The organism is Paenarthrobacter sp. CC6, from assembly GCF_040560085.1.
GTDB classification, from domain to species: Bacteria; Actinomycetota; Actinomycetes; order Actinomycetales; family Micrococcaceae; genus Arthrobacter; species Arthrobacter nicotinovorans.
Genome location: NZ_JARDAN010000011.1, coordinates 1 through 111,352 on the forward strand (window position 1 = coordinate 1; position 111,352 = coordinate 111,352).

Here is a 111,352-nt window from a genome sequence, read left to right on the forward strand (position 1 = left end):
GGCATCGGCAAGCAGCTGGCCAGCAGCCTGACGATGAGCGGGATCGTCAACTACAAGAGCCCGCTGCTGGACATGAACGTGACAGGAAAATTCTCCGGCCTCAGCAGGTCATGGCTAGACGAATTTGAGAAGGATGGCACGGAGGGTTTCGTGGCTTCCCTGCGAGAAGACCTTGCTGTTGACCCAGCGCTTGCCTTAGAAATAGATGAAATTTTTGAACGCCTGGGGGCGCCTGAAGATTTACTCGATGAGACGGCAGAATTTCTCAACCTCACGATGCCTTTTGGGCACGATTCGGCTGTTCGAACAGGACTTCAGATCGTGGCGGTAACCAGTCTCTTTGCGATACTGTTGATGATTTTTCTCAGTAACCCTTTCCTCGGTGCTGTTCTCTCCGCTGTTGGAACACCGAACGTAGCGGTCTCTTGGAAAGCTACGGGCAAGGCCTACGACCGGCTGTACGGCCTCGAGGCCAAGCCAAAGCCCGGGGCAAAAAGCAGCAAGGGAGGAAAACCTGGTCTCCTCGCCAACGGGCGCGGGCGCAAACGCTCCGGCCGCTGGTAAGGGGCTCGATGCACCCTTTCGGCTGCCAAGATCAGGATTCCGACTTCATTTTTGTTCGCTCTTGTGCTGACTTCCGTAGCCGTCCGTCTGGCTCTGCAGTTGCCCACATACGCACAAATCGCAGGTAAGACGCTGGTGTCGGTGGCTTCGGAAGACTGGGGCCCCCAATGGTGGAAACGCGCCGAAGCAATCAGCCGCCTCGAAGCGCTTTGGAGCACCTCGGACACCTCCGCCTGGATGGCGCCACCGGCATGAGCTCTGGTGGCGCGACCACGCAGACCACCACATGAACTTCCTGCTCAGCTGATGGGCCGTTCAGGGGGTGCAGCCTCCAGGCCCACCGGGTGGATGGTCGGTTTCGGATAGTTACTGCTTCCGTCCCAGTGCATTTGAAAAGGTGAACCGTCCGCAGAGGAAAGCGTTGATATTACGCGCCGGCCGTCCGTTACCTGGTCCACGTCCACTCCGAAGTGATGAGCCAAAGAAGGCGCCAACCCAACCAATTCCGGGTCAAAATTTGGCGAGGTTGAGCCGTTTGGCATCAATATCGCAGTTGTCTGTTTTTCCCCCTGGACGAGTACGAAGCGTCTGGTATGGAAAAAGGCCATGGAGAGGTAGCCAGCAACAACAGCTGCCTCTTTGAACTGCAGGGGATGAAGTTCAAGCTGTTGTGCTGCGACAAGATGCTGTACCTCGAGGTCGGTTTCTAAATGTCCCCAATCCTGGAGACTGGCGATCACGGCGATATCCCCGGACCTTATGGCGAGAAAGGGGATCTCATTGGAATCAACGTAATCGAAGTTCAGATGCGGTTCCGCCTCGGAGACTTGGCACTTCAGAACGAAGATGGACCATGGGTTTTCCCCTGCACTTCCGACCCACGCAGCAGTCCCACGGACGTTCTGCATCAGGAAGTGATGCATGGCGAAGCGACCCAGATCTTCATCACGGACGATTGTGGGTCCGTCGGTGTCCTTTCGGTCCAAGAGACTCGATCGTTCCTTAACCAACAAGCCATAGAAGATCTTGGCCAGCCAAAGGAAGAGCACGCGGCGGTCCATGGCTTTAACTCCATCGAAGCCGAGTTCAAATGCCGCCCTTACCGTGCTTTCCATCTGCGAAAGATGGGTTCCGTTACACTCAAGGCAGCTCGGGATCGTCAACTGACGATACGGAATGTACGTGCCGTTCTGGAGTGTCACGGTCTCGTTGATCAGGCCATGTCTCTTAAGCAGCCACTTCGGAAAGACATGTTCTTTGGTGCGGTTCGAGTCATTCAACGCACTCAAACACAGAAAGCAAGCGTCCTCCGAGTAACTCCAATCGGAGCTTTCTGTTCCTAGAAATCCCGCTTCCGTCTCCATGCCTTACTCCTAGCCTTTGAAGTTTTGAGTGACCTTATCAACAGAGACCCGACGCGCACCCAAGGCCTCCCGTTCAGACTCCAACAACGGGGCCACCGACCCTCGGTAGGCTGTCTCCCTTGATACTCATCCCAGGTGGGAACGCCTATCGAATGCAGGCGGTGGTCCACATGAAATGCCGTCCGCCCCGTCACTGCTCGCGGTCAGGTTCCTGAGCGTCCCAGCGCTTCCGGGCTCCTTGCCGGGTGACTCCGTATGCTCTGCCGATTTTGTCCCAAGAAAGGCCTTCAGCCCTCGCGGCGGCCACGGCCTCATCAAGCTGGGCTTCGACCGTCTTTATTTGCTCACCCAGGGTCTGGATGGTGTGGAGATGGAGGTCCGGGGCGATGTGGGAATGCCATTGAGCCAGGAAAAGCGGTTCAAGGTCGTCGCGGTCGCTGACGTAGCTGGGGTCATCGCTGGAGGGGGCCCCAGCATAGATGAGATAGCGGGTGAGGTCTTCCTCGACGGGGTCCCAGACGCGGGTCCACAGCGGGTCCAGAACGACGTGCTTCTTGAACGGTTCGCAGCTGCAGGCAACTCTCCAACCGACCACCTGGGATGGCGGCCGCCAGGCCTGGCTGTCCGGGTCGTCGTTTTCCCAAATAACCTTGCCATCCGGTGACATCAGGCTGATTTCCATGTGCTTGCCGCCGGCCCCGAACATGCCGTCGGCGAACACGCAGACAACATAGCCCTCGTGTCCGCTGCCCTCGGTGAACCAGCCCATCGTTGCTTCCCTCCATCGGCCTCCGGTTGCTACAGTCATCAGTATGCCTGATAGCAACCATGGTTGCCAAGGTATTCAACATAGGCAACTTTACTTGTCATAATATCCGTTATCGGCGTTCAAACAACGGGAGTAGAAGTAGCTGCGAGGCTTCCTTCCGCGGTGAATTGGACGTTTTCCGCGGAAGGCTGCGACAGCGTGAGGAATCACTTTTGGGCACAGGCCGCTATGTCATCTGGGGCCCTTAGGGCTACTTCGCGCGGCCCGTCGGATTCGCGCGGAAGGATGTTCTGCGGCGGCGTCGAGCAGTTCTTGAACGGAGGTCTCCTCTGTAGGCGCTGTCAGCCGAGAGACGACCGAAGCAGCGCTTTGCGTACCGCCCGATACTAGTGTCTTGGCAAGAGCCGTAACAACGATGCCTGACGCTCTTCCGGCAGCGACCAGTTTACTCAAGCCAGATAGCGCTGCGTCAGCGACCATCTGGCTGGTGTCGCCAGCCAGTGCCATTAGTACCTCAACTTCCGCAGCGTCCCCGTGTCTCTCGATGATTCGCGCACTAGAAGCACGCTGGGCTGCATTTCCGCAAAGAAGCTCCCGTACCACCTGGCTGCGTACTGATTCTTCTGAAAGAGCGGCGAAACCTTCTGCCGCCAAGCCACGAATGTCCTTCTCGTCGTCAAAGTACTGTCGGCCGGGCATTGTGTTCCGCAGGCCAAGTACGTGCTCGGCAAGCTGCCTCTTGGTCTCTACTGAAAGCTGAGCCCCGTGAATGGCGAGGACATCCAGTGCCCCGGAGCGCTCCCGGCCTAAGACATGCGGAGCGGTCAGCAACAATTGAATGCGATCCCAGCGCGCTTGGGGAGGGTGCCAAACATTTAGGAGTGATAAGGCCTGCCCAGGGTCAAGTCCGCCAACCGAGTGCATGCCTTTGGCCGCATTGTCGACGAGGGAATCAATGACTCCGCATAAGCGGTCGATGAGGGCAATAACCGCGTCGCTTGGAAGAGTTCTGACATCGTCGATGGCGTCAAAAGCGAGAAGTTCACCCGTTCGGGCGCGTTGATGAATTTCGGAACGGCTTTCGGGTACCGTCGGAGCCGCCACCGCCAGATATGCTTCGCGTAGGTATGCAGCGTCTGACTTGTAACGTTCTGCGGCACGTCGGCGATGACTTTCGGTCCACGCAGATTCTGGAATCACGTGGATCAGTCGGGCGAGGGTCTGTGCAGCGCCATCCTCGAAAACATGCGCTTCATCGAGGAAGTAGTCAATCACTGCGTGCAGAGAAGCGTCACTCATCGTCCAGACCATGGACTTGAGTAGATCGATGCTCTTGTAGAGCATGATAAATGTAGGCCGAACGCGTTCGTAGTACACCTGTGGGTCTCGCAGTGTCGCAAGCACCCACATACAGATCTGGTCCGCCTGGGCAGGTTCGATTACATCGCCGGCGGCAGTCAGCAGCTCAATGTCTGCTAGTGCGCTTGTTCGGGTTGAACTAGATAAATGCACACGTGACGCTGCTATTCGGGCGGCCATTGCAGGTCCCCTCCGTACGATGCGTCGGGTTGCGAGGCGGGTGCTCTCGCTGTCGCCGGATACTCGTAAGAGGGTTAGCCAGCCCGCGACCGCCTCGGCACTGTCCGTAAGGTCTGAAACCATCAGGAAGTGTTTTCCGAGCGCGCCGGTGGCATGGCGCCAGCTGTCGTGATCTCCTGCGCAGGATGCAAGTAGCGCCGCGGACAGCAGGCGCCTGTGCGTCTCATCTGAGTTTCCGATCCGAATCGACGAATCCTCGCTCCAGGTCCGGAATCCTGCGGACAGGTGAGCCGACAGTCCGTAGGACGTGACTTGGCTTCTCCACCATGATGCAGGATTGTCGCTGCGTTGAACGATGTTGGCAATGTCGCCCTTCATCCAGCCCGCGGCCCTGAACGACGTCCCCGCACATGCACCTGCGATAGCCGCCGCCGTTACGTCGTGTGGTGCCTCGCGGTGGATTCGCTGTGTCGCCATCGCTAGGTCGAACGCATCTTCGTGTCGCCCGGCTTCGAGCAGCGCTCGGGCTCGTTGAGCTTCGAGCCACGCGTGATCGACAAAGGAATAGTCGTCGTGCTCCAAGGCATCTCGGACTGCCCGAAGGGCTGTGTCAGGATCGTTTTCCCATAGGTGATGCATGCAGCACAGGACGGTAGCGGCAGCGCGTTCTGCCGGAGTCGATGCAAGTCCGACAAGCCCAAGCAGATCGTCGGACTCCCCCTGATAGTGCCAACGATGAAGGGCGGCAGTAGCGCGCCAGGACCAGTCATCGGATCCAAGCGCGTCCTCGAGCGACAGACCCTTCCTCTTTGCGTCGGAGTCTTGCATATTGCTTGGAAGCTCGATCGGGTCCAGAATCTTTTCGATTTCGCTGCGCAACAGCACCTGCATGGCAAGTGCTTCGGGCCCGGTGATCGTATCGGTGGCCAGATTGGGGTGGGGTGCTATTAGCCTGGGAGTGATGAGGGCATGCCGTATTTCATCTTCAGGTGGGAGATGCACCGCGCCCGTCCAGGCTGTTCCGTCCCAAGTGGGGGTGGCAAGCTGTGTGAGGGCAACATCGGAAAGCGCTTGATTGTTGTCCGAGTCGACGGTCTGTGAGGTTGGCAGGAGAATCTTTGCGCCCTTGCCAGTCGAGACGACTCGTTCGGGGGTTACATGAACCCAGTACGAAAGATTCTTCTCTTGGTCGCGCAGGACCACCACGTGCGGCAGGGCGTGCCGGAGCCAGTAGTCGAAGTGTTCGCGGTCGGCTTCAGTGAACCACCAACCAGTGATCGTGCCGTCCGTGTCCTTCTGCGGAGAGGTGAAGTACGACGGCCCTGTCTTGACCTGGGCACCCATAACGGCGCCGAGTTCGTATCGGCGGGCGTCTCGGGGACGCAGATACAAATCGGTGCCTGTGTCGTGCCTGCTGTCGACCACGCCGCCCCAGCCCAAACGCTCGAATTGCGCCAAGACCTCGGACTCGCCTGACGTTCCAGTAGCTTCATTCTTCGGCGCCCGCACTTAGGCCCCCTTCGTTTCGTCGGCTACAACACGGATGTTGCGCATTGCAGAACCAGTGAATAAGAGCGGAATAAATGAGTCTCGAAACGCGATTCCTGCGGGGCGTTGGGTGTGCCCGCCACCCGGAGGATTCGTAAGAGGAAATCTCATTCCCACCGGCGCATCGGCCGCAATATGGCGGGGAAATGGGCCGTCGACCGGATAACCAGGGTGAGAAGGCGCACGGAGATTCACGGGAAGCTCCCCCCGCCCGTCGAAGTGTCTTGCAGCGGCGATATGGAACATGGCGCCGTGAGCCCAAGCGATCATGTATGCCTCGGCGAGAACAGCAGGAACATCTACCCTTAACTGGGTCAGCTCCAGCCCCTGGCGATGCCCGCCCACCTTGGGCGCCTGTGCGAGTACCTCGATAACTGGGCGGTCAAAAATGTCTACGGCATCGGGCCCTGTCAGTGCACTAACTGGGATTGTCCCATCTGCGGCGGGCGGAGTGGAAGCGAACGTTACCTTGAGGTCATCTCGTGCCCGGACCGATAGACCATGCTTGACCTTATTGTGAGCGGCGTTGAGTTGGAGTTCGTGTCCCACTAAGAGATCAATCGAAAACTGAAGCCAGTCGGCGAAGACGTTGGAGGCTGATGCAAGTTGCTCGGTCATCCCACTCTGCAAGTCCTGCTGGCGGAGGACCAGGCGAGCGAACTTCATCGGGGCGTCTGGAGACGAGAAGAACTCTTGGAGCTGTTCGACGATTTGATCAAGTTGGTTTGGCCCCATCGACAGCGCCTCCCAGACGCAGGGCGTTCCCGAGGTGAGCGCCGCCGTCAACCGCACAAGGGACTCAGCCGCGTGGTGCCGCAGGGCATAAGCGTCGGTAGCGACCTGTGTTGCAATGGTCCTTGGAGAGGTTTCGGGGACAAAGCTAATAGGTCGGCCGAGAAGTCGAGCGAATTGTCTAGCGGTCTCCGCTTCATGTCGCTCATCTTCATGAGGCGTTACGGGACGCAGTTGGCTGTCGTTGCCACAATCCGCCCACCGAAGAACCATTCCAATTCGGACGCTGAAGTACCCGTAGGGATCAGAAGACAGGAAAGTGTCGTCAAGCTCCTGACGCTGCTCGGCCGTGAGGTTTGGCCCGGTAGGTGGAAGATACATCCAATAAAGCGTAGATTCACTCGGCCGACTGACCCTCCCGCCCCGCCGAGCCGATATGAAGGAACCGTCATGTTTCCACGACGGCCAAGAGCAGCAGTCCCCTTCCCCCTCTTTACAGAATCACGGTTATCGGCTTTAAAAGTGCGGGAGTGGAAGTAGCCATGAGAACTTGGTGACAAGCTTTGTTGGCCCTAGGAATGCGCACGGAATCACTGATTGGATCGCAACCGATGGCATCGGGCGGTAAACCCAGGTGGGCGCTCATTCTTAGGTGGCCGGCTGGGTCTCTGGCTGTGGCCGTAGGATCCGGTCGTACCAATCGGGAGGGTGAACAGAAGGCCGCCCTAGGAGGTATTCCTGGACTGCATCGACCCCTAATGCTGTGACTTCGAAGAGTTCTGATGCGGTTTCGATGCCTTCTGCAATGACTGCGGCTTCCAGGCGGCGGGCTAAACGTACAAGGTTTCGGGCCCTGTTCCTTTGTCCGTCACTTCAATGACCATTTCTGCGGCCATTCCGGAACAGAACGCGCAGGCTGCCTCGGCCCCTTCAACTGATGCGAGGGTTGTTCCAGGACGAAAATCGAGGGGTTCATCCCGTACCGAGTGTCCAGGGCGCCGGGGGTGCGCCCATCCACAACATCGAGCAGTGCAGCGGTGTTCGCGAACGCGAATGTCGCGGTGCCGTAGATCGGCACGTGCGGGGCCCCGTGTGAGTCTTTAAGCGTAGTGCCGTGCACGGCGCGGGTGGCTTGTCCCTGGATGGTGGCGGCTGGGGGCGGTGGTCATGAGTTCTCCATTCGAGCGGGGGCGCTTCGTTGTGACCAGAACACGACGGGGATCAGGAGCAGTGAGAGGATTCCGCCAGCCAGAGACAGGACGCTGTAGCTGGTGCCTGCGACGATGATCCCTGACATGGCTCCGCCGGTGGCTCCGGCGAGGGCGATGAGGACATCGATGGAGCCTTGTGTTTTGGCACGTGTTTCGATTGGGGTGGCGTCGACGATGAGGGCGGTGCCACTGATCAGGCCGAAGTTCCAGCCCAGCCCAAGCAGAGCGAGTGCGATCATCAGCTGAGTCATGGAGTGTGCAGGGGCAGTTGCGGCGACGATCCCGGCGGCTAGGAGGGTCAGGCCTGCGGCAATTGCCATGGGTACTCGGCCGAGTTTGTCGACAAGCATGCCGGTCACCAGGGATGGCAGGTACATACAGCCAATGTGGATACCGATCACGACGCCGACTTCGGTGAGGCCGTGGCCGTGGGACTGCATGTGCACCGGGGTCATGGTCATGATGGCGACCATGGCCACCTGGGTCAGGACCATGACGGTGGTGCCGACAGTGACACCGCGACTATCTACTGGGGGCGCGGACCGGGACTGAGGATCAGATGCTGTTGCCTGTTCCTGGACGTTGATCGCGGTTGCGAGCAGGAGAGGGTCTGGGCGGAGCCAAAAGAAAAACACCAAGCCCGCCAAGGTATACGCGGCGGCCGCGAGGAGGAACGGTCCCGACAGGTCCGGAATGCCCAAACTCGCTGCGAAGGCGCCCATCGGGGTGACGAGGTTCGGGCCGGCAACTGCCCCAAGGTCGTGGAAACCATCGCTATGCTGATCGCAGTCGCCCGCCGCTTGGCCGGAGCGAGGTCTGTTCCGGCATAACGGGCCTGAAGATTAGTCGCCGTCCCCGCCCCGTAAATAAGGAGGGCCATGAACAGCAGGATCACGTTGTTCGTGATCGCTGCCAGGACGACCCCTGTGGCACCGACACCGCCAGCGATGAAGCCCGCGGCAAGGCCCACACGACGGCCATTGCGCTGAGAAAGCCGTCCAACGACCAGCGCTGCTCCGGCTGAGCCGAGGGTGAACAGGGCCGCGGGCAGGCCCGCGAGCCCGGCGGTGCCGAGCATTTGCTGAGCCAGGAGTGCCCCGACGGTGACACCGGCAGCGAGCCCGGCTCCGCCGAAGATCTGGGAGACGATGACGACGACGAGGGTGCGCCGGTAGAGGGCATGCCGGCGCTCGGGTGAAAGGGCATAGGACTGAACAAGGGGCTCTGACATCTGTTGCATCGTCGGGGTTCCTAAGCAGTTGCCGTCAGGTCGATGCTGCCGCCCGCACGCCACTCCAGCACGCCTTCGTCCATCGCCCAGGCGTCAATGCCCTGATTCCGCATCAGCCGCGCCGCTTCCCGGGCCAGAAGGCAGAACTCACCCCGGCAATAAACAACTACGCGCCGGTCCCGCGGTACCTCGTCCATCCGTGCGGCCATGTCATCCAGAGGAATGGACACAGCCCCCGGGTAGTGCCCGGCGAGGTATTCATGGGCCGGGCGGACGTCAAGCATGAACGCATCGCGGGTTTCACCGAGGGTGTGAATCAGGGGCACAGCTTCGCAGTTAATGCCTGCCTCTGTCACACTTTCGGCCGGGATCGGAGCGGGAAGGAATTGCGCCGCAACATCTTTCATGGACACGAACAACGCGGCCACCTCGGGTCCTGCCAGCCGGTAGTAGATCCGCACACCGTCCCGCCGGGTCCGGACCAGCCCGGCGTTTTTCAGCACCTGCAGGTGGGAGGACACGCTCGTGACGCCCATCCCGGCCATGCGCGCCATGTCCTCTACCGACTGCTCTGCCTGGGCCATCAACTCCAGAAGTTCCAGCCGGTTCCCGTTGCCAATGGCCTTGCCGATGCGGGCCACATGGCCATAAGCCAGCTGATTCATTCTCTACTCCAATGTTCCAACGATTACTGGAATATTATCAGAGCCGGCCTCTGGGATAGTTTCAGCACGGCTGCCGCCTTCGCCCCAGCGGTGCCTTCGGTCACATGGCGGCTGGCTTGTAGTCGCTGCCCCGCATGCGAGTTGCCGCCAGGAGCTCAGGGCCGTTGTTGACGGGCTCTGTACCCGCCATGCCGCAGTAGAACCCCCAATTTCATCAGCTCCAGAGCCGGGCGCCGAGAGGCCGTCGGTCCCCTAACATCGCTCCGGCGCAAGTTCCAACTTTCGGGGCGCGGCTAAGGGCGTTATCGGCGCTTGAATCTCCTGTTTCTTGGTCCTATTAAGGTTGTGTTCACCAGATACGACAATCATTGGATTCGTTGGCCTTGGTCGAGGCCTCGCGTCTCGTCCTACAGATTTGGTCGCCCTCCCGGTTGGGCAGAACGCATTGAAAGGGAATTCTTGTGAGTGGTCAGCCGTCTTTGGCCCGTCGCCTAGGGACGACCGATGCCGTGGTTATCGGCCTGGGATCGATGATCGGGGCGGGTGTTTTCGCGGCTTTCACGCCGGCCGCCGCCGCTGCGGGTTCTGGCCTGTTGGTGGGTTTGGTCATCGCCGCCGCTGTGGCGTTCTGCAACGCAACGTCCTCGGCGCAACTTGCAGCGCAGTACCCCACCTCCGGAGGTACGTACGTGTACGGGCGTGAACGGTTGGGCCACTGGCCGGGGTTCCTGGCCGGGTGGGGGTTCGTGGTGGGCAAGACCGCCAGCGCGGCGGCGATGGCGTTGACTTTTGCCGCCTATGTTGCTCCTGCCGGGTGGGAGCGGCCGGTGGCCATCGCCGCCGTCGTGCTTCTTGCCGGGGTGAATTACCGGGGCGTGACCCGCACGGCCAAGTTGACCCGGATCATCGTCGCGTGCGTTCTCGCGGTGCTGGGGCTGTTCGTCGCCGCGGCCTGGCTTCCCGGCACGGCCGATCCTGCCCGGATCCTGGGAACGGATCTTCTCGATCATGGCTGGTACGGGATTCTGCAGTCGGCGGGGTTGTTGTTCTTTGCCTTTGCCGGGTATGCCCGGATCGCGACGATGGGTGAGGAAGTCAGGAACCCGGGACGCAGCATCCCACGGGCCATCACGATCGCGCTGGCCGCCACGGTCCTCGTCTACGCCGTGATCGCCGTGACGGTGCTGGCAGTCCTCGGGCCTGGTGGGGTTGCCGGAAGCCCGGCCCCGTTGGCCGCGGCGGTGGCGGCGGGGCCGTGGCCCTGGGCTGAACCTGTTGTCCGGGCCGGTGCCGCGATGGCGTCGCTGGGCGCCCTGCTGGCACTGGTCGCCGGTCTCGGCCGGACAAGTTTGGCCATGGCCCGCGAGGATGACTTGCCCCGGTTCCTCGCCGCAGTCCATCCCGTTTTCCGCGTACCGCACCGGGCCGAAGCAGCCTTGGCGGTGGTCATTTGCGTGATCCTGATGTTCGCGGACCTGCGCGGAGCCATCGGATTCTCCTCATTCGGGGTTCTTGTCTACTATCTGATCGCCAACCTGGCGGCCTTCACCCAGACGGCCGGGCACCGTCAATACCCGAGGGTCCTGCAGGTCCTTGGTGCTGTCGCGTGCGTCCTGCTGGCCGCGACCCTCCCATGGCAGGCTGTCGTTGGCGGGTCGGTCATGTTCGCCGCCGGGGCCCTGTACCGGATTGCCCGGATCAAGCTCCGCACGCCGAACCGTCCGTCCTGAGGCGACGCGGCCAGCAGCCTTTCACTGGTGCGGGGCAGTCAAGACTGCGGCTTTTGGCGAGAGGAGACGAGCCGCCCGACCCAACGTCGGGGCCGCGGGATTCTTAGTGGATTCCGTGCGCGGCACCGTCGTGGTGAGCTTGGCCGCCCGCGATCCCGGCCGCAGAGGCAAGGTGGCTCCAGCCCGCGTCACTGAGTGCGTGGTATGCGATGTGAAGTTCCCGCGCCGGTTCCGCGATAGCGGTGATGTCGCCATGCTCGAGCGCGTTGACCAGTATGTTGGCGGTGCTCGGGCCATGCGGTCAAGTGCCTGGGCATCTGATGTTCGATCAACCGGGGTGGAAGTAGTTCCATTCCACGAGAAAGGGTTTCTCCGCAGGTAATCGAACGGTGAAACCGGCACTTAGTCAACGGAAAAAGTATCTGGCTCATGAGCCTGTCCTCATATGGCCCTGCTGATGCAGTCCGGATCTAAGCTGGGCCCCAACCTGCACCGGAACCGGCACATCGGAGCCCCAGCCGCCGCCAGCTTCGACGGCGCCAACAGGGTGGAGGACCCCGGCCCCTCTCCCGTTCGCGCGGGAGCTGGTGCTGGCGATCTCGCACGTGTCTCTCGACGCGGACGCCCCTCAGGCAGCAGTTCCGGACCGCGGCAACTTGATTGTTGAGTTGTCAGGACGTGGAAGCTGCGCCGGCTCCGGTCTCCTTGTCGACAACGGGACTGTGTCCGTATGGCTTACGCCATATTTCGCTCCGAAAGGTTGCTGCGTCCTCGCGAAAGCGGGACGACCACCGCCGATCTCTCTCTTGCAACCTGCTAAGGATGCGGTCCCTCCGTCTGCGGACGTACCAAATTGCCGCAGGCAATGACATAAGTCCCAGGAAGAGGCAAAGCCACGCGTAAATGTTCATTGCGTGAACCCTAGGCGTTCGAGTTTGAAGCTTTTGAGAGCCCGATTTTTGTTGGGGAATGCGGCAGCGGTCCCTTCGTGGTGATTGTCGGACTTGGCTGGTTGCTGGGGAAGGCGACGCCTTCGCCCACCACCCGCAGGCACAGTTCCGTGCCGGGCTTGGTGATGGAGGCGTTCCAGTGCCGGATGGTGATGATCTCGCCGCCGCCCGGATACCGGTGGCCGTTGCCGGAACCCACACCGTCCGGGGCGGTGTAGGCGCCCAGCTGGATGCGGACTGTCGTTTCCGGTCCGAAGTAGTCCGTGTCGACCACGACGCCGCGGATCGGGCCGTCCGGTGCGATCCGGATCTGCTCGGGACGCAACATAAGTTGGACCTTGCCTTGTGCGGGTGGGCGTCGCACAGCGATGCCACCCAGGGAGCACGTCGCCAACGAGCCCTCCATCCACGCGTCCAGAATGACAGCCTCGCCGAGAAACTCTGCCGTCGCCCGGTCTGCGGGGCGGGTATAGACGACGAACGGGTTGCCGATCTGCGCCAGTCTTCCTCCGCGCATAATGGCCACCTGGTCCGCGAAGGACAACGCTTCGGCTTGATCGTGAGTGACCAGAATCGTGGTCACCCCGGCAGCGTTGAGAACGTTCGCCACCGCCCGGCGGGTCGCAACCCGCAGGCCGGCGTCCAGTGCGGAGAAGGGCTCGTCCAAGAGCATCAGCTCCGGCTCACGAGCCAGTGCCCTGGCCAGGGCCACCCGCTGCTGCTGTCCACCGGAGAGCTGATGCGGTCGCCGCCTGGCCATGGCAGGGTCCAACGACACCATGTCCAGAAGTTCCTCGACACGGGACTTCACGGCCCGCCGGCCGCCGTCGAGCTTTCCGGAATCGAGGCCGAAGGCCACGTTCTGGCCAACCGTCAGGTGCGGAAAGAGCGCGCCGTCCTGCGCGACGTAACCGACCTGGCGCTTATGGGCCGGGACCTGGACCGATCCGCCGGCCACGGCAGTGCCGTTGAGGCTGATGGATCCGGTGTTCGGGTGTTCGAAGCCGGCAATGAGCCGCAACAGAGTGGTTTTTCCGGAGCCTGAGGGGCCGACGATGGCAGTGGTCCCGCCGCGGGCAACAGAAAGATTGACGCCCTTGAGCACAGCCTGGGAACCGAAATTCTTGGTGACGTCCGAGATGTCCAGGTGCGTGTTGGTGGTGGGAGCCACGGACGGGGCCACCCGGGGTGACGGGAGCCGTGAAGGAGATTGTTCTGTCACTGTCCGGCTACTTTCTTGGACTGCTGGAAAAGCAGGTAGGTCATGGGGGCCGAGAGCAGGATCATCAGCAAGGCGTAGGGCGCTGCTCCGGTGTAGTCGATCTCGCTGCTTTTGCTCCAGAATTCGGTGGCCAGTGTTCGTGTGCCGTTGGGAGCCAACAGCAGGGTGGCTGTGAGTTCATTGACGATTGCCAGGAACACCAGCGCGGCTCCCCCGGCCGCAGCCGGGGCGGTGAGGCGTAACGTCACCCTGAAGAAGGACGCCAAGGGAGCTTTCCCCAGGGACTGTGCAGCCTCGTCAAGTTCCTTCGGCGCCTGCGCCAATCCGGAGCGAAGGTTGACCAAGGCCCGGGGAAGGAAGAGCAGCACGTACGCGGCGACCAGGACGCCGGCGCTCTGGTAAACGCCTGGGACGACGCGGATGCTGACGGTCACGAAGGCCAGGCCCACCACGATTCCCGGCAGTGAGCTCGTGACGTAGTTGGATAATTCGAGGAGTTTGCTGAACCATCCCGGGTGCCGGACGGTCAGGTAGGCCATGGGGAAGGCAACCAGGGTGGTCACGGCCGCACCGGCGGCCCCATACAGCATGGTTTGCAGCAGTGCAGGCATGAATTCCTCGGCAGCCCACACCTCCGGGCCACCTGCGATCAACCATTTCAGGACGAACCAGAGAGGCAGTCCGAAGGCCAGCGCTGTGAGGGCCACGAGTCCCAGCTGGGCGGGAAGCTGGTACCCGCGCAGCGGCAGTTGCGTTGCCTTGGCCTGCGCGCCTGATCCGATCCGGGCGTAACGCGCGGTGCCGCGGCTCTTGACCTCGGCGAGCAGGAGGACAAGGCAGAGCAGAACGAGGACGCTGGCCAGCATGTTGCCGGCGGTGCCGTTGAAGGTCGACTGGAATTGGACCATGATCGCCGTCGTAAAAGTATCGAAGCGGATCATCGCAAAGGCACCGTACTCGGCCAGGAGGTGCAGTCCCACGAGCAGTGCCCCGCCGGTCATGGCGATGCGCAACTGGGGCAGCACGACACGGAAGAACACGGCCCAAGGCCCCAGGCCAAGAGAAGCCGCGGACTGCTCAATGGCCGGATCCAGGCGGCCCAACGTGGCGGCAGCCGGTATGTACACCAGCGGGAAGTACGAAAGGGTTGCGATCAACACACCGGACCAGAGGCCTTCGAGCGAGGGGATCGCCGAAACCCACGCATAGCTGTTGACGAACGCTGGAATGGCCAGCGGGGCGGCCAGGGCGACAGCCCACCAGCGGCGACCAGCCAGCGTGGTGCGCTCCACCAGCCAGGCGCCACCCACTCCGAGAACCAGGCACAGCGGGACGGTAATGACCGTCAGCAAAACAGTATTGAGCAGCAGCTCGCCCACCCGCGGGCGGACGATGAGTTCCACTGCGGTGTCCCATCCGGTGGTGACCGTCATATAGACGACGTAACCCAGCGGGAGGAGCGAAAACAGGGCGATCAACACCGCCAGGAGGGACAGGGTGGAAACGCCGAAAGGCGGGCGAGGGCGCTTGCCCTTGCCCGCCGTCGTCGTGCTTTCCGGTCCTTGCGGGCGGGAAGCCGATAGGTCAGTCTTCACAGAACTAGAGGAGTCCTGCCTTGGTCATCAGCTCGGTGACCTTGGCGGAGTTCAGCTTGGCCGGGTCAACGCTGGGAGCCTGCAGATCCTTGATGGGAACGAGCTTGGCGTTGGCGTCCACCTGCGAGGCGATGGCGTACTCGAAGGACGTGCCGTTCTTCAAGACTTCCTGGCCCTGCTTGCCGGTGATGAACTTCAGGAAAGCCTGGGCGGCGGCAGCGTTCTTGGAGGACTTAACCACACCACCACCGGAAACCGAGAGGAACGCTCCGGGATCCTGGTTCTTGAAGAAGTACGGCGTGACGTTCTTGGAGTTCTCGCCGGTCTTGGCCTGGTCACCGTAATAGTAGTAGTGGTAGATCAGGGCGGCATCCACTTCGCCGGCGTTGACGGCCTTCATGGCAGTGCTGTTGCCCTTGTAAGCCTTGAAGTTTTCCTTCATGCCCTTGAGCCACTCGTCGGTGGCGGCTTCGCCCTTGAGCTCGAGCAGCGCGGCAACAATTGCCTGGAAGTCAGCGCCGGACGGGGAAGCGGCCCACTTGCCTTTCCACTCAGGCTTGGCAAGGTCCAGCATGGAGGCGGGCAGCTTGTCGTCGCTGATCTTGTTCTTGTCGTACACCAGGACGGTGGAGCGGGCGGCGATGCCGGTCCACTTGCCCGTGGAGGGACGGAACTCGGCAGGGACCTGGTCAAGGGTGGCCTTGTCGACGTCCGCGAACAGTCCGGCGTTCTCTACCTGCGCCATTGCCGGGGAGTTCTCGGTCAGGAATACGTCGGCCGGGGAGGCTGCGCCTTCCTGGACGATCTGGTTGGACAGTTCGGTATCGGAGCCCTGGCGGATGGTGACCTTGACGCCGGTCTCCTTGGTGAAGGCGTCCACCCATTCCTTGGTCAGGGTGTCGTGCTGGGCGTTGTACACGGTGATTTCACCGGAAACTGTCCCCGCTGAAGCGGTGCCGGAGGCAGCGGGCGTCGTGCTGGCGTTCGAACCACAGGCCGCCAGGCCAAGCGCGGCGGTCGCGGCGAGGGCGATTCCTGCCAGCGCGTTCTTGCAGATGTTCATGGGTGCTTCTTTCTGCGAACAAAAAACTCTGAGGGACCTTCGTCCGGGCAGGCCAGAGGTTTGGGGATGGCGTGCTCCTGTAAGAGTAGGTAAGCCTTGCCTATCCGCAAAGCTCAATAGGGCGAACGTGATGGGGATCACGAAAATTACGACAGTGTTGCGTGCCGTAATCGCATCGTCACTTGGCGGAGGCGACGCGGGCAGGCCCCCAGGGGAGAACTCGACTTTGGGCGGCTGCTAGGTGAAGGCGCGAATGGGCAATCATGGCACGGCCGCCCAGCTGCACTGGCGGGGGCGGCCTGTGTTGGAGAGTGAAATGCTGAAGCGGGGGCTATCTACGGGTGGCGGGTGTCGGTTTCCTGGGCTGGGCGGTGCGTGCTCCGGCGTGCTTTGAGGATTTCGATGATCATTGGCAGCACCGAGAGGAGCACAACAGCGACAAAGATGATGTCGATGTTTTTGCCGATCCATTCGTACTGGCCGAGCCAGAACCCGAGCAGCGTCATTCCCATGCCCCAGAGGAGAGCTCCGACGGCGTTGAAGAGAATAAATGTCTTGTAGCTCATGTTTGCTGCGCCGGCGATGACAGGGGTGAAGGTCCGCACGACTGGAACGAAGCGGGCGAGGATCACGGCGCGTCCGCCGTAGCGGAGGAAGAAGTGGTGGGCTTTGGTGAGGTGTTCTTGTTTGAACAGTTTCGCGTCGGGCTTTCTGTACAGGGCTGGTCCTGTTCTTTTTCCGATCAGGTACCCGGTTTGGTCGCCTGCGAACGCGCATAGGAACACGACGATACCCAGGAGTAAAATGTTGATGTTGAGGGTCCCCGTCGCCACGAGCAGGCCCGCGGTGAACAGGAGTGAATCCCCTGGAAGGAAGAAACCGATAAGCAGCCCGGATTCGGCGAAGACGACACCACCGATGATGACCAGGAGCCAGGGTGCCAGGGCGGGTTGGTGAAGAATGACGGCTGGGTCGGCCCAATCGGGGAGCAGTCCCGTCCCGACTTGGCCGGATCCGAGGGCGGAAAGGGTGCGCGTGATGTCCATGGGGACAGGCTATGGGGCCGCTCCTGAGAGATTCCTGTGGAATTCTCAGGTTCCCTCAGGCCGGTCCGCCAAGGGTGCGTCCGAGTAGATGGGATTCCCTGGGAAGGGCGGGGCAGTTTTCGGGAGAATCAGAGCAGGGGGCGGGGTTCTCCGGGATTTGGGCGTCTTGGTCAGCAGGGTCCGGAGCAGGGTCCGGGCGAGGGAGAGTCCTTGTCCGAAGCGCATCTTCGGGAGGTAGGCGCGCGTGACGGCGTTTCCGATGGCCGGCAAGGCCGCGGGATCGGGGTAGAGCATGTACAGGGGCACGTATCGGGGTTGGAATTTGGCTTTGAAGCCCAGCAGGGACCGGAACCCGTAGATGGGTTCGAGGGTGGTGCCGAGTTGGTCAAGGAGCCGGTCCATGCCGGTCGGGACCGGTGGCGGGTCGGTGGTGCGGTCGCTGTGGGGTGGTTGTGCCAGCGGGGCCCCGGAGAGGCTGATGAATTCGCAGCCTTCTTCTTTGAGGCTGGTCGCTGCGGAGGCGATGAGGAATTCGGTGCTGGCGCGCAGACCGGTGGTGCGTCGGCGAATGAAGTCAAGCGTCCAGCCGATAACGGTGCCGTCGCGGTAGACCGGCAACCAGGAGGTCACGGCGTGGACTTTCTTGTCATTGTCGATGGCGATCAGGCAGCGGACTTCGGGGTCGTTGAGTTCATCGAGGCTGCCGAGGGTGAAGCCCATTTCGGGGATTTTTTTGTCGGCGACCCATTCTTCGGAAATTTCCTGGATTTGTGCCTGGACCGGCAGGGTTGCGGCGGGGTAGCTGGTCCATTCGGCCCGGACTCCGGCCTTGGCGGCGTTGTTCATGGCTGTGCGGATGTCCTGGAATTTCTTTCCTTTGAAGGTCAGGCTTTTCAGGTCCAGGATGGTCTCCTGGGCTACCTGGACGCTGGCCCATCCGCTGGCGATGGCATGTTTTTTCAGTTCCTGTGGGACGGAGTAGAAGCAAGGGCTCCAGCCGTTCAAGGCGCAAAGTGCGGTGAATTCGTCAAAGGCCTCTTCTTGTGCTCCGCCGGGTCCGACGGGCGGTCCCAGGGTCAGGGCTATGCCTCCGATGACCCGGTAGGCGACGAAGCTCTGGCCGGAAGGGGCGAACCAGTAGCTGTTGCCGGGCCACGTTGTCATCCAAACCAGTGAGCCGCCTTCCTGGGTTGTGATGATGGCCCGCGCCCGGTCCTGATCAAGGCTGTGCCGGTCGTGGGCCGGGCGGAGAAAGGTCCTGAGCAAGGCAACGCCGGTGAAGGCCCAAAAGGTGATGCCGACCCCTTCATACAGAACCACCGTCGCGCTGCTTTGAGGAACGAATGCCGGCGACAGGTCGAACATGTACCCCAGCGGCAGGAACCGGTCCGGGATGTCGGCCAACAGCTCGCCCAACCCGGGTACTGGGGCGAAATCCCCGGCCATGAGAACGCCGGCACCGAGATAGACCATCCCCAAAACGAGAGCCAGTGCTGTGAGCAGGGCCGCCAGGTGCGGATAGGTGCCGTGCGGGGCCTGGACAGGGAACAGCCCTCGTTTGCTCAACAGGAGGACCGAGAGTAGCACCGGGAGGAGCAGGGGCAGGGCCAGGGTGAGGGGATGGCCGTAGACGGCGGCGTCCATGGCGGCAAGGCCCTCGGTGGCGGCGGTGTCCGGGGCAGTGGGTTGCAGAACGCCAATGATGGTGACCAGAGCCATGGCTGAGAGCGCACCTTGGATAAGCAGCGTCCCGGCCCAGGCAAAGCGGCGGCCACGACGGAGCCCATCAGCGAGCACAAGCAGCATGAATGAGGGAAGGACCGCCATGAACGTTCCACCCGCCCCGGCACGTAGCTGCAGCTGGGCTGCCGCGCAGTCTTTGGCCTGGGCTGGGTCCGCGCACAGGGTTTGCAGGGTTTGCGGGTCAACGGGCTGGATGTTCGTGAAAAGAAACCGCAGCACCGACAACGGGCCGACCGCGTGAGGGGCCAGGCCGGCAAGGACCGGTCCGACCGCGGTGATGGCGACCAGCAGTGCGATCAGCACCCGCCCCTCATGCCGGGAGCTGACTGGATGCGGTGTCCGGGGCTTCCGGCCGGAGAGCACCGGTCCTACGAGGGCGCCAGCGATCGCGGAGAAAAGCCGGACCAGGTCGGCGAAACCGCCGTTGTACAGGGCAAGCAGGCCCAGCAGCGCAAAAACCACGAGCCTGACACGGCGCCGCCACAGGGTCGTCATGGACGCCGTCGAGGCCATCAGTGCCCCGCAAACCAAGGCGGTAGGTCCCACGAAGAGGTGCCCGCTCATTTGCCGGGTCCAATCCCCCATCACCCCTGCAGCAACGGCCACGAAGCCGGTCGCGGCAGCCACTCCGAGCAATTGTCCGGTCACCGCGGCCGCTGCGAACCGCCGGCTGCCGATGTGTCGTTCGACCAGGACCCCCACCGTCAGCAACAGCGCGGCACCGAGCAGGTAGCCTGCCAGGTTCCGGGCCCAGAAAGCCGAGCTGAACAGCACCCACCAGTGCTCCGGGAAGGAACGGGCCGTCGCGGCCAGCGGGACCCGGAACCCATCGGCGAACCCGGCCACAGCGGCCCCTGCGACCCAGAAAACCAGCATGCAACCCAAACTCACCGGCGCCGCGGCAACGTTGCCAAGGACCCTGCGCCAAAGGCGCTGCCCTCGCTGTGCCGCGTCCGGGCTGTCCAGATGCGTTGTCACGGGCTTTCCTCCCGGAGTCCGGTTATGGATCGTGGGGCTGCGCACGTTCCAGACGAGCTATCAGCGCGGTTCGGGCAAGGCGTGGTGCTATCAGATTGTTCCACAACGGCAACCACGCCAGGATGGCTGCGGTACTGATGACCACAGACCCTGCCACATCGCTCAGATAATGGACCCCGAGATAGAGCCGGGAGAAAGCAACCAAAATTACACCCGCTGCGCCAAGGCCAAGAGCAACGATCCTCTGGGCCCTGGTGCGCGCCACAACGATCACAAACGCCAAGGCCATGGCCGTGGCAAATGCCGTGTGCCCGGAAGGAAAGCTGTCGAGCCGTGTTTCCGGGACAAGGGCGGTAACAGCCTCACCAGGGGGCCGGGAGCGGGAAACAAGGATTTTGCCGACAGTTGAACTCAGCCACCCGACGGCAACGACCGAACCAAACGCCACAGCCTGCAGCGGCATGCCTCTGCCCCACCAAAGCCAGGAACACAGCAGCAACGACAGGACGATCGCGCCCGGCGGGCTGATCCCATAATTGATCAACTCACTGATGCCCACAAGGGCGGCGCTGCGGCCATGGCTCAAGGTGATATCGAGACCGAGCTCCGGCGTGAAAGGCCCCAGGGATTTGGCTGTCATTCCCCCGGCGACAGCGCCCGCAAAGATGATGATGCCTGCGGGAATCCAGTACCAGGACCGTAGTCCCAGGGATGTCCCCTGTTGGCGGGAGGCGGCAAGGTCCACGGCGTAATCCAGACTCTTAGACGTGCAGGAGGGTGTTGTCTCCACTCTGGCGGTTCGGCCCTGAGAAGATGCTGAGAGGAACTTCCCCCGTTTGGTCCTCAGGTTTGGCTCAGGTGGGGTCCGTGATACTTCCTTCCAACGAGGAAAGGAGCCCAGGATGCGCATCCTGCTGGTCGAGGACGAGAAGATGCTGGCTGAGACTGTCCGACGGGGTTTGACCAACGAGGGTTTCGTGGTCGATGTCACCCATGACGGGGTCAGCGGACTCTGGGCCGCTACGGAGAACCCCTACGACGTGATCTTGCTGGATTTGATGCTGCCCTTGAAAAACGGCTATGACGTCCTGAAGGAGATCCGGGAACGGAAGATCTGGACCCCGGTGCTGATGCTGACGGCCAAGGATGGGGAGTACGACCAGACGGACGCTTTCGATCTGGGCGCCGATGATTACCTGACCAAGCCCTTCAGCTTCCTCGTCCTGGTGGCCAGGATCCGGGCGCTCATACGCCGCGGGGCCCCGGAACGGCCCATGGTGCTCACGCTGGGAACGCTGAGCCTGGACCCGGTCAGCCGCAGTGTCCGGCGCGGCGATGAACTGATCGGGCTGACGCCACGGGAGTACGGGCTGTTGCAATACCTGATGCGCCGGCATGACCAGGTGGTGTCAAAAAACGAAATCCTGGACAACGTCTGGGATCCCGCGTTCGAGGGCGGCGACAACGTCGTGGAAGTCTACATCGGCTATCTGCGGCGCAAGATCGATGGGCCGTTCGGCGTGCAGACCCTGACGACGGTCCGGGGCATGGGATACCAGATCAGCGCGGACAAGCCCGGCAGGTCGGAGAGCACGTCCGGGACCTGACGTGTCCCGGAGCGGGGGCGGCCCACTTTGAGGGTTTCCATTGAATGTTCGCGGCCCTGGTGTGGGGCGCTGCACCGGTTCCTCCGGTGCCTTCGGGCAGTCAGGACCCGTGGATTGGGTCGGCTGCGGGGGGCCATGTGAGTTCGAAACGGCAGTTCCCCTCGGGTGTCTCGGTGGCCCGGACTGTGCCGTGATGTGATGCCATGATCCCTGCGGCGATGGCCAGTCCGAGTCCACTGCCGCCGCTTTCCCGGGAACGGCTTTCATCGAGCCGGACGAAACGCTCAAAGACCCGTTCCCGCTCCGGTAAGGGGATCGGCGGCCCGTCATTGTCGATGGTGAGCACGGCGCCCGCGGGTCCGGCTGCCAGCCCGATGGTGATGCAGGAGCGGGCGTGCCGGTCTGCGTTGTCCAGGATGTTGCGTACCACCTGGCTCAGGCGTCGTGAGTCACCGCTCACGCGGGCAGGGCTCAGGTGAGCGGTGATCCCGTGGCGGCTGGTAGAACGGAGTCTCCTGATTTCCTGGTCCATCACGTCGTCGAGGTCAACATCGGTGTGCTTGGTCGAGAACGTCCCGTCATTGGTTTTGGCGAGAGTGAGCAGATCCTCGACCAGGTACCGCATCCGGGCTGTTTCCCCGGCCAGGACGTCCTTCATGCCGTTCCATGTTTCCCCGGAGGGGTCGGCGGCAGCAATTTCCACCCCGGCGCCCAAGGTTGCCAGGGGGCTGCGGAGCTCATGGCTGGCATCGGAGACGAACCGGCGCTGCTCACGGTCGGAGGCTTCGAGCCGCTCAAGCATCTCGTTCATCGTTAACGCGAGGGCATGGATCTCATCTCCGGTCGGTGGCACGTCCACCCGTCCGTCCAGGCGCTGGGCGTTAATCGCTGCGACCTGGCCCCGGATCCGCTCGACCTGACGCAACGACCGGCCCACCAGCATCCAGACCGCGGCCCCGACAACGGCCAGCAGCACGGGGGCGGCTCCGAGCACAAACCATCCCACTGTCGCGACGGTGTCCGCCTGGACCTGCACGGTCGCTGCCACCAACACGGTATAAGTTCCGGTGCGGTCCTGTGCCCCGCTGGCGATGATCAGGAATTCATCCTCATCACCGATGCTTTGCAGACTGGACACGTCCCGGGTCAGGGTCTGTCCGGGGCCGGGCCGTAAATCCGACAGCGGTTCTTTAGTCGCCGCCGGGACGGACGCAGCCAGGACTTTCCCTGCCGGGTCCAGAATCTGAACAATCTGGCCAGAATGGGCTGTTGAGGCAATGTATTGGGCCGCTTCGGTGACGTCCTGATCATTGATCTGGGTAATCACATCCTGGGCCTTCTGCCGGGCGGCGCTCTCCGTGGCGGCAATCAGCGACGTCTGCAACAACACGAGCAAAATAATTCCCCCCACCGCCAAAGCCGCTGCAACAACTGCCATCGCCGTCGTGGTGGCGCGTTTACGGATGCCCCACCGCTTCCTGGATCCTGCGTCCCCGTCTGCTGCGGGCGCGGAACTGTCCTGGTTCATGATCCAAGGATCGGTCACCCCCCTCGTTCGAACAACTCGCGCACAGCCCTTCCTCAGGAAAGCCACGAAAGGGTGGGGGTATGAAGAAGCTCCGTGCATCTCTGACCGCCGCTTTGACCCTGGCCGTTGTCTCGGCTCTTGGCATCGGGGCCGCCGCTGGGGCCGAACACTCCCACCACCCGGCCTCGTCCGTGGCTCCGGTTTCCATGACCGCGCCGGTTCTTGCCCCCAACGGGGGCCGCGGGCCGGCAAGCCTGGCCTCCGGACCTGCTGATCCGGTCATTCCGCAGGGCTTCCCGCAGGAACTGCACCGCGAGGAGCGGCTGGTCGATGATGAGCGCGAACATCTCGATGCGGCCCCTCACACTCTGGGCCGCTTCGACTCAGGAAACCCCTGAGCCTTGGCCTGCGGTTCTCTCAGGCTGCTCTTAGCGGCCCGGTTTTACCGTTGCGGCATGGACATGGCAATCGAAACTACGCAACTGACCAAGAAGTACGGCAGGGACACCGCGCTGAACCCTTTGACCCTCCGTGTCCCCGAGGGCGAGATCTTCGGTCTCCTGGGTCATAACGGAGCCGGCAAAACCACGACGGTAAACGTCCTCACGACGCTGATTCCAGCGTCCTCCGGGTCCGGGCGGATTTGTGGGTATGACATCGACAAGGAAGCATCCCAGGTCCGCCGGAACATCGGGTACCTGCCCGAAAACGTTCAGTTCTACGGAAACCTCACCTTGGAGGAGAACCTGCTCTTCTTCGCCGGGCTATCCGGTGTTGCCCGGCCACGGCAGATGGTCGCAGCAGCGCTGGAGGCCGTGGAGTTCACCGGTCACGGCCGGGAGCGGCTTGGAACCTTCTCCAAGGGAATGAGGCAACGTGCAGGGATCGCCCAGGCCATCCTGCATACACCCTCGGTCCTGTTCCTGGACGAACCCACCTCAGGGCTTGATCCGCAGGGCGTGGCGAAACTGCGGGACATCATCATCAACCTGAACCGGGAATTCGGGATCACCATTTTCATGAACACCCACCTGCTGGCCGAAGTGACCAAGACCTGCACCAGCATCGGTATCCTCAGCTCGGGCAACCTGATCTACCACAACTCCGTGGCCGCGACCCTGGAGGCCTTCCCGGACCAGGAATCGCTGGAAGATATTTACCTGCACATCGAAGCCGGGGCCCGGCCGTGAACATGTGGATGGTGACTTTCCGGCAGGAAATCACCGCGATCTCCCGTGAGCGATTGCCTCGCGGGGTGCTGGCGGTGTTCCTGGGCATGACAGCGGCGTCCGCTTTCATCGGCTCGAGCGCCAAGGCCACCGTCAGCGACGTCTACCGGGAAGTCGCCGCCCAGGGTCTGACGGCGGCGCGCAACCCCTTCGACGGGCTGCCGGCCCTCTATTTCGCCCGGAACAACGTCATCTACATCATTCTGATCGGGGCGCTGCTGGCCATCGTCACGGGCGTCCAGTCCACCACCCGGGACCGGCGTGCACGCACCGCCGACCTGGTTCTGTCACGCAATATCAACCCTGCCACCTACCTGGCGGCCAAACTCGCCGGTCTCGCCGCCCTGTTCGCCGTCCTGCTGCTGGCCGCTGCCCTCCTCACCTTCGCCGGCATCGCCATCGTCACAGGCGCCCTGCCGACCTGGGATGAATCCCTGCGGCTTGTGGGCCTCTACGCCCTGGCGTGGCTGTTCCTGATGCCCTTCCTCGTTCTGGGGATGCTCAGCGGCCTTCACACATCATCCACCACCACGGCGCTGCTGGCGCCCATTGTCCTGTGGAGCATCGTGATCTTCATCTTGCCTCTGGCAGGCACCGCGACGCTGCCGGTCTCTTTGCTGAACCCGGTCCCTGCCCCGGCGGCCGCCCCAACCGGTTTTTTCGCGGTCACCAGCGGTGTCACCGGGCCGTTGGCGGTGGGTGAGCAGTTCAAGCACGCCGCCGCCACCATACTCCAGGATCAGTCCGCGTCCGGCTCCGTGACGGCTCCTGTGCTGATCCTCGCAGCCGCCCTCGTCACGGTGTGTGTGGTGCTGTTGGCCACAAACAGGCAACGGATCAGGAGCGAACTTCATGCCTAAATCCCTGATGCTGTGCGCGAAGGAACTCAAAGACCTCACCCGCAGCCGCGCTCTGGTCGCTCTCATCATGTTCCTCGCCGCCGTTGTTCTGCTCTCAGTCCTGGTCGCAGCAGCGGATTTCCGGATCAAGATCGATGATTACAACAACTACGTGGCCGCGCTGCGCAGCAACGGCGGGACCGCCGGAACCGCCCCACCACAGCTGGCAGCCCTGCAAATGCTCCGCGGCGGCATGGAATACCTGGAAATCGTCGGCAGCCTGTTCGCTGTGATCCTCGGGTACGGGCTCGTGGCGAAGGAAAGAGGCAACGGGACCCTGCAGTTGATCTTCAGCCGCCCACTGGGCCGATACACCTTCGCCGCGGGCAAGATCCTGGCAGTAGGTATTCTCTGGACAGTAGTGACCGGTGTCCTGTTCGCCGTGATCACCGCAACCCTGCTGCTGCTGGCCAACGCACCCCTGCAAAGCGACGACTACGTCAGACTCGGTGTCGCCGCGGCGCATACCGCCCTGTACCTGACCATGTGGTCGCTGCTGGCTTTCACCGTCGCAGCGCTGACCCGGACCCCCGCCTCCGGTCTGATCCTGGCACTGGTCATCTGGCTCGTCGTGGTGCTCGTGATCCCCCAGATCGGGGACACCATGGACCCGGACAACCAAATCCCGGGAGGCCTTTTCGCCAGCCTGCAGGTCGATAAGACCCACGAACAGGCCATCATGGCCAACTTCAGCGGATACGAAACAGCCCGGGACCTCATTGAGCAAACCTCGATGACGAAACAATTCGAACGCCCGCTCTTCGCTTGGCTGGGCATCAAAGACAAGTACAACGGGCAGCCCTTCAACGTGATCTGGGCAGGGACATTCAACAACACCCTCTGGCTCCTGGCCGGCTTCACTACCGCACTGACAGGATCCTTGCTCGCTGCCACCCGGACCAAACTACTCAGAAAGGTCAACTGACCATGAAAAAAACACTCCTCAGCCTAGGGGCTTTCGTCGCGGTGCTGGTGGCCGCTGTCCTGATCATGCAGGCCACCATCACCGGCCCGGCACAGCCCGGAGCCGCGCCCTCGGCCACCACCTCGGCGCCCACCGTCCTGCCTGTCACCACCAATCCCATCACCGCCACGGGAACCAAACCGGGATTGACGCTCACGGACGCCCTGGCCGAAAACAACATCGATCCCGCCACCAAAGCCGCCCTTGCAGACCGGCTCCAGTTCACGCTCACCAACACCACCACCACCCCTATGACGGGACTGGAGGTGTATTACACCATGAAAGACACCACCACCGGCGCCTCGGAAGCCTACTACCAGAAACTTGACGGGCTCACCCTCACCCCCGGACAGGGCACCACCATCTACTTCGACAACGGCACCGGCCCCGGCCACTACCCGGAAAACAAATACAGCCTCTACCGCAGCTCCGCCAACGAAGTGACGATCAACATCGAAGCCGCCGCCCCCGGCTACGCCCCCGCCCAGGGAACAGCCACCAAGGCCCAAGGCACCGGCGAAAAAACAGACTGACCCTAAAACCTCCGCCCAAAACCCCTGCCGGGCGGCCAACCGGCCCAGCGCCGCGACCAGCGCACGGATCCCTAGGGGAACACACGGTCCTGGCGGGCGCTCCAACCATGACCTCCACGTCCGGAAACGGGCCACTTGAAAGGAAGAACCATGAAAGGCAGTCTCAACCTCATCGGCTACGGCCTCTCCGCCATCGGCGGCGGCATCGGCGTCGGGCTCGTGTTCGCCGCCTATATCAACGGCGTGGCCCGCCAGCCCGAAGCACAAAAAGTCCTTCAACCCATCGCATTCCTCGGACTTGCCCTGACAGAAGCACTCGCCATCCTCGGCCTCGTCTTCGCGTTCGTCCTCTGACCCACAGACGGCACCCACGACGCAGGCAGGAGACCGCTAGGCCTGGACGTTGACGCGGCCACACGCTGCCGGATTTCCTGTCTCACAAGAGCGCCCCGGCCCCATGTTCCTGCCCTTCCCCCGTCCGTGTCCGACGCCCGGGGAATACTCAGGAACCCTCAGCGTCCTCTAAGGGCCCGGGGCCGAAACTGGCTATAGGCGCCGAAGAAACCCCGGACCCGGGCGGCGTTGACAACTCCTCACCGAAAGGCATGATCATGGACAACACCTCACGCAAACGCAAGACCCTCATCGGGGCACTTGCCGGCTTGGCACTCATTGGCGGCACCGCGGTCGTCGGGCTCTCAGCGGCCAACGCCAGCACCACACCATCGCCACCGGCCACCTCACCGGCTACCGGCAGCACAACCGACGGTGAAAAGTCCGACGGCGGCCAGCAAGAACCGCAGCTCAAAGGTTCCATCACTGTCCCCGAAACGGCAGGGGAGCAATCCGAGGCCCAGGAGTCAGCGAACCTGGCCGCTGTGGCAACCATCGACGCCAAAGCCGCCGAAACAGCTGCCGCGGCATCCCTACCAGGATCCACTGCCACAGCATCCCACCTCGGTGACGAAAACGGGTCCCTGGTCTACGACGTGACGGTCAAAGACAACACCGGAGCCGTACACGAAGTGAAGATCGATGCCGGCAACGCCACCGTCCTTGCCACAGGCACCGCCGACACCCAGGAGAACGGCCCGAAGGGGACCGACAACAATGCTGAAACGGAGTCCAACGAAACCCCCGACACCAGTTCCCCCGGCACCAAGTAAGGCCCGAGGGCACAGGAAATGATGAAATCAAACGAGGAGGGGGAAGGGGAAGGGGCTTGGCCAGCCCCTGTTCCTCCCTCCACCCCCGGGGCCCCGGCAAAGACACTGCGGGAGCAGGCCCGGGAACTGATCGACGAACTCCTGGCCGACACCACGGCCGGGACCGAACGGAGCTGGAAGCAGCTGGAGGCCTGTATCTCCCGGAACCCCGACCTGCCCGAAGCAGCACTGCTGGAACACCTCATAAACCGCACCACTGCTCCGGAGCATGAACAACCCCACACCTGAGAAAATCGGGTGCCCATTCCCGGCGCCGGCGTCACCTGCCAAAGCCGGTACCTTCGCTTTCCTGCTGCAGGGAATACCGCCTGCAACACAGCTCACAGGGACGGACTTGATGACACACACCCCAGATCCCCCGGGCCCCCGTTGGCGTGGGCCTCATCCGGCGCAGCCCGGACCAGCCGCCCACGACCCGTGGGCGTACCCGGGTCAAGGATCCATCCCGTGGGATGACGCCGACCATGCCGATCCCTCCCGGTTGGCCCCGCCGGTCACCACCCCCCAGCCACCGGCTACCGTTGCCCCCGGTCGGTCCAGCAGGACACGGCGCTGCAGCACCCCCGTCTTTGCCGCCTCACTTGTAGTTGCCGCCCTGATCGGGGGCACGGTCGCGGCCGGCGCGGACGCACTGTTGGACGGCCAGGCAACAGCAGGGGTGTCCGCGTCGCCGGGAACATCACGGATAGTGGTGAACAGCACCGGTACCAGCGACACCGTCGCCACGGCAGCGCACAAAGCCACACCGAGCGTCGTCACCCTCGCCGTCAGCTCAGGCACCACCCGCGGCATCGGGTCAGGGATCGTCCTGGACGCCAAAGGAGACATCCTGACGAACGCGCATGTGGTCACTCTTGACGGCGCCACCGGCTCACCGTCCATTCAGGTACGCAGCAACGATAACCACGTCTACGCCGGGACGTTGGTGGGCGCCGACCCGCTCGCGGATCTGGCCGTGATCCGTGTCCAGTCCCCCTCCCTGGTCCCGGCAGTCCTGGCAGAGTCGTCAAAGATCAATGTCGGTGACACCGCCGTTGCGATCGGGACGCCGCTGGGCCTGTCCGGGACGGTGACGAAAGGAATCGTCGCGGCTCTGAACAGGACCATCAGCACGGCACCGCCGTCGGCCCAATCCGCCCCGGGACCCGCGAAAAGCGCTCCACAGGCGTCCGGTAGCAGCCCCAGCCTGGAAGTGATCCAAACCGACGCGGCCATCAACCCGGGCAATTCCGGCGGGGCCCTGGTCAATGCCCGCGGCGAGGTCATCGGCGTGAACGTCGCCATCGCATCTCCTTCCACCGGCACTGCCGGCGCGCAGGTGGGCAACGTCGGGATCGGCTTTGCCATCCCGATCGATACTGCAAAGAGGATCGCCCAGGAGATCACCGCCTCCGGGACGGCAACCCATGGCCAGCTCGGCATCAAAGCCACCACGGACGCCGCGGCGAAGGGCTCCGGGTTCTCCCGTGGCGCCACCGTCACCGAGGTCACCGCCGGATCCGCAGCAGAAAAGGCCGGCATCCGGAAAGACGACCTCATCACAGCAATCAACAACCATCCCGTCCTGGACACCGCAGACCTTACCGCAGCACTGCACGAACAACCCGCCGGCGCCGCCGTAACCGTAACCCTCATCCGCGACGGCCACGAACAGAGCCTTACCGCCACCCTCGACCCCGTACAGCCCTAAGCCTGAACACCTCCACAAACCTGAGAGCGGCGGCTGTACCGGGCCGCGCGGGTGGGGCCGGTGACCCTCCTTCAGGCCCCACAACCGCCCCAGGTTCCGCACCCACGGCGTCCTCGCGATGGGGCTGGAAGGGCTGCTGTAAAGCGGGGCACCCTCGAAACGGTGGGGGCGGGATTCGGATTAAGGCCAGGCAGCCCTTGTAAGTGAACCGAACCTCGGCAGGTCTACGATGCGGGAACCAGGTTGAGGATCTCACGAGAAAGGGACGTCGGGTGACCCAGTTTGTCGACGGCATTTTGAACATCAGCCCGACGTTGGCTGCGCTGTTGATTTTCGCTCTGGTCTTTGCCGAGGACGCCTTTTTCCTGGGCTTCGTGATACCGGGGGAAACAGCGGCCATTCTCGGCGGGGTCCTGGCAAGCCACGGCCGGCTTCCGCTGTGGCTGGTGATCGTGCTGGTCGTGGTCGCGGCCATCACCGGCGACACTGTCGGTTATGAGGTAGGGCGGTTCTTCGGCCCTGCCATCATGCGCCTGCGGATAGTTGCCCGCAAGGACCGGCAGGTGACCAAAGCCCGGGAGCTGCTGCGTCGAAGGGGCGGGACGGCCGTTTTCTCGGCCGCTTCACGGCGTTCTTCCGCGCTGTCATGCCCGCTCTGGCAGGGATGGCGCGCATGCCCTACCTGCGGTTCCTGACCTTTAACGCGGCTGGCGGGCTGATCTGGGGAGCCGGCGCGGTCATGCTGGGATTTCTCGCCGGTAATTCATACCAGAGCATTGCCCGGCTGGCAGGGCAGGGATCCGCGCTGGCCACGGCGGCGATCGTTCTTGCCGGCCTTCTTTTATGGCACGTACGCCGGCGCCGCACCGCCAGGGACGTCTCCGCACCCAAAGAATAGAGCACGGCGCTTGCCCGGCGCCTTGCAGTACGTGAGAGCCGGCCGCATGCTTCCCTGACTGCACGCAAGTACGTGGCGTGGTGCGTCTTCCGGGCCAGGTGGGTGTCAGCTTTTTCCCTCGTCGTTCCCGTTCCGCCAATACAGAGCCCGAGCAGGACAATACCGCAGCGCCAGTTCCGAGGTGTGTGCCCGCGGGATGGGTCCGTGAAAAACCGGATATCCCCAGTCATCGAGTGTGATGTGTTCGAAGAGCATGGTCGCGCACACCCCGTGCCCGGTGCAGGTGATCCGGTCCACGGCCAGAACCGGGGACTCCGGAAGAACCGGTCGGCGGAAACGGCGGATCATTTCCGCCCCCGGCTCTCGTAGACAGGGCAATAGCCTGCCGCGTGGGCGCTGAGGTGATCGGTGAAGACCTCCAAAGCGGAGCGCGTGAACGCTGCGATCCGGTCAGGGAAGTGACAGGCCCCTCGGCCGGTAAGCAGTCCCAACCGTTGACGCAGGGCCGTTGCTGCGCCAGGTCTGCCGGCGCCTGAGGCCAGTTCAGCGAAGTCTCCGGCCGCTGCGGCGAGCCCGAACATGCAGGGCCCGCACTGTCCGGCAGATTCCCTGGCCGCGTAGTCGAGCATGTCCTTCACCGCGGCTACCGGGCAACCGGAGGAGTCGATCAGGTGGATGACGCCGGGGCCGGGGGCCGTGCCGACGGTGGCCAAGGATGCGGCGCTGTAGTGCAGGGAGCCGATCCTGGATGCGTTGATCCAGGTGCCGCTGAGTCCTCCGATGTTCAGTGCCAGGACCCCCGGGAGTGGGCCGCCGGCCAGCGAAACGATCCGGCTCAGTGGCGGCCCGGTTTCAGTTTCGTACACTCCCGGTGCCTGGATGGCGCCGCTGATGGTGACCAGGCGGGGGCCGGGTTCGGCTGGGATTCCAAAGGACCGGAACCAGGCGGGGCCGAAGACCTCGATCTGGGCGATCCGGAGCACGGTTTCGGCGTTCAGGACCAGAACGGGCCGGGTTCTCTTGCCATCGGGGGTGCGTCCTCCCTCGATCAGGCGGCGGCGTTTGGTCATCGGACGGGCAAGACTCCCGTGATGCAACGACACGAGAGCGCTGGCTTCGGAGGCGACGTAGCGGGCCGGTACGGGCAGCACGGGAACACCGGCGGCGCGTAGGCGCTCCTCCGTCTCTGTTCCGGTGTGGGCTGCGTAGGTCACGTTTCTCAGGCCGGTCAGGGCAGCGCCGTGCCGGACCCATGCCAGGTGGTGCCGGATGACATAGGCGTCTTTCAGGGCACCGATTTCCCCGTCGCAGGCATTAACGATCAGTTCGGCCCCGTTCTGTCGGGCCGCATCGACTTTGCGTGCCGTGCCGAACGCCGAACCGCTGCGCCCGGTCAGGCCGGCCGCTTCCAGCGTCCTGAGGTTCATCGCCATGGTTCTCTGCCAATGGCGCCGCGGCGGGTCTCGTCGGGCTGCCGGTTCATGAACCGGTAGACGATGGCCACCGTCCCGGCCGCCAGGCATGCCAGGCCCACGGCCCGCAGGATCCATGCGCTCCCGGTGCCCATCATGATGCCGTGCACGATCGATGCAGGCCACAGCACGTAGGTCGCAACGTGAACCGGAGCCCACCACCGTTCCGGGATGCGTTGGCGCAGCACAGAGGTCAGGATCACAGCTAGCAGTAGATCGACAGCGATGGCACCGAGCCCGATCCAGGCCCGTTCGTACCCGGCGGCAAAGGGCAGGAAGACCGCGACCCATGCAATATCGACGTAGCCGTCCGCCACGGCCGTGGCTACGTGGAGCACCAGAAAGAGCATCATCCCCAGAGCCAGGTTGCGGTGAAGGCCGGTCACGACGGTAGTGCCGATGCCTTCTGGGCGCCGCCGCCCCGAGGTCATCACTCCGAGGATGAAGGTCAACGTCAACAAGACCGAGGCCGTGATCCCGCCCGCGCGGGAAAGGAACCAGAAAACTTCGCTGACCCCAGGCATCAGCGGGCCCCGGTAACCTGGTGCTCCGAGGGCCAGTTCCCGGTCATCACCGTCGAGCCGTCCATGCTGTGCAACCGGGCGTCAATGCCGTGAGCGCTCAGCCACGCCGGAGCTTTCAGACCCATGATGACTGCGGCGGTGGACGCGGCGTTTGCTTCCAAGACGGTCGCTCCGAGGCAGGTCACTTCGGCCCAGATCCGCTCTGACGGGGCCCCGGTCTGCGGGTCGATGATGTGGTGTGCAGTCCCGGACCCGCTGGCCCACACCCGGTGCCGGGTGGATGAGGTCGCCAGTGCCTGGTTCGTGAGGGAAATGACCTGGGCGACGCGGCCGGCGTCATATTCGATGCCGACCTGCCAGCCGCCCTCCGGTGCGGTGCCGGCCGCGGCGATGTCCCCGCCCAGGTCGATCAGGAAACCGCCGGGCAGGGTTCGTGCCAGCAGCCCGGCAAGATGGTCGGCGGCGTAGGCTTTTGCGCTGGAGCCAAAGTCGAGAACCGTGCCAGCGGGGAGGGCCAGGACCTTCGTTTCCGAGGTGTAGTTGATTTGCCGCCAGCCCGGTGCCGGTTCGGGTTCACCGTCCGTTGTCCATCCGGTCCGGTTCTGGACGACGGCCAAGTCGTCATTGTAGCCGGCGTGGAGCAGGGCAGCACCGACGGTGGGATCGACCAGGCCGCCGGTCAGGGCCGCAGTGAGAAGCGCGGCGTCAAGGACTTCGCCGAGTAACGGGCTCAGGAGAACAGTCACCGGTTCGCGGGCCGAGCGGGCATTGATGGCCCGGAGCTCAGAATCGGCGCGGAACCGCGAGGCGGCCCGATCCAGCTGTTCCAGCCACTGCCGGGCGGTGTTGACTGCTTCGTCAAAGGTTTCGGGTTCCGTTGCGTGCACCCCGGCAGTCGTGCCGATCGCTGGGAACCAAGTGGCCTGGACCGCGTCCATGGCTAGGACGCCCTCGTGGTGGTGTGCGGGAGGGCGCCAGCCGGAGCGTTCCGTGCCGGGGCGACGCTCCCGAATGCCCCTCCCGGGGCTGGTGCAACGGGTGCAGCCGGGCTTTGCTGCACGCTGGCCCTCTGCGTGGTTGGGGGATTCTGGATGGAGGCCAGACCGGCGCCGATACCGGCGGTCGCCAACCCGGACAGTACCATCGCCGTGATGGTCCAGCGCCGTACCGCACCCAACGCCCGGACCCGTGAATTCACTGCCCCGTCCATGGCCTCTCCTTTCCGTTAGGACCGAGTGTCCCACCAGAGGGATAAGAGCCACCTGAGAGGAAGCCCTGAACCACCACGGAATATCAGGTCCATAGCCACGGCCGGCCGCGTTCGGGCCAGTGCCCTGCCGGGCGGGAGCCCGCCCGTTCCGAACTAACTGGTCCCGGGAGGCCGTTTCCCCGCCGGGACGGCTGGTTGGTGTGTGCCGGGTTTCGCCGTTGAGCGGTCCCTCCGGCGCAACACTGCGAAGGCTGCTGCGCCAGCCAGGACCAACAGGCCCGCGACCCAGGTATTCACCCGAAGCCCCAGAATCAGGTTGGCATAGTCGGAACGCATCAGTTCAAAGGCGAAACGGCCGGCCGAGTAACCCGCGACGTACAGAGCGAACACGCTCCCGGCACCGAGCCGCGTGCGCGAATCAAGGACCATGATGACCACGCCGACCAGCAGGCACCACAGCGACTCGTAGAGGAACGTTGGTTGGAAGAATCCCAGCACGATGGGTGCCCCGGAGGGATCCGTAGCCGCTGCAGCCGTCGCGGGGTCCATGCGGTGAATCTGGAGTTTCCAAGGAAGTGTCGTCGGATCCCCGTAGAGTTCGTTGTTGAACCAGTTCCCCCACCGGCCCAGAGCCTGAGCAAACAGCACTCCGGGGGATACCGCATCGAGGAACGCCACGAAGGACACTCCCAATCGGCGGCACCCAATCCACGCTCCGACACAGCCAAGTGCGACGGCGCCCCAGATCCCCAAACCACCGTCCCAGATGGCGAAGGCGGCCCAAGGATTCCGTCCGGGAAGGAAGTAGAGCTCCGGGTCCGTGATGACGTGATAGATCCGTCCGCCGACAATCCCTGCCGGCACGGCCCACAGACAGATATCCAGCACCTGGCCCGCCTGCCCGCCACGCTGCTGCCACCGCCGAGAGGTAAGCCAGATCGCCAGGATGATGCCGGCCAGGATACATACGGCATAGAAATGAACGGTCAGCGGCCCCAGATGCACGGCGCTGAGGGTCGGTGAAGGAATGAACGAATCAGTGGGGACCAAAGCAGCCATGAAATCCTGCCGGAAGAAATGAACGAAGGAGTGCAACGACCTGCCAAGCCTACGGCCCCTCCCGGCCAAGGAGCCAACACCTTGGTCCCGGGCCATGCCGCGGCACCGGACAGGGTATGTCCGGACCCGGCTAAGTTCAATGCCGACTCGAGGCGCCTGCACGGGAAGCGGTCGCTTAGAATAGCCGGAGAAGTGGAGGCGGCATGAGCACACGCGGTGCATGTCTGGTAATCGAAGACGACGCCGACATTCAGGGATTGATCAGCCTCATCCTCTCGGCAGAGGGCTTTGAGGTCCACACCGAAGAAACCGGGACCGCGGGGCTACTGGCCGCTTCACAGCGTCAACTGGCGCTGATTACCCTGGACATCGGCCTGCCGGATATAGACGGCCGCGAAATAGCACGGCAACTGCGAACCGTCTCCTCCGCGCCCCTGCTCATGATCACCGCATTCGCCGAAACAGCAGACGAACTCGCGGGCATGGCAGCCGGCGCCAGTGCTTACCTGGCCAAACCCTTCCGCCCCGCACAACTCCGGGCGCTGGTAACCGAATTCTGTCCCGCACCGCAAGCCAGCCGCCTTGCCGGGCCCGCTGCACTAGTCCGGTGCAGAGAACAAGGCTGATGACCGGACCGGATACGTTCGCTTTCAGCCTGGTTTACTGCACGACCTTGGGCATCTCCTTGCTGATGTTCCTGCTCCAAACCCTCTCTCTCCTCATCGTTCTGGCCCTCACTGGTCCCGCGGGCGTCCTGTACCGGCTGTTCAGGACCAGGGCGGCCGTCACGGCATATCACGGTCCGCCACTCTCGATAGGGAGCCCACAGCATGGAAATGACAGGCCTGCTGCCTGAAGCTGTGCGGTCCTATCCTGAGCAGCGCAGTACGGTGGCCTGCGAGAGCCATCATGAGCAAGCATCCAGATCCGCTGAACGACCCGGACGAGTCGAGTGTCTCCGACGGCGAGCTGTCCGGCAGGGCGTGTCGGCAGCCTCGTTAGTATCTGATCAAGCCTTGCTCGGATGGGACGAATTCTCAGTGGGAGTGTCCGGCGTCGTGATGTCCGCTGCCGCTGGAAATCCCTGCCGTTGATGCAAGGTGGCTCCAGCCTGCATCACTGAGCGCGTGGTAGGCGATATGGAGTTCTTTCGCCGGATCGGCGACAGCGTTTATGTCACGCTGTTCCAGGACGGTGACTAGCAGTGCGGCGGCCGTGGTGAATCTGTCGGCAGCGGGTCGGATGTCTTCTGGCCAGACGGTAACTGCCACGGCGATATGGGCGTTACGGATCAACGCCGCCCAGTTCCGGTCGATTGTCGGCTCTGCCCCGGTGAGCTTTGTTGCTATGCCATGGAAACCTACGGTGTCGATGTGGGTCAGGGCAGCTAGCCCTTCGGCCACTGGCCGTGGGGTTTCCGTTCCTGGGCGGGAACGATCCACTGCAGCCTCCTTTCGTGTCTGGGCTTCCTCAAGGATGGCCCTCCCCTGCGCCCGGATCAATATTTTCTGCCCTTTGTCTTGGATCAGCAGGAAGGCATTGCAATAACATACCCCCAGGGGGTATGTTGGCGGTGTTGTCAGTGAGTGGTATGTCGCGGAGGCCTGGCTTGGTTCGCCTCTTTACAACCGTTCAACCACAGCGCCATCGCATCTTCTGCAATGAATAGAACTGACATGCACACACCATCACGTACTGAACTGCCGCTGACGTCGTCCTCAGCGGGCTGCGGCTGCTGCTCCACCGACAAAGGCACGGCTGCAGGTGCCGAGGCCGCCGGCGTCGAGTTCGCCGTGGAAGACCTGACCTGCGGCGGTTGTGTCGCCAGCGTCGAGAAGGCCGTCAAGGCCGTCGAGGGCGTTGACACCGCGACCGTTGAACTTGTCTCCGGCGGTGTTTCCCGCCTGGTCGTTTCCGGACCGGCCGATCCTTCGGCCGTCCGGGCCGCCGTCACGTCGGCTGGATACAGCCTGACCCGCTAGTTCGAACCCACATCGGCCTGCGCCGCTTTGTGCGATGACGCGGCCGTTACTGGAGGAGCGCACCATGGCAGAGCAAGACCATCACCACACCCACCACCCATCTCAGGTCAGTGAAGCCGACTGGGAATCACAGCCCGTTCCAGAGGGGCTAGCGTCGCCCGTGCATGAGCACCACGGCCACCTGTCCGGTCACGAGGACCGGGATGACCATGCCGTGCACAGCCACGGCCAGCACGCCGGACACAGCACCGCCATGTTCAAGGACCGGTTCTGGCTGACGCTGGCCCTGTCGGTCCCGGTCGTGTATTTCAGCCCGATGTTCGGGCACCTTCTGGGGTACATGCCCCCTGAATTCCCGGGATCGGCATGGATTCCGCCCGTGCTTGGTACGGTGATCTTCCTCTACGGAGGGATGCCGTTCCTCAAGGGCGGCCTGAACGAGTTGAGGAACCGGCAGCCAGGGATGATGCTGCTGATCAGCATGGCCATCACGGTCGCGTTCCTCGCGTCCTGGGCGACCAGCCTGCGGATCGGGAACTTCGATCTGGACTTCTGGTGGGAGCTGGCACTGCTGGTGGCCATCATGCTGCTCGGTCACTGGATCGAAATGCGGGCCCTCGGCTCGGCCCAGGGCGCTCTGGACGCGCTGGCGGCCCTGTTGCCCGACGAAGCAGAACGTGTCACCGACAACGGCGTCGAAACCGTCAAGGTTTCCGAACTGAAGACCGGGGATATCGTCCTGGTCCGGTCCGGGGCGCGGATGCCCGCCGACGGCACGATCGTTGAGGGGCAGGCCGAGTTCGATGAATCCATGATCACCGGGGAGTCCAAAACAGTCCTGCGCACCGTGGCGGACCCGGTCGTGGCCGGAACCGTTGCCACCGACAACACCGTCCGGGTCACCGTCACGGCAGTCGGGGACGACACGGCGCTGGCCGGCATCCAACGTCTGGTCGCCGAAGCGCAGGCCTCCTCCTCCAAGGCGCAGGCCCTCGCTGACCGGGCAGCGGCGTTCCTGTTCTACTTCGCGACCATCGCCGGTGTCATCACATTCATTGCCTGGACGCTGCTGGGCAGCCTCCCCGAAGCGGTCACCCGCACCGTGACGGTTCTGGTGATCGCCTGCCCGCACGCCCTCGGGCTGGCCATCCCTCTGGTCATTGCGATCTCCACCGAACAGGCCGCCCGGGCCGGGGTACTGATCAAGAACCGGATCGCACTGGAACGGATGCGCACCATCGATGTGGTCCTGTTCGACAAAACCGGAACCCTGACCAAAGGCGAACCCGAGGTCAGGAACACCGCCACCACCAACGGTGCCGGGGACAATGAATTGCTGGCCCTGGCCGCAGCCGTCGAATCCGACAGCGAGCACCCCGTGGCCCGGGCCATCGTTCGGGCAGCACATAAGCGAGGCCTGAAATTTCCGCAGGCGACGGGTTTCGCCTCGATGACAGGCCGCGGCGTGCGGGCCATGATCGATGGGCGAACCATTCAGGTCGGCGGACCGGCGCTGCTGCGCGAACTCGGACTCGCGGAGCCCGAAACGCTGGCGGCCTCAACCCGTGAATGGATGGACCGCGGCGCGGCCGTGCTGCACGTCATCGACGGCGAACAGGTGCTGGGGGCCCTGAGCCTTGAGGATGCGATTCGTCCTGAGTCCCGGCAGGCAGTGGGGGCACTGCAAAGCCGGGGCGTGATGGTTGCCATGATCACCGGCGACGCCACCCAAGTCGCGAACTCGGTGGGCGCGGAGTTGGACATCGATGAGGTCTTCGCTGAAGTTCTGCCTGCGGATAAGGACAAGAAGGTCGCAGAGTTGCAGGCCCGCGGCCTGAGGGTGGCGATGGTCGGAGACGGCGTGAACGACTCCCCTGCTCTGGCCCGCGCGGAGGTCGGTATCGCCATTGGTGCCGGCACAGATGTGGCCATGGAATCGGCCGGGGTGATCCTGGCCGGCAACGACCCGAGGGCGGTGCTGTCCATGGTGGACCTGTCCCGGGCAAGCTACGCGAAGATGTGGCAGAACCTTGTCTGGGCCACCGGGTACAACGTCATCGCCGTCCCACTGGCCGCCGGGGTCCTGGCGTTCGCCGGGATCGTGCTCTCCCCCGCTGCCGGGGCGGTCCTGATGTCCGTCTCCACGATCGTGGTCGCACTCAACGCCCAACTGCTCCGGCGCGTGAAACTGAACCCCTCACAGGTTCGTTGACCCAACAGGGACACGGTACCGGCCTCCACCTCACAGGAAGGGTGGTGCCGGTACCGGTAGCCTGAAACAACACGCAGACAGGAGGACCGTGATGGCAGCACAACGCACCACCAGCGGATCCACCCTGCTCAGCGTCGGGCTTCTGGCCGCAGTTCTCGCCCTCATCGCCGGGATCCTCGGAATGCACGTCATGACCGGCGCCCACTCGGCGCACGCGGGCACGACCGTTTCCGAAGCAGGCACGTCCGCTGCGGGCACCACCGTCACCGGGCACGACAACCATGGTCCCGCGCCGCAGGAAAATGCCGTAGTCCAGCTGACCATGTTGGGCGACGCCGCTTCCCCGGCGCAATGCTCGTGTTCAGGAAACTGCTCAAGCCAGCACGCTATGGCCACTTCCTGCATCCCGACCGTGGCGCCAGGCGGCCTGACAGCACCCCTTCCTAACACCAGCATCTCCATCACAACGCCCTCCTCGGAGTCTGCCAACGCACCGAGCATTCCATGGTCGTACCGTCCCGGCAGTCCTTCACCGGGTGAATTGTCCATCAGCAGAACGTAGGCAACCCGGCCGCCCGGTTCCGGGCAACCTTTTCGTTGCCGTCGGCAGCCCCTCAAGGCTGTCGCAGGCTCCTCTTTTGCACACCCCTCTCTTCTTGCGGGGCGCCTGCGCGCCCCCGGAACTTGTGAAGGACCTGATTTTCATGAACACGAAGAAGCTTTTACCCGTAGCCGCGACAGCCATCGCCACCGCACTAGCCCTCGCCGGCTGCGGTACCGCCGGCGGTTCCGGATCCTCCGGGACATCCATGTCCGGAATGGACCATGGCAGCAGCTCATCCAGCCCCGTAGCGGCTGCGGACCAAAACGCCGCGGACGTCATGTTCGCCCAGATGATGATTCCCCACCACGCACAGGCCGTGGAGATGAGCGAGACGATCCTTAAGAAGCCGGACATCCCTGCCGAGGTCACCGCCCTGGCGAGACGGATCAAAGAAGCCCAGGGGCCCGAAATCGAGAAAATGACCGGCTGGTTGGCGGGCTGGGGCGAATCCACCCAGACGCCCTCTGGGCACAGCATGGACGGCATGATGGGCGCCGATGACATGGCAAAGCTCGACGCCGCCCAAGGAGTTGAAGCAGCCAAACTGTTCCTGACCCAGATGATTGCCCACCACCAAGGCGCCGTGACCATGGCCCGGACCGAGAGCACCGACGGCAAGAATCCGGAAGCGGTCCAGCTCAGCAAGGACATCGTGAGCGCCCAGGAAGCCGAAATCCAGGAAATGCAGAAACTGCTGGCCACACTCTAACCAGCCTCTGATCCGCCGGTCCCGTCACTTAGACCAGCGGGGCCGGCGGCGTCCCTCTACCTTCCCCCCAACACTGGAGCCTTCCATGCGACTTTCCAATCTCATTCCCGTCCGCGCCGGAGCCGTTCTCACCGGCGCCCTGCTCGTCTTTGCCCTGGCTGCTTGCGCCCCGGCAAACCCTTCGGCCACCGGCACACCATCCATTCAAGTGACCGACAAGGCGCTGCCCAGCAGCCACGTGCACGGACTCACCGTCGACGGTGATACCGGCCAAGTACTGCTGGCCACCCACGACGGGCTTTTCGACATGACCAAGCAGCCGGCAACCAAGATCGGTGGCACCAACGACCTGATGGGCTTCACCATCGGAAAAGACGGCATCTTCTACGCCTCCGGCCACCCGGGCCAAGGTTCTGACCTGCCCAACCCCCTCGGACTGATCAAATCCACCGACGGAGGACAACGCTGGGAGAAGCTCTCCCGGCAAGGCGAATCCGATTTCCATGCCATGGCCACCACTAAATCAGGCATCGTCGCGTACGACGGGGAACTGCGCAGCAGCCCCGACGGGAAAACCTGGAAAACCGTCGCCGCCGCTTTCGCCCCGGCCGTCCTGGCCGGGCATCCCGACAGCGACATCGTGCTGGGCACCACCACCGAAGGGATCCAACGCTCCACCGACGGCGGAACCACCTGGACACTGAACACGACCGGCCCGGTAATCCAGTACGCCGCTTTCGCCACCCCGGACGAGGCGGCAGGCGTTGCCCCCGACGGAACGGTCTACTACTCATCCGACGGCGGAGCCACTTGGACCGAAAAGGGGCGCATCGATGGTGAAGTCCTGGCCATCGCGGCCGTCAAAGGCGGGGGCGGGAATCCCCGCATCTGGGCTGCCACACCGGACGGAATTTTTGTTTCCACCGAGGATGGAACGAGTTTCCACCCCGCCGTCTGAAGCGCATGGACACGTTTGAATCAGTGCTCCAGCTGTCGCGACGTGCGGGCAGTCTGATTGGTCCAAGGGCAGACAGGGCGGCCCGGTGGGCATGACGTAGCCCCGCTGTTCGGGTTGATGAGCAAGACACAACAGCGTATCTTTAGGTGCATATATACGCACATATGCACCTAATCGGTTTGTTGAGGGTTTACGATGCTGTCTGTTTTGCAGGATACGACGTACCGTCGTTTGTTTTTGGCCCAGGTAGTGGCGCTGGTGGGTACCGGGCTTCTGACAGTTGCGCTGGGCCTGTTGGCCTTTGACATTGCCGGTCGGAACGCCGGGGCGATCATGGGCACGGCTTTGCTGATCAAGATGCTGGCGTACGTGGGTTTCGCCCCGGTCATTAACGCTCTGGTCGCTCGTTTACCGAAGAAGCCGGTTCTTATCGGGGCAGATTTGGTGCGGGCTGCGATGGCCCTGTGCCTGCCGTTCATCACGGAGGCGTGGCAGATCTACCTGGTGATTTTCCTGCTGCAGTCGGCGTCGGCGACGTTTACCCCGGCGTTCCAGTCGCTGATCCCCACCGTGCTGAGAAGCGAACGTGATTACACCCGTGCCTTGTCCTTATCCAGGCTCGCTTATGACATGGAGGCGTTGGTCAGCCCTGCAGCGGCGGCGCTGCTGCTGAGCGTCGTCAGTTACAACAACCTGTTCCTGGGCACCGTGGCCGGGTTCATGTTCTCCGCCGGGATGGTCGCCTTTACGGCTCTTCCCCCGACCGCTCTAAACGGCGCGGAGGCGGCCAGTTCTTTGTGGCACCGGACTACCCTGGGTGCCAGAATCTTCTGGCGGAACCGACGGCTGCGGTCGCTGCTGGCATTGAATATGGTGGTCGCCGCCCCGACTTCGCTGGTCTTGGTGAACTCTGTCGTCTATGTCCGGGACGTTCTGCATCGCCCCGAGACAGACCTTGCCTTGGTTTTGGCCTGTTTCGGGGTCGGCTCGATGGTCGTGGCGGTGACGGCACCACGCGTGCTGGAGCGTTTCGGGGATCGGGCGGTGATGCTCAGCGGCGCGGCACTGATCCCGGTTGCCTTGGCAGCTGCCACGACGGTCACGTTCCTGGCTGCCCCGGGCGCTGGATGGTGGTGGTTGCTCGCCCTGTGGTTCCTGCTCGGCGCGAGCAACTCCACTATCCTTACACCGTCCGCGCGGTTGCTGCGGGACGCGTCGACAGAGGAGAGCCGCCCCTATGTTTTCACGGCGCAGTTCTCGCTCTCGCATGCCTGCTACATCCTCAGCTACCCACTGGCGGGCTGGATCGGAGCGGCCTCCGGCTTGGGCTGGGCTGCACTGGGATTGACGATTCTTGCAATACTGGGCAGTGTGGGAGCCTTCCTGTCCTGGCCCCGGCCCACCGCCATGAGTACCTTGAAATCCATGAACGAAGGAGTGGAGTGTTGAGCAGCCAGCCGAGCTCGTTAGGCGGCGCCTTTGGCGAGCCCTCGCTTTTCCACCCCGGCAGGCCTGGGCCGGAGCTGCTTGAGAGCGCCGCCGGCACCCTGCGGATGCTCGCCGAACCAACCCGGCTACACCTTCTGTGGGAGCTCGCGCAGGGCCCGAAGTCCGTCACCGAACTCGTCGACTCCGCGTCTGTTCCACGGACGGTGATCAGCCAGCACCTGTCCAAGCTACGGTTGAGCGGACTCGTCGATACCCGCAAAGATGGCCGGCGCGTTATCTACTCCCTCCACGACGGCCACCTGTCCAGACTTATCCAGGAAACCATCAACCATGCCGACCATCAGGTAACCGGGGAACCAGCCCACGGCTAAACCCTTCTGCGTGTCGTCACACCCTGGCAATGTACGGATCCGCGCTGACCTTGCAGCCCGACGGCCACATTCCTATGGCGGGGTGTTCTTAGCAGGTTCCTTTGTCGGGGGCATTGTTTCCGACCGCTTTCGACCTACCGACGGGCCAAGGTTGGATCCGTGATCTGTCTCTTGGGTCTGGCCGCTATCACGTTCGTCGACATGCGACGAAGTCGAGGCCTATCGCGAGGTTCAGCCTACACAGGGACCACCCATATTGCTTCTGAGGCTGAGGCGCCCAAGTCGATGTCCTCGTCTTGTCCGTGGAGCCGGACGGTGATCAGGTCGGTATAGGGCCGCGGCGGCCGTATGGACAATTGGGTATCCGGTGAGAGCCCGAGTTCGGCAAAAAAGCGCAACATCTCCGGGTCGGCGTCGGAGATCCGAATGACCGCAACCGTACTTCCCGCGGCAGTGGCCGACAGCTGTGTTCCTACTGTCTGAATCGGGGACCCATCAGCAGGCGGTATCGGGTCGCCGTGGGGATCTCGCCTGGGATGCCCCAGTCGCTGGTCGATGCGCTCGATGAGTTTGTCCGAGACAGCATGCTCAAGGGTCTCGGCCTCGTCGTGGACCTCGTCCCAGCCATACCCGAGAACCTGGACAAGAAAGGTCTCCAGGAGACGGTGCCTGCGGACCATGGTGACAGCGTGTTCCCGGCCTTCCCGGGTCAGCTCGATGGCGCCGTAGGGGGCGTGGGTAACCAGATTCTGCGCAGCCAGCTTCTTAATTCCGTCCGAGACCGTGGATGGCCGCACCCTCAGGCGCTCGGCCATGGCACTGACGGTTATTGGGGTGGCGGACCATTCGGTGGCGGACCAAATCAGCTTCAGGTAGTCCTGGGCGGAGGTGGATAGGTCAGTTACGAGCATTGCTTCATACTACTTTAACGCCGCCCAAATGTTAGGCTTACCGAACAATATTGTTTTCAGCGTTGAAATCTAGGAGTCGGTGTGCCGAAATTCAGTTTGGAGAAGCTGCTAAGCCGGCGGTCGATGATCTCCGGCGCCGCAGCCCTCGCCGCAGTGCCGGCATTCTCGTCACTGGCGCCCCGTGAGGCCCAGGCCTCCGGCGCAGGACCGCACTCCGGTCATGGCACGCCCGCCCAGAACACCACCCCCCGAGCATCCACCAGCGGCCCGGCCGCGGCCACTGCTGGTTCCGCAGGTGGCGCCACTTCCATGAGCCATGCCGGCCACGCCGGCTTCGCTGGCGGATCCGTCCCGGTCGACCGGGCCGGGATCGATCCCACCGCCATCCTGCGGGACTTCGACCGGGGGAAGACCAGCACCCTGCCAAACGGGCGGACACTGCGGGAATGGGACATCGTGGCCGTGGACAAGGACTTCGAAATTGCCCCCGGAGTGACCTTTCCGGGATGGAGTTACAACGGACGGATCCCCGGGCCCACGCTCTGGGCGCGGGAAGGAGACCTGCTGCGGATCCACTTCACCAACGCCGGCGCGCATCCGCACACCATGCACTTCCACGGTGTGCACCGGGCGGAAATGGACGGCACTCCCGGGATCGGCGCCGGCTCCATTGCGCCAGGCCAGAGTTTTACCTACGAGTTCGATGCCACACCGTTCGGCACCCACCTCTACCACTGCCACCAGTCACCACTGGCACCCCATATCGCCAAGGGCCTCTACGGCGGATTCATCATCGAACCCAAAGAGGGACGACCGCCGGCCGATGACGAGATGGTCATGGTCATGAACGGCTACAACACCGATGGCGGGGACGATAACGAGTTCTACTCGGTCAACGGGCTGCCGTTCCATTTCATGGACTACCCCGTCCAGGTCAAACAAAACGCGTTGGTGCGGATCCATCTGATCAATGTGCTTGAGTATGACCCCATCAACTCCTTCCACGTGCATGGCAACTTCTTCCATTACTACCCGACCGGGACCATGCTGACGCCCAGTGAATTCACCGACACCATTTCCCAGGTGCAGGGCCAACGCGGCATCGTGGAAATCCGCTTCCCCTACCCCGGCAAGTTCATGTTCCACGCCCACAAGACCGAGTTCGCCGAACTCGGCTGGATGGGCTTCTTCGAGGTGACCCCGGCATGAACATTGAAGAACAAACCACGACGACGGTATCGCCCACTCCTCCCGGTGGCCGCCGTCCGCCGGTGCCCGGCTGGTTGCTTGGCCTCGGACCGTTGGTCCTTATCGTCGTCCTGATGGCCGTGTTCGCCTTGCTGAACGGCCCCGGGTTGGCGAAGCTGTCCGAAGGCATCCCACCCAAGGAAGAGATCGCCGTCGAAGACGTCCGCTTCCTGCCCGGCCAGATCCAGGTCACTGCCCGCAACGAGGGCCCGGACCCCGTCAGTATCGCCCAGGTGAACGTCTCGGACTACTACGCGGCCTTCACCCAGACGCGCGAAACCATGGCCCCGCTCGAAACCACGACGCTGACCATCAGCTACCACTGGGTGGATGGGGACCCGTACGAGATAGCCCTCGTCACCTCCATCGGCGGCAAAATCCCCGCCACGGTTGATGCAGCAGCCCTTAGCCCCGAACGCGGCACCTCGTTCTTCGGTCTGATGACCCTGCTGGGCATCTACGTAGGCGTCATTCCGGTTGCCGTGGGCATGCTGTGGATGCCGTTCATCCGCCGCTCCTCAGCGGCCTGGATCAGGCTCCTGCTCGGTGTCACGGTCGGGCTCCTGGCCTTCCTCGCCGTCGACGCCACGCTCGAAGGCATGGAACTGGTCGCCGGGAGCGGCGCGTTTGGCGGCCCCCTGGTGGTGTTCCTCGGCGCCCTCGTCGCGTACCTGGTGCTCGAAGGCACCGATGCCTGGATGCGTCGACACCAGGACCTCAGCAGCACCGGAAAACCCGCCGCCCTGCCGCCACATCGACTGGCCCTGCTCATCGCCATCGGCATCGGTCTGCACAACCTCGGCGAAGGGCTGGCCATCGGCTCCGCATACGCCGTGGGAGCGCTGGCGCTCGGTGCCACTCTGATTGTGGGCTTCGCCATCCACAACACCACCGAAGGCCTCGCCATCGTCACGCCCCTGGCCAAGGAACCCGCACGACTGGGCCGGCTTGCGGTACTGGGTCTGATCGCCGGGGCACCGGCCATCGCCGGAGCCCTCATCGGGGCCACCGTCAACCAGCCCGCGCTCTCGGCCTTCCTCCTGGGGCTTGGAGCAGGCGCCGTCGCCCAGGTCGCCCTCAAGATCCTGCCCCTGATGAAAGACCACGCCGGCAAGGTACTGACCCCGCTGGCCAGCGCCGGCATCATCCTCGGCCTTGCCATCATGTTCGCCACGGGTCTGCTGGTTCAGGCCTGACAGCGGCGCTCTGAGCCTCACCGACAAAAGTACACAATTGCGTGGATACATTGATGAATGTAATTTTGGAGCATGGAAACTCTCACGCACGCCCCGGTGCTCGCGCGGTTCGGCTACGCGGTCTCGGATCCCACCAGGGCTAGAATCCTGCTGGCACTCTCCGAAGCGCCGGGATACCCTTCCAGCCTCGCCGAGGCGCTGTCGGTATCGCGGCAGAGCATGTCCAACCACCTGACCTGCCTGCGCGGCTGCGGCCTGGTAGTGGCAGTCCCGAACGGGCGGCGGATGCGGTACGAACTCGCCGATGCCAGGCTGGGCCACGCGATCACTGACCTTCTGGGCGTCGTCCTGGCTGTGGACCCAACCTGCTGTGCTCCCGGCGGCGGAGCGCCTGCCCTGGCCAGCCGGTTCGAAACCGACCGGCCCGGCCGGCTGCCGCTTCACACTGGAGGAACGGTTAGGCCATGACCGACTATGAACTGCGCGTCATCGAGGGCTGTCCGAACACTGTTCCTGCGCTGAATCTGTTTCGCAGCGCCCTGGAAGCGGCGGGGCTACCGGTGACACGTCTCCGTGTCCGGGTCCTCACCTCTGATCGTGAAGCCCAGGAACTGGGCTTTCAGGGCTCACCGTCGTTCATCGCCGCCGGAGATGACCTGTTTCCGGCGGTAGCGGTTCCAGCAGTGAGCTGCCGCGTTTACCCTTCCTCGGGGAAAATGGCAGGATTGCCGGCTTTGGCGTCGTTAGTGGCGGCTGTGCGCGGGTCGGGTCAGGAGGCATGAGGGACCAGGAAACCAAGACGTTGCTCCCGTTGCGTGCGTCGATGGCACTGGCGGTCGCTGGTTTGGCGCTGGGTGACTTGCTGGTCAAATCCGCCGTGGTTCTGACGATGGGCCAAGGCCAGCTCTGGGACCTCGGAGTAGTTAACGTCCGGTTAGCATACAACACCGGTGTCGCGTTCGGCCTCGGCGCGACCTTGTCCCCGTGGATTGTCCTCGCAGCGACGGCAGCGATCGTGGCGGTGCTGGCCGTTTACCTGTACCGGGCGGCTCCCGGATTCAACCGGGTGTCCCGGGCCGGAGCGATCCTCCTGCTCGGCGGCGCCGTCGGGAATTTGGTGGACCGAACGGACGGGGCCGGGGTCGTTGATTACCTGCACACCGGTTGGTTCCCGACCTTCAACCTTGCCGACGTCTTCGTCACCGTTGGAGTCGGCCTGCTGGTGGTGGGGTCCATCCGCACCCCGGCCTTGGCCCCTAAAAAGAAGAGGGGCGCTGACCGGTGGACATAGGTGAGTACTTTGCCTCGATGGTAACCTCCGGGGCGCTGGTCCTGGCGCTTCCCCTGGCGGCAGTGGCGGGCTTGGTGTCCTTCCTGTCGCCCTGCATTCTTCCGCTGGTTCCGGGCTACCTGGGCTTCGTCTCCGGGCTTACGGACCCGGCCCAACCGCGGAACAGGCGACGCGTCCTGGCCGGCGTTGGACTGTTTATTCTGGGCTTCGGGGCCGTGTTCACCCTGTACGGGGCCGCTTTCGGCGCGATCGGGGCCTGGTTGATCCGTTGGCAGGATCCCCTCATGAGGGGCCTGGGGATCGTGGTCATCCTCATGGGGCTGGTGCTGCTCGGACGATTTTCCTGGCTCCAACAGACCCGGAAATTCCAGATCCCCGGCCGCAACGGGCTCTCCGGCGCCCCGCTGCTCGGAATCGTCTTCGGCCTGGGATGGACCCCCTGCATGGGACCGACGCTCAGCGCCGTCCTCAGCCTGAGCGTCACCGCCGGGAGCGCCTGGCGCGGGGCCTTGCTCGCCTTTGTCTACTGCCTTGGCCTGGGCATTCCCTTCGTCCTCGTGGCCCTGGGCCTGAACTGGGTATCCAAGGCCCTGCTCGTGGTGCGCAGGCACATCAAGGCCGTGAATATCGGCGGCGCCGTCATGCTCATCATCCTCGGTGTCCTGATGGTGTCCGGCTTGTGGGTGCAATGGATCTACCAACTGCAAAACCTCGCCGGAACGTTCCTGATGCCCGTCTAGGCACGTCCACCCCGGAACTCTGATACGAAAAGCAAGGACAACCTCATGAGCAGTCAACCACAAGCGCACCGGGGACCCCGCCGCCGCACTATCCTGGGCCTGGGCGGGGCACTGCTTGCCCTCGCCGGCTGCGCAAGCCAGGATGATCTGGCCGAGCAGGCCAAAGCCGGAGACGACAAAAACTACATCGCCGGAGACGGGTCCGTGAACGAATACCCACCCGCCTCACGCGGCTCCCGGGTCTCCCTGGAAGGCCAGCTCTTCAACGGCGAGAAGATTTCTGCCCAGGACTGGGCCGGCAAGGTCGTGGTCCTGAATTTCTGGTACGCAGCCTGCGCACCCTGCCGGGTCGAGGCGCCGGACCTGGCCGCCCTCCACCTCGAATTCAAGGACAAGGGCGTGCTGTTCTACGGGGTCAACGTCCGCGACGACGCCGCAACCGCAGAAGCCTTCGAACGGACCTTCAACGTGCAATACCCCAGTTTTGATGACAGCGACGGCGGCGTGCTGCTGGCAATGACCGAGTACGTCCCGCCCCGCGCGGTACCCACCACCCTCGTGCTCGACACAGAAGGCCGCGTCAGTGCTCGGATCCTCGGGGTCTCCCAAAAAGGAACCCTGAAAGCACTGATCACCTCCGCCGCGGCCGGATCCTGAACAGATGCCCCGCCGTGAATCCAACCTCAAGGAATCCCTCCCCATGACCAGCACCCCACCACCGACCGGGACGATGCAAACTGCCGGTTCCACCGCGCAGTCACAGGCCCCCCGCTTCACCCGCGACAAGCCCCTTGGCTGGCTCCTGCTCATCACCGGGGTCATCGGCTGGCTGGCCTCCGGCACCTTGGTTTTGGAGAAACTCGAAGTCCTCAAAGACCCCGGATACCAAACCGCCTGCGACATCAATCCCTGGATTTCCTGCGGCCAGGTCATGCAGACCTGGCAGAGTTCGGTCTTCGGCTTTCCCAACATGTTCATCGGGATCGTGGCGTTCGCTGTCATCATCACCACCGGCATGGCACTGCTCTCCGGCGCCACCTTCGCGCCCTGGTACTGGGCAGGGCTCCAGGCCGGCGTCACCCTTGGTTTTGCCTTTGTCGTGTGGCTATGGTCCCAGGCCCTGTACTCGATCCACATCCTCTGCCCCTTCTGCATGATCGTCTGGGCAGCAATGATTCCCCTCTTCGTCTGGGTCACGGCCCGAAACCTCACCCACGGAATCATCAAGGTCCCCGCACAGGCCGCGCGCATTGTGGGCGAGTCCGGCTGGATCATCACTGCCCTGCTCTACGTGGCCGTGGCCGCGACCATCTTCTTCGCGTTCCTTCACGTGTTCATTGGCACCTCCGGTTTCTAAAAAGGGCCCCCGGAGCGCGGCCTAAGTCCTGCTGCCGCAAGGATGGATCGCTCCGCGGGCGGCCCGACGTGCCGGACGTGGAACCTCTGACGTGCACCAGAGCCGCGTCAACGGGCCCCGCCCCAAACCTTCATCGCCCCGCCAATCGAGGAATGCCCATGGCCCGGAACCAGCCAAAGCCCAGGACCGCCAACCGGAGGCCCGGCCCACCGGACCGCGAGGGAGCGGGCATCCTAACCGGCCTGCGCGACCTCATCGACAACATCGCCAACACCTCCCCTGCCCGGCTGGCTTTCAGCGCCTTCGTGGTGGTGATTCTGCTCTTCACCGGCCTGCTGTCCCTGCCGGCGTCCTCCGCCACCGGTGAGCAAACACCCCTCCATCAGGCCATGTTCACGGCCGTCTCCAGCGTCTGCGTCACCGGACTGACAGTAGTATCCACCGCCACGCACTGGTCCTTCTTCGGGCAGCTGGTCATCCTGGTGGGCATTTTCGTCGGGGGTTTGGGCACGCTGACGCTCGCGTCCCTGTTGGCCCTCATGGTCAGCAAGCGCCTGGGCGTGCGCGGCAAGCTCATCGCCCAGGAAGCCATGAACAACGCCGGAAGGTTCGGTGAAGTCGGTACGCTCCTGCGGATCGTCATCGTGACCTCGGTGGTCATCGAAGCGGGGCTGGCCATCGCCCTGATCCCCCGCTTCGTGGTCCTGGGCGAGCCGTTCTGGCAAGCCGTGTGGCACGGCGTCTTCTACTCCATCTCAGCTTTCAACAACGCAGGGTTCACACCCCATTCGGACGGGATCGTCCCTTACGAAACCGACCTGTGGATCTTGGTCCCGCTGATGCTGGGCGTTTTCCTCGGCAGCCTGGGCTTCCCGGTAGTCATGGTCCTCCGGCAGAACGGGCTGAACTGGAAGAAGTGGAACCTCCACACCAAGCTCACCATCCAGGTCTCCCTCATCCTGCTCGCGGCAGGTACGGTCCTGTGGGCAGTCATGGAGTGGGACAACGTTCGGACCATCGGTACCTTGGAGGCCGGCGAGAAGGTCATCCATTCGCTCTTTGCCTCTGTCATGACACGCTCGGGCGGTTTCAACCTGGTGGATCAGAACCAGATGGAATCCACCACGATGCTCCTCACCGACGCGCTCATGTTCGCCGGCGGCGGGTCGGCCTCCACAGCCGGCGGCATCAAGGTGACCACCATCGCCGTCATGTTCCTGGCCATAGTGGCCGAAGCCCGCGGCGATGCCGACGTGAAGGTCTATGGCCGCACCATTCCCCAGGGCACCATGCGGGTGGCGATCTCCGTGATCGTCGCAGGAGCCACCCTTGTGTCCGTCGCCGCCTTTCTGCTCCTGCAGATCAGCGGGGCCTCCCTTGACCGGGTACTGTTCGAAACCATCTCGGCCTTTGGCACCGTGGGACTGAGCACCAACCTCAGTGCCGAGCTGCCGCCAATCGGGGTGTACGTCTTATCGGCTCTGATGTTCGCCGGGCGCGTCGGCACCGTCACCCTGGCCGCTGCACTGGCCCTGCGCCAACGCAGCCAGCTGTACCACTACCCCGAAGAGCGACCGATCATTGGCTGACCCCGCCCCTGGAGGGTGGGAGGTGCCCCCATCCGGGTCAGATCCAGCCTTGCGGATTTACCGTCTGACCGTTCAGGAGTACTTCGAAGTGCAGGTGGCAGCCGGTAGAGGCTCCGGTGGTCCCGGCCGCGGCAAGCCGCTGGCCGGCGGTCACGGTCGCCCCGACAGAGGTTTCGATGGACGCCAAGTGGTTATAAGTACTCTTCAGGCCGTTACCGTGGTCCACCACAATCCTGTTTCCGCCTCCATAAGCGGACCAACCGGCCTCCACGACCGTTCCAGCGCCCGCGGCGAATACTGCGGTCTGACACGCTGCCACGAGGTCAAGACCGGTGTGGAGCTCCCCGGAGCCGCTGATCGGGCTGGAGCGGATACCGAACGGCGAAGTGACCGACATGCTGGCCAGCGGCGCGCCGAGCCGGGCAGAGGAAGCAGCGGGTGCGGCAGCGACAGCCTTCGGTGCTGCCGTGCCCGCGGCGGCAACCTGGGCCTTGGCCGGTGCGGGAACCGGCGCCTGCTCGGTGGTGACAGCCGGCCGTTCATAGCTGATGGATGCCCCGGCCGAGGCCTGAACCGGTGCACTGGAGGCTTGTGCCGTTGAGGCTTGCACGGCGGGACCGGTGGCTGTTCCGGTGGGGGCTGGGCCGGCGTGGGCTGCGGTGAGTGAGGCCGTCAGGATCGCGGCGACGCTCAGCGTGGCGGCAGCGGTGACCTGTTTGCGCCGACTCCCGCCTGGCCCGGCGGCCGGCACACCCCGGTGCTGCGGCGTAGTCGGGGATGTCGTCGGGGCAGACGCGCGGGGGAAGGGACCCGAGGTTGGTTTTCGGCGCCGGCCATGGGGGGATGAGGAAGTCAAAGGGGATCCTTTCGTTCGCCTGCGAAGTTAGCTGTCGGGTTCGAGCCAAGGAAAATGCCCGGCCGCTGACCCGGTGGCCATCTGACCACCGGCGTCGCGGCTCCACCCCAAGGCAGGCTGGCTGCCGATTGTGGGTCCTCCACCCCCGCCGTGAAAAGGGATAGTCGTTTGATGCCGCCGGCGGGGCTGAGCGTACGGCATCAAGGGTTTTAGTACAGAAAAACCTGAACTAATAGTAGCCACAAAGCGTCATCGTTACAATTTCGTGACACGGCGCTGGGCGGCACCGGGGCTTGAACCCGGCGGGGTGCTGCTTCCGGCGGTCCGGACCACAGCAACATCTGGGCATGTCGTCAGATGTGCAGCCAATGGTGTCAACGAACCCCACCTCGGGATGGTTCCGGTACCGGGGCATGCCACCACGGAGCCCTTGTGATTGAGGTCCCGGTGCCGCGGAGCACGTCGGGGCCAGCTGAAGGATCCTGGTGTTCTCTTACGAGTACGCGGTTCGTTTCTGCGGAGGAGGGTAGAACCGGACACCCACGCCCAGGGGCCTGTCGGTGTGACAGCCTGGATGCCACTGTCGACCGGCCCAGGGCGGGGGGCTTAGAGCCCCATGGAGTCCAGAAGGGCGTCTTCTTCTTCGGAGCCGGAGCGCTTGGGCCGGGAGGGAACCCGGGGCTGCTGAACGGCTTCAGCCGGGTCCGCCGTGTTCTCCGGCATGTCGGATTCCTCGCGCCCGATCCGGGCCTGTTGCCGAGCCATGTATCCGAAGCCGACGAACGCCAGAACTCCAAAGGTGATCCACTGCAGGGCATAGGACAGGTTCGAGCCTTCCTTGACGGCGGGTGCGGCGAGTGGCTGGGGGGCCACGGACGGTGGTGGAGACTCCGAGGCCATCACCCCGTAGCTGCCCGTCATGAGCGGGTAATCCAGTTGCCTCCCGTAATGGGACAGGTCGATGCTGGCCAGCTGGCCCTCGGGCGCGTCACGGCCGAGATCAGGTTCGGACGGCTTGATCCGGATGACCGCTGCAACCTCACCGGTCGGCGGGCCGGGCACCGCGTCGGGGTATCCGGGCCGGTCATTGCCTATCGGCAGCCATCCTCTGTTGATCGCGATCGTCTCACCGGAGCTCAACCGGAACGGGACCAGAACCTCGTATCCGGCGGCGGAATTGTTGGGCCGGTTCCTGACGATTCTCTGGTCCTGCGCAAGGTACCAGCCCGTCACCGATACAGTCGTCCACTTCGCCTCAGGGTCGGCAACGGCGAAGTATGTACTGGCGTCCTTGAACGGCACGGGGGGTTTGTCATAGTTCTCCTGGACCCTGCGGATCTCTGTCACGGCCTGATTCCGACGATCCATCTGCCAGTTCCCGAGTCCAATGCACGCGGCGGCGAACAGTGCTGCCATCATCAGGAAACCGGCCCAACGCCAGGACAGCAGGAACCTATACGCCACCGGGGTCCTCCTGGAGCTGCCACTGCCCGACCAGCAGTGCGCGGATGGCCGCCGCTTCGGCGGCCAGGCGGTGGTCCTCGCCGCGGGCCAGCAGACCGTATTCGACCATGGTTCGTCCGTCCTCGTGGGTGCCGGCGCGGACCCAGACCCTGCGGCGGTTCACGTACAGCGAGGCCAGCAGGCCAGCGACGGCCATCAACGAGAAGATCAGAACGCCAGTCTGTCCGGGGGTGCTGCGGATGTCCACGCCAATGTAGCGTTTGAGGCCATCGAAGCTGATGCTTCCCTTGCCCTCGGGCAGCGTGTATGTGCCACCGGGAGCCAGTGTGATGCCCTTGGCAGGCAGTTCCCGGCCGTTGAGCTGGGTCAATCCCTTCACATCCAGGTTGTAGACATTCTGCGGCGCGCCGGTGTCCAGGCCCAGATCCCCATAGTAGGAGTTCAGGTTCAGTTGGGGGTTCAGCGGGTCCGGGTCGAAGCTGTAGGCGACCCCCTCCTCGTTTTTGATCGCGGAGGGAAGAAAGAATCCCACGAAACCCAGTTGCGCCGGACGGGCATCTGGAACCTTGATGACAACCGTTGACGTGTAAACCCCATCGTTCGGGATGCCCACTACCGGTCCGCTGAATGCCGTATCACCATTGCCATCCCGGACCGTGATGACCGGGGCGTAGCCGTTGCCAACCAAAAAGACGCCCACCTCCCCGAAATAGACAGGGTCATTGACCTTAAGCGTCCGGGGTTCCTGGGCTGCACCGGGGGCATCCCTGGTTCTCAGCTGGGCGGTGAAATCAATAGGTTGGCCGAACTGCCTGCTGGACTCCCGGTCGAACCGGACAGCGAACGTGTCCAAGGTGACCGTAAACGGCTCCAACCACGAGGACTGGAAGTTCGTTCCGGGCGCAAAGTTGTCGTAGCCCACGAGCGTGTTGACGAAGGTATCGCCTTCGATCAGGATTTTCTGTCCCCGGAACCCGAACAGCCCGCCAATGGCCAAACAGATCAGGACGCCGATCAACGAGGTGTGGAACACCAGGTTGCCGGCCTCCTTCAGGAAGCCACGCTCGGCACCCAAGGACGGTAAAGCTGCTTTCTCGTCCCTGACCTGGACCCGGTAGCCGCGCTTCTTCAGCGCAGCGGCCGCGCCGGCGATGGCGGCCGCGGCAGGTATCCCGGCTTCCGCGGGCACCTGCAGGGTTCCGTACTCCGGCAGCCGGGAGAGCCGCTTCGGGGTCCGCGGAGGGTGCGAACGCATGGCTTTGTAGTGGGCGCGGGCCCTTGGAAGCACACAGCCGATCAGGGAGATGAACAGCAGAATGTAGATGGCGGAGAACCAGGCCGAGGAATAGACGTCGAAAAGCTGCAGTGCGTCCAGGGCCGGGCCGTAGTCCGGGCGGTTCTTGATGTACTGGGTGACGAGCGAAGGGTTGGCCGGACGCTGTGGAAAGAGCGATCCCGGCACCGCGGCGATAGCCAGCAACAGCAGCAGGAACAGGGCTGTCCGCATACTGGTCAGCTGGCGCCAAGCCCAGCGCAGCATGCCAACGGCTCCCAGCGGCGGCGGGGTGGGGCCGGCGTTCTCATCGGTGCGGGCAGGGCCCGCAGAGTTATCAGTGCTCATCGTCGGCGCACCGGTCGGTTGGCCAGTTGGCGCAGGTATTCGTTGTAGGCGTCCAGATCCGGGTCCCCTGCCACGGCTGCCGTCCGGTCCGCCTTAACCCATCCACGGGCCTCCTCCCGCTGCCACCGCACGAGGATGAACATCAGCAACAGCACCCCGGGCAGTTCCCCATATGACCATGCCAGTCCACCGGCCAGGCCCTGGTCGGTCATCGGGTCCACGTTCCAAGTTGCCGGTGGTGCGGCGAAGAACTTGACCATCGGGGCGGTGGCCATCATGATGACAACCCCGAAAAAAGCGTGCAACGGCATCTCAGCAAAGATGTCCAGCATCCGGCCGAAGTGCGTTTGCCTGGTCGGCAGCGGATCCGCTGAAATCAGTGGCACCGTGAACAGGATGCCGGCGGCAAGGAACAACACTTCGAGTCCGACGTGCCCGTACCAGTTGGGCAGCAGCAGGTCCGCAAGCCCGGAGAAATAGACGCCGTAGAAGCTGAGCAGGAACAAGGGCACCATGAAGGCCGGATGGATGGCCAACCGGCCCCAGCGGGAGCGCAGGCCCCAGAGGGCCGCCTTCAGGACCGGCCGGCCCAACCGGCCGTGCGGGGTCGCCCGCAGCAGCAGAGTGCCGGGGGATCCGATGACCAGCAGGGGCGGGACGGCCATCATCAGGGTCAGCTGCTGGAACATGAAAATGGAGAACATCCGCAGTCCGTACCCTTCTATGCCGGCTCCCATGACGACGATGATGGCCAGGCAGCCGAACAGGAAGGAGACGGTGCGAACCGGGGACCAGTGCCGGCCCTGCCGCCAGAGGCTGATGGCGCCGGCCAGATAAAAGAGAGCGGCCAGCAGCGTCAAGGCCGGGATCAGTGGAACAGGCTGGAAGTTCGGTGCCAGGTACTCCCCCAACGATGGCGGCAGCGAGGGAAGCCAGACCGGGCCCTCGACTCCAGGGTCGCCCATGTCAGTACCGCCATCCGGACGAGACGGCCATGCCAGGGGCCAGCGCTAGTTGTTGCTGACCATCGTCAGCCGGTCCCGTCCGGCGTGGCCGACGTGCGTGAGGCCCAGATCCAGCAGCATGCGCACGTGGGAATCGGCCAGTGAGTAATAGGCCATCCGACCGGAACGACGGACCTGCACCACGCGCGGGCCCCGCAGCAGGCGCAGCGCATGGGAGACGCCGGATTCGCTCAACCCTGTGGTGGCAGCCAGATCGCACACGCACATCTCCCCTTCGAGCAGGGCGATGAGGATCCTTACCCGTCCCGGGTCCGAGAGCAGCCCGAAGATCACCGCGAGATCCGTCACGTCCGATTCGGCGGGCATTCGGGACCTGACGGCCTCCACCTTCTCGGCGTCGACCAGACGGATGGCGCATTCGCTGCCCGGCTGGCCGGCGGCGGTCGGCTGTGCCTGTGCTGTTCCGGTCATTCATCAAGACTACCCTTACTTGCTAATGCGTCGCATTTGCCTTGTGGCGTGCCGGGGTGGGCCGGAGAGCCCGGCAGGCTCAGACGGCATCCACCGATTAACGTCTGAACAACTCTACAGATAATCTTGAATGGCGCTGGAATGCACCGGCGCTGCCTGCCCCCGAAGCATCGGAGGAGTCAGGTCCGGACCTGCGTTAGGGAACCATTGTGGCTTTGAAAGCCCCCGCTGCCGGCGACAGCACGGCCGTCTCGCCGAAACTGCGCTGGTTCGCTGTGGCCGGTGTCATCGCCGTGCTCGTGGTGCTGGTGGCCACGGCGTACGGCAGGGGAACCCTGCCTGCCGAGACCCGCGATCCCGGCGCTTTGGTCCGGTGGGGCTATGGTGTCGCCCAGACCATGCAGAACATAGCGGCCGCTGCCACCATCGGTGCCCTTGTGTTTGCTGCGTTCATCGTTCCGCCGGTCCTGCGGGGACGTAAAAATGCGGGCCGGACCGGGTCCGGGGTGACGGCGGCGCAAATCGCTGCCGCCGACGAGCACCCGGCGTTCAGCCGGATCATGGTGCTGGCCTCGGTGGCGAGCCTGACGTGGACCCTTTCGGCCTTGGCAGTATTGGTGTTCAGCTTCTCCGACATCGCCGGCGTTCCGGTCTCGGGGAGCCCCGAATTCGCCGCTCAACTGACCTCCTACATTACCGAGCTTCCCAACGGGGCGGCCTGGCTGTGGGTCGTCATCATCTCCTCGGTCGTTGCCACCCTGACCTTCGGTGTCAGGTCCAGCGCAGGCCTGAGCGCCGCCGCGTTGCTGGCACTCTCAGGCCTAGTGCCGGTGATGCTGATCGGCCACGCGGCCGGTGGAAGCGACCACGAACAGGCCATCAACTCCCTGGGCCTGCACCTGATCGGGGTGTGCCTGTGGTTCGGTGGGCTCATTGCCTTAGGCGTTGCCGGGACAGCCCTGGGCAAAGACACCGCTGCGGTCCTCGGGCGGTTCTCCACCCTGGCCGGTTTTTCCTTCGTCCTCGTGGTGGCCTCGGGGATCATCAATGCCACGATCCGCATCGATTTTCCCGCGGGTCTGGCCTCACCGTACGGTGTCCTGCTGATGGCAAAAACGGTGGCCGCCCTGACCCTGGGAGCGATCGGATTCCTGCACCGGAAGCGGCTGATACCGGCCTTGAGCGTGAAGTCCGGCAACGGGCAGGCGACCGGGTTGGTGTGGCGGTTCATCGTCGTCGAGCTGCTGATCATGGGTGCCGTCAGCGGCCTGGCTGCCGCGCTGAGCCGCACACCGACACCAACCGGGGAGGATATCCGCCCTGCCCTGACCCCCGCCGAAGTCCTCACCGGCTACCTCTTGCCACCGGAACTGACCCCCGAACGCTGGTTCACCATGTGGCGCCCGGACTGGCTCTGGATCGCCTTCGCGCTCTTCGCTGCATACCTGTACCTGCGGGCGGCGCAGCGGCTGCGCCGCCGCGGGGACAGCTGGCCGTGGATACGCACTGCGGCCTGGATCGTGGGGTTGGCGGCGCTGGTGTTTTTCACCTCCGGAGGGCCGTCGGTGTACGGGCGGATACTTTTCAGTGCACACATGCTGGATCACATGGCCCTGACCATGATCGTCCCCGTATTCCTCGTCATCGGAGCCCCGGTCACGCTCGCGCTCAGGACGCTCAAACCGCGGACTGACGGTTCCCGCGGGCCGCGCGAGTGGATCATGGTACTGATCCACTCCCGGGTGGCCGCCATCGTGACGCACCCCCTCTTCGTTGCCGCGAATTTCGCCGGATCCATCGTCCTGTTCTACTACTCCGATGCTTTCGGCTTCGCCCTCCGGGAACACGCCGGGCACGAACTCATGACAGTCCATTTCGTGATCACCGGATACCTGTTCGTCCTGTCGATGATCGGCACCGACCCCATCCCCCGCCGGGCGCCGTATCCGCTGCGGCTGCTGCTGCTTCTGGCCACCATGGCCTTCCACGCGTTTTTCGGTGTCACCCTGATGGGCTCGACTACCCTGATCCAGCCGCAGTGGTTCACTGAACTGGACCGACAGTGGGGAGCGCCGCCCTTGGAGGACCAGCAAATGGCCGGCGCCATCACCTGGGGTATCGGCGAGGTCCCCACCTTGCTGATCGCCATCGGCGTAGCCGTCATGTGGTCACGCTCGGATGCCCGCGAAACGCGGCGCAGCGACAGGGCGGCCGCACGCACCAACGATGCTGATCTGGACGCCTACAACGCAATGCTCGCAAGCCTCGAGGAACGTGACACCAGGGGCCGTGGTGGCCAGGTCTAATCCGGTCAGTCCCAGACCATCATTAAGTTCAGGATATTCTGAATCCACATATTTCTGTATCATTTCTGATATGCGCATACTTTCCACCGTTGATGTCCTGGCCCGCTTCGGTAAAGCTCTCTCGGACCCGACCCGGGCCGCCATTCTCCTGCAGCTAAAAGACGGACCGGCGTTCCCGGCGGATCTGGCCGACAGCATTGGCGTCAGCCGCCAGATTCTCTCCAACCATCTGGCCTGCCTGCGTGACTGCGGGCTGGTCGCCGCGGAACCGGTCGGAAGACGTGTCCGCTACGAACTCTCCGATGCCAAACTGGCGCACGCCCTGGAGGACCTGCTCGGCACCATCCTGACAGTCGATACGATCTGCGGCTGCGCCGAGCCAGAATGCGCCCAGGACACCCCTCCGGGTTCACTTGCTTCTCCCGAGACCATGGAGGTCCGCTCATGAGTGGTCACGAGCACGACCACGCCGCCGCGGCAACGGCACGGCGCGGCAAACTCATCACCGTCTTTGCCATCACCTTCACGGTCATGATTGCAGAGATCATCGGCTCAGTACTGACCGGCAGCCTTGCGCTGCTGGCAGATGCCGGCCACATGTTCACCGACTCGGCAGGGCTGCTGATAGCGCTCATCGCCGCATCATTGGCGTTGAAGCCGGCCACCCTGAAGCGCACGTGGGGGTACAAGCGTGCCGAAATCATCGCTGCCGCCGGACAAGCGGCGCTGCTGCTCGCGGTCGGCGGCTTCGTCATCGTTGAAGGCATCCGCCGGTTCTTCGAGCCCCCGGAAATCGGGGAGTCGACGATGCTCTGGTTCGGCATCATCGGTTTGGCGGGCAACGCGATCGGCCTCGTTATTCTCGCGTCCGGACGGAACCACAACTTCAACATGAAGGCGGCCTTCCTGGAGGTGCTCAATGACGCTCTCGGGTCCGTAGCAGTCATCGTGGCAGCCATCATCATCGCCGTGACCGGCTGGCTTCAGGCCGATGCCCTCGTGTCGTTGCTCATCGGCGTCCTGATCATCCCGCGCACACTTAAGCTGCTCCGAGACACCGTGAATGTGCTCATGGAGTCCACCCCCAAGGGGTTGGATTTGGCCAAGGTGCGCGAGCACATCCTTGCCCTGCCCCACGTCATCGACGTCCACGACCTCCACGCCACCCTGGTGGCCTCCGGAACACCGGTCCTTTCGGCGCACGTCACCGTGGAGGACAGTTGCATGACCGACGGGCATGCCGCCACGATCCTGGCGGATCTGCAGGGCTGCGTGGCCCAGCACTTTGATATCAGCGTCGAACACTCCACGTTCCAGATAGAACCAGCCGCCCACCGCGACCAGGAAAGCATTCACCACTGATGAGCAAAACCCAAACCCCTCCCCCGCCCATGGACACCGCGAAGAAGGCCAGGGTCTTCATCTGGGTCCTGTTGGCCGTCCTCGTCGCCGTTGGGGTGATCTGGTACACCGTCTTCACGCTGAACAAGCCCGCCCCAACAGCCCCGACGCCGGCCGCGGAAGCCCAACTGGTCCGTGAAGACAGTCACCGTGTGACCTCCCCGGCCACCGAGAAAGCCCAGCTCGTTGAGTTCCTGGACTTCGAATGCGAAGCATGCCTTGCCGCCCAACCGCTGGTCGAGGAACTGAAGAAGGAGTTCGGCGACCGGATCACCTTCGTCAACCGCTACTTCCCGTTGCCCGCGCACCGCAATTCAGCCACCGCCGCCCTTGCCGTGGAAGCCGCAGCCCAGCAGGGAAAATACGAGCAGATGTATGCCAAAATGTTCGAAACCCAGCCGCAATGGGGCGAGAAAACCGAATCCCAGGCGCCACTGTTCCGCACCTTCGCTGAAGAACTCGGACTGGACCTGACCGCCTACGACACGGCGGTGGCCGATGACAAGACCAAGGAACGGATCAAGAAGGACATCGCAGATGGCACCGCCCTGGGCGTCAAGGGCACGCCGACGTTCTTTCTCAACGGGAAAATGCTCACCCTTGAGACCAAAGAACAATTCCGGCAGCTGCTCGCGGACGCCGCCAAGTAACAGACCTCCGGACCGAATACACCGCCTCGGGCGTTGCCCGACCCACCCTCCGACGTAACGTAATAAGGAATCCACCCCCTTGAAAGGAACGGTGCGCGATGACTGCTGCGCGTGCACCGTTCCGCATTCCGCGGGCCGCCGTTGTTGCGGTCACGGTCCTTGCCCTGGCCGCAACGGCACACTGGCTGGCCGGAGGTGAACTGCCGGCTTTCCCCGTCATGACAGCCCTGACAGCCGTTGTTGTCCTGTCGGCGGTAATACTGGCTGGCAGAAAGATGACGGCCCGCCTTCTGGCCGCATATCTGGGCGCCTCCCAGACCGCACTGCACCTGGCATTCTCAGCCTTGGCAGGATCAGGAACACCCAAGCCCGATCTGGCCCACCACCCGGGAATGGCAGCCGGACCGGGCATCGGTGGTGCGGTTGTCCCGCATGAACATCTCAGCGCGGATGTCAGCCCCGGAATGCTCGGCGTGCATGTAGCAGCAATCCTCGCTACAGCTCTTCTGATGGCGCGGGGCGAATCGGCGTTATGGGCTTTGGCCGCCTGGCTGCGTCCCCTGCTTCAAACGCCGAGCCCATCCGCGATCAAAGCATGTCCGTTCATTGCCGCCTCGGCGACGCAGACTGTTCCTCTCCGAGCTAAGTACTTGGGACGGCCGCCGTCGCGAGGACCGCCCGGGCGCGTTCACGCCGCCACGCTCTGAGCATCTGATCAGGGACGCCCGGCGCGCACCGAGCACTTTGACCCCTTCTCAACGAGCAGAATCGCAGAGTCCTATGAATCCCCGTAACAAAAAACAACGAGTCCGCGTCCGCGTCCGCCTGGCTCTCGCCGCGGCCATCTTCATCCCGGCCTTCGCAGCGGCTCCGGCAATGGCCCATGACGCCCTGGAATCCACCGTCCCGGGCAAGGACACCACCGTCACCACAGCCCCGGGCACCGTTTCCCTGACGCTCTCGGAGCCGCCCATGGATGCCACGCAACTCAATCTCAGCGTCATCACCGTCAGCGACGAGACGGGCAAGACACTCAGCGACGGCAAGGTCACCGTAGACGGTCCGACCATTTCCACGGCCATATCCGGCGGGAACAACGGGGTCTACAAGGTTCTCTGGCGGACGGTTTCCTCCGATGGCCACCCCATCGAAGGCAACTACTCCTTCACCGTCCAGGACCCCGCCCAAGCCGCCATCGCTACAGCACCTGCGACGCCAACCCCGGCCGAGGGCCCTGCCTCCAGCGCCGCCGCCCCGGCAGCCCAAACGGCGCCGGAGCAGATCAAACCCAACGATGACAACGCACCCATCGCCGTCGGCATCGCGGCCGCGATCCTGGCTGTCGCAGCCGCTGTCTTCTTCATTGCACGCAAGCGCAGGGAAAAGACCCTAGGGGCGTAGCAGCACCCGCGAACCAGCCAATAGTCTGCCTCACTCACCCGTGGGCTCCGGGTCACCGCGTCTGGAGCCCACGGGCCAGGGGGCGCTACTGTGCCGCGGCCACTGAGCGTCGATCGGACAACGAACGTAAGGTCCAACCAGCGATGGTACCGAAAGCCATGACCGCCAAGGCAGCCAGACCACTGTAGAACAGCACCGTCGGAAGACTGGACGGTGACGACGAACCGTCCACGGCAGCCATGATGCTCAGCCAATAGGCCACCGTTGCGATCACCCAGAGCGCACCGCCGGCCGTTGCCAGCCAGGACCAGCGCGAAAACCAGGACTGGCCGCGCCGATAAGACAGGGCAATGGCGACCGCCACGACACCCGCCACGGCAACCAGCTGGAGGCCAAAGAGGTATGGGCCAGCTACCAGCCCCACTGGAATGCAAAGTCCTCCGATGAGCACGAGTCGACGGGCGCCGAGGGGCATCTTGGCGGCGTCCTCGGGAGCCGGGGATCGGCTGGCGCCGGGGTCTGAAGTCATTGGTTCGGTGGCTCCTTGAAGAGACGGTACTGCGGGATCATTTGTAGTAGCGGCGGGACCGGCGATGCACAGAAAAGCACGTGCCGAGACAGGGCAGGCGGGCGGACCCGCCTGGATGTTCCCGCAGTACCCGCATCACCAATGACGGCCGAAACGGCAGTCAGCAGGACCATCAGAGGACCACTCGGGACTCTTGGTGCGCTGGTACCTTCGCGCCAGTCCCATGTGGCACAGAGAAACCTCACCACTGCCGTCGAAAGTATTAGAGACTGATTCTAGCAACAGCGTATGAACATATGTTCATACGCACGGGATTGCCAGGCGGCCCATTCGGCTCCCCCACGGATACCACTGCCTATGTGTTGGTCTTGGTGATGACCGAATCTTTGGATTCGGGCCCTGGCCAGAATCACCCTCGCCGGCCCCGGACGGACCGGCCAGAGCTAGTCCTCCGTTCGTGGCCTCGGGGAAAGGACAGCCCCGAGGATCAGGACCGCCACGCCGGTGGTGACGAATACATCGGCGAGGTTGAAGGTGGGGAACCATCCGGTGTGGAGGTAGTCCACCACCCCCTGCCCGTCCAGCCGGTCGATGAAGTTGCCCACGGCTCCTCCGAGCAACAGGACCGCCCCGGCCCGGGATAGCAGGGACATGCGGGGCGCTGCGGCGAGCAGGAACCAGAGCAGGGCGGCCAGGATCACCCCTGTGCCGGCGATGACGGCCCAGGATGGCAGGCCCGCGCCCATACTGAAAGCGACTCCTCGGTTGAAGACGAGCCGGATGTTGATCGGCCCGACATCGTTGGTAGCGCCCGTAGCGAGAACGGCCTCGGCCACGGCCTTGAGGATAAGATCCGTGGCGGCCAGGGCGGCCGCGACAACAACCAGCAGGACCCGGATCCGCCGCGAGGTCCGGTTCGCGGGGCCCGGCGTGGCCGTGGCCATTGACGCCGGTTCAGTGCTCATGATGCCGGCTCCAGGGCCGGGGAGGGTTGGGTGGCCTTGAGCGCTGCTTTTCGGCTGATCCGGCCGGCCCGGACACCGTTGGCGATGACGAGGACCTCGGCGAGTTCGTGGATAAAGACCACCGCGGCGAGGCCGAGCACACCGAACAGGGACAGTGGGATGAGCACGGCGATCAGCAGCAGGGACAGCCCAACGTTCTGCAGCATTATGCCTCGTGTCCGTCGGGCATGTTCAAGGACTTGGGGCAGGTGGTTCAGGTCCTCGCCCATCAGGGCGATGTCGGCGGTTTCGATCGCCACGTCGGTGCCCATGACGCCCATGGCGATGCCGGTGTCGGCGGTCGCCAGGGCGGGGGCGTCATTGACGCCGTCACCGACCATCGCGGTGGGGGCGCGGCCCTTCAGGGTGCGGATGATCTCGGCTTTGTCTTCCGGGCGCAGCTCGGCGTGAACCTGCGTGATTCCGGCGTCCTTGCCCATCGCGGTGGCCGTGATGAGGTTATCGCCGGTGAGCATGGCCGTGGTGTATCCGGCGGCTGTCAGCCGGGCGATGACGTCCTTGGCTTCGGGCCGCAGTTCGTCGCGGACGGCGACCGCTCCGATGGCCTCCCCGGCTTCCTCGATCAGCACGGCAGTGGCTCCGGCGCGCTGCATGCGCTCGACCTGCCCGGCCAGGAGGCCGGCCTCGATCCAGCCCGGACGTCCCAGTCGGACGGTTTTGCCTTCGAACCGGCCGGTCAGCCCGGCCCCGGGGACGGTGTCCACATCGGTGACCGGCGCCCGGTCGGGTGTGGCGGCGAGGATGGCACGGGCCAAGGGGTGCTCGCTGCGTGCTTCAAGCCCGGCGGCGAGGGCCAGGACATGTGCTTTGGTCGCTGTACCGTTGGCGGCGACGTCGATCACGGCGGGCTTGTTTCGGGTCAGTGTTCCTGTTTTGTCCAGGGCGATGGTGCGGATCTTCCCGAGGGTTTCCAGGGCCCCGCCGCCCTTGATCAGGACGCCGATGCGGCTGGCAGCCCCGACCGAGGCGACAACGGTAACCGGAACAGAAATGGCCAGGGCGCACGGTGAGGCTGCGACCAGCACGACCAGGGCGCGTTCAAACCACAGCAGCGGTTCGCCGACGATGAAACCGAAGACGGTGATCAGGGCGGCAGCGATCAGGATGCCAGGGACGAGTTTGCTGGCGATGGTGTCCGCCAGGCGCTGGCCGGGGCCCTTACGGGACTGTTCGGCTTCCACGATGTGTACGATCCTGGCCAGCGAGTTGTTTTCCGCGGTGCTGGTCACTTCGACTTCCAACGGGCCGGTGCCGTTGATCGATCCTGCAAAGACCTCATTGCCGGGCCCTGCCTCCACGGGCACGGATTCACCGGTCAGCGCCGAGGTGTCCAGGGAGGTCCGGCCCGTGAGGATCCGGCCGTCGGTGGCCAACCGCTCACCCGGGCGAACAACCATCCGGTCCCCGAGGACCAGCCTGGCAGGGGCGATGGTGATTTCGAGGCCACCGCGCAGGACGGTTGCCTCGGCCGGGACCAGGTCCAGCAGAGCCCGCAGACCCCGGCGCGTCTTGGCCAGGGAGTATTCTTCCAGGGCCTCTGAAATCGCGTACAGGAAGGCCAGCATGGCCGCTTCCTCGAACTGGCCCAGCGCCACGGCACCAACGGCCGCGATGGTCATCAGCGTCCCGACGCCGATCTTTCCCTTGACCAGCCTCCGCACGGTGGAGGGCACGAACGTCCACGCAGCGATCAGCAGCGAAGCGATTTCCAGCGGGAACGTCACCCACTCCGGCGCTCCGGCCAGTGAAGAGATCCAGCCGGCCAGGAGAAGAACCCCGGACGTCGCCGCAGCGCGAACCTCACTGACCTGCCAGAAACCAACGGCTTCTTCTTCTGTTTCCTTGTGTTCGCTACCGGCTGGCTCATCGTGGCTGCAGCACGCATCACTCATCGGGACGCCTCCTTGATGACGGAGACATCGGTGCTGCCGATTCCGTAGTTCGGGCAGAGACTGACCGCGTTACCGGTCGCGGCCAGCAGAACTTCCGCCTGCGCCAGCATGTCCATCAGCTCCGGGCGGGAGAGCGAGTAGTACACGCTCCGGCCCTGGACGCGCCCTTCGACCAGGCCGCAGTCACGCAGGCACGCCACATGGGCCGATACCGTGGATTGTGCCAGGCCCAGCTCCCCGGTCAGGTCACCAACCCGAACCTCACCCCCGGCCATCCTCTTCACGATACTCAAGCGGGTCGGATCACTGAGGGAATGGAACAGGGCAGCCGCAGGGTCCAGCGGGGCGCACGGCTCAGGCGAGAACACATCATCAATCGTCATAAGACGATGATAGCGGCAATATTGGATGCAGTCGCCTTGAATCTTCGGAACCGGTCCTGATTCGGTGACCGCTACCAGGGTGCCGGACCTGGTGAGGCCGGTACCGGGACGGGGCGGTGTCTGTCGTTGGCCTTGGAGCCGAAGACCCTCGTTGGGCTGACGGTACGGGGAAATCCGGACCTGGTTAGGCGGGAAGCCTTGCCGCGCACCCGCCGCACCCCTACACTCCTGCCAAGGGTTACTTGATGATGTGCTTCGACCTATTGGTCTACAAGGTCGATGGCGGATCCGGTTCGGTCGTTCTTCATGACCACCTCTAGTACAAGGACCCGGGTGTTTCATAACTGAAGATTTTTGGTTTGACCCTGGCTGGGGAGCGGCAAGCAGGGAACCGTGTGTCAAGCACGGATCCATACTCGCAACAGGCGTACCACTCCCCAGGAGCTCCGATGCCCGGTCATTCAGCCACCCGGCCGCAGTCACCCCTCAAGGGCTTTATTGCGCCCCTGGTGATCACCCTGGTAGCAGCGCTGCTGCCCCTGACTGTCCCGGCAGCCCTCGCATCAGGGCCCTGCGACCCTGTGCTGAACCCTGTTGTCTGTGAGAACTCCAAAGCCGGAAGTCCGCCGTCGGAGTGGGACATTTCCGGTCCCGGTGACGACAGCATTCAAGGTTTCTCGACCGAAATCAGCGTCAATCCGGGCCAGCCGATTCGCTTCAAAATTGACACGACAGCTCCCAGTTACACCATCGCAGTTTACCGCACAGGCTGGTACGGAGGTCTCGGTGCCCGCAAGGTCGCTGATGTGACACCGTCCGTGCTGCGTCAAAACCAGCCCCAATGCCTCACTGACCTCACCACAGGGCTGTATGACTGCGGGACCTGGGCGGTGTCCGCAACGTGGCAGGTCCCCGCGACCGCGGTCTCAGGTGTCTACGTCGCCCTTCTGACCCGGCCCGATACCGGCGGACAAAGTCACATCACCTTCATCGTACGTTCCGACGGCAGCCGATCCGATGTGGTCTTCCAGACTTCCGATCCCTCCTGGCAGGCTTATAACTCCTACGGTGGCTCGGACTTCTACCAGGGGGCAAACGGCCGCGCCTACAAGGTCAGTTACAACCGACCGGTAGCCACCCGCGGCGGGCCAGGTGGCCGGGACTTCTACTTCTCCAACGAATACCCGATGGTGCGCTTCCTGGAGCAAAACGGCTACGACGTCAGCTACATCAGCGGCCGCGATACCGACCGCAATGGCCCACAACTGTTGAACCACAAGGTTTTCCTCTCCGTCGGGCACGACGAATACTGGTCCGGCCCCCAACGCGCCAACATCACTGCCGCCCGTGACGCTGGGGTGAACCTGCAGTTCCTCTCCGGAAACGAGGGCTACTGGCGCACCCGGTTCGAACCTTCCCCGGTCGATGGCGTAGCGGGACGGACGCTGACCTCCTACAAGGAAACTTGGGCCAACGAAAAGATCGACCCCAGCCCCGAATGGACCGGCACCTGGCGGGACCCGCGGTTCGCAGCCCAGGCCAACGGGGGCGGGCTGCCCGAAAACGGGCTGACCGGAACCATCTACATGTCCAACTACTCCGACTTGCCGGTGACCGTCGATTCGGAGGAAGGCAAGACCAGACTGTGGCGCAATACCTCCCTCACCTCGTTGCCGCCCGGCTCTTCGACCGCCCTGGCGCCCCATACAGTGGGATATGAGTCCGACGAGGACCTGGACAACGGGTTCCGCCCACCGGGCTTGATCCGGTTGTCTACCACCGTGGGCGAGGTACCTCAGTATCTTCAGGACTTCGGCAACACGGTCCTTCCCGGCACAACGACCCACCACGTGACCCTCTACCGCGCCGCCAGCGGCGCGCTGGTGTTCTCTGCTGGCAGTGTCCAGTGGACGTGGGGCCTGGATGAGGTGCATGACGGCGAGGGCGCACCGGCAGATCCGCGGATGCGGCAGGCTCAAGTCAACCTCCTGGCCGACATGGGCGCCCAGCCTGCGACCCGTGCCGCCGGGCTGACTGCGGCCGCCGCGAGCACGGACCGGACCGCGCCCACAGCTGCCATCACAGCCCCGGCCAACGGCGCCGCTGTGCCCCATGGAACCAGCGTGACCGTTACGGGAACCGCCGCCGATACGGGCGGGGTGGTGGCCGGCGTAGAGGTTTCAACCGACGGCGGGAGCACGTGGCACCCCGCCGTGGGCAAACAAAACTGGACGTACACCTATATCCAGAAAGGCTTCGAGACCGCCACCATCCAGGCCCGGGCCATTGACGACAGCGCCAACATAGGGGCCGCCACCAGCAGGAGCCTGGTCTTGAGCGGACCCTACAGCGTCTTTGGCCAGACCATACCGACCGTACAGGATTCCGGTGACGGCGGCAGCTACGAAATGGGCCTGCGCTTCACCCCCACGGCGGACGGTTTCATCACCGGGGTTCGCTTCTACAAGAGCGCAGCCAACACCGGTACACATACCGCGTCCCTGTGGAGCTCCACCGGCGAACGGCTGGCCACGGCGACGTTCACCAACGAGACACCCTCCGGCTGGCAATCCGTGCTGTTCAGCCAAGCCGTCCCCGTGGCCGCCGGGCAGAAATACACGGTCTCTTACTGGACGCCGAACGGCCGCTACTCCATCCAGAACTATCAATGGGCGAGCGTTGGTTCCACCAACGCGCCCTTGACAGTGGCGGGCGGTTTCGGAGCCGAGCCGGCCGGTGTCTATACCACCTCCCCCGGATTCCCAACATCGAGCTACAACGGCGGAAACTACTTCGTCGACGCCTTGTTCGGCACAGCCGACACCACGCCCATGACAGTGTCCGGGCACACCCCGTTCCCGTCCTCGTCCAGCGTCTCCGTGGACACCAAGGTCAGCGCAGTGTTCTCCAAACCCGTCACTGCCTCCAGCGTCCAACTGACACTGCAGTCCCCCGCCGGGCCAGTGGCCGGCACGACAGCGTACGACCCTGCCACACGGCGGGCGACCTTCACGCCAACGAGCGCCCTGGCCTTCAGCACCCAATACACGGCCACCCTCGCCGGGACGGACACCCTGGGCGGTCCGGTCACAACCGGTGGAACCTGGTCCTTCACGACCGCGGCGACGTTGCCGGTTCCCGGGTCCTGCCCGTGCAGCCTCTTCGACGACTCTGTCACGCCGGGCATCGCCGAAATCCGGGACGGCGTTCCGTTGACGCTGGGCGTCCGGTTCTCCAGTGTTTCAGCCGGTGAAGTCGTGGGCATGCGTTTCTACAAGTCGGCCGGCAACACAGGCACGCACAACGGGGCCCTGTACACGGCGGCCGGACAGCAACTGGCAACTGTTGCCTTTACCAACGAGAGCGCCTCAGGGTGGCAGACGGCGATGTTCAGCCAACCGGTCCAGATGTCCGCGAACACGGAATACATCGTGTCCTACAAGTCACTGACCGGCACCTATTCCGCTACCTCCAACGGGTTCGGATCCGGCATGAGCGTCGGACCATTGCGAACACCTTCGGACGCCGGCGCATACACGTACAGCGGTGACTTCCCCGGATCACGGTCGAACGCCAGCTACCTCGTGGACGTCATCGTGACGGTTCCACCGCCGGCGTTCGCCCCGACAGGCCAATCCCCGCTTCCCGGCTCCTCCAGTGTTCCACTGGATGCCGCCGTCAGCACGGTCCTGTCCGAACCGGCCGAAGCCGCCACCGTCACCCTGACGGTAAAAGACGCCGGCGGAACCACCGTGGCCGGAGCCACCAGCTACGACCCTGGAACAAGGAAGGCCACGTTCACTCCGGCCGGGCCACTGGCGGCAGATACGTCGTACACCGCCACCGTCACGGCGACCGCGGTGTCCCGACAACCACTGAGCAACGCCACATGGGCCTTCAGAACCGTCCCCGCCCCCAGAACACCAGGGACGTGCCCCTGTACGCTCTACCAAGACACGGTGACGCCGGGCACACCCGAGGCCAACGACGGGGTGCCTCTATCCCTGGGTGTCCGGTTCGCCAGCGACACTGCAGGCCAGATCACCGGCGTCCGGTTCTACAAGGCCGCAGGCAACACCGGAACGCACACCGGCTCGGTGTACACGACCGGCGGGCAGCTTCTGGCCACCGCCACGTTCACCAACGAGTCCAGCTCCGGCTGGCAGACAGCGACATTCAGCCAGCCGGTGACCATCGACGCCAACACCGAGTACGTGGCGGCCTACAAGTCCCCGGGCGGCAACTATTCCTACACAGCCAGCGGATTCGGCGCCGGCTTCACGAGCGGACCGCTAAGGACAGCACCCAATTCCGGTGCATTCGCCTACAACAACGACTTCCCCAGTTCGCCCTCCACGGCAAGCTACCTTGTGGACCTGGTGTTCATGGCCGCGGTAACCCCGCTGACGATCACCGACCGGTCCCCCGCAGCCGACGCCACGGCCGTGCCCGTCACCGTCAAACCAACGCTCACGCTCTCCTCCGCCATCAAGCCGGGTGCCTCGTTCGCGCTGGCGGCGAACGAGGCACCCCTGGCCGGCAGCGCTGCCCTGTCCACCGACGGCCGCACCCTAACCTTCACCCCGGCGGCTCCCCTGCCGGGCAACACAGCCATCGCCGTCAGCGTCAGCAACCTCGAATCCCAACAGGGCCAAACACTACCGACCACCACCTGGCAGTTCACCACGGCCGACCCTGATGCCGAGCAATCCTCCATCTTCGGCGACCTCCAACCACAGACAGGAGCCTCCGATGATGCGTCATCGGTTGAACTGGGAACGAATTTCACGGTCTCCGCAGCCGGTAACGTCACCGGCATCCGGTTCTACAAGGGAACCGGAAACACCGGAACCCACATCGGCTCCTTGTGGAACGCCGCGGGAACACGGCTTGGCCAGGTGACATTCACGAACGAAACAGCGACCGGCTGGCAAACCGCGATGCTGTCCTCCCCGGTAGCCGTAGCTCCAGGGGAAACTTACACCGTGTCCTATCTGGCGCCCAACGGCCGCTACGCCTACACGCCGGCGTTCTTCGCCCAGACGTGGGTCAGTGGGGTATTCACCGCCGCTGGCCCTGACAACGGCCGCTACCGGTACGGGACCGGCGGAGCTGCACCCACGAGCTCGTGGAACTCCACGAACTACTTCGTCGACGTCCTCTACTCGGCCACCACACCGGCACGGGCGGCTCCCACCCCGAGCGCAACCCCGGCACCATCCGCAAGCGCGACGGCGACTCCCTCGCCAAGTCCTTCACCCAGTCCGACAGGGTCGGGAGGGCTGCTGTGAATTGCTGGGAACCTGCTGACGCATGGGGCGGGCATTTAGACTGCTGACGTGACGTCCCGTAATGGACGTCAGCGGACCACACTGGGAGACCACGCGTGCTCGATGAAGAGGCCCGGCTGGGACGAGGGATCGGTGCCGAGTTTCCAGATGTTGCTGTCCCCGTCGGTGTCCTCGTCGGCCAGACCGTAGAGCAAGTTCTGATCGTCCAGCCATTCGATCTGGTCATCGACGCTGCGCTTTTCCGGGAGCACCGTTTCCTCACCCGTTGCCAGGTCAAGAAGGGCTACGTTCCAGTGAGCGGTCAGCGGCCCACCAATGTTCTTCTTATACGCGATCCGGGTGCCGTCAGGTGAAATGGAGGGGCATTCGACGTTGTCACGGATGGCCGTCAGGGTCTTTTCTGCCAGGCTTCCCCGGACGAGCCAAATACGTCCTGAGGATGCTGCGGTGGCATAGAAGACATCGCTCTGCTTGGGTGCGAACGTGACTCCCCAGATATTCCGGTCGCTGGACAGCAGCCGTTCGCCGTTCACGAAGAGGGCGAAGTCCTCCAGGTTTCCCGTACCGCCGTCGGGCACAGTGATTTCTGTTGCTGTGGAGAACCCGGCTTGCGTGTAGGAGTGGCCCGAGACGAAAACAGTGGTGGCGATCATGGGACCGTCCGGACTGATGCGCGTCCTGCTCGGAATGCCGGGGACGGGCCACGCCCGTTCCTGCTGCCAGTCACGGTTCAGGATGGCCGCCTCGTACGTCGTCACCAAGCCACGGTTGGACTTGAGGCAGACCACCATGGAGGACGTGCCATAGACCCTTTCGCACGCCTGCTCACTGACTGCACGCGTACCGGCAGGGGCAGAGAGAGGCACCGTTGCAGCGTTGCCATACCCTTGCCCGCTGGCCGTGTTCCTGAACAGGACGAAAGGAACCTCCGGGAGAGGTTGGCCCGCAGTGACCCCCACGGATGAGTTGGCAGTGCGGCTCTCTTCGAAGCGCTGATAGGCTCCTACCGCGTAGATTGCGGCTCCGGCCAGGACCAGTGCGGTAACCGTCAGGAGAATGCCCCACCGCAACCTCCCGCCTACAGTGGCGCCGGCCCCTGCGTTTGTCCTATTCATGAAGGCGTTTGACGTAGTCAGCCATTCCTGGCACGGTGAACGCCACAACACCGAGGGCCGGTGCGTAAATGATCCCCTTGTCGATCAACGATGCACGGGTCATGGTCATGGAGCTTTGCTTCTTTTGCGCCCGTTCAGCAAGTTCGGCTGTGCTGGATCCTTCATCACCGTCGATGGCCATCAGGCGGAGGAAGTCTTTCTCTGCCTTCGAGGCGCGTTTCCAGCGTGAGGGGAAGAATCCTTGGTCCAGCTGCGCGCGGCCGATTTCCACCGCGATTTTGGCGTCGTCGAAGGTTACGGTCTTCTCCGGGGCTGTTTCCCAAGCGGCGTATCCGTATTCCTGCAGGAAGTATGGGTACGCGCCCGATGCGTTCAGGAGGAGGTCTTTGGCTTCGGGTACGAATGACGCCCCATAGCGTTGGGCCGGGGCGATCAGGGCCGCCTCGGCGGCCTCCCTCGACAGCGCTCCGATGCTGCGGTAGTTGAAGATCCTTTCGGCGTAGGAACGCGCTTCACTGAGTACCGAGGGGAGGTTGGGCAGGCCCGCCCCCGCGATGTAGAAAGGCCATTCGCGTTGCCCGGCCAGATGCTGGGCGCTCAAAAGCGCGGCAATGAGTCCGTCGTCCAGATCCTGCATTTCATCGATGATGAAGATCAGACCCGAGCGCTTCTCCGCCAGTGCCAGGCAGAGGTCCTCAATCAGTTCTTCCAGGTCCACTTCGATCGATCCGGAGTCAGCGCGGCCGTGATTGAGGTTCACGCCGATATCGATCCCAGTCACGCCCAGTTTCGCGGAAAAGGATGCGATGCTGCCAAGTGCCGCTAAGAGTCGTTCCCCTGCTCCGCGGCGGTTCAGCTTCCGCCCTGCCTGCAGAAGGTTCCGGGCGAGTTTGGCCCGCACGGCTTCAGGACCCCCCTCGGCGTCCCTGCCCTCGAGGAAGACGACCATGAACTCCGCACGTTCGGCCTGACGCCTAAACTCATTCAGCAGAACCGTTTTGCCCACCCCGCGCAGACCATGAAGGACGATCCCCCGGTCTGGTCTTCGCTGTCGGGTCTTGGCCAGCAGTAAATCGAACGCATCGATCTCGCTCTGGCGCCCGACCAGCTCGAAAGGCCGTCGGCCCGAACCGGGCGAGTAAGGATTCAAGGCACTTTCCATATCAACAACTATAAGCGAGTATCCACTTTATTGGATAATCGCTTATAGTTCCGGATAGAAGATGATGCCCGTTAACTACCGACCGGCGTCGGCCGACAGACATCCGGGGTGTTCCTCCACATTCCCCGGAGCCTAGCCCGCGGCTAGACCGTCAGTAGTCTCCACTTTGTCCCCGCGAAGACGGTGGGTTTGATGCAGATTTGCCAGCTGCTCAGCGTCGTTAAGCAAATCATCGGGTACGTCCACGATCTGGCTGGTTTGTCCTTCAAATGGCAGGATCTCGTGCCAGAGCGCTGGCCCCGCCCCGTCGGAGGATTCCACCGGACCCGGCGCCGAACCAATGGCGATTATCCTGCCGTGCTCGTCGCTGATAACCGTGCATTTCATGGGCGCCTCCTATCGCAGCGCTGTAATGAGGAGACGATAGCTGGCGCCGTAGGAGCTCTCCGCCCGTAGATCAGCGAAGTAGGTGAGCCGGTCGCGACTTTGGCTGAATCCGTTACTGAGCGTCGTCACTCCTCCTGTCGAAACCACGATTGAGGGCGGCATGGCCACGGCTAGGATGGCAGGTCCAAACGCGCGGTCTTCCCACCAGAACGAGTGGCGGACGGTTTGTCCGGGAGCAATGTAATTGCTCATGATCCCGCCCGGTGGAAGGAACCATTGATTCATAGCGCAACCCCCTGGCCTGAGTCCTATCATGTGGTGCGTGGAGGAGTATTAGTTAGACCTTGGCACTGCGTGCGGCAGGTGGCAAGACCCAAGACGCTCAGGCCGTGCAACGGACCTTACGAATGCACGGCGGGGCTGGATCTTAGGCTCTCGGACTCCCCCGCACATTCAAACCAACAGCGACGAACGGCGCGTAGGACAGGGTCCTGTCTGCCCACTGTAGAGCAGGTGGAGACCCCTGAAAATCTCAAAGTGGTCCGCTTTGGGGTGGAGCCCGCACCTACCACGGCAGGCTTCTCCCGTTGAGCTGTTCCGCCGGCCGTCCAGACCGGGCAACGGGAGCAGCGTTTTGTACGGGGAACCGGCGGCGTTTCATACCGTCAGGACGGGCTCACCTAGCATTGCAATGGTGAACACCCCGAACCTCGTCGCCTGGATGGAACGCCATCAGATCAGCCTCTACCTCATGGCCATCCTCGCCGGCGGCGTCGTCGGATTCCTGGCACCCGGGTCCGCAACTGTGCTGGAACATTCAATCAACCCTGTACTCGGACTGCTGCTTTACGCGACCTTCCTAGGGACACCCTTTGCATCCATCGGTAAGGCCGCCCGCGATTTCCGGTTCCTATCCACGGTGCTGGTTTTGAATTTCCTCGTCGTTCCGCTGGTGGTGTGGGGTCTCACCCGGTTCATCGCCGGAGACCAGGCTCTGCTCGTTGGGGTTTTGCTGGTACTCCTGACCCCATGCATTGACTACGTCATCGTGTTTACGGGCCTTGCCGGAGGGGCAGGTGACCGGCTTCTCGCGGCAGCGCCGGTGCTGATGCTCGCGCAGATGCTTCTGCTTCCGCTCTATCTGCTGCTCTTCGTCGGCCCTGATCTGGTGTCGGCAATTGACCCGGCCCCTTTTGTTGAGGCACTCATCGTTCTGATCATCATCCCGTTGGCCACAGCAGCACTGACACAGGCACTGGCCCGGAGAACGGGCGCGGGAGCGGTGGTCATGTCGTTAATGCAGGCGTTGATGGTGCCACTTATGATGACCACGCTGGCCGTCGTCGTCGGTTCCCAGATCGTCGGAGTCGGCCAAGAACTGGGTTCCCTCCTGTCGGTCTTGCCCCTCTACGCTGCGTTCTTGGTGGTGATGGTGCCGTTGGGCTTGATCGCCGCCAAACGGGCCAAACTCGATATCGCCGCCACTCGTGCCGTTGTTTTCAGTGGGGCTACCCGCAATTCCTTGGTCGTCCTGCCGTTGGCGCTGGCGCTGCCCGGCCAGTTGGACCTTGCTGCCTTGGTAGTAGTGACTCAAACCCTTGTGGAGCTCGTCGGCATGGTGGTCTACGTCAGATTCCTACCCCTGATCGTCAAAGAGCGCCGCCAACAACCCGCCTGACGCCCGCCCGGTTATCGGCACGATGACCATCGGTTTCAAGCGCAGGTTACGTCCTGAACTTCGCCGACAAGTTATTCGACGACGTCCTCCAATAACTGCACACCTTCGGTGTTGCCCTCCACATCGAAGACCCGCGCAACGCGTGAGCCGCTCCCGCTTAATGCTGAGGCGAGGCGAGGCGGCGGATCCTCGTTGCGAATTTCTCGCCCGAGGTCAGGTCTATTACCTCCTTGAGGTGCAGGTAACCGCAAGGGTCGCCGTAGTGACTCTTTGGGGTCGTGACTCCGCTCATGGTGAGAACGGGCCGTTCGCCGTAGCTGTTCCTTGCGCGGCGGAAGCTTTCATCGACAAACACGCGGGTCCGGGAGTGCGACGTACAGGGTATGCAGCCGTTTCCGCGCTTCCCTCCGGCGAAACGTCCCATGCTCTCCTTTGACGACTGCCGGGCCTGCCGGCCAGTCAAGCTAGCCTATAGGCGTGGGCCGCGGGGGCCCTGTTCGGGACCGGTGCCCGGACCTGGCTGGTCCCGTCGGCGGCGTTCTTCGGCGGCTTTGGCTTCGGCTTGTTCTTGGCGGAGTTTCTCAACAACGGACGGGGCGGAGGTTGTGGGCTGCGCCGCGCGTCGTGCGGCCAACTTCTTAGCGAAGTCCCCCTCTGTCGTCCCCGGTGGCTTCTTTTCCTGTTCTCGCCGGGCTTTGAGCTGGTCCAAGGCTTCCTGGACAGCTTCCGGGCTGCGTGCCTCGGAGTCGACACCGTGTCGTTCTGCCCGGTTTTGACGGACCTTGCGGGCGAGTTCGGCCAGCCGTTCGGCGTGTTCCTGTGCGGGGCTCAGCTGCGCTTCCGCGCCGCGTACCTGCTGCAGGTAGTCCACGACTTCCTCGGCAGGGGTTGGTGTTTCCTTCACGACTGCTTCGACGTGCGCGGCCTCGGCCATGAGTGACGCGTCGGCGGCGGACAGCGGCTCCTTGTGCGTTTGCGCCGTGTACTTGTGCATGGCGGTGACGCGCGCGGTCAGTTCCGAACCGAGACCCTTGTCTTGGTGGTCCATAGGTACGGGGGCAGCTTCGCTGGCCGGGATCCTGTACATGTCACGGTAGGTGGAGATCTCCACTGCGAGCTGCCGCCACTGCTCCTGCCGGGCAGGATCGGACGGCACCGGTCCGAGGGCAGCTGCCCAATTCGGAGGCTCGGCCGCGAGCTGGGCACCGAGGCGGCTGACTTCGGTGGCCATGGTTTCCCGGCGCTCGAGGAGTTCCTTCCGCCACAAGGCCGGGGTGTCCTCGTGGATCGCGACATCAGCTGGTGCCATCCATGCCGGCAACCGGTCAGCTGCCGCGTCGGTACCGACGGTGGAGGGCAGTTGGCGGCGTAGTTCGATTTCGGCGCGGATCCTGCGGTGGACCTGGATGGCGGCTTCGATCTTGGGGGCGTTCTCGTCCCGGCGGTAGTTGCTTACCGCACCTCGTTCGTAGGCTTCATCGGCCCGGGCCTCCGGGTGCATCAGTTCGCGGAGCGATTGTTCATTATGCAGTGAAGATGTCAGCCACTGGTTTTTACGCGTGGCCGCGAGGTCGTTGATGTTCGTGTCCGTAAGTCCTTGCTGCTGCGCTGCGCTCAGCCGTGTGGCGAGGTCGTCGTCGCTGAGGTGGCCGTGCAGGCGTCGCTGCCACGGCGTTTCTTTCCCTTCGGTCTTCCAGTTGCGGGCAAGGTCCTTCCGGTCCGGGGTCTCCACACCTGGTGTGCGCGCTGCTTCGGCTTTGGCGCGCATCAGCTCCCCGGTGGCCCTGCGGTCCAGCCGTTCAAGTGCCTCATCGGTCATTGATTCCAGCGGCCGGCGGCCGGGATCGGCTGCGCGTGAACGCCACCGGTCAAGGCGGTCCTCAACCCGCCACGCCAGAACAGCCGCGGGATCCGCGGATGCGCCGAAGTCTTCCCCGTTGACGCTGTCCCTAAGGAGGTGGACGAGGTTGAATCCTTCGTTCTCGGCCGCGCGCAGGTGCGTGGCGACTGCTCCCCAGGCGGTGGACTTGGTGAACGTCCCTGCGACGCCTTCGCCGAGTTCACGGCGGGCGATGTTCGCCATGCGCAGCTCGTTGGCTTGCGCATCGATGTCCCTGTACTGCTCGGACATGTCCGGCAGAGAGCGCGCCTGGGCGCGGGCGGCGTCCATCTGTTCGTGAGCGGTGAGGTTCCCGTCATGGTTGGCGGCCACGGCCGTCAGGACATCCTCCATGGTCTCTCCCTCGCCCACGATGCCGTAGAGCTTGTTGGAGTATCGGCCGCGGGACGCGGCGACGTAAGCCAGGGCGCGGGACAGTCCCGAGCTGATCAGGGCGTGGACGGTGTCGCACGTGACGCCCTGGGTGCGGTGGATGGTTGCCGCGTATCCGAGCATCGTGTTCCCGCGCACATAGTCGGAGGGAAGAGTGATAGTTCCTTGGTGGCTATGGTGCCGGACGGTCAAGGATCCATCCTCGTGGGCACTGAGAACATTCCAGACGTCGTTGTTCTTGACGAAGTCCTTGCCCCTGTTGGTGGAGAGCCTGCGGTTGTTCTCCCGGGTGACGATGATGTCCCCTGCGCGGGCGGTCAGTCCGTCACGGAGCATGGCTGCAGGGGTGGTGGAGTCCAGTTCTCCGGTGGCGATCCGGTAGGCCTGGGCGCGGGCGTTCAGTTCGGTGACGGTGGCATTGTCGAAGGCCATCATGATGGCGTGGTGGCCGGCGTTGGTGTCTTTCTGCCATGCCTCGAAGACCTGGGAGGTCATGGTTTCGGCGTCGCCGCCGACGACGCGGCGGTTCTCCCGGTAGAAGGTCCACGGGTCATCAACGCCGTTAAGGGATGGTTCGCGCAGGGCCAGGGTGGCTTCCGCTTCTGCCTCGTTCGGGGTGCCGTCAGCGTTCCGGAACCGGTGCAGGTCTTCCAGGTGAACAGCCCCGACGGTGTTCTTCAACAGCCGCAGCGCGCCACCGGAGCCTACGGCGGAAAGCTGCTGGTCATCCCCGAGTGCGCGCACGACCGCGCCGTGCTGTTCGGCGATGGTCACGGCTGAGGCGAACAGTTCCGTGCCGACCATCCCGGCCTCATCGATGATGATGACGTCCCCCGGTCGCGGGGTGGTTTTCTCGTCCGCCGCCCCTGTTTTGTGGGCGAGCACGAACGAGTCAATGGTGGTCGCTGTGGCTCCCAGTTCAGTGCCCATCACAGCCGCGGCCACGGCAGTAGGCGCGAGTCCGAACACCCGACCGCCGGCTTCCCGGATGGTGTCAGCTGCAAGCTTGAGTGCCGTTGTCTTGCCGGCACCGGCCGGCCCCACGCCGACCAGCAGCAGGCGGTCGCTGCACGCGAACTCCTGGGCCATGCGCAGCTGCCCGGCGTCGAATGTCTTCTCTTGCAGGGCCAACGCAGCATCGAATGAATCGACCGTCGCGGCAGGAATGACAACGCTTTGCGCCGCTGTCAGGAGCCGGTCTTCGCTGTGGAGGATCCCGGCAGAGGTGTACAGGGTGGAGTGTGGTTTGCCGTACTTGGATCCGCCGTTGGACAGGCGCAAGGCCTCAATGTCAGGGGCGGGTGTTTCGGGGGTGATGCGGAGGGAGAACTGATCTGTCGCACGCGCGGTGACCTGTTCAAGAAGCGCCTGCGGGATGGGCATTTCCCCGAGCCTGGAACCCAGTCGCCTGGTTGCTTCGGCCCTGATGTGGTGCTCTCCCCAGACCCCACGGCTGCGTTCGAGCCGTTCAATGACACCTTGTGCTTCGAGAGCCGGGTCGAGCTCATCGGCGTGGGCGACCATCCATGAGGGCCGGTCCTTTTCGGACTGTTCGCGTGCATCATGGCGATGCTTGCGTGCTTGTTCGACAGCGGCCGGGCCGGTGACAACGCCGGGCAGAGCGCCTAGTTCGGTCGTCCACTCTTCCACCAGTGCGGAGAGCTGCCTGGCTTCCTTCTTGGCCGGTCGGGTGTCCAGTGTTGCCTGTTGGGCCAGGGCAATCAGCTGCTTCTTGTTGGGTGCGTATCCGTGCTTCTCAGTGAACTCTTTTGTCAGTTCATCAATGACAGGTTTGATGCCTTCCCGTCGTGAGGACGCTGCTTCGATGGCGGCTACATCGACGCCGGCGATCTCGGTGACAGGGCGGTCGCCGTTGACTTTGCGTTCGGTCAGGCCGACACCCAGGCGTGCACAGATCTTCTCCATGACAACCCTGTTGTACATCTCCGATGCGGCCACATTGAATTGGTACAGCAGCCGACCGTCGAGGCTGGACCACTTGCCATCGGCACCGAGGACCTTGTTGGACACCACAATGTGATCGTGCAGTTGCGGATCCCCGGTGCGGGAGTCGTAGTGGCGGAACTTGGTGTAAATCAGGCCGCCATCGACGTCCTCTTGGCGAACACCGTTGCGGCCGCGTCGAGTAAACGTGGCTTCCTCTTCGAGGTACTCCATGGTCTCTTCGATGGCCTCGTTATGTGCGGCCTCGATCTGTTTGCGGGCGTCGGCACCGCCAATGGCCCACAGAACAGATGCTGATTTCGCGGGAGCGAAAACAAGGTCATATCCGGCAACGGTCTGCGCAGCCGGTTTGGTCTGGGCGGTGATGAACTTACCCAGCTCTTCCTTGTCAGCAGGGTTCCGGCCGTTGAGTTCACGGAAGTACTGGGCGCCCTCTTTCGTGCGGATCAGCCGACGGTTATCCGCGTCCGGCTCGCGATGGTTCAGGCGCTGGTAGTCTCCCGTGGCCCGGTTGATCCGCGCCTGCAGTTCGTTGTCCTTCTGATTCGCTTGCCGGTACTTCTGACCCAAAGCGACATCTGATGTCGGGTCATCGGCAAGCATCTTCTCCGCGTTGGGATGTAATCCCAGTCCAAACAAGGCCGCCATGTGCGCCTCGGTGACGTCACCGGAAACACCCAAATGCTGCACGCCGGACCCGCCCCATTGCCCTGGAGGGTTGCCGTCCACCGTGTAGTAATCACCCAGCTCGCGGCCCTTCGCACGCAGCTCATCACCGCTGGCGACCTCACGTGTGTAGTACGTATATCCGTCGCCGGCACTGAGCTTGTGCACGGTCATCACGACACCCAGCATACCCGCGAAACGGCCCCACCCATCGATGATGCATGAGGTGTGACAGATATTGGTCGTCTTTGATTTTTGGAATCGTCTGATGGGAGCTTGCGAGCGGGGATCGATGGAAAAGATCAAAGACGGGTAAGATCGGGCCATCAAGGTTTTGATGCGGTTCTGCACATGAGAATGGGCGGTGGGTAACACGCTTTTCCGTTATCCACGGTTCGTTCGATTGTGTTGAACCGCAGCCAGGCTTATCCCCTGGTGGTCAGCGGAGAGACCGCCCTTATCTCGGAGCTGTCCACGTGTGGACAAGCCTGGCCTGGCCAGCCCGAGCGTCAGCGAGGACCGTTAAGGCGGGCGGCGCGTGCCTGGCCACCAGAACCGGTGCTAGCCGTTAGGTTTGTGTGAAGGACTACCTAGGGGAGGGACCCACATCATGGCAACACCACGCAAGTCAGCGCAGCAGCAGGCTGCCCGCGAGAAGGCACTGGCCAAGGCAAAGGAACTGACAGAACGGCACGAGAAGTTGATTGAGCTGGCAGCGGATTTCTTCCAGCGTCAGGAACAAGCCGAGCTCGTCCGAGCCGATGCCCGGAAGAAGGCCGATGTTCTCCTGGCGAAAGCCGAAGAGGACGCGCAGGACGCAGTCCGCGGTGCCGCGAGGACAGTTCGTGCCATGCTCGATTCGGGCGAACCGAAGGCCGGTGTCTCCGCGCGCCTGGGACTCAGCGCCGCTGAGTTGAAGCGACTCCTCGACCTCCTCAGTGAGGACGAAAAGAAGGCACCCACGGAGAGCAACAGTCCAGCAGCACCGGACGCGGCTGACCGTGAGAGCCAACACGCCGCTGCCTGAGGGCGGATAGCTGATGACAGGGTGATGCCCCCGGCCTGCAGGCCGGGGGCATCACCGGTTTTAGAAGAGCGTCGGGGCGTCAGGATCGAGACCGGCCAGCAGTGCCCGCACCCGTTCCTCCCTATCCCAGCCATGTTCGCGGACTTCATCACGCAGTGCTTTGGACCGTTCAGCGAACTGCCGGCGGGCCAGCCCGCGCCATCGGAATCCTGAACCGTTCGTGTCACGTCCCTTGGCTTGACGATCGAGCATGTTGACTCTGGCATCGCCCACACTCAGATGCGTATCTGCCGTCGTCCTCGCGCGGACGCACAGCGGGATATCGCAGTGGTGCATCAGCGGACCGAATCCGTCCAGCTCGACGCCGTATGCCAGATGAAAGGCGAAGCGATGCGGACGGACGGCCCGCGTTCGTCCGTTGCTGTTGAGAGTGAACCGGCCGTACCCGTCATCGGCCACAGCTCGAACCCAAAGCCAGCAGTCGTTCTCCCGCGGCCCTTTCATGACCTTGGACCAGAACCGGGCCTCGTCCCGCGCATGGACACGACTGGATCACCAGCGCCGCCAGCGGCGTTCAAGCCGGTTCGCGGCGACGAAGAAGGCAACCATGAACACCGCCGGCGGCACTGCCTGGAGCAGACTCTGACCGAGCCAGGCCACCACGGCCGTGATCAACGCAATGACCCCGGCCGCCTTGCAGAGGAAGATCAGGATCCCTTGACCGGCGGCCACCGGGTGCGTGAGGGCGTAGATGATCCAGCCGCCCAGGGCAACAGCCGCGAACGTTGCGAAGAAGATCAGAACGACGGCCATGATGGTCCCCTGACAACTCGCTGGCGTGCTTCCGGTGATCTCAGCAGGCCCATCGGCCCGCCTTGCTCTCCTTGGCTTGCTCGGCGGTCCTAGTGAAGTCCCCACTGTAGGCGAAGGATTTGCCGTAGCCGGTAGCTTCGGCGTGACCTTGTTCAAGGATGGTGCGGTTGGCCAGGGTGCCGTCGGTGGACCAGACGTAGGCAAGAAGCCGGTCGTACTTGTCGCGCACTCCCTGGGCGGGATCCGCTGCCAGGAACACTTGCTGTCCGTCCAGGAGTGAGTGCAGGTAGGTGGACGCTTCCGGTCCGCCGCACTCCACCGGCGCGTCTCCTTTGACGCTTTCCGGGGCGTTGAGGCCAACAAGCCTGACGCGGGTGCTGATGCCGTTGCAGCTGATTCGGATCGTGTCCCCATCGACAACACTCTCCACGAGGTACGGGCCGCTGGCCGTGGCCTGAAGTGCCGGCGGCCGCGCCGCCGTGCCCGTCGCATCGCAGGGCACCTCGTGCAGCGGTGCCGGGCCACCGGCAGGAACGACCTGCGGTCCGCCCTGGGCCGTGCAGCCGGTCAGGGCAAGAACGGCCAGAACGCTGCCGAGAAGCAGCCGGCCCGTGTACTGGGTGCCGGTCATGAGTGATCCTCCTTTGCTGCTGTTTCGGCGCGGGTCCGTCGCCCCGGGCGGAGTTCCCCAGCTTCAACACCCGGCCATTTCCGGCCGTCGTTGTACTTGCGCTGCAACCGTCGCAGCTCCCGACGTGCGGCTGCTTCAACGAAATCCGAAATGGACACATACCCCTCGAGCTGCCCGACCGCTTGAACCGCTGCCCGGATCTGCTTCAGGTCCTCTTCAGTGAAGTAGGGCCCCTTCTTCTCACTCGGCTTCATGGGTATTAGAACGGGGGTTCGGAGTCGGGGCCGTTGCCCCAGGATGAGCCAGCGTTGGCTGACGGGTTCGCGGCCCAAGGGTCGTCCTGCTGGGCGGGTTGTGCGCTGCTAGGCTGGTTGCCGAAACCTCCACCGTTTCCTGCGCCCTGGTTGGTGCGCTGGGTGCGGTTCACTTTCGCGTTCGCGTACCGCAAGCTCGGACCGATCTCGTCTACCTCAAGCTCTATCACGGTGCGCTTTTCGCCCTCTTTGGTCTCGTAGGACCGGGACTTCAGCCTGCCGGAAACGATGACGCGAGTGCCCTTGGTCAGGGACTCGGCGACGTTCTCAGCTGCCTCCCGCCACACACTCGCACGGAGGAAAAGCGTCTCCCCGTCCTTCCACTCGTTAGACTGACGGTCGAAGGTCCTGGGCGTTGAAGCGATCGTGAAATTCGCTACCGCCGAACCCGATGGGGTGAACCGCAACTCGGGGTCCGATGTCAGGTTTCCAATGACAGTAATGGTGGTTTCGCCGGCCATGATGATTCCTTTTCCTCGTGCGCTGTTGGTGTTCTCGGTGTGTGTGCTGGTTTCGTTCTGAGGTTCGGTCCCACCCGGTTCATCGTGGGTGAGGTCGTTGGGCTGGTGCTGGTCCGCGGCGTACTCGTCCCAGAGCCCGCCCTCCCCTATCGGGGCCCTACTTATCGCTGCAAGGTAGCGGTCATCCTCGATGCTGGAAGGGATGCCGTAGTAGCCGGCGAAAGGTTCTTCCTTGGCGTCGGGGTAGATCCTGCCGCTGGGGTTGGTTTCCCGGAACAGGTCCACCTCCAACGGGATCCGCGGGCTGATTTTGAACCCGTCCACCGGGTGCGGGGTGGTCATGGTCCTCACCCGAGTTCGGCGATGCGGACGCTCAGCCGGGCGGTGAGCTGCTCTTCAAGGAGATCTCGGTTGCTGACCTCGTACCTGCTTTCGTCTTCCTCGTCGTAGAAAACGGTTGAGGCGCCGTAGAAGCGTCCCTCGGCGGGAGTGGCCGGGGAGTTCAGGAACGCAAGCCCGTATGCGGCAGCCTGGATTTCGGGATCGGCGTGCAGTTCCGCGGGAATACCATGGTCGCCCAGAATCAGGGCGATGGTCTCGGCGGTGATGGGCGTGGCGTTCATTATGCCTCCTTGCGGCTTGCAGTCGTGTGGGTCATGGCGGCGTGGACGAGCTTGTCAGGGCGGAGGCCGGACCAGTGGTCCTGGTCATCGGAGTTGTTCACGATGACGGGTGCCTGGGAGTAGCCAAGCTCTTGGGTGATGTACTCCAGCGCTTCCGGCACTTCGGTGAAGTCCACGGGCGTGTAGGTGACGCCATTGGAATCGAAGTACTCCATGGTGCGGTCGCAGTTCGGGCAACCGGGCTTGGTGTAGACCGTGTAATCGGTGATTAAGGAAGTCATTTTCAGTCCTGCGTTTCGTATCAGTTTTGGTTAGGTTCGTCTGGCTGACTTGCTACTACTATTCTAGCTTTTATCCAATCGGATTTAAAGGCTTTTACCCTTATTTCTAGGCGTTTTTTACCTGCTTTTGGTAGTGATTTTCTGGGGATTAGGGCGTCTGGGGAGTTTGGGAAGATTGCGGGTAGTAGTCCGGTGCGACTCCCCCGGTGTCTTTAGGAGCTGCCCTGGGCATGGGGTTCTTGTGCCTGTGTCAGGTGATTCCGAATTTCCGAGTGTGTGGTCCCGCCTGAAAAGAATTGTTCCCCAGCGGGTGGTGGGCAGGCTGCGGGTTGGCTTGGCCCATGGGGAAGGTTGCTGGCATGTGCTGTTAAAGGGTGAAGGGCCGGCACTGTAAGTGCCGGCCCTTCCTATTTTCCCTCTGCAAAAGGAAATCTGTGGTTCAGTCTAGCGGACTCTTCCGGTGTTCCCCGGCTGGTTTTCGCTTGGAGTGCGGTGCGCAGTGCCCCAGAGGGTTAGTCCAATGACCAGAGCGAACCCTCCAATGATGAGTCCCCCGCCGAGTCCGCTGCGGCCTAAGACAAGCAAGCCGCTGAGGGGCGTCGCGATCGCCAGGCCGAAAGCGACGTCCGTCGCCTTGGGAGCCCGTAGTGATGCCTGGTTTCTTCCTCGGATGGCCACGGCCGCACCAACGTAAACCGCGACTAGTGCAGTGCTGATCAGCATCATTGCCGGCAGTGACCAGTCGAAGGCGCCGCTGAAGTCGCTGTTCATGAAGTCGGTGATGGGGTTGTCGGGGATTGGTGGCTTGGTCAAGGTGACTCCTGTCGTGGTGCCATGAGATGAGCCTAGCGGTGGCCTCTGACAAAAATTTCTCGGTGGTGAGTCGATGGAGTAGCCAGGCAGCCGGGGCTGCGCGGCTTTTGGTGGGCGTGTGCCTGGTGGCGTTGAACGGCGGTCCGTCGCTGGTGATTGGCTGCTGTGGTTCGCCCTGGGCGGCGGACCGCCCGACGTTTGGGAGGTTCCCGGCCCTACTCGCGGTGAGTGGCCGGGGGCCTTGCCGGGCGGTGGGGGTTCCGCCCGGCTAGGGGTCTAGGCGGCTTCGGGTTCGTCCGCGCTTTCCGTGGTTTCCTCAGTTTCCGTCTTGGGGTCGGTGAGGATGATCTTTTCAACGTCGCTGGCTTCGTATCCCCATGCCGTGAGCTGGGTGAGGTAGTAGCGGTTACTGCTGTTGCTACTCCGCCAGCTCGTGCGGTCGATGTTTGCCTCGTAGGCGGTGATCATCATGGCGAGGGTGACCGTTTCGGGTTTGATGGTGGGCTTGTCCACGTAGGCTGTGAACTCGCCATACCCGGTGCCGGTGCCCAGCAGTTCGGCCGTGAGTTCGGTCTTGTTCAGGGCCTTGGTCAGGATGTAGCTGGCGTAGGCAATGGTGTGGGCGATGAACTTCTGGGCGTTCTTTGGCAGGGCCTTGCGTGCCAGCAGGGTTTTGACGAATTCCCTGCGTACCACCTCGGCAGAGTCCATGGCTTTATTGTTTTCGATGACCTCCCGGCGTGCGGCCTTTTCCTCCTCGGTCATGCCTCCTGCCGGGGCTTTGCCGTCCTTCCGCAGTCCACGTTCCTTCCAGTCCGCGACGGCGAACCTTGTCATCAAGCCGCTGTATCCGATGCCGATGTATACCGCATCCGCGTCCGTCTCGCTGAGGCGTTCGCCCTCGTGGGTGGTCAGTGCGGAGATCAGGGCGGCGGCTCCCTTGTACTCGTAGTAGCTGGGGTCTTGTTCCAGCACGGTGAGGCCTTTAGCGGCAGCCTCGGCGCAGGCTTCGGCGAGCAGGGCGTTGTTCTTGCGCTCGTCGCGGAGCCGCTGCGCCCGGTGGGCGAAGTTGCCGGGGTTCTCAGTGGCGAGGCGTTCGAGCGTGGCCACGGCGTCGGCGTCGTCGGCGAATTCCTCGATCACTGCTGACTGTTCCAGTGTCAGGCCTTGGTCCAGTGCCTGGGCAGCGGTGGCGTTCGCTTTGACCTTCAGCGCGGTTTCCACCACTGCTTTCTTGGCTCCCATCTTCCGGGCGATGACGCTGGCACTCACTCCCAGCAGTGCCATTTGGTGGAAGGCTTCGGCGCGGTCGCCGTCAGTGAGTTCGCTGCGGTGGTCGTTCTCGACTACCTGCGTGGCGAGTCGTTCCGCTTCCTCGGGGGTGGCCCCGACGAGCACGGGAATGCTCGCTGCCCCGGCCTCTATGGCTCCGAGGGTGCGGCGCTGCCCCATCAGGACATGCACGGTTCCGTCCTCGGTCCGGTGGGCGACGACGGGCACGAGCACGCCGTGTTCTTTGATGCTGGCTACGAACTCTTTGGTGAGTCCGGCTTCTTTTCGGACGTTGGTGTCCACGGTCAGGGTGGTGGGGTCGAGCATTTCGAGCGTGGGTGTTGCGTTCATGGTTGTGTGTCCTTTGCAGAGGATTGGTGAGGGAGGGGTGTGACCCGGCCAGCTGATTGGGTTCCTCCCCCGATGCTTCTATGTCTTGTCAAGCGTCGGGGGTGGGGTGCGGGCTGACCGACGGGCTTCCCCGTCGCCTCGTTGTTTGTCGGTGGGTGGGGCGCTCGTGGTGAGTGGCCAGCTCCCCTCTCCCCCGCCGTTGTTTTGGCTGCTGGCGAAGCTTGCGGAGCTGTGCCCGACGGAGGCCTGTCTACCCATGGGGCAAGGGACGTGAAATTCCCGGAGGAAATCAGCGACGCAGGAGCGCCGCAGGGACATTTCCTGCACCGCAGGCCCCGACGAAGGAGGGGCTAGACGGGCCGGAGCGGGCACGTACAATCCGAAGGACAGCAGCCAAAACGTCGCAGACGAGGACAGGGCCAGGGCGTGCAGGAGCTCTGCGACGGCGCGCCCTGGACCTAACAGCCGGTCACGGAGCGAAGCGGAGTGGCCGCCCGAAAGGGTGCGAGCCTTGCGAGCAGGATCTCGGCTCCTGAGTAGGGTTGGGGCATGACTGATCCGGCACCGCTGCCCGGAACCGACCGGGGTCATCGCGGGCTTAGGTGGTTCCGTCTTCTGGCGGTGCTGTTCACCATCGCCGCAGCTGCCTCGCTCGTGCTGGTGGCCATCGATTTGTTCATCGGACGGCCTGCGGCGGGGGATCTGTTTATCACCGGGCTAAACGCCCTGGCTGCCGCGGTGCTGTGGCGCGAGTTGGCCAAACAACCAGGCGAGTGACTGTTGGCTTGACGGTTTCCACCACCATGCAGTCCGTCCGTTGAAATTTTGCCGGAAGCCATGGGTATCGATGCACCCAGGCGGGGCGCGTGGCCGGTGGGACGCCCCGTCCTGAGATGGCGGAAGAGCCGGCACCATTATGGTGCCGGCTCTTCCTGTTTTCCCTCAGCAAAAGGAAAATCGTGGCGCAGCGTCATCGCTGCAGGGGGTTAGAGGTCTTGTGGGTTTTTCTCCCAAGAGATGTCCACGACGGTGGCATTGGGTTCCGCGGTGAGCATGCTCAGTTCCAGGATGTCTTCGGCATGAGTATTGCCGGAGGGGGCATCTTCTTCGGTAAGGACGAAGTCGTGGCTCATGTGGCTGCTCCCTGGCATTCGTGGACGGTATGGTTCTTCCACTGTAGCCCGACGGCCCGGTCTCTTGCGTTTGCCGTGTTGCTTCGCCCGCGTCAGCGTTGATCGGCGGCCGGAGGAGCGCCAGCGGGGGAGGCCGCCGACGCGCCTGTGGGCCGGAACCGATGCCGGTCCCGGCCCCTTCATGGTTAGCGTTTCTTGTAGGCTGTGGCCTCCTCGGCGGCGACTGGGGCGATCCTGCCTTGGCCGATGATTTCTTCCATGAGTTCAGCGAGCCGGTACCCGGGGACGTCTTCCAGCGCGGCGGTAAAGTGCTCCGCGGCGACAGATGATTGACCCTTGAGGTAGTAGAGCCAGCCGATCACGGTCAGCAGCGGCGCCCGGTACCCTTCCGGGGCTGCGGTGATCAGTTCCTGGGCCGCTTTCTCGGCTCGGTCCACCCGGGCCCAATCCGGGGCGATGCCGTCGCCGAGGAGCAAGTATCCGCTGCCGTCGGCGTCGATTCGTTCGGGTTCGATGATGTTGCACATCAGGGTGTCCCGCAGGCTCGCAAACTGGAAGCATGCCAGCAGCTGCACTGCGGTTTCCGGGCTGACCGGTCGGCCCTGTTCGATGGTCTGGTTCCACAGTTCGCGGGCGTTGATCTCCTCGCTGTACTGCAGCACGTGCCCTGCATGTTCGATCTGTTCGGCGGTGTCGGCCGGTCCGTTGAACGGGGCGAAGGTGGTGCCGGGGGCGTCTTTGTAGCTGCTGCCACGGTAGATCATTTCGGCGTTCAGGTGTCCGTCCGTGATGGAGTCCAAGGACTCGATGGGGCAGCACCTCAGGTCATCGCACAGCAGGTTCTTCCAGTGCTCGGAAGTGACCAGCCATGCATCTTTGAGCGGCATTCCTGCGGCGTCGAGTGTTTCGACGATCGCCTCGATGTGCTCGTTGAACGGGCGGGGCGCCCCGACACTGGCGGGCTGGTCGGTGTAGACGGCCAGCACGGCAGCGTTCGCTACGGTGTCCAGTGCGAGATAGTCGGCCATGGCCCGGGCGAAACCTGCCGCATTGGTGTCCGTGGGGGCGTCGACACGCAGTGTCGCGCCGAGCATGTTCCCACGCATGGTGATGAACACGAAGGACTCCCGGGGTGCGAACCCGAGGGTGTGAGGGACGAAGCTGAGGATATCGGCAGGGCTGCTGATGCGGAGTTCGTTGGTCAAGATTCAAGTCCTTTGCTGAGGATTCGGTGGGTGGGGCGCTCGTGGTGAGTGGCCAGCTCCCCTCTCCCCCGCCGTTGTTTTGGCTGCTGGCGAAGCTTGCGGAGCTGTGCCCGACGGAGGCCTGTCTACCCATGGGGCAAGGGACGTGAAATTCCCGGAGGAAATCAGCGACGCAGGAGCGCCGCAGGGAAATTCACGGCACGCAGGCCCCGACGAAGGAGGGGCTAGACGGGCCGGAGCGGGCACGTACAATCCGAAGGACAGCAGCCAAAACGTCGCAGACGAGGACAGGGCCAGGGCGTGCAGGAGCTCTGCGACGGCGCGCCCTGGACCTAACAGCCGGTCACGGAGCGAAGCGGAGTGGCCGCCCTTTTCCCGGTTCGCCCTGGCGAGCCGCTCCCCCGACCCCGGCGGTCACCCGAGGCGAGGATCGCGGCCGGTGCCACGCGCCACAGACAGGACCCGAGTGCAGGCTGTGCCTCGGCGGTCCGCCGCCGGCAACCACCCACTAGAGCCGCCACGACGGCGGACCGCCAGCGGTGACCGGCCCTGTCACCGGACCGGTCACCATTCGGGAGGTTAGGCCGCTAGAAGCTCGCTGATCTCGGCCGCGTCAGTGACCAGGATTGCTCCGCCGTCTCTCAGGAGCCGGTGGCATCCTGCGGAGTTCGCGCTGTGCACACTGCCTGGGACGGCCGCAACATGCCGGGCGATGGTCTCGGCCTGGTGCGCTGTGTGCAGGGCGCCGGAACGCCACCGGGCCTCCACGACGCAGGTCACCCCCGCCAGTGCCGCAATGATCCTGCCGCGCTGGAGGAACCTGTAGCGCGTGGGCGCGGTACTCGGGGGCTGTTCGGACACCGTCAGGCCGTTGGCCCGGATGGCCGCGGCGAGGTCGGCGTTCCCGGACGGGTAGTCGCGGTCAAGGCCGCCGGCGGCGACGGCGATCGTCGCGGCCCCGTCGCCGCTGAACCCGGCAAGGGCGGCGCGGTGGGCGTGGGCGTCGATGCCGTAGCCGAGTCCTGAGATGACGCAGATGCCGCGTTGGGCCAGCTGGTGGGCGATGTCGCCGGTCACGGCCGCGCCGTAGCTGGTGGAATCCCGGGACCCGGTCAGCGCGACGGACCGTTCCGGGGCCGGGATGCCGTGGGTGATGTTTCCCCGGTACCAGAGCCCGTACGGTGCATCAGGCAGATCATCGAGGCCGGTCGGCCAGTGCTCGTCGCCGGGGATGAGGAAGCCGCCACCGAGGTGCTCGATCTCGGCGAGGTCCCGCTCGGGGTCGACGTCGGGCAGCCGGGGTGCCCAGCGGTTCAACGCTTCGGTGAGGTCGACGTCGGTGATGTGCCGGAAGGTGTGGGCGGGCTGGTCACCGGTAGCGACGCGGAGGGCGGCGTAGGCGCCGAGAGTGCCGACGAGGGTGCGGCCGGTGACGTCCTGCGGGTCGAACAGTCGGGTCAGGGCGGCGCGTGCGATGCGGTCGTTCATGGTGTGTGTCCTTTGCTGAGGATTCGGTGGGTGGGGCGCTCGTGGTGAGTGGCCAGCTCCCCTCTCCCCCGCCGTTGTTTTGGCTGCTGGCGAAGCTTGCGGAGCTGTGCCCGACGGAGGCCTGTCTACCCATGGGGCAAGGGACGTGAAATTCCCGGAGGAAATCAGCGACGCAGGAGCGCCGCAGGGAAATTCACGGCACGCAGGCCCCGACGAAGGAGGGGCTAGACGGGCCGGAGCGGGCACGTACAATCCGAAGGACAGCAGCCAAAGACAAGAAGGACGCTTCTACAGCCCGAGCGCAGCGAGGACGTATTCCTGGTGCGGGCTGCCGCGCCGGCAGTCTCGGCCCTCTGGGATGGGTTGGTCAGCTGCCGCCGGTTCCAGGGCTCAGATGCCGGTAGATGGTTCCGCGGGAGACGCCGAGCGTCTCAGCGATTTCCCGGACCGTGTAGATTTTTTGGTCGTACATTGACCGGGCCTGCTGGGTTTTCGTTGGGGTCATTTTGACCCTGCCGCCGCCAGTCCGGCCTCTGGCCCGCGCAGCAGCCAAGCCGTCTTGGGTTCGTTCGACGATGAGGTCGTGCTCGAACTCGGCGATGGCGGCGAGAAGATGGAAGAACAGCCTGCCACCAGGTGTGGTTGTGTCGATGCCTTGGGAGATGGCCTTCAGTCCAACCCCGTGGTCTTGGAGCCACTGGGCGAGGTCTTTGAGGTTGCGTACGGATCGGCCGAGTCGGTCGAGCTTGGTGACGACGAGGGTGTCACCGGGTCGGAGGTAGTCCAGGGCCGTATCGAGTGAAGCCCTCCTGGCCAGCACGCCTGAGGCCTGGTCAACGAAGATTTTCTCGCAGCCGGCGGCTACCAGCGCGTCTGTCTGGCTGTCGGGGTTTTGATCCCGTGTGGAGACCCGTGCGTATCCGACCATGGCCACGGCGACAATGTACCGCAAACGCCCCTGACGGAACATAGCTCCCTGACACGGGCCATGGAACTGTGGGTTTTGGCGGTGCTTGGCGGCGTTCGGTTGTCGCTATGTGTCGTGTCTGCCTATCAGCTGACCGCTGACAGTAGTGCGTTCGTGCGGAGTCATTCGGGGTTGACGTGCCGGGCCAAGGGCCAGTTTCTACCCGGTTATGTGGTCGTTGCCGCGCATTCGAACGGCGACCACCAGGCCGGAGGCGGCTGTGAGTGCAGCGACGGTCGCGATGGCTGCGGGAATCCCATACAGATCTGCGAGAAGACCTGACAGGAGTGCGCCAATGGCGAAGCCGCCGTCACGCCAGAGCCGGTAGACCCCGACGGAGCGGGCCCGCCAGGTGGGGTGTGCGACGTCCCCGATGGCGGCGAGGAGGGCGGGGTAGACCATGGCCGTTCCGAGCCCGAGGAGGACTGCGGCGATGAGCCAGGGCCCGAAGCTGTGGGCTGCGGCGACTATTGCGAGTCCCGCGGCTTGAACGAGCATGCCGGTCACAATGAACCATTTGCGGCCCCACCGGTCTGAGGCGGCACCGGTGAAGAGCTGCCCGGCGCCCCAGACCGCAGGGTAAACGGCGGCCAGGATCCCTACCTGGTTCAGGTTTAGCCCGGAGCTGACGAAGAGGACCGGAAAGAGGCCCCAGGCGAGGCCGTCGTTGAGGTTGTTCACCAGTCCTGCCTGGCTGGCTGCGGAGAGTGAGCGGTCTTTGAAGCTGGTGAGGGTGAAAACCTGTCCTGTGGTGAGGCCGGCGTCGGCACTCTTGTATGCACTTACGTGCTGGGAGGCTTCCGTCTTGGCATGGTGGTGGGTTTCGCGAATGGTCAGGACTGACAGGCCTAACCCGAGGGCGATGTAGGCGGCGCCGAGGAGGAACGGGCCGGGCCGGAGCCCGTACGCGGAGGCGATGTACCCGGTGGCGAGGGCGGTGACGGCGACTCCGAGGTAGCCTGCCGCTTCGTTCAGACCCATGGCGAGGCCGCGCTGTTTCGGGCCAACGAGGTCCATTTTCATGATGACGGCCGTGGACCAGGTCAGGCCTTGGCTGATGCCGAGGAACACGTTCGCCGCAACGATCCATCCCCACGACGGGCCGAAGATGAGCATGAGCGGAACAGGGATTGCTACAAGCCAGCCCGTGACGAGGACGGGTTTGCGGCCGTACCGGTCAGAGAGTGTTCCCGCGAAGTAGTTCATCGCGGCCTTGGACAGGCCGAACGCGAGGATGTAGGTCAGGGCACTTGTATACAGGTCCAGATGGAATGTTTGGGAAGCGAGCAGGGGCAGCACGGTGCGCTCCTGGCCCAGCGTCCCTCCCACCAGGGCGTTGACTGCCACCAGCAGCATGAACTGCGCCAGGTTCTGTCGCAGGCCCAGTGCGAAACGGGTGGAGTCCAGGGTGCTTCCCGCCTTTGTTCTGGCCATTCCTAGGTGCTCGCTTTCGTGCGGGGGACATAAAGGTGCCCGGACGCGTGGCGGAACGCGTCCGGGCGGGCCCGGGCGGGAGGGGGGTCCTGCCCTGGCGGTCTTAGGGGTTTACTTTGCTGAGACGGTGTTCTGTCGGGTCTGCTGGAAGGCGTCCCAGGCGGCGTAGCTGCCGTCGAGTTCGACGACGTCGTATCCGGCGCGGCGCAGGGCGCTGGCTGCCACGGAGTTCCGGACGCCGGACTGGCAGTAGGTCACGATGGTTCCGTCCGTGGGGAGCTTGTCCAAGTGCCACATGATCCGGCCGCCGCTGAGCTGGTACGAGCCGGGGATGTTCCCGGCGATGTGTTCGCTGCGGTTGCGGACATCCACGACCAAGGCGGCGTCAAAGCCCTGCAGCTCTTCTGGCTGGATCAGCTTCGGCGTAGTCATGGGGAGCCCTTCGATGCTGGTCACGTAACCGGCGACGTTATCGATGCCGACCCGGACCAAGTGGTCCCACATGTCCATGGCCTGTTCCTGGTCTGCCGCGAGCAGTACCAACGGGTTCTTGTCCGTCTCGGGGTTTACTACCCAGGCGCCGTAGCTGGCCACGGACTTGCCGGCCGGTACGTTCAGGGAACGGGTGACCGTGCCTTCGTGGACCTCGCTGTTGGGCCGGGTGTCGATGAACGTGACTTTGTCCGCCGCCAGGTCCTTTGCGACGTCAGCGGTCTCCAGTTCCTCGAGCGGAGCGCGTTCTCCCATGACGGCGGGGCCTTCACGGTTTTCCCGCTTCATCCGGCCGAAGTAGGCGTGGGCGTCGGGCTGGCCGTCGAGGAGCTCGTCGATGAAGCCCTGCTCGTCATTGGCTGCGAGGTAGGGGCCCCACCAGGAGTAGAGCCGCTCGTAGCCCACGGTGGAGGAGGGGATGGCGCCCAAGGCCTTGCCGCAGGCGCTGCCGGCGCCGTGGGCGGGGTGGACCTGCACGTAGTCCGGCAGGGTCAGGAACTTATCCCGCAGGCTGGCGAAGAGTTGCTTGGCGCCTTCGAAGCGGGTGTCGATCCCGCCGGCTGCCTCGTCCAGCAGGTCCGGCCGGCCCAGGTCGCCGGAGAAGACGAAGTCACCGGAGAGCAAGTAGCCGGGCTGGTCGCTGAACGCACCGTCGGTGACCAGGAATGACAGGTGCTCGGGGGTGTGGCCCGGGGTGTGCACGGCCTGGACGCTGATGTTGCCGATGGTGATCTTGTCACCGTCGTAAAGGCGTTCGCCGTCGAATTCGTACTGCCAGTCCGGCCCGCCCTCACCGGAGACGTAGATCTTCGCGCCGGTGGCAGCGGCCAGCTCGCGGGTTCCTGAGAGGTAGTCCGCGTGGATGTGGGTTTCGGTGACGGCCACGATCTTCATGCCGTTCTTCTCAGCCAGGTCCTGGTAGACCGCAATGTCGCGGCGGCCGTCAACGACGATGGCGGTGCCGTTGGCCTGGCAACCGATCAGGTAGCTGGCCTGGGCGAGGTCTTCATCGTAAATGCGCTCGATAAGCATCTGGTGTTCTCCTTCATGGAGTGGGTGTCTTGGGGGGGATTGATTTAAGTGTAATACCCCGGGGGGTATAGCACAATGAGGGATGTGCGCCGGGCAAACGGTACGTGTGCTAGGCCTGCTGGTGGTTTTCGGAAGGCTGGAGTTTGTCTATGTCCAGGTTTTTGACGGCTTGGATGACCTCTTCGAGTCCGGTGGTGTTGAGCGCTCCGGGCTGGGAGAAAACCAGCTTTTTGTCCTTGAAGGCCATGAGGGTGGGGATGGAGGTGATGTTCGCTGCGGCGGAAAGGGCCTGTTCGGCTTCGGTGTCGACCTTGGCGAAGGTGATGTCCGGGTGCCGTTCGGCGGCGGCTCCGTAGGTGGGGGCGAACATGCGGCAGGGGCCGCACCAGGCTGCCCAGAAGTCAACGAAGACGATGTCGTTGTCCTCCAGGGTCTGGGCGAAGGATTGGTTGGTGATGTCGATGGTTGCCATGATCTGTCGTGTCCTTTCGGGCGGGTGGGTGGTTGCCCTGCGAGGGGGTGCCTAGGTGGTGGGGAGTCCGGCGCGGGTCCAGGCGGTCATGCCGCCGGTCATGGTGTCCGCTTTGTAGCCGGCGCCGTTGAGGGCGTCGGCGACGGCGGCGCTGCGGTTGCCGCTGCGGCAGACGGCGATGACGGGCACGGCCGGGTCCAGCTCGCCCAAGCGGGCCTGCAGCTGGCCCATGGGGATGTGCAGGGCGCCGGGGATCATGCCTTCGGCGACCTCGAAGTCCTCGCGGACGTCAAGGATCCGGGCGGTGGAGCGGCGCTGTTCCGCTTCAGTAATGGTGATTTCAGCCATGGGGGTTCTCCTTCGAAGTGGTTCGGCTGGGTGTGTGGAAGTGTTGCTTGCCTAGCGGACGGGTTCGCCGGCCTGGCGCCAGGCGGCCATGCCGCCGCGCACCGAGTAGGCGTCGTATCCCTTGGCGGCGAAGAGCCGGGCTGCTGAGGCCGAGCGGACGCCGGAGGCGCAGACGGCGATCACCGGGCGGGTTTTTTGGATGCCGGCGGTGCTGGCCTGCAGCCTGTCCAAGGGGAAATGCTTGGCCTGAGGCGCCCGGCCGGTCCGCCACTCCTGGGCTGACCTGACGTCGATGAGCGTGGCCCCGGAGCCCAGGAGGTCCTTGGCCTGCGCTACGGAGATTGTCTTGTAGGGCTTACTGAAGGCCTTCTTGAGGGAATCGATCAGTCCCATGGTGTTCTCCTCTATGGATGGGTCAGGCGGTGACCGCGCCGGCGGTGACCCACGCCGCGACGGCGAAGATGAGTACCGCAAACGAGATACGGATGTGTTTGTCGTGCAGGTGGCGGGCAAACCGTGCGGCAACCACCGATCCCACGATGGCCGGGATGGCGAACGCCAGGGTGGTGGCCCAGTCGATGGTGTATCCGGCAGCGTGTGCGCTGAACCCGGCGGCGGAGTTGATGACGATGATCGCCAGCGAGGTTCCCACGGCCTGCTTCATGCGCAGGCCCAGGAAGATGGTCAGTGCGGGGGTGATGAGGAAGCCGCCACCCACGCCGAGGAGCCCGGTGAGGAACCCGACGAGCAGGCCCACGCCGACGGCCCTCGGGGCGCAGGACCGGAATGCACGGTTTGGTCCGGTGCTGCAGGAACCTTCGCTTTCGCGAGGCTTGCTGAGCATCCGGATGCCCGCGGCCACCATGATCACGGCAAAAGCCAGCATCAGGATGTTCGGGTCCAGCAGTTTGCCCACGGCCGCGCCGGCCCAAGCTGCCGGAATCCCGGCAACCCCGACCAGTGCGATTACCGGCCAGTTCAGGCCCTCGCGGATCCTGGGCAGCAGGGCGGCAAGCGAGGATACGCCCACTACCAGCAGCGACGTGGGAATCGCCTGCGCCGGGGTCATGCCCACCCCGTACACCAGGGCCGGAACGGCGATGATGGACCCGCCGCCGCCCACAACACCCAGGACAATGCCGACGGCCAGCCCCAGACCCAGGGCCGGGATCATGCCGCGGCGCCCTCAGCCGTCTGCAGGGGAAGCTGCAGGATGGCGCTTTCGCGGGTTGGCTCCTTAGCGGCCTTGTTCCACGGCATGGCCGAGAGGGCCTGGCCCATGGCGCAGGTGTTGGTCGCGGCCGAGAACGTCAGGCCGGTCCCGATGACTCCGGCAAGCGTCCGGATCTTCGGTGAGACGAACTTGCCGCCCGCCAGGCCCAGGACCACGAGGGACCCGGCCACAAGGCGGACCTGCCGCTCAAGGTCCCAGCGGTCCTTGCCCTTGACGACGTCCCCGCCGGCGGCAGCGAAACCGGGTGCGCCGCCGGTCAGTACGTAGGCGGTGTCGATTCCGGCCTTGGCAAGGCGCTGGCGGGCCTGCTCTGCGCGCACGCCGGACTGGCAGACCAGGACCACGCGGGAACCCAGCCGGGCGGCGAGTTCGTCGGTGTGCTCGGACAAAAGCGGCAGGGGCACATTGTAGGAGCCGCGGATGTGCATGGACTCGAATTCTGCGGCGGAGCGGACGTCGATGACCAAGAGGTCCTGGTGCTCTTTGAACCAGGACTGGAGGGTTTCAGGGGCGAGTGCGGTAACAGCGCGTGCTGTGGAAGGGGAAGTCATGGTTGGCCTCTCGGAAGGGGTCGGGTGGATACCCCACCGAGTATTCCAGATACCCCCGGGGGTAGTCAAAACACCCTAGGGGGTATAGAATTGATACAAGCCCCGATATTGGAGAAACCCGTGGAACTCAATCCCTCAGAACTAACCCCTGTCATCAACCGGCTAAAGCGCGCCCAGGGCCAGCTGTCCGCTGTCACCCGCATGCTTGAAGAAGGCAGGGACTGCAAGGACGTCGTGACCCAGCTCGCCGCCGTATCGAAGGCGCTGGACCGGGCCGGGTTCGCCATCATCGCCACGGGCCTTGAGCAGTGCATCGTCCAAAAAGACGCAACGATGGACAAGAAAGACCTCGAGAAGCTCTTCCTCTCCCTCGCCTAATCTGGCCAGCTGTCGATCAGCCCAAAGGAGAACTATGACGTACACACTCACTACCACCGTCGCCCTTCCGTGGGCTGAAACCCTGGACCGCGCCCGGGCCGCCCTGTCAGCCCAGGGCTTCGGAATCCTCACGGAAATCAATATCCGATCCACCTTCGAAGCCAAGCTTGGTGCTGAAGCGGCGGACGCTGTCGGTGACTACGTCATCCTCGGTGCCTGCAACCCGGCACTGGCCAGCCGCGCCCTCGCCGCCGAACCCGAAATCGGCGCGCTGCTGCCGTGCAATGTCGTGGTGCGCCGGAACAAGGACGCAGAGCTGACCACGGTGGAAGCCATCGACCCCCAGACCATGGTCCAGCTCAGCGCCGCCCCAACGGTCAAAGAAGTAGCCGACGACGCTGGCACCCGCCTCCGGAAGGCCCTCGCCGACCTGGGTCAACCGGCGAAGTAGGTTGTCAGTGCAAACAACGGATCCAGAGACTGAGCAGGCCGGACCCGGCCTGCTCATCCACTCCGCCGGCCCGCTCGAACAGGAAGCCCTGACCGGCATCCTGCGCAGCGCCGCCAACGCCCGCGCCGCGCTCGGCCAGGGAGCTCACATTGAAGTGGTCATCCAGGGCCCCGGCGTCAAACTCCTCGCCGCCAACACGCCCGCCACCGAAGCCATCACAAACGCAGGGCAACTCCACGTGGACATCCTCGCCTGCGGCAACAGCATGCGCTCAGCAGGCATGGAAGACCAGGACCTCGCACCCGGCGTCGGCACGGTGCCCGCAGCCATCGCCCACCTGGCCCGGCGCCAATGGGACGGCTGGGCCTACGCCAGGCTGTAGCGCCGCCCCTAATGGTGTAGACACTGGGGGACCCACCCTGGTGCAAGGCGCTCATTGGCACGTCTCAAAAATCAAAAGCTTTTCGAGACACTGTTCGGTGCGTCGGGAGGTGTCGTTTTCAGTAGTCGTCTGCACTCGCTCCCGCGGAATTCCGGGGTAGTGCAGACGAGTACGGACATAGAGATGTCACAAGTCCCCTGCACGGAATTGCATTCCGCTCAATAGTCCTCTGCACCAAGCGTCACTTTTCAGAAGTCGCCTGCACCAAACAGCAGCTACTATTGCTTCGAATGCCCCGTCGCGCCTGCTGCCGGGACCCACCGGTAGAGCGTCGGGACGGAGACGCCCAGGCTCGTTGCCACTTCCCGGGGCGGTGTTCCCTGGTTGAGTAGTTTGCGGGCTGAGCGGATCTTGGCTTCCGTCATGATGCGTTTGCGGCCGCCGACCCGTCCCTGTTCGCGCGCGGCCAACAGCCCGGCCTGGGTGCGTTCGACCATGAGCTCCCGTTCCATCTGGGCCAGGGATGCCATCACGTTGAAGAAAAAGCGCCCGGAAGCCGTGGTGGTATCGATTGCGTCGGTGAGGCTGACGAAGCCTACGCCGCGGTTGTTCAGGCCGCCGGCGAAGTCCAGGAGGTCCTTCACGCTCCGGCCTAGGCGGTCCAGCTTCCACACCACCAAGGTGTCACCGTCACGCAGGGTGTCCAGCGCTTTCTCGAGTCCGGGGCGGTGTGACTTGGTGCCGCTGATCGTGTCTTCGTAGATTTTGTCGCATCCGGCCTTCTTCAGGGCGTCGATCTGCAAGCCCAGGTTCTGGTCCCGGGTGGAGACTCGGGCGTAGCCGATTCGGTGTGCGGTCATGGGGTGTTCTCTTCTCAAAACTCAGTGCGGTGCGTTGGTTCGACTGTACCGTTTTGAGAACTATTTGTGAGAACGACCGGCTCTGAGCTCGACTTTTCGTCCCAATGGCGGTTTTCCGCACAAAGATGCCCGTTTGCAAAAGCTCGCTGCAAACACCACGATTCTCAAATCCACCTGTTCTTGAAATCCTTCGTTTCTGAGAACGATTGAGGCAGCGTTGAGGTCTGGGCTTTGCGCCTTGGCGAAGCAGTCCTGGTTGAGGTTGAAGCTATCCACAATTATCGGTATGTAATAATATTCGTATGAATGCAGATAAGCCCTGTGGGTTGAGTGTGGACAGCGGCTTTGTCGAGCTGGCGGTGGAGGTGTTCGCTATGCTGGCGGACGCGACTCGGGTGCGGCTGATTCTGGCGCTGCGGGACGGGGAGATGTCTGTCAACGAGCTCGCTGAGGAGGTGGGCAAGTCCCAGGCGGCGGTGTCCCAGCATCTGGCGAAGATGCGGCTGGCGCGGATGGTGTCCACCCGGCAGCAAGGGACGAGGGTGTTCTACCGGCTGGAGAACGAGCACGCACGCCAACTGGTCGCCGATGCGATCTTCCAGGCAGAGCATTCCCTGGGCGGCACGCCGCGTCACCACCACACGATAACGGAGACCGAGAACCCATGAAACAAGCCGACAGCCACACTCACGACCACGGCACTGCCGGGCATGACCACGGCGCTGACGCGCATAATCACCAGACCGGGCACGGGCATGACCATGACCACGACCACAGTCACGATCACGAGCACCCCGGCGGCCTGAAGGGCTTCCTGCATGGCCTGTTCGTTCCGCACAGCCACGACGCGGCGGATTCGGTGGATGAGGCGATGGAGTCCTCGGTCAAGGGCATCCGTGCCCTGAAGATTTCGCTCGCCGTGCTGGCTGTGACGTCGCTGCTGCAGTTGGGGGTCTTCCTCTTTAGCGGCTCGGTGGCCCTGTTGGCGGACACGATCCATAATTTCTCTGATGCCTTGACTGCCGTTCCGCTGTGGGTGGCGTTCGCCCTGAGTCGCCGGACGGCCACACGGACCTATACCTATGGTTTCGGCCGGGTCGAGGATCTGGCCGGGCTGTTCATCGTCGCCATGGTGGCACTTTCCGCCGTGGTGGCGGGTGTGGAGTCGGTGATCCGCCTGTTCCAGCCGCAGCCGCTGAGTAACCTGGGCTGGGTTCTTGCCGCTGGCCTGATCGGTTTCGCCGGCAACGAGATCGTGGCCATCTACCGGATCCGCGTGGGTAAAGAGATCGGATCCGCGGCACTGGTGGCGGACGGTGTCCACGCCCGGACGGACGGGTTCACTTCCCTGGCCGTTGTCGCGGGCGTCATCGGCGTCTGGCTCGGTTTCCCGCTGGCAGACCCGATCGTCGGCATCCTGATTTCCGTCACCATCTTCATCCTGCTCTGGGGCACCGCCCGCGACATTGGCCGCCGGCTCCTTGACGGCGTAGACCCGGACCTGCTGGACCGCGCCGAGGCGGCTATCGCCCCGGTGGCACCGGCCGCCTCGACGGTCAGGCTGCGCTGGAGTGGCCACCGGCTGCACGTTGAAGTCACCGCCCCCGTGGACCCCGACCGGACCATGGCGGATTTCACCGCGCTCAACCGGTCGGTGGAGGACGCCGTGCGGGGCAGCATCCGCAACGTCGGATCGGTCCTCGTCGTTGCCCGCTAAACGCCGCCCGGCCGGTCTCCCGGAGACTCCCTGGACCGGGACGGACAGCCCGGGGCACATGACGACCGCCGAGATCCCCGGACACGGAAGATTCTTTCTCACCGGCGCGGCCCTCGAAATGGTGGGAGTGTTCGGCGGTGTCCTGCACTGCTACCTCGGGTCCGGTGGCTGCCGGAAACAGGGCCTGTACTTCTCACGGACCCTCCCCCGCAAACCCCTGCGGTGCACACTGCGCCCGGCACAGGCGGCCGGTCCCGTACCGGGAGCCGGATCCGCCGGATCGCGCGGCAACTGGCCTGAGGGGCCGGCGCCGGAAGTCAGCGTCAGCCATGACCTGGCTCCGATGGTTGACGGTGCAGTTCTGGATTTCGGGACCTACAACAAAATGCAGCGCTTCGTGTGGCTGTCGCTGCCGGCCGTCAAAGGACCGCAATGCAGCTGCTTGCGCTCCACCGGAGCCCCGGCCGGCAAGCGCTCACCGTGCCTCGATGACGAAGGGGTCGGTCTGACGGACCTCTAGCGTTCCTTCACCGGTCGATGTTGAAAGTGCCGTTGAAAGTGCCCCGGAGGAAGGTCAGACTGGCTTCGCCCAGATGTCACACAGCGGAGCCCGGCGATCAAGTAAAGAAGGACCGGCTACGCCCGTGACTGCATCGGCGGACATGGCGTGTCGCCGTAAGAGCAGAAGACACAGCAGTCCCCGGCCCTGGGCTTGCTGGTTACGCCACACACGGTGCACCTGTGGAAATACACGCACGCGTCCGTCGCCATTTCCTGTGTCTCCTGGCCTCCGCAGGCAGGACAAGTCAGAGTGCTGGTGAGCTGTGGGTCGCTCATGACGGGGTTGCGGCCGTGCCGGCCAGGCGCTGGAGCAGGGCGAGGCCGGTGGGGGTTCCGGGCCAGTGCCGTTCCAAAGGACGATTGCCGGCTTTTCGGATGACCGAACGCAGGACCAGCGCCACGATGATGACATCGTCGGCGTACCCGATAACGGGAAGGAAATCGGGTACCAGGTCAATGGGCGAGGCGAGGTAGACCAGCAGCAGGATCAGGCGGACACGGATCCCGCGGGGCAGGCTCCGGTCTGCGGTCAGCCTGCGCAACAGGGTCAGCAGGTCCGGCAGCAGCCGCAGAGCTTCCTTCATGCCCACGGTTTCCGGGTGTTTACGAGCGTAGAGGGCCAGAAGGACCAGCAATAGGGCGTAGATCAGGACTATGCCACCGATAATGGCAATGCCCGCGTCCCACCAGTTCATGCCATAACTTCTTCGATTGTGTGTGTGAAGATTCTGGCCATGGGGTGTCTGACTCCTTGTGATGGATCTGCCTGGGCCGGAATCTTCAGAATACTGGGTCCGGAAGGTACGCCTCGGGTTTACTCGCGTCTATGGTCTGACGCATCAGAACGCCTGTCGAAGGTGCGCCGTACCCATCAAACTCGGCGAAACAGTCACAGCATCCAAGGACTGGTGCAGACGACTTCTGACATTCCGTGCAGACGACTTGTGAAAATGACAGGAGGAGCCAGATGCGGACTGAGAAAACCGGGCCGGCCGATGTCCCGGAAACACGTCTCACCGTAAATCGTCTCAGCAGGGGCCCGTGAAGGACTTTTTGAGTCAGAATGGCCTGATGAGGCAATTGGGCTACACACGGGTGAGTACTTCGAACCAGGATGCCCAGCTGCAGCTCGACGCTCTGCTCGCCGTCGGCGTGCAAAAGCGCGACGTTTTCGCCGACGTAACCTCGGGAAGTAAGACGGCGATCGAACGGCCCGGGATGAAGAGGCTCCTTGAGTACGCCGAGGAGGGCGACACCGTCGTTGTGTGGCGGGTCGATCGGCTGGGCCGGTCATTAATCGACGTGCTGAACACCGTGAACCTCCTGCGCGAACGCGGCATCCAGGTCCGATCCATCTCAGACGGTATTGACCCGGCGACCTCGACAGGCCGGTTGATGCTGAACATGCTCGCCACCTTGGCCGAATATGAGCGCGAGCTGATCGTCGAGCGGGTCAATGCCGGCATCGCCGCCGCCAGACAGAACGGAACGCGCTTTGGCCGCCCGCTGACGGATCCGGTTGTCATTGCGGACAAGCTGGCGATCGCACAGGACGCCCGGACGAAGGGACGCACCGCGGAGGACGCGGCCCGCCTCGTGGGCTGGAGCCGTGCGACTCTTTACCGCCACCAGCAAGCCCTCGCCGCCCGCGAGAGCACCAGAACGTAGGTAATTCTGAACGGCGATGAGCGCTGGAAGGTCCTTCGACTCTACGTCGAGGACCAGATCCCGCTTGCCGCCCTCGCCCGTGAAACCGGGATCAGCACCCGCACTCTTCAACGCTGGCTCCGGCTCTATCGAGCTGGTGGTGCGAGTGCTCTTGACCTGCATCCACGCGCCGATGCCGGCATACGGCGCACCGACCCAGGAATGGTCAGGTTTATCGAGGGACTCGCACTCACCAGACCCCGCCCGAGTATTGCAACGTTGCACCGACTTACGGCGGCCGAAGCGGGCAGACGAATCGCCCAGGCGCCGAGTTACTCCGTTGTCCGCAAGATCGTCCAGGCACTGGACCCTGCCCTGGTGACCCTGGCTCTGGAAGGTCCCGCATCCTATCGGGACCGGCATGAACTCGTTCTTCGACGCCGCGCCGACCGCCCAAACCAGATATGGCAAGCGGACCACACCCAACTCGACATCCTCATCAACGGAGCCACCGGGAAACCTGACCGGCCCTGGCTGACGACAGTGATGGACGATTACTCCCGGGCGCTCTGCGGCTACACCGTCTTCACCGGTGCGCCCTCAGCGCTCAACACAGCCCTCGCCCTCCGGCAGGCCATCTGGCGCAAAAGTGATCCCAGCTGGGCAATGTGCGGACTGCCCGACATCCTGCACGTGGACCACGGCTCAGACTTCACGAGCCACCACCTTGAACACACTGCCATCGAGCTGCACATCCGCATCATCCACTCGACTATCGCCCGGCCCCAAGGCCGGGGAAAAATTGAGCGGTTCTTCGGGACCATCAACACCGAACTTCTTCCCACCCTCCCCGGGCATCTGGGGCCGGGGAACAAAAACCCACAGCCCACACTCGATCTCCCCGGACTGGATCGCGCCATCGGAGGCTTCGCCGCCGCCTACAACGACCGGCCCCACAGCGAGATAGGTATCTCACCACGGGATGCTTGGGTCGCCGACGGCTGGCTTCCCCGGATGCCCGAAAGCCTGGAGGACCTCGACGGACTCCTCCTGACAGTTCCAAAGAACCGAACCGTGCAACGCGATGGCATCCACTTCCAAGGCCAGCGCTACCTCTCACCCACGCTGGCGCCCTTCGTGGGGCAAACCGTCACCATCCGCTACGACCCCCGGGACATCTCCGAAATCCGCGTCTACGACCACGACACCTTCGTTTGCGTCGCAATTGACGAAGACCACCCCAACCTTCGTCTGAGCCTGCGTGACATCGAGGCCGCACGCAGAGCACGCCGGAAAGAGCACGCCGGAAAGAACTGCGCCGCACCATCAACGACCGCATTCCAACAATCACCAGTCGAGAAGAACCGCACATCACTGAACCAGTACGGCGCCGGCGCCGGCTGCGCACCTACGAAGAGGACTAAATGATGAACCCCACCTTCATCGTCACCAAGGAACACCGGCGCTTCACCGAGTTCGCCAACGCAGTCCGCAAAGAACGAACAATAGGGATCTGCCACGGGGACGCCGGGGTGGGCAAAACACTCTCCGCGCGCCGCTACGCAAACTGGGATGACCTTGAGCCCTACATCACCGAGTGGGGACCACGCGGCGACCAGGACGAAAAGCACTACGCACTCGCCAACCGATCCCGCACCGTCTTCTACACCCCGGACGTTCTCTCCCGTCCCAAAACACTCATGGAGGACATACACCGGTACCAGGTGAGAATCGGCTCGTGCATTGACGAACACCTGCACAGACTCGATACCGCACCACGCTCAATGAACAGAGTCACCACACTCGTGGAGCTGCTCATCATCGACGAAGCCGAACGCCTCAACGCGACAGCCCTCGAACTCCTCCGTGACAAACACGACCGAACCCACCTGCCGATGATCCTCATCGGCATGCCCGGCATAGACCAACGGTTCCGGCACTACCCCCAGCTATACAGCCGTCTTGGCTTCTCACACCGATACCGGGCCCTCGGCAGAGACGAACTCCTCTTCGTTCTGGACCGACACTGGAAACGCCTCGGACGGACCCTCGACGCGGACGACTTCACCGACGCTCAGGCAATCGCCGCAGTAGAACGCATCACCCGAGGCAACTTCCGTCTCCTCGAACGGCTATTCCCCCAGATCACCCGCGTCCTCAAGATCAACCAGCTCGAAACCATCACCGACGACGTCGTCGAAGCAGCAGCAAGCATCCTCGTCATCGGCAACTAGCGACACAGAGCGAAAACAGAACGCCGCCACCAAACGGACAAGTCCACATCTCTTCATTGAGTCGGCTGGTTTGTAGCAGATACGGTCGTTTTAGGCAGCCGACCTCCCTGCTTCGCGAAGTCGCCTGGTTTCATGACTTACGGCGGGTGCCGGCTCCCGGGACAGCTCTGGCGGCGATGGCTGCAAGGTCACGGGCCGGTCCGGGCGGTGGTGTGGGGCCGGTCTGCCAGATGGCGGTCAGGGTGCGGCGCAGGGGTAGCCCGCGGACGGGAACGGCGATGAGCCGTTGCAGGGCAAGGTCGTCGCGGACGGCCAGTGCGCTGAGTACTCCGGGGGCTGTGCCGGCTGCGATGGCGGAGCGGACGGCAGCTGTCGTGGAGAGTTCCACCAGCGGATCTGCCAGGGGCGGGGCCCCTGCGGTGGTGAGCAGGTGTTCGAGGGCGTCCCGGGTTCCGCTGCCGTGTTCCCGGGTGACCAGCGCGGTTGTAGCCAGTTCGGCTGCTGTGACGGGGGTCCGGCGCCGGGCCCAGGGGTGGTCCGGGGCGACGACCAGGACCATGTCATCGTTCTGTACCGCCGCTGCGCTCAGGTCCGGGGGGAGGTGCGGGCTTTCGATGAAGCCGATGGCTGCCTGTCCGGATCGGACCAGGGCTACGGTGGCTTCACTGTTGTTCACCGTCAGCTCCACGACGGTGGGGACGAGTCCGAGGCTCTCCTGCTGGCGGCGCAGCGCGACCAGCCAGAGCGGCAGCAGGTGTTCGGCGATGGTCTGGCTGGCCGCGACCTTCAGTTGCCGGGCGGTGTCGGATCGGAGCGAGGCGATTCCGGCGTCCAGGCGTTCCGCGGCTGCGAGGACCTCCGCCGCCCACCCTGCGACCAGTGCACCTGATTCTGTCAGGGTGGATCCCCGCGGTGTCCGGGTCAGCAGGGCGGATCCGATCTGGGACTCCAGGGAACGCATCCGGGAGGAGACAGCCTGCTGGGACAGTCCAAGGCGTTTCCCGGCGGCGGAGAGGGATCCCAGATCATGGACCGCGGCGAGCATTTCCAGGGCGGAGAGATCCGGTATCCGGGGGCTGAGCATCGGGGAATCTCCTTCAGAAACGTCACATGTGATACAAGTCCGGCTTGTACCCTGACAAGTGTATGCCCCCTACTGCGGCAGGTCCCGGTCCGGGAGCATGGAAGGTATGGAATCTCTGCTGCTGACCGCCGACGAACACCACTCCACACCACCGGCACAGACCCATGGTCGCCGTACTGGGGGCCGGCGCGTCCTGCGCCGTCTGGATAGGTCCTCGGAGCTGTTCGCGAACCTGACCCCGAACTGGTTCGCCTCCATCATGGGTACCGGGATCGTCGCGACCGCGGCCGCGACGCTGCCCCTGCAGTTTCCCGGCCTGCGCACTGGCGCCACCGTCGTCTGGGCTCTGGCGTCCCTGCTGCTGATCCTGCTGAGTGCCGCGACCGGGGTGCACTGGATCCGGCACCGGGAAACCGCCCGAAGCCACCACGGCCATCCGGTGATGGCGCACTTCTACGGCGCACCGCCCATGGCGTTGCTCACCGTCGGCGCCGGTACCCTGCTGCTGGGCAAAGACGTCCTGGGCGAACAGCTGGCACTCGGCATCGATGCGGTGCTGTGGATCGCCGGGACCCTGCTGGGGCTGGCCAGCGCCGTCGCTGTCCCGTACCTGCAGTTCACCCGGCATCAGGTCACACAGGACAGTGCGTTCGGCGGCTGGCTTATGCCCGTCGTCCCGCCCATGGTTTCGGCTTCCACCGGGGCCCTGCTGCTGCCCTACGTCCCGGCCGGGCAAGCACGCCTGACCCTGCTGATGGGCTGCTACGCGATGTTCGGACTGAGCCTGCTGGCCTCCATCATCATCACCACACTGATCTGGAACCGCCTCGCCGGGCACAAGATCGGGGCCGCCGCGGCCGTTCCCACCTTGTGGATCGTGCTGGGCCCGCTGGGCCAGTCCATCACCGCCGCGAACCTCCTGGGCGGGAACGCCCACCTCGCCGTGTCCGGGACCCTGGCCCGGGCGATGGAAGCCTTCGGCGTCTTGTACGGGGTGCCGGTTCTGGGCTTCGCGCTCATGTGGGCCGGCCTCGCAACCGCCATCACGATCCGCACCGCCCGTCAGGGCCTGCCGTTCTCCCTGACCTGGTGGTCCTTCACCTTCCCCATCGGAACCTGCGTCACCGGCCTGACCGGCGTCGCCGCCCACACCCACCTCGCCGTGTTCGATGCAATGGCCGTCGCAGGCTACACCCTGCTGGTCGCCGCGTGGATCATCGTCGCCGCGCGGACCTTCCACGGCAGCATCCTCGAAGGCACCCTCTTCCAGAAGCCCGCAACGACCGCACCGTAGGCGGGCCGCAGCGAACCAGCAACCCCTCACGCAAACAAGCAACCATTCACAGCGCCCGAAGGTGGCCTCATGAAACCCCGGACAACACCCGGTTCACAGCAACGCTCACCCACCAACACAAAAGGGTCCAGGTCGCCCGCCCGATTGCAGCGGCCACTGATCGCCGTCGGCGTGCCACTCCTCCTCGCAGCCGGCGCGCTCACCTACGGGCTCACCGCAAACGGCACCGGCCAACCGACCCCGTCAGCAGAGAAGGGCCCGACCATGATCGAAGGAGTCATCAGCTATGCCGGCCTGAGCAGGAACCACGTCCAGACCGCGGTGACCTATCCGCAACGTCCCGGCGTCGGCGGAGACCACTCACCGGTGTGGACGAACTGCGGAGCATACGACCGGCCCGTGCAGGAAACCCGGGCAGTGCACTCCCTTGAACACGGTGCCGTCTGGATCAGCTACCAACCCGGGCTTCCCGCCGATGACATCGCCAAACTCGCCCGGCTTGCAACCAACCAGAGCCACGTGTTGGTCAGTCCCTTCCCCGGACAGGGATCCCTCATCGAAGCAACCGCCTGGGGAAAGCAACTAAGCGTCACAGACCCGGCAGATCCGCGGCTGTTCGCATTCATCAAAGCATTTCAGCAGGGTCCGCAGACACCCGAACCCGGCGAGACCTGCAGCGGCGGAGTCAACGGATAAATCAGGAGACATACCGCCGCTCGACCGGTCAGCCCCCAACGCGCGCTGTCCCATGAACTGCCGCTCACCCGTTGATGGCTCCCGGGCGGGACGACAAACCGCCAATCTAAACTGCGATTTAACCGCCAACTCCGACTAAAAGTCACACTCAAAGGCCGACGGATCCCAGACCACCGACTTGCAGCGCGACGCGCTCCTGGCCGCCGGCATCGACGCCGGCTCGCTCTACGAAGACCTGGCCTCCGGAAAGAAAGACAACCGACCCCAGCTCGCGGCATGCCTCAAAGCCCTGCGGCACGGGGACACCCTGGTGGTCTGGAAGCTCGACCGGCTCGGCCGGGACCTGCGGCACCTGGTCAACATCGTTCACGACCTGACCGAACGCGGCATCGGACTCAAGGTCCTCACCGGGCAGGGCGCCGCCATCGACACCACCACAGCCTCCGGAAAACTCGTCTTCGGAATCTTCGCCGCCCTCGCCGAATTCGAACGCGAACTCATCTCCGAACGAACCCTCGCCGGACTGGCCTCCGCCCGGGCCCGAGGCCGCAACGGCGGCAGACCCTACAAAATGAGCCCGGCGAAGCTCCGCTTGGCCATGGCATCCATGGGCAAGCCCGGCACCAAAGTCAGCGAACTCTGTACCGAGCTTGGCATCACACGCCAGACCCTTTACCGGCACGTCTCACCCACAGGAGAACTGCGTGCTGACGGTCGGAAGCTGCTATCGCGATAGCCATTGGTCCGGGATGGGGATGTAACGGGCGTTGTGTCGCTTTCTTTGGTGCAGCGAACGCACCCGGAGGGACAGACCAGCATGACCGACGATGACATGACGGCCCCTGTCCGGTGAAGGGACCGTTTGTTGATGTCCTTCTATGATGCGTTTCGCGAAGCCGGGGTGCGCTTGTCTGCTGCGGCAGTGGCCAGCTCGGCTTCGGAACTCTGTTAGGCCCGCTCGTAGGGGGTTACGGCCTTGCTTTCTACGCGGTCGATGTCCTGCTGCAGGACTTTCGAGATATCCGTCCAGTTCCAAGGGAGATCGCCATCGTCGATACGGTCCCATTGGGAATCGAGGTAAGCCTTGAACACCTTTGCCCGGGACAACCGATCCTTGATGGTGTAGGCATCATGTATGTCCTCTCGGACGGAACGATCTGTTATTGGTGTATCGACGATGATGGCGTCTACATACGTGAAGAATCCTAAGAGCATCCTCACGGTATAGACTCCGGCGCTGGTGACCCTATAGAAAATGCGGTCTCGGTTTTCTATAGACCGCGGGGTGCTCTCTAACAACCGTTCTCTGATGCACTGGTCCAAGGCTTCCTTGGTTTGAAGATCCGTGAAACCAAGTAGTTGACTGAAGGCAAATATTTCTGCGGCGTCAACAAACCCTTCACCAGAAACTTGGTCTCCGCGTGATTGGGAGAAGGAAACTATGAGGGGGATCAAGAAGTGTGCCCGGCCGTCAGAGTCGCGCAGCCGCAGGACGTTTGCGATGTCCGAAGCCGACGGATCAAAGTGCTCATGATCTTTGTAGAGCAGAGCACGGAGAAACTCGTGCACGGGCACATCGTACCGTCCGAAGCGATCAATAATTTCCAACATCTTGCCTGTGGCGACATGGCTTGACCCAATGAAGTCGGAAACGAACTGGAGGGCGAGTCGCATGTTGCCTGAGGCCATGTTGTCTATGAGAGACATCAAGCCCTTGTTCGTCCGTAGGTTTTCTTCGAACATCCGGAGGAAGGTTTCAAGCTTCTCGCTGCTTACGGATACGTTGGCCGGCAGGAGGCCGCCTTGGCTTATTCCGTGCATGTTCCTAAGGGCAAACTGGATTCGTTTGGTTAGTACCACGTCGGCGCGGGGCGGGGCGATGGTAAAAACGCGTGACTGATAGCCCGACAAAGCTCCAGTTCTTTTCGATTGGTAGAACGTTTCTGGCCTGAGGGTCACGAAGACGGTGGCATTCCACGTGCTTGCAAGCTCGTTTGAGATCAGAAAGACCTGGTCCTGGTCGTCGGTGCTTCTCTGGTCCACGTTGTCAAGGAAAACGACAACTTGTTTTCGCCTTGAGGTTTGAATGTTCTTGATACTTGCCGCGATGTGCCCCGGGCGGTCATCCACTAACTTCTGCAGGAACTGCAGCCGAGCGATCTTGTACGCCTTCTCATCAATCTCCCGTAGCTGGCCGGAC

Annotated in this window: 115 protein-coding genes, 3 pseudogenes and 1 riboswitch (1 of these 119 cut by a window edge); of the genes and pseudogenes, 56 read left to right on the top strand and 62 right to left on the bottom strand. The window is 63.7% G+C overall.

The features are described from left to right. Together PV760_RS13010 and PV760_RS13015 are read left to right on the top strand one after the other, a co-directional pair. Positions 1 to 564, top strand: a 564-nt coding sequence (locus tag PV760_RS13010; RefSeq protein ID WP_354627919.1) for a hypothetical protein, incomplete at its 5' end; no start/stop codon positions are given. Between the two features lie 141 nt (positions 565 to 705). Further along, a complete protein-coding gene (locus tag PV760_RS13015) occupies positions 706 to 819 on the top strand; it encodes a DUF4913 domain-containing protein (protein ID WP_354628035.1) in 114 nt (37 codons plus the stop codon). A gap of 44 nt (positions 820 to 863) precedes the next feature. Here PV760_RS13015 and PV760_RS13020 read toward each other — a convergent pair whose 3' ends face one another. The 8 genes and pseudogenes from PV760_RS13020 to PV760_RS13055 form a co-directional block, all read right to left on the bottom strand. Continuing rightward, on the bottom strand, positions 864 to 1,928 hold the full coding sequence (locus PV760_RS13020) for a hypothetical protein (protein WP_354627920.1): 1,065 nt from the start codon (positions 1,926 to 1,928) through the stop codon (positions 864 to 866). Between the two features lie 190 nt (positions 1,929 to 2,118). Continuing rightward, positions 2,119 to 2,736 (bottom strand): hypothetical protein, encoded by a 618-nt coding sequence (locus PV760_RS13025; RefSeq protein WP_354627921.1) that lies wholly within the window; start codon positions 2,734 to 2,736, stop codon positions 2,119 to 2,121. Positions 2,737 to 2,928: 192 nt separating this feature from the next. After that, the gene (locus tag PV760_RS13030; protein ID WP_069695537.1) at positions 2,929 to 5,745 is read right to left on the bottom strand and encodes a DUF4365 domain-containing protein; all 2,817 of its coding nucleotides are present in this window, start codon (positions 5,743 to 5,745) and stop codon (positions 2,929 to 2,931) included. Continuing rightward, on the bottom strand, positions 5,746 to 6,519 hold the full coding sequence (locus PV760_RS13035; RefSeq protein ID WP_264398806.1) for a hypothetical protein: 774 nt from the start codon (positions 6,517 to 6,519) through the stop codon (positions 5,746 to 5,748). A gap of 645 nt (positions 6,520 to 7,164) precedes the next feature. Next, a pseudogene (locus PV760_RS13040) lies at positions 7,165 to 7,368 on the bottom strand (EAL domain-containing protein); the annotation flags it as partial. 313 nt (positions 7,369 to 7,681) lie between these two features. Beyond that, the gene (locus PV760_RS13045; protein WP_354627922.1) at positions 7,682 to 8,221 is read right to left on the bottom strand and encodes an MFS transporter; all 540 of its coding nucleotides are present in this window, start codon (positions 8,219 to 8,221) and stop codon (positions 7,682 to 7,684) included. A gap of 32 nt (positions 8,222 to 8,253) precedes the next feature. Beyond that, positions 8,254 to 8,958 carry an MFS transporter gene (locus tag PV760_RS13050; RefSeq protein ID WP_354627923.1) on the bottom strand — a complete coding sequence of 235 codons (705 nt, stop codon included), beginning with the start codon at positions 8,956 to 8,958 and terminating at the stop codon, positions 8,254 to 8,256. Between the two features lie 20 nt (positions 8,959 to 8,978). Beyond that, positions 8,979 to 9,623: a metalloregulator ArsR/SmtB family transcription factor gene (locus PV760_RS13055; protein ID WP_354627924.1), complete on the bottom strand. Its 645-nt coding sequence runs from the start codon at positions 9,621 to 9,623 to the stop codon at positions 8,979 to 8,981. Positions 9,624 to 10,084: 461 nt separating this feature from the next. Here PV760_RS13055 and PV760_RS13060 point away from each other — a divergent pair, with 461 nt between their 5' ends. Further along, positions 10,085 to 11,353 carry an APC family permease gene (locus tag PV760_RS13060; protein ID WP_354627925.1) on the top strand — a complete coding sequence of 423 codons (1,269 nt, stop codon included), beginning with the start codon at positions 10,085 to 10,087 and terminating at the stop codon, positions 11,351 to 11,353. Between the two features lie 921 nt (positions 11,354 to 12,274). Here the strand turns inward: PV760_RS13060 and PV760_RS13065 are convergent. The 6 genes from PV760_RS13065 to PV760_RS13090 form a co-directional block, all read right to left on the bottom strand. Further along, a complete protein-coding gene (locus tag PV760_RS13065; RefSeq protein ID WP_354627926.1) occupies positions 12,275 to 13,525 on the bottom strand; it encodes an ABC transporter ATP-binding protein in 1,251 nt (416 codons plus the stop codon). After that, positions 13,522 to 15,120 (bottom strand): ABC transporter permease, encoded by a 1,599-nt coding sequence (locus PV760_RS13070; protein ID WP_354627927.1) that lies wholly within the window; start codon positions 15,118 to 15,120, stop codon positions 13,522 to 13,524. The genes PV760_RS13065 and PV760_RS13070 overlap by 4 nt, the downstream gene beginning before the upstream one ends. Before the next feature lie 4 nt (positions 15,121 to 15,124). Further along, the gene (locus PV760_RS13075) at positions 15,125 to 16,183 is read right to left on the bottom strand and encodes an iron ABC transporter substrate-binding protein (protein ID WP_354627928.1); all 1,059 of its coding nucleotides are present in this window, start codon (positions 16,181 to 16,183) and stop codon (positions 15,125 to 15,127) included. A gap of 335 nt (positions 16,184 to 16,518) precedes the next feature. Then, the gene (locus PV760_RS13080) at positions 16,519 to 17,229 is read right to left on the bottom strand and encodes a DedA family protein (RefSeq protein ID WP_354627929.1); all 711 of its coding nucleotides are present in this window, start codon (positions 17,227 to 17,229) and stop codon (positions 16,519 to 16,521) included. A gap of 45 nt (positions 17,230 to 17,274) precedes the next feature. Beyond that, positions 17,275 to 19,950, bottom strand: a complete 2,676-nt coding sequence (locus PV760_RS13085) for a bifunctional lysylphosphatidylglycerol flippase/synthetase MprF (RefSeq protein ID WP_354627930.1) — start codon at positions 19,948 to 19,950, stop codon at positions 17,275 to 17,277. Positions 19,951 to 19,972: 22 nt separating this feature from the next. After that, on the bottom strand, positions 19,973 to 20,695 hold the full coding sequence (locus tag PV760_RS13090) for a phosphatase PAP2 family protein (RefSeq protein ID WP_354627931.1): 723 nt from the start codon (positions 20,693 to 20,695) through the stop codon (positions 19,973 to 19,975). A 157-nt stretch (positions 20,696 to 20,852) separates the two neighbouring features. On the opposite strand from PV760_RS13090, the gene PV760_RS13095 reads away from it, so the two are divergent. Then, positions 20,853 to 21,557 carry a response regulator transcription factor gene (locus tag PV760_RS13095; RefSeq protein ID WP_354627932.1) on the top strand — a complete coding sequence of 235 codons (705 nt, stop codon included), beginning with the start codon at positions 20,853 to 20,855 and terminating at the stop codon, positions 21,555 to 21,557. A gap of 100 nt (positions 21,558 to 21,657) precedes the next feature. Here the strand turns inward: PV760_RS13095 and PV760_RS13100 are convergent, their stop codons facing one another. Then, entirely contained in the window at positions 21,658 to 23,085 is a 1,428-nt protein-coding gene (locus tag PV760_RS13100) for a sensor histidine kinase (RefSeq protein WP_354627933.1), read from the bottom strand. An 80-nt stretch (positions 23,086 to 23,165) separates the two neighbouring features. On the opposite strand from PV760_RS13100, the gene PV760_RS13105 reads away from it, so the two are divergent. The 11 genes from PV760_RS13105 (at position 23,166) to PV760_RS13155 (ending at position 30,524) form a co-directional block, all read left to right on the top strand. Then, complete coding sequence (locus PV760_RS13105) at positions 23,166 to 23,483, top strand: hypothetical protein (RefSeq protein ID WP_354627934.1); 318 nt, start codon at positions 23,166 to 23,168, stop codon at positions 23,481 to 23,483. 63 nt (positions 23,484 to 23,546) lie between these two features. Beyond that, entirely contained in the window at positions 23,547 to 24,275 is a 729-nt protein-coding gene (locus PV760_RS13110; protein WP_354627935.1) for an ABC transporter ATP-binding protein, read from the top strand. 8 nt (positions 24,276 to 24,283) lie between these two features. Next, a complete protein-coding gene (locus PV760_RS13115) occupies positions 24,284 to 25,174 on the top strand; it encodes an ABC transporter permease subunit (protein WP_354627936.1) in 891 nt (296 codons plus the stop codon). Then, on the top strand, positions 25,167 to 26,138 hold the full coding sequence (locus tag PV760_RS13120) for an ABC transporter permease (RefSeq protein ID WP_354627937.1): 972 nt from the start codon (positions 25,167 to 25,169) through the stop codon (positions 26,136 to 26,138). Before PV760_RS13115 ends, PV760_RS13120 begins: the two co-directional genes overlap by 8 nt. 2 nt (positions 26,139 to 26,140) lie before the next feature. Then, a complete protein-coding gene (locus PV760_RS13125; RefSeq protein WP_354627938.1) occupies positions 26,141 to 26,710 on the top strand; it encodes a hypothetical protein in 570 nt (189 codons plus the stop codon). Positions 26,711 to 26,860: 150 nt separating this feature from the next. Beyond that, positions 26,861 to 27,064, top strand: a complete 204-nt coding sequence (gene atpE / locus PV760_RS13130; RefSeq protein ID WP_354627939.1) for an ATP synthase F0 subunit C — start codon at positions 26,861 to 26,863, stop codon at positions 27,062 to 27,064. Positions 27,065 to 27,321: 257 nt separating this feature from the next. Further along, on the top strand, positions 27,322 to 27,876 hold the full coding sequence (locus PV760_RS13135; protein WP_354627940.1) for a PepSY domain-containing protein: 555 nt from the start codon (positions 27,322 to 27,324) through the stop codon (positions 27,874 to 27,876). 18 nt (positions 27,877 to 27,894) lie between these two features. After that, positions 27,895 to 28,164: a hypothetical protein gene (locus tag PV760_RS13140; protein WP_354627941.1), complete on the top strand. Its 270-nt coding sequence runs from the start codon at positions 27,895 to 27,897 to the stop codon at positions 28,162 to 28,164. 109 nt (positions 28,165 to 28,273) lie between these two features. Then, on the top strand, positions 28,274 to 29,626 hold the full coding sequence (locus PV760_RS13145) for a S1C family serine protease (protein WP_354627942.1): 1,353 nt from the start codon (positions 28,274 to 28,276) through the stop codon (positions 29,624 to 29,626). A gap of 272 nt (positions 29,627 to 29,898) precedes the next feature. Then, positions 29,899 to 30,321, top strand: a complete 423-nt coding sequence (locus PV760_RS13150) for a DedA family protein (RefSeq protein WP_354627943.1) — start codon at positions 29,899 to 29,901, stop codon at positions 30,319 to 30,321. Further along, on the top strand, positions 30,300 to 30,524 hold the full coding sequence (locus tag PV760_RS13155) for a DedA family protein (RefSeq protein WP_354627944.1): 225 nt from the start codon (positions 30,300 to 30,302) through the stop codon (positions 30,522 to 30,524). Before PV760_RS13150 ends, PV760_RS13155 begins: the two co-directional genes overlap by 22 nt. A 105-nt stretch (positions 30,525 to 30,629) precedes the next feature. On the opposite strand, the gene PV760_RS13160 is transcribed toward PV760_RS13155, so the two are convergent. The 6 genes from PV760_RS13160 to lgt form a co-directional block, all read right to left on the bottom strand. Then, the gene (locus PV760_RS13160) at positions 30,630 to 30,872 is read right to left on the bottom strand and encodes a ferredoxin (protein ID WP_354627945.1); all 243 of its coding nucleotides are present in this window, start codon (positions 30,870 to 30,872) and stop codon (positions 30,630 to 30,632) included. Then, positions 30,869 to 31,957 carry an NADH-ubiquinone oxidoreductase-F iron-sulfur binding region domain-containing protein gene (locus tag PV760_RS13165; protein WP_354627947.1) on the bottom strand — a complete coding sequence of 363 codons (1,089 nt, stop codon included), beginning with the start codon at positions 31,955 to 31,957 and terminating at the stop codon, positions 30,869 to 30,871. Before PV760_RS13165 ends, PV760_RS13160 begins: the two co-directional genes overlap by 4 nt. Further along, on the bottom strand, positions 31,948 to 32,520 hold the full coding sequence (locus PV760_RS13170; protein WP_354627948.1) for a ferric reductase-like transmembrane domain-containing protein: 573 nt from the start codon (positions 32,518 to 32,520) through the stop codon (positions 31,948 to 31,950). Before PV760_RS13170 ends, PV760_RS13165 begins: the two co-directional genes overlap by 10 nt. Continuing rightward, positions 32,520 to 33,458, bottom strand: a complete 939-nt coding sequence (locus PV760_RS13175) for an FAD:protein FMN transferase (RefSeq protein ID WP_354627949.1) — start codon at positions 33,456 to 33,458, stop codon at positions 32,520 to 32,522. Before PV760_RS13175 ends, PV760_RS13170 begins: the two co-directional genes overlap by 1 nt. A 2-nt stretch (positions 33,459 to 33,460) precedes the next feature. Next, a complete protein-coding gene (locus tag PV760_RS13180) occupies positions 33,461 to 33,730 on the bottom strand; it encodes a hypothetical protein (RefSeq protein WP_354627950.1) in 270 nt (89 codons plus the stop codon). A 153-nt stretch (positions 33,731 to 33,883) separates the two neighbouring features. Continuing rightward, the gene (gene lgt, locus PV760_RS13185) at positions 33,884 to 34,789 is read right to left on the bottom strand and encodes a prolipoprotein diacylglyceryl transferase (RefSeq protein ID WP_354627951.1); all 906 of its coding nucleotides are present in this window, start codon (positions 34,787 to 34,789) and stop codon (positions 33,884 to 33,886) included. A 203-nt stretch (positions 34,790 to 34,992) separates the two neighbouring features. On the opposite strand from lgt, the gene PV760_RS13190 reads away from it, so the two are divergent. Continuing rightward, entirely contained in the window at positions 34,993 to 35,415 is a 423-nt protein-coding gene (locus tag PV760_RS13190; RefSeq protein WP_354627952.1) for a response regulator transcription factor, read from the top strand. Further along, the gene (locus PV760_RS13195) at positions 35,415 to 35,645 is read left to right on the top strand and encodes a hypothetical protein (RefSeq protein WP_354627953.1); all 231 of its coding nucleotides are present in this window, start codon (positions 35,415 to 35,417) and stop codon (positions 35,643 to 35,645) included. The genes PV760_RS13190 and PV760_RS13195 overlap by 1 nt, the downstream gene beginning before the upstream one ends. A gap of 181 nt (positions 35,646 to 35,826) precedes the next feature. Here the strand turns inward: PV760_RS13195 and PV760_RS13200 are convergent, their stop codons facing one another. Further along, positions 35,827 to 36,231 carry a hypothetical protein gene (locus tag PV760_RS13200; protein ID WP_354627954.1) on the bottom strand — a complete coding sequence of 135 codons (405 nt, stop codon included), beginning with the start codon at positions 36,229 to 36,231 and terminating at the stop codon, positions 35,827 to 35,829. Positions 36,232 to 36,465: 234 nt separating this feature from the next. Between PV760_RS13200 and PV760_RS13205 the strand changes: the two genes are divergently transcribed. The 7 genes from PV760_RS13205 to PV760_RS13235 all read left to right on the top strand — a co-directional run bounded on the left by PV760_RS13205 (position 36,466) and on the right by PV760_RS13235 (position 43,074). Continuing rightward, positions 36,466 to 36,771: a heavy-metal-associated domain-containing protein gene (locus PV760_RS13205; protein WP_354627955.1), complete on the top strand. Its 306-nt coding sequence runs from the start codon at positions 36,466 to 36,468 to the stop codon at positions 36,769 to 36,771. Positions 36,772 to 36,835: 64 nt separating this feature from the next. Continuing rightward, complete coding sequence (locus tag PV760_RS13210; RefSeq protein WP_354627956.1) at positions 36,836 to 38,983, top strand: copper-translocating P-type ATPase; 2,148 nt, start codon at positions 36,836 to 36,838, stop codon at positions 38,981 to 38,983. A gap of 91 nt (positions 38,984 to 39,074) precedes the next feature. Beyond that, positions 39,075 to 39,545: a DUF6153 family protein gene (locus tag PV760_RS13215; protein WP_354627957.1), complete on the top strand. Its 471-nt coding sequence runs from the start codon at positions 39,075 to 39,077 to the stop codon at positions 39,543 to 39,545. 142 nt (positions 39,546 to 39,687) lie between these two features. Next, complete coding sequence (locus tag PV760_RS13220; protein ID WP_354627958.1) at positions 39,688 to 40,296, top strand: DUF305 domain-containing protein; 609 nt, start codon at positions 39,688 to 39,690, stop codon at positions 40,294 to 40,296. Between the two features lie 85 nt (positions 40,297 to 40,381). Next, a complete protein-coding gene (locus tag PV760_RS13225; protein WP_354627959.1) occupies positions 40,382 to 41,254 on the top strand; it encodes a F510_1955 family glycosylhydrolase in 873 nt (290 codons plus the stop codon). A gap of 195 nt (positions 41,255 to 41,449) precedes the next feature. Further along, positions 41,450 to 42,703, top strand: coding sequence for an MFS transporter (locus PV760_RS13230; RefSeq protein WP_354627960.1), 1,254 nt, complete (start codon positions 41,450 to 41,452; stop codon positions 42,701 to 42,703). Next, positions 42,700 to 43,074 (top strand): ArsR/SmtB family transcription factor, encoded by a 375-nt coding sequence (locus PV760_RS13235; protein ID WP_069695551.1) that lies wholly within the window; start codon positions 42,700 to 42,702, stop codon positions 43,072 to 43,074. Before PV760_RS13230 ends, PV760_RS13235 begins: the two co-directional genes overlap by 4 nt. A gap of 236 nt (positions 43,075 to 43,310) precedes the next feature. On the opposite strand, the gene PV760_RS13240 is transcribed toward PV760_RS13235, so the two are convergent. After that, the gene (locus PV760_RS13240; protein ID WP_354627961.1) at positions 43,311 to 43,985 is read right to left on the bottom strand and encodes a metal-dependent transcriptional regulator; all 675 of its coding nucleotides are present in this window, start codon (positions 43,983 to 43,985) and stop codon (positions 43,311 to 43,313) included. An 81-nt stretch (positions 43,986 to 44,066) separates the two neighbouring features. Here PV760_RS13240 and PV760_RS13245 point away from each other — a divergent pair, with 81 nt between their 5' ends. The 9 genes from PV760_RS13245 to PV760_RS13285 all read left to right on the top strand — a co-directional run bounded on the left by PV760_RS13245 (position 44,067) and on the right by PV760_RS13285 (position 51,406). Then, complete coding sequence (locus PV760_RS13245) at positions 44,067 to 45,194, top strand: multicopper oxidase domain-containing protein (RefSeq protein WP_354627962.1); 1,128 nt, start codon at positions 44,067 to 44,069, stop codon at positions 45,192 to 45,194. Next, the gene (locus tag PV760_RS13250) at positions 45,191 to 46,429 is read left to right on the top strand and encodes a ZIP family metal transporter (RefSeq protein WP_354627963.1); all 1,239 of its coding nucleotides are present in this window, start codon (positions 45,191 to 45,193) and stop codon (positions 46,427 to 46,429) included. Before PV760_RS13245 ends, PV760_RS13250 begins: the two co-directional genes overlap by 4 nt. Positions 46,430 to 46,501: 72 nt before the next feature. Next, positions 46,502 to 46,897 (top strand): ArsR/SmtB family transcription factor, encoded by a 396-nt coding sequence (locus PV760_RS13255; RefSeq protein WP_354627964.1) that lies wholly within the window; start codon positions 46,502 to 46,504, stop codon positions 46,895 to 46,897. After that, a complete protein-coding gene (locus PV760_RS13260; protein WP_354627965.1) occupies positions 46,894 to 47,211 on the top strand; it encodes a hypothetical protein in 318 nt (105 codons plus the stop codon). The genes PV760_RS13255 and PV760_RS13260 overlap by 4 nt, the downstream gene beginning before the upstream one ends. After that, positions 47,208 to 47,720 carry a signal peptidase II gene (gene lspA / locus PV760_RS13265; protein WP_354627966.1) on the top strand — a complete coding sequence of 171 codons (513 nt, stop codon included), beginning with the start codon at positions 47,208 to 47,210 and terminating at the stop codon, positions 47,718 to 47,720. The genes PV760_RS13260 and lspA (PV760_RS13265) overlap by 4 nt, the downstream gene beginning before the upstream one ends. Then, positions 47,711 to 48,460 (top strand): cytochrome c biogenesis CcdA family protein, encoded by a 750-nt coding sequence (locus PV760_RS13270; protein ID WP_354627967.1) that lies wholly within the window; start codon positions 47,711 to 47,713, stop codon positions 48,458 to 48,460. The genes lspA (PV760_RS13265) and PV760_RS13270 overlap by 10 nt, the downstream gene beginning before the upstream one ends. A gap of 45 nt (positions 48,461 to 48,505) precedes the next feature. Next, positions 48,506 to 49,117 (top strand): TlpA family protein disulfide reductase, encoded by a 612-nt coding sequence (locus PV760_RS13275; protein ID WP_069695527.1) that lies wholly within the window; start codon positions 48,506 to 48,508, stop codon positions 49,115 to 49,117. Positions 49,118 to 49,190: 73 nt separating this feature from the next. Continuing rightward, positions 49,191 to 49,817, top strand: a complete 627-nt coding sequence (locus PV760_RS13280; protein ID WP_354628036.1) for a vitamin K epoxide reductase family protein — start codon at positions 49,191 to 49,193, stop codon at positions 49,815 to 49,817. Between the two features lie 158 nt (positions 49,818 to 49,975). Beyond that, on the top strand, positions 49,976 to 51,406 hold the full coding sequence (locus PV760_RS13285) for a TrkH family potassium uptake protein (protein ID WP_354627968.1): 1,431 nt from the start codon (positions 49,976 to 49,978) through the stop codon (positions 51,404 to 51,406). A 37-nt stretch (positions 51,407 to 51,443) separates the two neighbouring features. Here PV760_RS13285 and PV760_RS13290 read toward each other — a convergent pair whose 3' ends face one another. The 5 genes from PV760_RS13290 to PV760_RS13310 all read right to left on the bottom strand — a co-directional run bounded on the left by PV760_RS13290 (position 51,444) and on the right by PV760_RS13310 (position 56,783). Continuing rightward, positions 51,444 to 52,262, bottom strand: coding sequence for a M23 family metallopeptidase (locus PV760_RS13290; RefSeq protein WP_354627969.1), 819 nt, complete (start codon positions 52,260 to 52,262; stop codon positions 51,444 to 51,446). A gap of 3 nt (positions 52,263 to 52,265) precedes the next feature. Then, positions 52,266 to 52,439, bottom strand: a riboswitch (cyclic di-AMP (ydaO/yuaA leader). A gap of 429 nt (positions 52,440 to 52,868) precedes the next feature. Then, on the bottom strand, positions 52,869 to 53,726 hold the full coding sequence (locus PV760_RS13295) for an SURF1 family cytochrome oxidase biogenesis protein (RefSeq protein WP_354627970.1): 858 nt from the start codon (positions 53,724 to 53,726) through the stop codon (positions 52,869 to 52,871). After that, positions 53,716 to 55,347 (bottom strand): cytochrome c biogenesis protein ResB, encoded by a 1,632-nt coding sequence (gene resB / locus PV760_RS13300; RefSeq protein ID WP_502921441.1) that lies wholly within the window; start codon positions 55,345 to 55,347, stop codon positions 53,716 to 53,718. The genes PV760_RS13295 and resB overlap by 11 nt, the downstream gene beginning before the upstream one ends. Then, positions 55,344 to 56,312: a cytochrome c oxidase assembly protein gene (locus PV760_RS13305; protein ID WP_354627971.1), complete on the bottom strand. Its 969-nt coding sequence runs from the start codon at positions 56,310 to 56,312 to the stop codon at positions 55,344 to 55,346. Before PV760_RS13305 ends, resB begins: the two co-directional genes overlap by 4 nt. 45 nt (positions 56,313 to 56,357) lie before the next feature. After that, entirely contained in the window at positions 56,358 to 56,783 is a 426-nt protein-coding gene (locus tag PV760_RS13310; RefSeq protein WP_069695520.1) for an ArsR/SmtB family transcription factor, read from the bottom strand. Positions 56,784 to 56,992: 209 nt separating this feature from the next. Here PV760_RS13310 and PV760_RS13315 point away from each other — a divergent pair, with 209 nt between their 5' ends. The 6 genes from PV760_RS13315 to PV760_RS13340 all read left to right on the top strand — a co-directional run bounded on the left by PV760_RS13315 (position 56,993) and on the right by PV760_RS13340 (position 62,541). Next, positions 56,993 to 59,089 (top strand): bifunctional copper resistance protein CopD/cytochrome c oxidase assembly protein, encoded by a 2,097-nt coding sequence (locus tag PV760_RS13315; RefSeq protein WP_354627972.1) that lies wholly within the window; start codon positions 56,993 to 56,995, stop codon positions 59,087 to 59,089. Between the two features lie 70 nt (positions 59,090 to 59,159). Next, positions 59,160 to 59,537, top strand: a complete 378-nt coding sequence (locus PV760_RS13320) for an ArsR/SmtB family transcription factor (protein ID WP_354627973.1) — start codon at positions 59,160 to 59,162, stop codon at positions 59,535 to 59,537. Next, on the top strand, positions 59,534 to 60,451 hold the full coding sequence (locus tag PV760_RS13325) for a cation diffusion facilitator family transporter (RefSeq protein WP_069695517.1): 918 nt from the start codon (positions 59,534 to 59,536) through the stop codon (positions 60,449 to 60,451). Before PV760_RS13320 ends, PV760_RS13325 begins: the two co-directional genes overlap by 4 nt. Then, entirely contained in the window at positions 60,451 to 61,140 is a 690-nt protein-coding gene (locus PV760_RS13330) for a DsbA family protein (RefSeq protein ID WP_354627974.1), read from the top strand. The genes PV760_RS13325 and PV760_RS13330 overlap by 1 nt, the downstream gene beginning before the upstream one ends. Positions 61,141 to 61,238: 98 nt before the next feature. Continuing rightward, positions 61,239 to 61,847 carry a hypothetical protein gene (locus tag PV760_RS13335; protein ID WP_354627975.1) on the top strand — a complete coding sequence of 203 codons (609 nt, stop codon included), beginning with the start codon at positions 61,239 to 61,241 and terminating at the stop codon, positions 61,845 to 61,847. Between the two features lie 73 nt (positions 61,848 to 61,920). Next, complete coding sequence (locus PV760_RS13340) at positions 61,921 to 62,541, top strand: copper resistance CopC family protein (RefSeq protein WP_354627976.1); 621 nt, start codon at positions 61,921 to 61,923, stop codon at positions 62,539 to 62,541. Between the two features lie 85 nt (positions 62,542 to 62,626). On the opposite strand, the gene PV760_RS13345 is transcribed toward PV760_RS13340, so the two are convergent. From PV760_RS13345 to PV760_RS13360, 4 genes are all read right to left on the bottom strand, one after another. Continuing rightward, positions 62,627 to 63,070: a hypothetical protein gene (locus PV760_RS13345; RefSeq protein ID WP_354627977.1), complete on the bottom strand. Its 444-nt coding sequence runs from the start codon at positions 63,068 to 63,070 to the stop codon at positions 62,627 to 62,629. A gap of 443 nt (positions 63,071 to 63,513) precedes the next feature. Beyond that, a complete protein-coding gene (gene lspA, locus PV760_RS13350) occupies positions 63,514 to 64,035 on the bottom strand; it encodes a signal peptidase II (protein ID WP_354627978.1) in 522 nt (173 codons plus the stop codon). Continuing rightward, positions 64,032 to 65,987, bottom strand: coding sequence for a heavy metal translocating P-type ATPase (locus PV760_RS13355; protein ID WP_354627979.1), 1,956 nt, complete (start codon positions 65,985 to 65,987; stop codon positions 64,032 to 64,034). The genes lspA (PV760_RS13350) and PV760_RS13355 overlap by 4 nt, the downstream gene beginning before the upstream one ends. Next, positions 65,984 to 66,370, bottom strand: a complete 387-nt coding sequence (locus tag PV760_RS13360) for an ArsR/SmtB family transcription factor (RefSeq protein WP_354627980.1) — start codon at positions 66,368 to 66,370, stop codon at positions 65,984 to 65,986. The genes PV760_RS13355 and PV760_RS13360 overlap by 4 nt, the downstream gene beginning before the upstream one ends. 449 nt (positions 66,371 to 66,819) lie before the next feature. On the opposite strand from PV760_RS13360, the pseudogene PV760_RS13365 reads away from it, so the two are divergent. Further along, positions 66,820 to 71,680 (top strand): annotated as a pseudogene (locus PV760_RS13365) (DUF4082 domain-containing protein). 49 nt (positions 71,681 to 71,729) lie between these two features. Here the strand turns inward: PV760_RS13365 and PV760_RS13370 are convergent. From PV760_RS13370 to PV760_RS13385, 4 genes are all read right to left on the bottom strand, one after another. After that, a complete protein-coding gene (locus PV760_RS13370; protein WP_354627982.1) occupies positions 71,730 to 72,776 on the bottom strand; it encodes a TolB family protein in 1,047 nt (348 codons plus the stop codon). Beyond that, entirely contained in the window at positions 72,769 to 73,938 is a 1,170-nt protein-coding gene (locus PV760_RS13375; protein ID WP_354627983.1) for an ATP-binding protein, read from the bottom strand. Before PV760_RS13375 ends, PV760_RS13370 begins: the two co-directional genes overlap by 8 nt. 132 nt (positions 73,939 to 74,070) lie before the next feature. After that, positions 74,071 to 74,325: a hypothetical protein gene (locus tag PV760_RS13380; protein ID WP_354627984.1), complete on the bottom strand. Its 255-nt coding sequence runs from the start codon at positions 74,323 to 74,325 to the stop codon at positions 74,071 to 74,073. A gap of 9 nt (positions 74,326 to 74,334) precedes the next feature. Beyond that, entirely contained in the window at positions 74,335 to 74,577 is a 243-nt protein-coding gene (locus PV760_RS13385; RefSeq protein WP_354627985.1) for a hypothetical protein, read from the bottom strand. Positions 74,578 to 75,016: 439 nt separating this feature from the next. Between PV760_RS13385 and PV760_RS13390 the strand changes: the two genes are divergently transcribed. Next, entirely contained in the window at positions 75,017 to 76,003 is a 987-nt protein-coding gene (locus PV760_RS13390; RefSeq protein ID WP_502921442.1) for an arsenic resistance protein, read from the top strand. A 469-nt stretch (positions 76,004 to 76,472) separates the two neighbouring features. On the opposite strand, the gene mobF is transcribed toward PV760_RS13390, so the two are convergent. Next, positions 76,473 to 81,080 carry a MobF family relaxase gene (mobF, locus tag PV760_RS13395; RefSeq protein ID WP_354628039.1) on the bottom strand — a complete coding sequence of 1,536 codons (4,608 nt, stop codon included), beginning with the start codon at positions 81,078 to 81,080 and terminating at the stop codon, positions 76,473 to 76,475. A 436-nt stretch (positions 81,081 to 81,516) separates the two neighbouring features. Between mobF and PV760_RS13400 the strand changes: the two genes are divergently transcribed. After that, entirely contained in the window at positions 81,517 to 81,933 is a 417-nt protein-coding gene (locus PV760_RS13400) for a hypothetical protein (protein WP_354627986.1), read from the top strand. Between the two features lie 60 nt (positions 81,934 to 81,993). On the opposite strand, the gene PV760_RS13405 is transcribed toward PV760_RS13400, so the two are convergent. The 9 genes from PV760_RS13405 to PV760_RS13445 form a co-directional block, all read right to left on the bottom strand. Further along, positions 81,994 to 82,392, bottom strand: a complete 399-nt coding sequence (locus PV760_RS13405; protein ID WP_285750132.1) for a hypothetical protein — start codon at positions 82,390 to 82,392, stop codon at positions 81,994 to 81,996. Positions 82,393 to 82,485: 93 nt separating this feature from the next. Next, the gene (locus tag PV760_RS13410; protein WP_069695501.1) at positions 82,486 to 82,746 is read right to left on the bottom strand and encodes a chemotaxis protein; all 261 of its coding nucleotides are present in this window, start codon (positions 82,744 to 82,746) and stop codon (positions 82,486 to 82,488) included. 40 nt (positions 82,747 to 82,786) lie between these two features. Then, complete coding sequence (locus tag PV760_RS13415; protein ID WP_069695500.1) at positions 82,787 to 83,377, bottom strand: thermonuclease family protein; 591 nt, start codon at positions 83,375 to 83,377, stop codon at positions 82,787 to 82,789. Further along, the gene (locus tag PV760_RS13420; RefSeq protein ID WP_069695499.1) at positions 83,374 to 83,631 is read right to left on the bottom strand and encodes a ParB family protein; all 258 of its coding nucleotides are present in this window, start codon (positions 83,629 to 83,631) and stop codon (positions 83,374 to 83,376) included. Before PV760_RS13420 ends, PV760_RS13415 begins: the two co-directional genes overlap by 4 nt. A gap of 5 nt (positions 83,632 to 83,636) precedes the next feature. Continuing rightward, entirely contained in the window at positions 83,637 to 84,494 is an 858-nt protein-coding gene (locus PV760_RS13425; protein WP_069695498.1) for a single-stranded DNA-binding protein, read from the bottom strand. 5 nt (positions 84,495 to 84,499) lie between these two features. Further along, complete coding sequence (locus PV760_RS13430; RefSeq protein ID WP_069695497.1) at positions 84,500 to 84,775, bottom strand: hypothetical protein; 276 nt, start codon at positions 84,773 to 84,775, stop codon at positions 84,500 to 84,502. Beyond that, positions 84,775 to 85,056 carry a glutaredoxin family protein gene (locus PV760_RS13435; protein WP_354627987.1) on the bottom strand — a complete coding sequence of 94 codons (282 nt, stop codon included), beginning with the start codon at positions 85,054 to 85,056 and terminating at the stop codon, positions 84,775 to 84,777. The genes PV760_RS13430 and PV760_RS13435 overlap by 1 nt, the downstream gene beginning before the upstream one ends. Before the next feature lie 444 nt (positions 85,057 to 85,500). Further along, entirely contained in the window at positions 85,501 to 85,869 is a 369-nt protein-coding gene (locus PV760_RS13440) for a hypothetical protein (protein ID WP_285750122.1), read from the bottom strand. A 276-nt stretch (positions 85,870 to 86,145) separates the two neighbouring features. Then, positions 86,146 to 87,492 (bottom strand): ParB/RepB/Spo0J family partition protein, encoded by a 1,347-nt coding sequence (locus PV760_RS13445; RefSeq protein ID WP_354627989.1) that lies wholly within the window; start codon positions 87,490 to 87,492, stop codon positions 86,146 to 86,148. 549 nt (positions 87,493 to 88,041) lie between these two features. Here PV760_RS13445 and PV760_RS13450 point away from each other — a divergent pair. After that, complete coding sequence (locus PV760_RS13450) at positions 88,042 to 88,269, top strand: hypothetical protein (RefSeq protein WP_069695256.1); 228 nt, start codon at positions 88,042 to 88,044, stop codon at positions 88,267 to 88,269. Between the two features lie 209 nt (positions 88,270 to 88,478). On the opposite strand, the gene PV760_RS13455 is transcribed toward PV760_RS13450, so the two are convergent. The 11 genes from PV760_RS13455 to PV760_RS13505 form a co-directional block, all read right to left on the bottom strand. Beyond that, positions 88,479 to 88,625, bottom strand: coding sequence for a hypothetical protein (locus PV760_RS13455; RefSeq protein WP_170828538.1), 147 nt, complete (start codon positions 88,623 to 88,625; stop codon positions 88,479 to 88,481). Between the two features lie 185 nt (positions 88,626 to 88,810). Further along, the gene (locus PV760_RS13460; RefSeq protein ID WP_069695257.1) at positions 88,811 to 89,830 is read right to left on the bottom strand and encodes a DUF4192 domain-containing protein; all 1,020 of its coding nucleotides are present in this window, start codon (positions 89,828 to 89,830) and stop codon (positions 88,811 to 88,813) included. A 579-nt stretch (positions 89,831 to 90,409) separates the two neighbouring features. After that, positions 90,410 to 91,318: a DNA-processing protein DprA gene (gene dprA, locus PV760_RS13465; RefSeq protein ID WP_069695258.1), complete on the bottom strand. Its 909-nt coding sequence runs from the start codon at positions 91,316 to 91,318 to the stop codon at positions 90,410 to 90,412. Positions 91,319 to 91,685: 367 nt separating this feature from the next. Further along, the gene (locus PV760_RS13470) at positions 91,686 to 92,246 is read right to left on the bottom strand and encodes a recombinase family protein (RefSeq protein ID WP_170828539.1); all 561 of its coding nucleotides are present in this window, start codon (positions 92,244 to 92,246) and stop codon (positions 91,686 to 91,688) included. A 198-nt stretch (positions 92,247 to 92,444) separates the two neighbouring features. After that, positions 92,445 to 93,719, bottom strand: coding sequence for an MFS transporter (locus tag PV760_RS13475; RefSeq protein ID WP_069695259.1), 1,275 nt, complete (start codon positions 93,717 to 93,719; stop codon positions 92,445 to 92,447). A gap of 111 nt (positions 93,720 to 93,830) precedes the next feature. Continuing rightward, positions 93,831 to 95,243, bottom strand: a complete 1,413-nt coding sequence (locus PV760_RS13480; protein ID WP_069695260.1) for an MBL fold metallo-hydrolase — start codon at positions 95,241 to 95,243, stop codon at positions 93,831 to 93,833. A 109-nt stretch (positions 95,244 to 95,352) separates the two neighbouring features. Further along, the gene (trxA, locus tag PV760_RS13485; protein ID WP_069695261.1) at positions 95,353 to 95,715 is read right to left on the bottom strand and encodes a thioredoxin; all 363 of its coding nucleotides are present in this window, start codon (positions 95,713 to 95,715) and stop codon (positions 95,353 to 95,355) included. A gap of 51 nt (positions 95,716 to 95,766) precedes the next feature. Then, on the bottom strand, positions 95,767 to 96,063 hold the full coding sequence (locus PV760_RS13490; protein WP_069695262.1) for a rhodanese-like domain-containing protein: 297 nt from the start codon (positions 96,061 to 96,063) through the stop codon (positions 95,767 to 95,769). A gap of 51 nt (positions 96,064 to 96,114) precedes the next feature. Beyond that, positions 96,115 to 96,456: a rhodanese-like domain-containing protein gene (locus tag PV760_RS13495; RefSeq protein ID WP_354627990.1), complete on the bottom strand. Its 342-nt coding sequence runs from the start codon at positions 96,454 to 96,456 to the stop codon at positions 96,115 to 96,117. A gap of 22 nt (positions 96,457 to 96,478) precedes the next feature. After that, positions 96,479 to 97,237, bottom strand: coding sequence for a sulfite exporter TauE/SafE family protein (locus PV760_RS13500; RefSeq protein ID WP_069695264.1), 759 nt, complete (start codon positions 97,235 to 97,237; stop codon positions 96,479 to 96,481). Next, positions 97,234 to 97,848 carry a rhodanese-like domain-containing protein gene (locus PV760_RS13505; RefSeq protein WP_069695265.1) on the bottom strand — a complete coding sequence of 205 codons (615 nt, stop codon included), beginning with the start codon at positions 97,846 to 97,848 and terminating at the stop codon, positions 97,234 to 97,236. The genes PV760_RS13500 and PV760_RS13505 overlap by 4 nt, the downstream gene beginning before the upstream one ends. Before the next feature lie 120 nt (positions 97,849 to 97,968). Between PV760_RS13505 and PV760_RS13510 the strand changes: the two genes are divergently transcribed. Genes PV760_RS13510 through PV760_RS13520 form a run of 3 tightly spaced genes read left to right on the top strand, consistent with a single transcriptional unit; the run spans position 97,969 to position 99,059 of the window. Next, positions 97,969 to 98,226 (top strand): metal-sensitive transcriptional regulator, encoded by a 258-nt coding sequence (locus PV760_RS13510; protein ID WP_014920545.1) that lies wholly within the window; start codon positions 97,969 to 97,971, stop codon positions 98,224 to 98,226. Positions 98,227 to 98,260: 34 nt separating this feature from the next. Next, positions 98,261 to 98,677 (top strand): DUF302 domain-containing protein, encoded by a 417-nt coding sequence (locus PV760_RS13515; protein ID WP_069695266.1) that lies wholly within the window; start codon positions 98,261 to 98,263, stop codon positions 98,675 to 98,677. A gap of 7 nt (positions 98,678 to 98,684) precedes the next feature. After that, entirely contained in the window at positions 98,685 to 99,059 is a 375-nt protein-coding gene (locus PV760_RS13520; RefSeq protein ID WP_354627991.1) for a DsrE family protein, read from the top strand. A 278-nt stretch (positions 99,060 to 99,337) separates the two neighbouring features. Here the strand turns inward: PV760_RS13520 and PV760_RS13525 are convergent, their stop codons facing one another. Beyond that, complete coding sequence (locus PV760_RS13525; RefSeq protein ID WP_354627992.1) at positions 99,338 to 99,919, bottom strand: recombinase family protein; 582 nt, start codon at positions 99,917 to 99,919, stop codon at positions 99,338 to 99,340. Positions 99,920 to 100,221: 302 nt separating this feature from the next. On the opposite strand from PV760_RS13525, the gene PV760_RS13530 reads away from it, so the two are divergent. The 3 genes from PV760_RS13530 to PV760_RS13540 are packed head-to-tail and all read left to right on the top strand — an operon-like array spanning position 100,222 to position 102,156. Continuing rightward, complete coding sequence (locus PV760_RS13530) at positions 100,222 to 100,587, top strand: ArsR/SmtB family transcription factor (RefSeq protein ID WP_354627993.1); 366 nt, start codon at positions 100,222 to 100,224, stop codon at positions 100,585 to 100,587. Then, positions 100,584 to 101,636 carry a cation diffusion facilitator family transporter gene (locus tag PV760_RS13535; RefSeq protein ID WP_354627994.1) on the top strand — a complete coding sequence of 351 codons (1,053 nt, stop codon included), beginning with the start codon at positions 100,584 to 100,586 and terminating at the stop codon, positions 101,634 to 101,636. Before PV760_RS13530 ends, PV760_RS13535 begins: the two co-directional genes overlap by 4 nt. Before the next feature lie 58 nt (positions 101,637 to 101,694). Next, complete coding sequence (locus PV760_RS13540) at positions 101,695 to 102,156, top strand: peptidase (RefSeq protein WP_354627995.1); 462 nt, start codon at positions 101,695 to 101,697, stop codon at positions 102,154 to 102,156. 116 nt (positions 102,157 to 102,272) lie between these two features. Here PV760_RS13540 and PV760_RS13545 read toward each other — a convergent pair whose 3' ends face one another. Continuing rightward, positions 102,273 to 102,473 (bottom strand): GDCCVxC domain-containing (seleno)protein, encoded by a 201-nt coding sequence (locus PV760_RS13545; protein WP_354627996.1) that lies wholly within the window; start codon positions 102,471 to 102,473, stop codon positions 102,273 to 102,275. Beyond that, positions 102,470 to 102,892, bottom strand: coding sequence for a YkvA family protein (locus PV760_RS13550; RefSeq protein ID WP_354627997.1), 423 nt, complete (start codon positions 102,890 to 102,892; stop codon positions 102,470 to 102,472). The genes PV760_RS13545 and PV760_RS13550 overlap by 4 nt, the downstream gene beginning before the upstream one ends. 376 nt (positions 102,893 to 103,268) lie before the next feature. Here PV760_RS13550 and PV760_RS13555 point away from each other — a divergent pair, with 376 nt between their 5' ends. The 4 genes and pseudogenes from PV760_RS13555 to PV760_RS13565 all read left to right on the top strand — a co-directional run bounded on the left by PV760_RS13555 (position 103,269) and on the right by PV760_RS13565 (position 106,078). Continuing rightward, positions 103,269 to 103,865: a recombinase family protein gene (locus tag PV760_RS13555; RefSeq protein ID WP_354628040.1), complete on the top strand. Its 597-nt coding sequence runs from the start codon at positions 103,269 to 103,271 to the stop codon at positions 103,863 to 103,865. 57 nt (positions 103,866 to 103,922) lie between these two features. After that, a pseudogene (locus PV760_RS21485) lies at positions 103,923 to 104,009 on the top strand (helix-turn-helix domain-containing protein); the annotation flags it as partial. 114 nt (positions 104,010 to 104,123) lie between these two features. Then, positions 104,124 to 105,272 (top strand): TnsB C-terminal domain-containing protein, encoded by a 1,149-nt coding sequence (locus PV760_RS13560; protein WP_493005219.1) that lies wholly within the window; start codon positions 104,124 to 104,126, stop codon positions 105,270 to 105,272. Then, complete coding sequence (locus PV760_RS13565) at positions 105,272 to 106,078, top strand: AAA family ATPase (RefSeq protein WP_069695301.1); 807 nt, start codon at positions 105,272 to 105,274, stop codon at positions 106,076 to 106,078. The genes PV760_RS13560 and PV760_RS13565 overlap by 1 nt, the downstream gene beginning before the upstream one ends. Positions 106,079 to 106,208: 130 nt before the next feature. Here the strand turns inward: PV760_RS13565 and PV760_RS13570 are convergent, their stop codons facing one another. Continuing rightward, positions 106,209 to 107,162 carry a LysR family transcriptional regulator gene (locus PV760_RS13570; RefSeq protein ID WP_168529529.1) on the bottom strand — a complete coding sequence of 318 codons (954 nt, stop codon included), beginning with the start codon at positions 107,160 to 107,162 and terminating at the stop codon, positions 106,209 to 106,211. Between the two features lie 106 nt (positions 107,163 to 107,268). Here PV760_RS13570 and PV760_RS13575 point away from each other — a divergent pair, with 106 nt between their 5' ends. The 3 genes from PV760_RS13575 to PV760_RS13585 all read left to right on the top strand — a co-directional run bounded on the left by PV760_RS13575 (position 107,269) and on the right by PV760_RS13585 (position 109,888). Next, complete coding sequence (locus PV760_RS13575) at positions 107,269 to 108,456, top strand: TDT family transporter (RefSeq protein ID WP_069695267.1); 1,188 nt, start codon at positions 107,269 to 107,271, stop codon at positions 108,454 to 108,456. A gap of 69 nt (positions 108,457 to 108,525) precedes the next feature. Next, positions 108,526 to 109,152 (top strand): thioredoxin-like domain-containing protein, encoded by a 627-nt coding sequence (locus tag PV760_RS13580; protein ID WP_069695268.1) that lies wholly within the window; start codon positions 108,526 to 108,528, stop codon positions 109,150 to 109,152. Positions 109,153 to 109,330: 178 nt separating this feature from the next. Beyond that, positions 109,331 to 109,888, top strand: coding sequence for a recombinase family protein (locus tag PV760_RS13585; RefSeq protein WP_069695269.1), 558 nt, complete (start codon positions 109,331 to 109,333; stop codon positions 109,886 to 109,888). 212 nt (positions 109,889 to 110,100) lie between these two features. Here PV760_RS13585 and PV760_RS13590 read toward each other — a convergent pair whose 3' ends face one another. Further along, on the bottom strand, positions 110,101 to 111,352 hold the 3' portion of the coding sequence (locus PV760_RS13590; RefSeq protein WP_354627998.1) for an AAA family ATPase. It continues 1,172 nt past the right edge of the window; 1,252 of the gene's 2,424 nt are visible here — the last part of the coding sequence; its start codon lies beyond the right edge, outside the window — the gene reads right to left on this strand; it ends in the stop codon at positions 110,101 to 110,103.

Excerpts from the sequence above, each read along its gene's own strand:
- PV760_RS13020 (WP_354627920.1), bottom strand. The coding sequence starts at position 1,928 with ATGGAGACGGAAGCGGGATTTCTAGGAACAGAAAGCTCCGATTGGAGT.
- PV760_RS13025 (WP_354627921.1), bottom strand. The coding sequence starts at position 2,736 with ATGACTGTAGCAACCGGAGGCCGATGGAGGGAAGCAACGATGGGCTGG.
- PV760_RS13035 (WP_264398806.1), bottom strand. The coding sequence starts at position 6,519 with ATGGGGCCAAACCAACTTGATCAAATCGTCGAACAGCTCCAAGAGTTC.
- PV760_RS13045 (WP_354627922.1), bottom strand. The coding sequence starts at position 8,221 with ATGGTCCTGACCCAGGTGGCCATGGTCGCCATCATGACCATGACCCCG.
- PV760_RS13050 (WP_354627923.1), bottom strand. The coding sequence starts at position 8,958 with ATGTCAGAGCCCCTTGTTCAGTCCTATGCCCTTTCACCCGAGCGCCGG.
- PV760_RS13055 (WP_354627924.1), bottom strand. The coding sequence starts at position 9,623 with ATGAATCAGCTGGCTTATGGCCATGTGGCCCGCATCGGCAAGGCCATT.
- PV760_RS13075 (WP_354627928.1), bottom strand. The coding sequence starts at position 16,183 with ATGAACATCTGCAAGAACGCGCTGGCAGGAATCGCCCTCGCCGCGACC.
- PV760_RS13080 (WP_354627929.1), bottom strand. The coding sequence starts at position 17,229 with ATGGACATCACGCGCACCCTTTCCGCCCTCGGATCCGGCCAAGTCGGG.
- PV760_RS13095 (WP_354627932.1), top strand. The coding sequence starts at position 20,853 with ATGCGCATCCTGCTGGTCGAGGACGAGAAGATGCTGGCTGAGACTGTC.
- PV760_RS13100 (WP_354627933.1), bottom strand. The coding sequence starts at position 23,085 with ATGAACCAGGACAGTTCCGCGCCCGCAGCAGACGGGGACGCAGGATCC.
- PV760_RS13105 (WP_354627934.1), top strand. The coding sequence starts at position 23,166 with ATGAAGAAGCTCCGTGCATCTCTGACCGCCGCTTTGACCCTGGCCGTT.
- PV760_RS13110 (WP_354627935.1), top strand. The coding sequence starts at position 23,547 with ATGGCAATCGAAACTACGCAACTGACCAAGAAGTACGGCAGGGACACC.
- PV760_RS13115 (WP_354627936.1), top strand. The coding sequence starts at position 24,284 with ATGGTGACTTTCCGGCAGGAAATCACCGCGATCTCCCGTGAGCGATTG.
- PV760_RS13120 (WP_354627937.1), top strand. The coding sequence starts at position 25,167 with ATGCCTAAATCCCTGATGCTGTGCGCGAAGGAACTCAAAGACCTCACC.
- PV760_RS13125 (WP_354627938.1), top strand. The coding sequence starts at position 26,141 with ATGAAAAAAACACTCCTCAGCCTAGGGGCTTTCGTCGCGGTGCTGGTG.
- atpE (WP_354627939.1), top strand. The coding sequence starts at position 26,861 with ATGAAAGGCAGTCTCAACCTCATCGGCTACGGCCTCTCCGCCATCGGC.
- PV760_RS13135 (WP_354627940.1), top strand. The coding sequence starts at position 27,322 with ATGGACAACACCTCACGCAAACGCAAGACCCTCATCGGGGCACTTGCC.
- PV760_RS13140 (WP_354627941.1), top strand. The coding sequence starts at position 27,895 with ATGATGAAATCAAACGAGGAGGGGGAAGGGGAAGGGGCTTGGCCAGCC.
- PV760_RS13145 (WP_354627942.1), top strand. The coding sequence starts at position 28,274 with ATGACACACACCCCAGATCCCCCGGGCCCCCGTTGGCGTGGGCCTCAT.
- PV760_RS13155 (WP_354627944.1), top strand. The coding sequence starts at position 30,300 with ATGCCCTACCTGCGGTTCCTGACCTTTAACGCGGCTGGCGGGCTGATC.
- PV760_RS13160 (WP_354627945.1), bottom strand. The coding sequence starts at position 30,872 with ATGATCCGCCGTTTCCGCCGACCGGTTCTTCCGGAGTCCCCGGTTCTG.
- PV760_RS13165 (WP_354627947.1), bottom strand. The coding sequence starts at position 31,957 with ATGGCGATGAACCTCAGGACGCTGGAAGCGGCCGGCCTGACCGGGCGC.
- PV760_RS13170 (WP_354627948.1), bottom strand. The coding sequence starts at position 32,520 with ATGCCTGGGGTCAGCGAAGTTTTCTGGTTCCTTTCCCGCGCGGGCGGG.
- PV760_RS13175 (WP_354627949.1), bottom strand. The coding sequence starts at position 33,458 with ATGGACGCGGTCCAGGCCACTTGGTTCCCAGCGATCGGCACGACTGCC.
- PV760_RS13180 (WP_354627950.1), bottom strand. The coding sequence starts at position 33,730 with ATGGACGGGGCAGTGAATTCACGGGTCCGGGCGTTGGGTGCGGTACGG.
- lgt (WP_354627951.1), bottom strand. The coding sequence starts at position 34,789 with ATGGCTGCTTTGGTCCCCACTGATTCGTTCATTCCTTCACCGACCCTC.
- PV760_RS13190 (WP_354627952.1), top strand. The coding sequence starts at position 34,993 with ATGAGCACACGCGGTGCATGTCTGGTAATCGAAGACGACGCCGACATT.
- PV760_RS13195 (WP_354627953.1), top strand. The coding sequence starts at position 35,415 with ATGACCGGACCGGATACGTTCGCTTTCAGCCTGGTTTACTGCACGACC.
- PV760_RS13205 (WP_354627955.1), top strand. The coding sequence starts at position 36,466 with ATGCACACACCATCACGTACTGAACTGCCGCTGACGTCGTCCTCAGCG.
- PV760_RS13210 (WP_354627956.1), top strand. The coding sequence starts at position 36,836 with ATGGCAGAGCAAGACCATCACCACACCCACCACCCATCTCAGGTCAGT.
- PV760_RS13215 (WP_354627957.1), top strand. The coding sequence starts at position 39,075 with ATGGCAGCACAACGCACCACCAGCGGATCCACCCTGCTCAGCGTCGGG.
- PV760_RS13220 (WP_354627958.1), top strand. The coding sequence starts at position 39,688 with ATGAACACGAAGAAGCTTTTACCCGTAGCCGCGACAGCCATCGCCACC.
- PV760_RS13225 (WP_354627959.1), top strand. The coding sequence starts at position 40,382 with ATGCGACTTTCCAATCTCATTCCCGTCCGCGCCGGAGCCGTTCTCACC.
- PV760_RS13230 (WP_354627960.1), top strand. The coding sequence starts at position 41,450 with ATGCTGTCTGTTTTGCAGGATACGACGTACCGTCGTTTGTTTTTGGCC.
- PV760_RS13240 (WP_354627961.1), bottom strand. The coding sequence starts at position 43,985 with ATGCTCGTAACTGACCTATCCACCTCCGCCCAGGACTACCTGAAGCTG.
- PV760_RS13250 (WP_354627963.1), top strand. The coding sequence starts at position 45,191 with ATGAACATTGAAGAACAAACCACGACGACGGTATCGCCCACTCCTCCC.
- PV760_RS13255 (WP_354627964.1), top strand. The coding sequence starts at position 46,502 with ATGGAAACTCTCACGCACGCCCCGGTGCTCGCGCGGTTCGGCTACGCG.
- PV760_RS13260 (WP_354627965.1), top strand. The coding sequence starts at position 46,894 with ATGACCGACTATGAACTGCGCGTCATCGAGGGCTGTCCGAACACTGTT.
- lspA (WP_354627966.1), top strand. The coding sequence starts at position 47,208 with ATGAGGGACCAGGAAACCAAGACGTTGCTCCCGTTGCGTGCGTCGATG.
- PV760_RS13275 (WP_069695527.1), top strand. The coding sequence starts at position 48,506 with ATGAGCAGTCAACCACAAGCGCACCGGGGACCCCGCCGCCGCACTATC.
- PV760_RS13280 (WP_354628036.1), top strand. The coding sequence starts at position 49,191 with ATGCAAACTGCCGGTTCCACCGCGCAGTCACAGGCCCCCCGCTTCACC.
- PV760_RS13285 (WP_354627968.1), top strand. The coding sequence starts at position 49,976 with ATGGCCCGGAACCAGCCAAAGCCCAGGACCGCCAACCGGAGGCCCGGC.
- resB (WP_502921441.1), bottom strand. The coding sequence starts at position 55,347 with ATGAGCACTGATAACTCTGCGGGCCCTGCCCGCACCGATGAGAACGCC.
- PV760_RS13305 (WP_354627971.1), bottom strand. The coding sequence starts at position 56,312 with ATGGGCGACCCTGGAGTCGAGGGCCCGGTCTGGCTTCCCTCGCTGCCG.
- PV760_RS13310 (WP_069695520.1), bottom strand. The coding sequence starts at position 56,783 with ATGACCGGAACAGCACAGGCACAGCCGACCGCCGCCGGCCAGCCGGGC.
- PV760_RS13320 (WP_354627973.1), top strand. The coding sequence starts at position 59,160 with ATGCGCATACTTTCCACCGTTGATGTCCTGGCCCGCTTCGGTAAAGCT.
- PV760_RS13325 (WP_069695517.1), top strand. The coding sequence starts at position 59,534 with ATGAGTGGTCACGAGCACGACCACGCCGCCGCGGCAACGGCACGGCGC.
- PV760_RS13330 (WP_354627974.1), top strand. The coding sequence starts at position 60,451 with ATGAGCAAAACCCAAACCCCTCCCCCGCCCATGGACACCGCGAAGAAG.
- PV760_RS13335 (WP_354627975.1), top strand. The coding sequence starts at position 61,239 with ATGACTGCTGCGCGTGCACCGTTCCGCATTCCGCGGGCCGCCGTTGTT.
- PV760_RS13340 (WP_354627976.1), top strand. The coding sequence starts at position 61,921 with ATGAATCCCCGTAACAAAAAACAACGAGTCCGCGTCCGCGTCCGCCTG.
- PV760_RS13345 (WP_354627977.1), bottom strand. The coding sequence starts at position 63,070 with ATGACTTCAGACCCCGGCGCCAGCCGATCCCCGGCTCCCGAGGACGCC.
- lspA (WP_354627978.1), bottom strand. The coding sequence starts at position 64,035 with ATGAGCACTGAACCGGCGTCAATGGCCACGGCCACGCCGGGCCCCGCG.
- PV760_RS13355 (WP_354627979.1), bottom strand. The coding sequence starts at position 65,987 with ATGAGTGATGCGTGCTGCAGCCACGATGAGCCAGCCGGTAGCGAACAC.
- PV760_RS13360 (WP_354627980.1), bottom strand. The coding sequence starts at position 66,370 with ATGACGATTGATGATGTGTTCTCGCCTGAGCCGTGCGCCCCGCTGGAC.
- PV760_RS13370 (WP_354627982.1), bottom strand. The coding sequence starts at position 72,776 with ATGAATAGGACAAACGCAGGGGCCGGCGCCACTGTAGGCGGGAGGTTG.
- PV760_RS13375 (WP_354627983.1), bottom strand. The coding sequence starts at position 73,938 with ATGGAAAGTGCCTTGAATCCTTACTCGCCCGGTTCGGGCCGACGGCCT.
- PV760_RS13380 (WP_354627984.1), bottom strand. The coding sequence starts at position 74,325 with ATGAAATGCACGGTTATCAGCGACGAGCACGGCAGGATAATCGCCATT.
- PV760_RS13385 (WP_354627985.1), bottom strand. The coding sequence starts at position 74,577 with ATGAGCAATTACATTGCTCCCGGACAAACCGTCCGCCACTCGTTCTGG.
- PV760_RS13390 (WP_502921442.1), top strand. The coding sequence starts at position 75,017 with ATGGTGAACACCCCGAACCTCGTCGCCTGGATGGAACGCCATCAGATC.
- mobF (WP_354628039.1), bottom strand. The coding sequence starts at position 81,080 with ATGACCGTGCACAAGCTCAGTGCCGGCGACGGATATACGTACTACACA.
- PV760_RS13400 (WP_354627986.1), top strand. The coding sequence starts at position 81,517 with ATGGCAACACCACGCAAGTCAGCGCAGCAGCAGGCTGCCCGCGAGAAG.
- PV760_RS13410 (WP_069695501.1), bottom strand. The coding sequence starts at position 82,746 with ATGGCCGTCGTTCTGATCTTCTTCGCAACGTTCGCGGCTGTTGCCCTG.
- PV760_RS13415 (WP_069695500.1), bottom strand. The coding sequence starts at position 83,377 with ATGACCGGCACCCAGTACACGGGCCGGCTGCTTCTCGGCAGCGTTCTG.
- PV760_RS13420 (WP_069695499.1), bottom strand. The coding sequence starts at position 83,631 with ATGAAGCCGAGTGAGAAGAAGGGGCCCTACTTCACTGAAGAGGACCTG.
- PV760_RS13425 (WP_069695498.1), bottom strand. The coding sequence starts at position 84,494 with ATGACCACCCCGCACCCGGTGGACGGGTTCAAAATCAGCCCGCGGATC.
- PV760_RS13430 (WP_069695497.1), bottom strand. The coding sequence starts at position 84,775 with ATGAACGCCACGCCCATCACCGCCGAGACCATCGCCCTGATTCTGGGC.
- PV760_RS13435 (WP_354627987.1), bottom strand. The coding sequence starts at position 85,056 with ATGACTTCCTTAATCACCGATTACACGGTCTACACCAAGCCCGGTTGC.
- PV760_RS13445 (WP_354627989.1), bottom strand. The coding sequence starts at position 87,492 with ATGAACGCAACACCCACGCTCGAAATGCTCGACCCCACCACCCTGACC.
- PV760_RS13450 (WP_069695256.1), top strand. The coding sequence starts at position 88,042 with ATGACTGATCCGGCACCGCTGCCCGGAACCGACCGGGGTCATCGCGGG.
- PV760_RS13455 (WP_170828538.1), bottom strand. The coding sequence starts at position 88,625 with ATGAGCCACGACTTCGTCCTTACCGAAGAAGATGCCCCCTCCGGCAAT.
- dprA (WP_069695258.1), bottom strand. The coding sequence starts at position 91,318 with ATGAACGACCGCATCGCACGCGCCGCCCTGACCCGACTGTTCGACCCG.
- PV760_RS13470 (WP_170828539.1), bottom strand. The coding sequence starts at position 92,246 with ATGGTCGGATACGCACGGGTCTCCACACGGGATCAAAACCCCGACAGC.
- PV760_RS13475 (WP_069695259.1), bottom strand. The coding sequence starts at position 93,719 with ATGGCCAGAACAAAGGCGGGAAGCACCCTGGACTCCACCCGTTTCGCA.
- PV760_RS13480 (WP_069695260.1), bottom strand. The coding sequence starts at position 95,243 with ATGCTTATCGAGCGCATTTACGATGAAGACCTCGCCCAGGCCAGCTAC.
- trxA (WP_069695261.1), bottom strand. The coding sequence starts at position 95,715 with ATGGCAACCATCGACATCACCAACCAATCCTTCGCCCAGACCCTGGAG.
- PV760_RS13490 (WP_069695262.1), bottom strand. The coding sequence starts at position 96,063 with ATGGCTGAAATCACCATTACTGAAGCGGAACAGCGCCGCTCCACCGCC.
- PV760_RS13495 (WP_354627990.1), bottom strand. The coding sequence starts at position 96,456 with ATGGGACTGATCGATTCCCTCAAGAAGGCCTTCAGTAAGCCCTACAAG.
- PV760_RS13500 (WP_069695264.1), bottom strand. The coding sequence starts at position 97,237 with ATGATCCCGGCCCTGGGTCTGGGGCTGGCCGTCGGCATTGTCCTGGGT.
- PV760_RS13505 (WP_069695265.1), bottom strand. The coding sequence starts at position 97,848 with ATGACTTCCCCTTCCACAGCACGCGCTGTTACCGCACTCGCCCCTGAA.
- PV760_RS13515 (WP_069695266.1), top strand. The coding sequence starts at position 98,261 with ATGACGTACACACTCACTACCACCGTCGCCCTTCCGTGGGCTGAAACC.
- PV760_RS13525 (WP_354627992.1), bottom strand. The coding sequence starts at position 99,919 with ATGACCGCACACCGAATCGGCTACGCCCGAGTCTCCACCCGGGACCAG.
- PV760_RS13530 (WP_354627993.1), top strand. The coding sequence starts at position 100,222 with ATGAATGCAGATAAGCCCTGTGGGTTGAGTGTGGACAGCGGCTTTGTC.
- PV760_RS13535 (WP_354627994.1), top strand. The coding sequence starts at position 100,584 with ATGAAACAAGCCGACAGCCACACTCACGACCACGGCACTGCCGGGCAT.
- PV760_RS13540 (WP_354627995.1), top strand. The coding sequence starts at position 101,695 with ATGACGACCGCCGAGATCCCCGGACACGGAAGATTCTTTCTCACCGGC.
- PV760_RS13545 (WP_354627996.1), bottom strand. The coding sequence starts at position 102,473 with ATGAGCGACCCACAGCTCACCAGCACTCTGACTTGTCCTGCCTGCGGA.
- PV760_RS13550 (WP_354627997.1), bottom strand. The coding sequence starts at position 102,892 with ATGAACTGGTGGGACGCGGGCATTGCCATTATCGGTGGCATAGTCCTG.
- PV760_RS13555 (WP_354628040.1), top strand. The coding sequence starts at position 103,269 with ATGAGGCAATTGGGCTACACACGGGTGAGTACTTCGAACCAGGATGCC.
- PV760_RS13565 (WP_069695301.1), top strand. The coding sequence starts at position 105,272 with ATGAACCCCACCTTCATCGTCACCAAGGAACACCGGCGCTTCACCGAG.
- PV760_RS13570 (WP_168529529.1), bottom strand. The coding sequence starts at position 107,162 with ATGCTCAGCCCCCGGATACCGGATCTCTCCGCCCTGGAAATGCTCGCC.
- PV760_RS13575 (WP_069695267.1), top strand. The coding sequence starts at position 107,269 with ATGGAATCTCTGCTGCTGACCGCCGACGAACACCACTCCACACCACCG.
- PV760_RS13580 (WP_069695268.1), top strand. The coding sequence starts at position 108,526 with ATGAAACCCCGGACAACACCCGGTTCACAGCAACGCTCACCCACCAAC.